The organism is Aestuarium zhoushanense (genome assembly GCF_056431045.1).
Map to the genome: position 1 here is coordinate 1 of NZ_JBWKMA010000004.1, position 113,246 is coordinate 113,246.

Here is a 113,246-nt window from a genome sequence, read left to right on the forward strand (position 1 = left end):
GGCTATAGCACGAGCAAAACACCCGGATCCATTCCGAACCCGGCCGTTAAGTGCCGTTGCGCTGATGGTACTGCGTCTTAAGACGTGGGAGAGTAAGTCACCGCCAGACCTAATAAGAACCAATACTTTCTCTCTTTCGATATCTTCCAGCAAAGCAAACAAAATACGCAATAGCTGGATAAACGCACCAGTGACAAAACACCGTCACAACCGGCGCGGGGTGGAGCAGCCCGGTAGCTCGTCAGGCTCATAACCTGAAGGTCGTAGGTTCAAATCCTACCCCCGCAACCAAATAATGCATAAAATTATTCGGCATTAATAACGCCTTCCTAGGCTAAGGCCCCATTGATTTCCATGGGGCCGCGTGATTCACGGTTTGATAATTGAGCGGTGAGATGTCTGATCTTTTCTGGTTGAACGATGCGCAGATGACGCCTTTATAGCCTTTGGCCCGAAGTCCCATGGCAAGCCGCTGGTTGATGATCGTCGTGTGCTGAAGGGATACGCGCGTATATCACCGACCGGAAACAGCGCAAGAAGCCAGTTGACTGCAACAAGCGACACGACAAAAGCCGCAATCGGATCAAGAGAATGTTCGGAAGACCCTAGGGTTGAAGGCGTGTTGCGATCCGTTAGGGCAGGTGCCCAAAGGTCTTCATGTCAGAAATCGTTCTCGCGGCCATCGTCATCGACTGTCATTGAAATTCAATGAGTCCAGACCCTAGGCGATTGGATCTCATTTAATATCGAAGCGACGAGACGATATCATTCTTCAGGGTCATTGCGGCTGGGAGGAGGGCGAGGCCTAGTGCGATGCTGACAAACCCTGCGATGAACTGAATTTCGGTCCAGCCAAGGCTTGCCGAGATGTAGATGTCGGTCCGTTCTGTAACGATGGTTGAGATCACCGCTGCGAAGCCAATTCCGCTGATCAGGCCGAGGAGCGATCCCGCGACCAGCATGACTGCGCCGAAACTCCAGACGACGGCGAAGACAAAGCGAGATGGGGCGCCAATTGCCCGAAGGAGAGCGATGGTCCGTTTGAACAGCCGCGACAGGATGAATAGACCTAAGAGTACGCTTGCCGCGACCAGTACTTGTGTGACCAAGGCCATAAAGGACATCGCTTGCCTAATATCGCCCATGATCTGGTAGAGGTTCGATAAGACCGTTCCCGGAAAGAACGCCATTGTTTGTGCGTCGCGGGTGAATTCGGAACGCAAGGAATAGCTGGCCCAAAGCTCTTTGGGGTGAACGACAATGGTGGGCGTGCCTGGGAAATAGGCAGGATCAAATGGGGGACCGATCTGGTCGCCAGCCTCAAGTCTGTGCCCGTTGGCGAGGCCGTGGACCTCCCAAATGGTTTCAATTGGGACGAGGATCGCGCGATCCCAAGGTGTTCCTGTCGGCTTCATTCGGCCCACGACTGTAAGGTGATGCCCTTCGTGGACATCCTCTTCGGCGGCTTCACCTTCGCCGTGAGCAGGGGAAAATTCATCGCCAATTTCCAGCGGAACAAGGGTGCCGACGATGGCTTCTTCGCTGGTTTGCCAAACTCGGCCTTCGAAATTCCCGTCGGACAAATGCACCAGAAACTCTGCCGTTGTGCCCACGACAGCAGATGTGTTGTAGCTATCACCAAAGGCGAGAGGGGCCGCGAAGTCGACCTTTTCATGCGTCGCAATATCGTTGAACGTTTCACCATCGAGGAGCGCCATATCGCTGGGTTGCAGGTAGACCGCAGCAAACATGGCGGTAAGTTCGCTCCCCGGTGCTGCGACAACAAGATCGAATTTATCAGCGGCCATAGCGGTCCCGTGACGAAGGCCTCGTTCTTGTGCGGACAGGGCGATGCCGATGCCGACCGACACCGCAATCAATAGAACGAACAAAACGACAGTGCCGCGAAACCGCCATAGGATCGCCGAGGTCAGGGGCCACGGTGCAAACCCGCGTATAGTGAACAGACCGATGAGTACGCCGGGGCAAAGGAGGAGAGCTGTCTTTAGAATGTCCTGAGCCAACGCGGGCAAAGAGAGCCAAAGGTCGATCATGCGTTCCTCCGATCATCGACCATTTTGCCGTCTGTGATGGTGAGAACGCGATCCAAACGGTCGATCAAATGTTGATCATGGCTCACGGCGATGAATGTCTTACCGCTTTGTCGCACGAGAGTGACCAAATCGTCGATCAGACGATCAGCTGTTTCGCGGTCCAGACTTGCCGTAGGCTCGTCTGCGAGAAGGATCGGTGAGTTGGTGGCAAGAGCGCGGGTAATCGCGACGCGCTGCCTTTCGCCGCCAGAAAAGCTCGATACTGTTCGGGCGGCACTGTCGATCCCGAGGGCATTCAGGTGCCCGTCTGCGCGGGATTCGATGGCTTTTCGTTCTGCACGGGGGCGGAAAAGCGAGGCGATATTCGCGTTCGCTAAGGCGCCAAGCTCTTCGAACAGGTGGAAGTCCTGAAAGATCATACCAATGTGGTCAGCGCGGAATTTCGTTCTCGCGGTATCGGTCAGGGCAATGATGTCGGTGTCACCCCATCGGATGGACCCCGTGACACCGTTCATGAGCCCTGCAAGCGCGTAGAGGAGCGTAGATTTTCCTGCGCCAGATGGCCCGCGAATGCCGAGCAGCTCGCCTTGGGAGATGGACAAAGGCGGCAAAGACAGGATGCGTTTCCCATTGCTGCCGAGAATTTCTAGGGCCGAAGTTGTGAGGGCGAATGAATTAGGCAAACGTGGCATCCATCAAACGAACGAGGCTAACAAACCCCAGTTCAGGATCGCGATACGCGCCCAATTCCAAAATACCCGTCGTTACGATTTTCACGTTATAGGGGACGGGATTGATGATCCGCTTCGCGTAGACCGCCACGATATCGTTTGGCCATTCGGCTTCGGTTTCGCAGAATGGGCAGACCGACATTGGTCGGCGCGTCTGCACAAAGAAATTCGTTTCCGCCTTTAGGGGCGGGGCCATGTAGCCATCAACGGAAATGCGCTGCCCTTGGGTCGCTTGCGCAAACTCTGAAATCGCTTGGCGGTCGTAGAGGTCGCGCAATTTGATGATGCCGTCCTGCGCAAAGGCGCGCGTCCCAACAAAGGGGGCAGCAAGGGTAGAGGCGATGAATGTCCGGCGGCTGATCATGGTGCGTTCTCTTTAGATGAAACGGGGCCCATGTCGAAACATGGCCCCCGTCCTGTGTGTCTGTGGCGAAATTAGTCAGCGTTGATCGCGTGGTTCATCACGTGGAAGATCAAGTTCTGTTCGATGGTGCCATCGACCAGATGCGCCCACGGGCCTTTTGCGTAAACAGCGACGTCTTCGCCAGAGTGGGTTTCCGACTCCATCGGGATCAGAGCCTGCTGCAGGTAGTCGAGGTCCATCGCTTCTTCTTGGGTCACGTCAGGACGCGAGCCGGTGAAGTCGTTTGAGCCTTCTTCTTGTTTCAGAACGGTGCCAGCGCCGTTGGTGTAGGTGATGACCGAATAAGGTTTGCCATCAGCAGCAAGCGCCAGTTCGTCAGAGTGGATTTCACCCTCTTTTGCGATCTGGAAGCAGAGACCTTGGATCGGGGTGCCGCGACCGCAGTAGCCGTTGAACGCAATCGCGTGCTCGTGGTCAGCGGTTACGATGATCAGCGTGTCTTCGTCGTTGGTCATCTCATCTGCGAGAGCAACGGCTTGGGTCCAGATCATGCCGTCTGCGGCAGTACGAGCAAAGTTGCCAGCGTGGTTTGCGTGGTCAACGCGGCCAGCTTCGATTTCGAGGTAGAAGCCGTCTTCATTCTGGCTCAGGAAGTCGATCGCTGTGCGGGTCATGTCGAGAAGCGACGGTTCGGTCGCAGGACGGTCAGCCTCGTAGGAGGTGTGGCTGTCGGTCCAGAGGCCGAGGATCGGCTGGGACATGTCGAGAGCGTTAAGTTCTTCGAGGTTCGACGCATACTGGATGCCAGCGTCGCGTGCTTGACCGATCAGGTCGACGCCATCCGGACGGTGACCTGTGCCGCCGTTCGGGGTCATGTCGCCTTTGGGGGTGAAGTAACGCGAACCACCGCCGAGCGCGATATCGATCATGCCAGAGGTCATGCCATTGATCATCTGGGATGCGATGTCGGTTTGTGCGGTGCAGCCTTCAGGAACTTCGTCTTCCCAGTTGCGGTTCGCTGTTTTCGAAAACACAGCCGCAGGTGTCGCGTGGGTCAGACGAGCAGTCGATACGATACCAACCGACATGCCGCGTTCTGTTGCAATCTCTGCAAAGGTTTTCAGTTCGTTGCCAGCGACAGTGCTACAATCGTTGTGGATTGCGTCGCCGCCAAGGTTGATCAGGTTAAAGCGCTGTTTCACACCTGTGTTCATCGCACCAGCGGTCGGAGCCGAGTCTGGGGTCTGAGCGTTGATGTTATAGGTCTTTACGATACCGTTATAGAAATCATTGGTCTCATAGGGCAGGACGTTTTCTTCGCCGAGCATACCAAGTTGCTGACCCACATAGAGGCGGGTCGCGTAGTTGGTGCCAACGCCGTTGCCGTCAGCGATCATCAGGATCACGTTCTTTGCACGGCCTTCGTTGCGTTCGCGGGCGATGATTTCTGCGATTGTCTCTTGGCCTTGGGTGAACCATTCGCTTGATGTCTGAAGTTCAGGAAGCTCTTGAGCCATTGCAGAAGTCGAAATGGCCAGCGCTAGGGCTGACAAAGAAATGATGGATTTCATGATGTCCTCAACGGAATAGATTTGGGGTCAGAGAGCGACCGCCCTCGCGCTATGAGGGACCGCATTTTTGTAACACGCGTGTATAGATCGAGTTGTTGGGGCGAAAAAATCTCAACGTTGAAAACAGTCGGCTGATTTGATCTATCGGACGGCTACCATTTTGGGGGTATCAGAGAGGGGGGAGGACACCCTCTCAGACGGAGTCGGGTCGTTTAAATCAACGACTCCAACCATTCGACAGTTTTCGGAAGGGCATCAGTATGACGGTGCACCTCAAGAATGAGGTGCGGGGATTCTTCAAGCGCTGCGATGGTTTTGAGAAGAGGCGACCAATTGATACGGCCTTCACCAGGGTGCCAGTGGCGATCGGCGTAACCGTCCACGTCTTGTAGGTGGACGTGACCCAGATGTCCTGCGGCAGCCGCGATAAAGTCGGTCACGGGCGGCGCGGTATAGCGGCCATGGGCGAGGTCAGCATGACCCGTATCGATGGAAACCTTGAGGTTTGGGTGGTTGATCTCGGCCACCAGTTCAACACGAGTGGCGGGGTCCGTGTCGTCGATATTCTCGAGCATCAAAACGCAGCCCGTACTTGCGGCCCGTTTCAACACAGGTGCAAGACAATCGGCTGCGGCAGAGAACATAGACGGTTTGATGTCTGGATAGTTGCGCTGGTTCAGGACGTGCCAATAGGTGAAAGGGCTGTGGATCACCATATGGGTAGCGCAGAGCGCTTCAGCGATTTCGAGACCTTTGAGGAACCGCTGCTGGATCACCTCGCGAATGGCGCGGTCGGGGTTTGCGAGGTCGAGGCCAAAGAAGGGGCCGTGAATACCACGATGGCCTTTGTGCGGGGCAAGGGCCGTTTGGTATTTTGCGATCAAATCGGAACAGTCTCCAGCGATCACATCAGGATAAACGAAATCCTGAATTTCAATAGGACGATCCGAGTCGCAGATCCATGATTGCAGATTTTCAAATGTCGGCAGTGTGACGGCTGCACCAAAGGTTGAAAGTGCCAAGGTTACGATCCTTATTTGATGCCAGCGCGCATAAAGCTCTGCACGAATTGGCGTTGGAACAAGATGAAGCCCAAAAGAAGCGGGGCGGAGGTCATAAGCGTTGCGGCATTGATCACCGACCAAGAGGTGCCGCTGTCAGTGGTGGCAAAAATCGAAAGTCCGACCGTCAGTGGGCGCGTTTCGACCGAATTGGTGATGATGAGCGGCCAGAGAAAGTTATTCCAATGGTGACTGACCGACACGAGGCCAAAGGCCAGCATCGCGGGTTTGCCCAGAGGAACATAAACCCGCCACAAGAGGCCAAGCAGCGAACAGCCTTCGACCCGGGCGGCTTCGTCCAATTCTTTGGGCACAGTCATGAAGGTTTGCCGCAGCAGGAAAATGGCAAAGCCAGAGGCGAAATACGGAAGGCCAATCGCTATGATCGTATCGACAAGGCCGAGCGCGCGCATGGTTTTGTAATTCTCGACGAGCAGGATGTCGGGCATGACCAAAAGCTGAACTAGGATCATGCCGAACAGAGTTGATTTTCCTGGAAAATTCAGTCGCGCAAAGGCGAATGCAGCGAGCGTGCAGAGGATGAGTTGAGCCGCAAAGATCATCCCGACGAGAAGGAAGGTATTGATGAAATAGCGCGCAAAGGGTGCTTGGGACCACGCGCTCTGAAAATTCTCAAATGTCAGCGGTGCCATGAGGTCAAAGCGCGCTTCATAGGCGGCAGGGTGAATGGCGGCCCAGATTGCATAGGCGAGAGGGACGAACCAAAGCAGCGCGAGGACAGTTCCCGAACTCCGCATTAAAACGCGATCAAAGAGGGTGTCACCGATCATTTGTAATGCACCCGTTTGTCGGCAACAAAGAACTGCCCGATCCCTGCGAGTGACAAGATCAGGATCAAAACGACGGTGAGCGCGGCGGCATAGGCCGTGTCCCAGAACCGAAATCCCGTCTCAAAGATGTAGTAGAGCAAGAGCATCGACGCGTTGTCCGGCCCGCCTTTGGTCATCACAAACACATGGTCAACGAGCCGAAACGCGTTGATTACGGCATTGACCGAAACAAACAGCGTCGTGGGCATTATCAGCGGCAGGGTGACGCGACGAAAGAAGGTCCATTTCGAGCAGCCTTCAATTGCGGCTGCTTCGCGGAGAGTTTCTGGCACCGTTTGGAGTGCTGCCAAAAAGAAGATCATAAAGAACCCAGCCTCTTTCCAGATTGTCACGACGGCGACGGAATAGAGTGCTGTATCGGGTTGTCCTGCATAGTTGGCGGATGCAAATCCGAAAAACTGGCGGATCTGGTCAATGAGGCCAAATCCGGGAGCATAGAAAAACAGCCAAATGTTTGCCACAGCGACAAGTGGTAAAACCGTCGGCGTGAAAAAGGACATGCGCATCAGGGCGACACCCTTGAACGGTCTATGCACGAGGAGTGCCATGACCAATGCAAGCGCAATGGACGTCGGGATCGTTAATACCGCGTAGAGCGTTGAGTTGATCATCGCTTTGATAAAGATCGGATCATCCAGCATCTTTTGGTAGTTGCCCAAGCCTGTAAAAACAGACGGACGCCGACCTTTCGCCGTGGTCCAGAAGCTGTTGATCAGCGTCTCGACGGCGGGCAGATGTGTGAATGTGATCAGGAATACGAAGGCTGGAAGCAAGAGCAGCCATGCGTAAATCCATTCGCGACGCAGCATAGAGATACCTGTATGGGAATGACGGGGCACCGTTGGGCGCCCCGTCGTGATTTGGATTATTTGTAAGCTGCCAAAATGGCGTCTGCTTCAGCCTGAGCGGCGTCCAGCGCGGCTTTAGGCTCGGTCTGACCTGTGATCGCAGATTCCAGCGCGGAGTTGAGAAGCTGGGTGACCTTCGGGCCTTCGAAGGTGGAGAGTTCTGCAACTGCGTAGTCGAGCTGGTCACGTGCAACCAGTGCCTGCGGGAAATCAGCGGTGTATTCGACCATGGTTTCGGTTTCCCAGACGTCTGGACGCGGTGCGACGTAGCCCGTTGCGATGGTCCATTTTGCAGCCTGTTCAGGGGCGGTGACCCATTTCACGAAGTCAGCAGAGGCCTGAAGTTCTTCGTCCGAGGACCCTTTGATGAGGTAGAAGTTACCACCACCTGTCGGTGCACCGTTTTGTACCAGACCCGGCAGGAAGCCGACGCCGAAATCAAACGGCGCGTTGGTGCGAACGTTGGTGAGGTTGCCTGTGGTGGTCCAGATCATGGCTGCTTGACCTTCAAAGAAGGCTTTCGGTGTGCCGCCCCAATCAAGGATGCCCTGTGCCATCACTTCGTTCTCTTGCGACAGTGCAACGAGAGCTTCGAGCGCGCCAACGGCTGCGTCAGAGTTGAAGCTGACGTTCGTGCCAGTGTCGTCGGCCAAAAGACCGCCATTACCAGCGACGATACCAGTCCAGAGCCATGACGGGAAACCCGACGACGGGATATGAACGCCCCACTGGGTAACGTTGCCAGCATCGTCTTTAATGGTCAGGGCTTTGCCCATCTCGACCATCTCAGCCCAGTTTGCAGGGCCTACTTCAGGGTTCAGACCTGCTGCTGCAAAAGCTTCTTTGTTCCAATACAGAACCGGAGTGGACCGCTGGAATGGGATGCCCCAGGTTTTGCCTTCGGTCTGGCTGTTTGCCATGAACGCAGGATAGAAGCCGCCAATCCAGGCGTCTTGTTCTTCTGCAGTGACGAAATCGTCCCATGCAACGATCATGTCTTCGTCGATGAAGGTGAACATGTCGGTCGAGAGCGAGATAATCAGTTGCGGAGCATTGCCACCACGTGCGGCGGTGATCGCCTTAGTTGTCGTGTCGGCATAAGAGCCCGTGTAGATCGCATCGATCGTCACGTCAGAGTGTTCAGCCATATACTGTTCAGTCAGGGCCTGAATCGTGTCCGCAGCGGCGCCACCTACGGCAACCGGAAAATAGAACTCAAGCTCAACAGCCGACGCTGCCGAAGCCAATGTCACAACCGCCGATGAGGCGAGGAAAATGTTACGCAGTTTCATAGTTTAAGTCCTTTTGGGTTTGGGACAGGGAAGAAAAGTCAAAATCGCGCAGGCGTTTGCCTGTGGTCGCGTCAAATGCGTTCAACGCTCCGGTCGACCATCCGATGGGGAACGTGTCGTTTGGTGTGGGTGAGTGGGCTGGCTGGCGTAGGACAAAAGGGCTGCCGTTGATTTGACCAGCGACCAAACAATCCGCGCCTAGGTATTCAACACCGACAAGGTGTGCCTCAGGACCCGTATCCCTCAGGTGCAGATCTTCGGGGCGGATGCCGACGGTTAGGTTTGCGGGGCCGTCAAAGAGAGCACTCGCGGGAAAAAGGTTCATCGGCGGTGTCCCGATAAACCCAGCCGTGAATGTGGTTTCAGGTCGTGCGTAGATGTCTTCGGGGGTGCCGACCTGTTCAATCAGTCCACCGTTCATGACTATGATCTGATCGGCCATCGTCATGGCCTCGACCTGATCGTGGGTCACGTAGACAACGGTTAAACCCAGTTGTTTTTGGATCGACCGTAATTCGATCCGCATTTCAGCGCGTAGTTTGGCATCGAGGTTCGACAGTGGTTCATCCATCAAACAAATCGGACGTTCGCTGATCACCGCACGGGCGAGGGCGACGCGCTGCTGTTGCCCGCCAGAGAGCTGCGATGGTTTGCGATCCAAAAGCTGCGCAAGACCCATCATTTCGGCCACGCGTTTCAGGCGCTCCGCCCGTTCAGATCTCGGGGTTTTGCGAACGGTGAGGCCAAACAGGATGTTCTCAGCCACGCTCAGATGCGGGAAGAGTGCATAGGACTGAAAAACCATCGACAGATTGCGCGCGCTTGGTGGCTTGCCACGCATGTCCTGACCTTCGATCAGGATCGTGCCCTCGGTCTGCTCATCCAGCCCAGCAATCAGGCGCAGCAATGTTGATTTACCGCAGCCAGACGGGCCAAGCAGGACAGTAAACTCGCCTGAGTTGATTGAAACCGAAACATCATCGAGTGCGCGAATATGGTCAAACGCACGGGACACTTGATCGATTTGGATAGCGGTCTTGGGTTTCTGCATACGTGTGCAGAAACCATCTCGACGCAACGCTTCGGTGACAGTCTGATTAAAATTTTATGATGTCGCTGTTTTACTCAGCTGATGTGTGGCCGTAACGGCAAGCGAAGCCAAAGCGAACTGCGCGACGGGCTCTGGGCGTTTTGGATCTGCTACATCTTTACCAGACCTCTGGGTGCTTCATTTGGCAACCTCCTTTCGCAACCGTCCGACTACGGAAGGTTCAGATTAGGCACCATTCCGACCTTGCGACGCCAAAGCAGAGATGGCCTCAGAAACGGTTTGTGGCGCTGTGGTCTGGATATAGTGACCGCTCTGCACTGGGATCACGCGGGCATGAGGAAAACGGGCTGCGAAGTCGGCGGCCTGTTGCGCCCATGCAGTGCGCCAGCCCGGATCCTCTCCAATGCTCGGTTTGGTCGACACGAGGATCGTAATGGGGATGGCGCTCAACGCAGATAGGTCGGCAAGCGCCGCTTCGGTTTCAGGGACGCCATCCAGCTCAATCCGCGCGGCCTCAGAGAGAGCCATTCGTAACAGCTTCGGAACTTCGCACCCAGAGAGGGCCAGCTCGGTGCAGCGAGCGGTGAAGCCCGGAAGTCGAGGATCGACGAGGACGATACCCTGAACCTGATTGGCATGGCGGCGAGCGAAGTCCAGCACATAAAGTCCGCCGATTGAATGGCCGACAAGGATATAGGGCCCTTCGACACGGTTGGCGTTTAACTCCGCTTGAAGATGGGTACTGACCTCCGCGCCATTGCGGCGTCCATCAGCATCCTCGGGCCAGAACTGACCGACGGCGAGTTCGGCCCCTAGACCATATCCCGCACGCGTCCATGCAAATCGACCAAGACCCGAGGGCACTGCGACACTGTTCCAGACAGAAGCATCGTCGCCGAGCCCCGCCTCGAAAATCACGGTGGGGCCATCGGCGCGGGTGACCTCTGGGGCGGAAGTGGCACAGGCAGCCAGAAGAGGTAGAAGGGCGAGGCATCTAAAGAGGGTCATGAGAACTCCATCGGTTTGGTCGTATCTGTTTTGACCTCAATTTGCGGGCCAGACGACCGATCCAAAGGGGGCGGACGCACTTGCCGACAAACTCAAAGGGCGGCATGGTGCGCCGCGAAAGGCAGGGCGGATGACTGGAATCCTCATTGGAATGGCACTGATGGCAGCAGGGGCTATCTGGCTTCGCAGTCGGGGGGCGGATCAACGGTTGGCCTCAGCCTTGGACCTTTTGGTCGTCTTCGCCCTTGGTTTGGCCTTGGTCCTTGGCCTAGAGGACAGCCAATGGGAGGACTGGCAGGTCGTCGTTTTGCCTTTTCTACCACCTCTTCTGGCTCAGCACTTGCGTCGCCTGTCTGGCACCTCTCGGTGGCCGCGTGCCGAGCTTGCTCTAACCGCCAGCGGGGCGCTATGTTTGCCCTTCCTCCTTTTACCGTCTGCGGCGCGGACCAGCATGATGGCTGGAGAGATGCCAGAAGTCGCCCCGATTTTGATCCTAATTTCCCTCGCGGGCATAGCGCTCTACTGGCTTTTTCTCTGCCTTGTAACGGCGCTGGCAGGGCTTGGGATATTGCGCGAACTGCGGCGGCAAAAGGCTGCACTGGCTCAGGTACTTGCCCAGCCCTCACCACGCTTTGACGCTGTAGCGGCGCTGGGGCTTGGGGTGGCGGCGCTTTTCGGGCTGCAGCTTTTGGACCTTTTGACGCTTGGACGTGTGCTGGTTGGGCCACTCGCGGACCTCTTTGTCCTAGCTTTGGTCCTTAGTACCGCCGCCCATGGCTTGACCCTTCGTTTATCCCTGCCAGATTGGGCTACCGAAGTCGTTGCCGAGGCCCCAAGCTATGCGCGCTCGGGCCTCGATCCAGAAGCCATGGCCCTCCTTCTTACACGCATCGACGCTGCCATGCGCCGCGACGGCCTCTGGCGCGAGCCAGACCTTTCGTTGGCTGACTTGGCGACTGCGGCTCATGCGAAGCCCTTCTACGTCAGTCAGGCCCTAAACCAAGGCAAGGGAGAGAACTTCTACGATTACGTAAATCGTTGGCGAGTGGCTGAAGCGAAAGAGCTTCTCCAGACGACTGGGGGGACAGTTCTGTCGATCGCATATGCTACGGGCTTTAACGCTAAATCGACCTTCAACGCGGCCTTCCTAAAGCTTGTCGGGATGACCCCAAGTGCATGGCGGGCGTCCGGGCCAAAGGGTTCGGACGAAGACTAACGATAAAGGTGAAAGTGTCGGGGTCAGATCTACAAACGGAGGCCCCGATGATCAGACGTCACTTCCTTGCTCTTTTTTCACTTTGGGGGTTGGCCGCTTGCCTGCGCCCGCAGGACCCGGTCGTTCGTCCCTATCCCCACCGCGCTTTGGTGGTGGAGGGGCCCGCGGGCCCACTGGCCGGAGAACTGGTCTTGCCTGCGGGTGAGGGGCCGTTTCCGGCCGTCCTTCTGGTTGCAGGTTCGGGTGCGCAGAGCCGTGACGAAGAGGTGGCGGGCCATCGCCCGTTCCTCGTCATTTCGGACTTCTTGGCCAAAGCGGGTTATGCGAGCTTCCGCTATGACAAACGCGGCGTAGGGCAAAGCGGTGGTGATTGCGCTACAGCCACTATCAGTGATTTCGCGGAAGACGCAGGGGCGGCATTTGACGTGTTGGCGGCGATGCCTGAGATTGATAATGGCCGCATTGCGATGCTCGGCCACTCTGAGGGTGGGTTGACCGCGCCCTTAGCAGCACGGGGGCGAAACGTCGCGGCACTGGTCCTTTTGGCTGGGCCTGGTGTGCCAATAGACGCGCTCTTGCGGCTGCAAACAAGGACCATCGCGACGCTTCATGGGGCGAGCCCGTCCGAAATCGAGAGCCTCGATAAGGCCCTCGATGGTGCCTTTACGGCGCTGCGAGCGGCCCCCGACCTTGATGCCGCTCGTCTGGACTTGGCACAAGCTCTTGCACCTCTGCCTCCCGCTGAGCGGGCTAACCTTGAGGGGCTTATTGCTACGCCGTGGTGCTTTGATGCCCTTCGCCACGAACCGCTGACCCTAATTCGCGCCTTTTCTGGCCCTGTGCTTGCGCTATACGGTGGAACCGACACCCAAGTGGACGCGACGATTAACGCAGCCGCCTTACGCAGCCTCGGCCCACGCCTTGGACTGCACGTCGAGATCATGCCGGGACTGAACCACCTCTTCCAGCCCGATCCATCAGGGGACCCAAGAAGATATGGGCGGATCGCTATCACGATGGCGCCTGAGGCCGAAAGACGGGTGGTGGACTTCCTGAAAATGGCACTGCGCCCACGCGCCATTTGAGCGCAGCTACATACTTTTGTCCGCTATGGCGCATTCAATGTGCACCGCGAGATCAATTGGCATTGAAGCAATTTCGTGGGGTCGAAGAACTTTGACCCGTTCCTTCACATGCAGTGCCTCACGATTTCGATGTCGACGAACTAACCGACGATTTTGCCCCCAAGCGGACGTTTAGGCTGACCAGTACCAGTGCCGAGGCTCGTCCGCATCCCTGTAGATAGACCCAGCTTAGCCCCTCGGTTTCGTGACACCTTCAAGGTTCTTCTGCATACCTAGAGTTTCTTCCTCGAGCGCGAGTTTCACAAATTGTGAGACCAGAACCCTCTCATATTTTATGCATTTGATTTTTGGTGAGGATTGTCTTTAAATTGAGCATATTAATTGTGGTAGCTTACAAAGCGTGCGCTCCCCCGCAACCAAAACTAATTCATTTACAATATCAGTACCCTGTAATCCCGCCAGCGGGGCTGTCGGCGTTTGCCCCATCGAAAGCTGCAGTAACGTGGCGAGGCCGCCTTTGCTCGTCAGTTTCGTTATAAATATCTATTCCAGAGTCACTCTTTCGGCCTAAAATATATACCTGTTCTGACGGGATCGTTTTACATTGAACGTCCAAGTCGTTCACCGCTCCTTTACCTTCTAGATCAGGACCTCCCATGACCGCTCACTTGTTTCAGTTGCCCGAGGCTCTCACGGTCCCCGTAAAGGGTGAGACGGCGCAGTATCCTGTGGGACGTATCTTCTGTGTCGGGCGCAATTATGCTGCTCATGCCGAAGAGATGGGGTGTGAGGTTGATCGCGAGGCTCCGTTCTATTTCACAAAGTCGTCCTCTGCTGCGATCCTGTCGGGTACGACAGCGGCTTATCCGCTGGGTACTGAAAATTACCATTACGAAATGGAATTGGCCTTGGTCATCGGGTCGGACGTTGCTCGAGCAACGCTTGATGAAGCGGTTGCTGCGATATATGGGTATTGCTGTGCGCTCGACATGACGCGCCGCGATTTGCAGCTGAAAGAACGGGTGAAACAGCGGCCTTGGGACTTGGGCAAGGACGTTGAACAGTCTGCGGTGTTTTCCACCATCACCAAGGCAACTGATTTTACGCCAGCCGATCAGCGCATCCATTTGTCGGTTAACGGTGACCTTAAACAGGACTCGGCGCTCTCCCTGCTTGTTCACAAGGTGTCTGACATCGTTGCTGATCTGTCTAAATATTATCACCTTCGTGCTGGCGATGTGATCCTAACGGGCACGCCAGAAGGTGTCGGACCCGTTGTCCCAGGTGATGTGATTAGCGGTGGCATCGACGGGCTTGAACCGATTTCATTGACGATCGGTGCGTCGATTTGACCGCCAAGGTTTCCTTTCCGTAACGTTAGGAAACTATTGAACCTCAAATACTTGGGCGACCTAATGCGCGGGACGTTTAAGGGAGGACTTTATGGATATTTCGGGGCAGGTGGCCATCGTAACAGGTGGCGGCAGCGGTCTAGGTGCGGCAACGGCGCGGTATTTGGCTTCCAAGGGCGCAAAGATCGGCATTCTGGACTTTGACGGTGCTGCAGGGGCAGCGGTCGCGTCCGAGGTGGGAGGTCTAGCAGTTCAGGTCGACGTGGGCGATGCCGCGCAGGTGGAAGCCGCCATTGATACCATCGTATCTCAGCTCGGCGCACCGCGTGTCGTTGTGAACTGCGCAGGCATTGCGAATGCTGCTCGCATGGTGGGGCGTGAAGGTAAACTGGCCGTCGACCTGTTCGAGCGTGTGATCCGCGTCAACCTGATTGGCACATTCAACGTGATGTCTTATGCGACGCGGGCGATGATGGACTTGCCGTTGCTGGAAAATGGTGAGCGTGGTGTGATCATCAACACCTCATCCGCAGCTTATCAGGACGGTCAAGTGGGGCAGGCGGCCTATTCGGCGTCAAAGGGTGGCGTGGCGTCGATGTGTCTACCGCTGGCGCGTGAACTGGCGCAATCGGCCGTGCGTGTCATGGCGATTGCACCGGGTCTGTTCGGCACGCCAATGATGATGAGCCTACCGACAGAGGTTACCGACGCGATCATTAAAAACGTGCCCCACCCAGCGCGTTTGGGTCAGCCGGACGAGTTTGGCCTCTTGGTGAGCCAGATCATCGAGAACCCATATCTGAACGGTGAAGTTATTCGCCTAGATGGGGCGACGCGTCTGCCGCCACGATAAGGGCACACAGAAGTAGCAAAAAGGGGCGCGGTTGCGCCCCTTTTCGTGTTTGTAGGTATGGCGATTTTAGAACTGGCCGATCGACCAGAAGAACGTCTCGCCCGAGCTATCATCAACGCCGTCGTTGTCGGTCGACATCCATGTGGTGCCGTCTTGCATGATTGCCATGCCTTCGATCTTGTCGACAACGTAGCCGCCGTTCGATGCCAGATCAGGGATTAGGTCGTAGACGACTTCTTTGGTGACAACGGGTAGGTCGCCGCCCAGTGGCGCAGGCACCATTTCGGACAAAGCAACGCGGGTCACTTGTTTCACGGCTGCGTTTTCGCCGATCTGGTTGTCGCGTTCGATCAGGTAGACGTAGTCTCCGTGAGCCTGAATTTCCGACAGGCCGATCCAGCCTGTTTCAACCGCGTCCAGCGGATAGCGAACAGCGCCCCATTCTTCGGTGGTGGTGTTATACGACACCAGTTTCACAAAGCCTTTGTCGTCGTCAGCCCACTCCCGCTGAACGGCCATCCAAAGGGTGTCGCCAACCAGCGTGATGCCTTCAAAACCAAAGCGTTTTTCAATAACCAGAAGCTCTGCTGGAAGAGCGATTTCTTCTTTGATCTGGCCGTTGGCCTTAACGTGGTAGATCGCGTGGGGAACCAAACGGTCGGTGCGGCCTTCGGATGCGATCCAGAAACCGCCTTCGCCGTCCAGCGTGATACCTTCCATGTCCATCTTCTGTGCCGGATAGCCTGCGCGGGTCACGTCGGTTGCTGCGATGATACGAGCAGGTGTTTGGCTCGGGTCGATGGTGAAGATGCGCGGCTGGTAGCCATAGAAGCTGTCATTGACGGCGTAGATCAGACCGTCTTCGTCAGCGACCATGCCAGAGATTGCACCCCAACCGATCAGTTCGTCAGTGCCTTCAGAGGTCAGCTGCGGGTAAGCTGCTGGTGCGTTCTGAAGTTCGTAGATCATGACGTGCGCGCGTGCTGCGCCGTCTTCGCCAAGGTCTACTTCGTTTGCGGTGGCAAGCAGGCCGCGCTCTGGGATTGCAATCGCGCCCTCAGGCGAAATGCCCGACGGCAGGACCTGTTTAAAGACAGGGTTGGTCGCGTCGGTTACGTCGTAGACGGTGATGGTCGATGCACGTTCCGACAGGATAAAGGCGTAGGTGGTGTCGCCAAAGGTCGCGACTTCCATGCCTTCAGGCTCAACACCTTTAGCGTCGGACCGTTTGTCAGGGTAGTGGCCTGCTTGGATGATCGGGGTTTCAAAGGCGTTGCCAGATTCCCAAACCAAAGTGCCGTCTTTGTGGAACACTGTGACCGAACGCGAACCGCCGTCCATGTCGCCTTCGTTTGCGATCATGACGTGGTTATCGTCGATCCACTGAAGGCCATCGGGCTCGCGTAGGCGACCAGGCTGGCTTTCGTTAAAGATCAGCTCGCCGCGTTCGTCGGTTGCGTCGATATTGACCAGATCTACAGAACCAGCCGAGAATTCGTTCTGAACCGAACCGTCAGCGTTCAGGATAACGATCGAGTTGTTTTCCTGCATTGTGACGGCAATTTCGCCAAGGCTGTTGACATCAACGAACTCGGGCTCTGGATCTTCGGGGGCGATGTCGCTGAGGCCAGAGACGTCGATTTTTACGAGGCTATCGCAAGCTAGAGCGTCGTCAGAAAGACCAACGGTGACCATGTAGCCGGCAGGCATCTGGCCAACGCGACCGTCGCCGAGGTCTTCGTCACGTTCGTTTTCGATAGCGACCGTTACCATATCGCCAGCGTGGGTGTGCGCGGTCGAGTCAGGCTGACCACCGAGGTCACATTCACCAGTGACTGAACCGTCAGCGAGGTTTACAGAAACCAGCTTGCCCGACGGATTGGTGTAAGACTCAGAAGTGTTCACCGCAACGTAGGCGGTGTTGCCGACGACGGTTACAGAGGTAGGTTCGCCGCCCATGTCCACGTTGCCTTTGGCCTGTGGATTTGTCGCGTCAGTGATGTCGATCAGACCAACAACGCCCAGCGGGCTGTCGGTATAGATTAATGTCATGCCATCGTCGGACGCGGCGATGATTTCGGCAGAGGATTCTGCAGAGGCATCAGCGTTGTTATGCGGCGTCGCAAACGATGCGATGCGGTTAAAGTTCATCTCTGCCGATGCTTGGCCAGCGGCCAAAGCGAGGATCGACGTAATGCAGACGGATTTAAAGGTCATGCGAAACTCTCTGTCGGAAATTGAAAGACAGAATTCGCATGAAGGGCCTGTGTAACCCCTGATTAAAGCAACGGTAACACTCCTGTAAAATCACAACCCACGTGCTGTTTTGCGGTCTGCGGCCACGCCTTGAGGTGTCGTAAAACTGAATCTTTGCTGTCGCTAAAGGTTCATAGGCATGAGAATTTCCTGTCACAAACCATGCGTATCCCCCGTCGAAGCAACACAGGGGATGGTATACAACTCAACGTAAACAGCGTGACCAAGCGCTTCGGTGACAGAGCGGCAGTCGACAACATTTCTTTCTCTGTCGAAGGCGCGCAGTTCGTAGGCATTATTGGCCGCTCTGGTGCGGGTAAATCGACGTATCTGCGTATGATGAACCGCCTGACCGATGCGACCGATGGTCAGATCGTCGTTGATGGCGTTGATGTGCTGGCACTGCAGGGCAAAGATAAACGCGACTGGCAGAGCCAATGCGCGATGGTCTTCCAGCAGTTCAACCTTGTCCCGCGTATGGATGTTGTGTCGAACGTGCTGCATGGCCTTTTGGGTCGCCGTTCCACGCTGACGAGTGTTCTGAACCTTTGGTCGAGCCAAGACATCACCCGCGCCCTCGAAATTCTTGACCGCTTGGGTATCGCTGAACAGGCCGCAAAGCGGGCCGAGGCGCTATCTGGTGGTCAACAACAGCGTGTCGCGATTGCCCGTGCGCTGATGCAAGACCCCAAGATCATCCTTGCCGACGAACCGATTGCCTCGCTCGACCCGATGAACGCGCAGATCGTGATGGACACGCTCAAGCGCATCAACGTCGAAGACGGTCGCATGGTGATGGCGAACCTCCATACCCTCGATACAGCGCGTCGTTATTGCGACCGCGTGATCGGGATGCGGGACGGACGCATCGTGTTTGATGGCGCCCCTAGTCAACTGACCCAAGACGTTGCTCGCGACATCTATGGGGCAGACGAAAGCTTTTCCGAGAGCGCAACCTCGACAGAGATCGGGTCGCTGGCTCCCGCAACAGAATACGCAGCCGTACTATTGAGCGACTGAGTAGCCACAGGCAAAGGCCGTGTGATGGCCGCGCCAATTCGAATGATATGTTCCCTTTGGAGACGACCATGAAAAAGATCCTTTCTGTTGCACTCGCAACTACCGTTCTGGCTGGCGCTGCTGCCGCTCAGGAAATCACTGAATTCAACATCGGTATCCTCGGCGGTGAAAACGCTCAGGACCGTATGAACTCCTATGCTTGCCTTCAGAACTACGCATCTGAAGCACTCGGCGTTGACGTCAAACTCTTCGCTCCTGCTGACTACGACGGCGTTATCCAGGGTCTTCTGGGCGGCACCATCGACATGGCTTGGCTCGGCGCTTCGGGTTACGCAAAAGTTTACCTGACCGACCCTGAAGCTGTTTCGCCAGTTCTGGTTAAAGCGAACCTCGACGGTTCTTACACCTACCATTCGATCGGTTTCGCACGCGCTGACAGCGGCATAACCTCGCTCGAAGACGTTCAGGGCAAAGTATTCGGCTTCGGTGATCCGAACTCCACCTCTGGCTTCCTGATCCCGTCGGTAGAAATTCCGCAGGCAACTGGCCACTCGATGGAATCCGGCGACTACTTCGGCGAAGTTCGCTTCACCGGCGGTCACGAGCAAACCATCGTTGCTGTTAACAACGGCGACATCGACGCTGGCGTGACCTGGGCTGACGGTCAGGGCAACTGGGAAGACGGCTACAATTCGGGCGCTCTGCGCAAGGCAGTTGACGCTGGCCTCGTTGACATGAACGACCTCGTTCAGATCTGGATGTCTAAACCGATCCCGGAAGGCCCTGTTGTTCTCCGCAACGCACTGCCAGAAGACGTAAAAGCAACCATGACCGCGCTGGTCGAAGGTCTGCAAGCTGCTGACCCAGATTGCGCATACGGCGTTGCTGCTGGTGATACCTCTGGTTTCGTACCGATCACTCACGACTACTACGAAACCATCATCGAAGTACGTCGTCAGCAGATCGCTAACGGTTCCTAATCAAACCAATGACCCGAAGGCAGAATCAGTCTGCCTTCGGGTTTTTCATATCCGGGACATACTAATGACGGCACACACCGTATCTGGCACGGCAGAGTATCTCGCTCTGGTCCGCCGCCGCCGCCTTTATGGGGCCATTCTGGTCGCGCTCTTCTTTGTGCTTTTTGCGAGCGGGTTCACCGTTGCCGAAGATCGAAATGCAGGCGGATTTCTAGACGGTTTGCACCGCATTTTTGATTTCCCAAAAGAGATTTTCGCTGAGGCCTTCACGAACTGGCAGAACCTGCCGCGTTTGTTCGTGGCCGCTATTCCGTCCCTAATCGAGACCCTGAATATCGCAGCGATTGCGACCTTGTTCGGCGGTCTCTTGGGGATGGCTCTGGCCTTTCTGTCGACGCGTGGTCTGGCCCTTTGGCCGCGCCTGACATCCGTTTTCCGCCGCATCATGGATACCATGCGCGCTGTGCCTGAGATCGTGATCGCACTTGTGCTCATCTTTCTCTTGGGCGTTGGCCCTGTCCCCGCGATGATCGCGATTGCGTTCCACACGGCGGGCGCATTGGGCAAACTGTTTTCCGAAGCGGCAGAGAACGTGGACTTGAAACCCGTTGAAGGTTTGGCTTCGGTCGGGGGCAATTGGTTCCAGCGTATCTGGTTTGGCGTGATGCCACAGGTCGCCCCGAACTGGTCGTCCTACGCGCTTTTGCGGTTCGAGATTAATATTCGCGCCTCGGCGATCCTTGGCTTCGTTGGCGCTGGTGGTTTGGGCTACGACCTGAAAACCGCGCTCCAGTGGGGGCAGGGGAAGTACGATCAGGTTGTCGCCATTTTCGCGATCCTGTACCTGACCATCATGATCGTTGACCACTTGTCCGACCGTGCCCGTCAACGTCTGGTAAAGGGAGGGGCATTGGCATGACCACAGCATCTGAAAATTTCGAAACCGTCGGTTTGAAGCAGTCCATCGAGGGCACATTTCGGTTCCGCAAATGGCGCAGCATTGCAGTACCTTTCGCGATCCTTGGCTACCTGATCTACGTATTCTTCGCGTTTGACGTCGCGGGCCTCGCGTCTCGTGCGCGTCCTGAAAACGCAGCGGTCCTCCTTGGTGATTTCTGGTCCTATAAGACCCACGTCACGCGCGATAACCGTTCTGGTGAGGTCGTTGCCTCGGTCGAGGGCGAACGCAAAGGGGCATACCCCGCAGGCGAAGGCCCCGAGTGGGTAGCTATGGGTGAAACCACGGCTATTTCGCTCTATGGTGATGCCTTTGTTCAATATCTTCCTGAAAATACGGCCGTCATCAATGTTCCTGACTTTGGTGAAATCACGACCCAAGTGAACGGGCGCTCAGTAGTTCTTACGCTCCCTGATGGTAAAGACATTCCAGAGTGGATGAGCGTCTCTCGCAATCGCGTGTCCATCGACCAAGGCAACTGGCGGTTCTCTATGACCCCCGCACGGACCGAAGTGTTCCGCTATCAAGCGGGCTGGGAGCTGTTCTTTTTTACCCTCGATAGTCCGTTCTACGGCAAATCAGTTGGAGAATTGATCGCGCTCGCCATTTGGGAACCGCGTGTGACCGCAGAGCATTCCAACATCATCGCCATGATCGACGGCTTTTGGAACAATAAGATGTGGCGCCATGGCGATGTGTTCTGGGCGATGGGTGAAACGGTTCTGATGGCGTTCATCGGTACGATGGGGGCAGGGATGATCGCGTTCCCGCTGGCCTTTTTTGCGGCGTCGAACTTTGCGCCTGCGGTCTGGCTCCGCCTCACATGCCGCCGTCTGTTTGACTTCTTGCGCGGAGTTGATGGCCTGATCTGGACCGTCATTCTGTCCCGTGCATTCGGTCCTGGTCCGATGACGGGCTCCTTGGCGATCCTTCTGACGGATACGGGCACCTTCGGGAAGACCTTCTCTGAGGCGCTAGAAAACATCGACAACAAACAGGTCGAAGGCATCCAGTCCACGGGCGCGAATATGATCCAACGCATGCGCTTTGGTGTGATCCCGCAGGTCCTCCCGCTGATCCTGTCGCAGCTGCTCTATTACTTTGAATCGAACACCCGTTCGGCCACTGTGATTGGTGCGCTTGTCGGTGGTGGTATCGGTCTTTTGCTGACGCAGGCGATCATCACCCAAAAGGACTGGGAAGAGGTGTGCTACTACATGATCCTCGTCGTACTGACGGTGATGATCATGGACACGATCTCGGGCTGGATCCGTAAGAAATTCATTAAAGGGTAATCATGCCGAAACTCTCTGCGACCGAACCGTTTGTTCATCCCGACTGCGAGATCGGCAATTCCACCTTTGGGGCCTATGTTGAAATCGGCAAAGGCAGTCGCGTTCTGAATTCGACGTTCGAGGATTATTCCTACTGTGACCGTTACGCTGACGTGGCGAACACGACGGTTGGTAAATTCGCGAATATCGCGGCCTTCACGCGGATTGGGCCGACGGATCACCCGTATCGGAATGCGGCGCAGCACCATTTCCTCTATCGGTCGTCCTATTATTTCGACGGCGTAGAGGATGATCCGGCGTTCTTTGAACACCGCGCATCACGGCGGAGCACGTTGGGCGCGGATTGCTGGATTGGGCATGGGGCGATCATCAAGCCAGAGATCACCATTGGCATCGGTGCCGTCGTCGCATCAGGCGCGGTCGTGACCAAGGACGTGTCGCCGTTCATGATAGTGGCGGGTGTTCCTGCGCAGCCAGTGAAAATGCGGTTTGATCAATCCGTTGCAGATCGGCTCTTGGACCTCGCGTGGTGGGATTGGCCTCATGATCGGCTCAAGGACGCATTGAACGACTTCCGCCGTTTGCGGGCCGAAGAGTTCTTAGAACGTCACGAGGGCTAATGCCCTTCGTTAGCAACCGTTAGCGCGACGCGATCCCCGACAAACCAGCTTAACCCATATTCAATCGGTGCACCGTCGCGGTCGACGTTGATCGCTTCGGTCCGCAAAAGTGGTGAACCTTCGCTGACCTTTAACATGCCGGCGCGCGGCCCTTTGGCGACGGTCGCGGTAATGCGGGTCGAATGGCGGGTGTAGTCGGTCACACCAAGCCGTTCGAGCGTTTTAGAAATCGACCGCTCGGTCTCCATGATCTGCGGGAGGTCCGCAAACCTTTGGGCGGGCAGGGCAGAGATAAAGTGGCAGATGGGCAGGGCATCGCCCGACGAAATCCCTTCGACCACATGGACCATATCAACGCCCAAAGCCTCGCGTTCTTCGGCCTTAGCGGGGCGCGTTTCGATGCGGATCACTTGCCGCGATGGTGCACGCCCCGTAGCCGCGATGTTTTGGTGAAACCGCACACGTGCGCCGAGCTGGTAGTCGGCAGGCGGGTTCGAAGCGACGAACACGCCAGACCCGCGCTGAGACACCGTTATCCCGTCTTCGTTCAGAGACGCGAGGGCATGGCGCACGGTGTGACGGTTGACGCCGAACCGCGCCGATAATTGCGCCTCAGTCGGGAGCTTTGCTCCTGCGGGATAAAGGCCTTCGCCAATTTCATCTTTGAGAGTTTGGGCAATCGACAGCCACACAGGATTTTTGCGTGTCATGAAACCTTCATTTGCGAAATGGCGACGAATCTAGCAATATTTGTCTAGTTGTATAGATAGGTAGACAAATCGTCAAGATGTCCACACTGACCACAGACACCCGCAAATCATACATGGGCCTACTGGCGCGTGCTCGCCCAGAGCGGCTCGAACAGTTGTTGCCCGATCTTCCTGCGCACGATTGGCTGCGCCGTCCCGAGATTGGCACAACGATGGTGCGCGGTCGGATCGGCGCGACAGGTGCGCCGTTTAACCTCGGTGAGATGACCGTGACGCGCTGTGCGCTCAAACTGTCGGATGGCACGGTTGGGCACGCCTATGTGCAAGGGCGCGATCAGGGCCACGCGACACGCGCGGCGATTGTTGATGCGCTGATGCAATCCGAAGGCGTGGAGCAAGTCGATGCGACCATCCTCGCGCCGCTTCGTGCGGAAGAGGCTGAGAAACGCACCTCTCGCGCAGAGAAAGCCGCAGCGACCAAGGTCGAGTTCTTCACAATGGTTCGGGGAGAAGACTGATGTTCGAAGCCGAAGTTTTATCTGGCGGTTTTGCCAACCCCGCCCAAGACAGCGCCCGCGCATTTCGTGCCTGCCTCGAAGCGATGGCGCGTCCGGGGCGTATCCAGCAGATCGCAGGCGCGGTCCCGCCCGCGCCTTTGTCGCCCGCTGCTGGCGCGATCCTGCTAACACTCGCCGATGCGACGACACCGATTTTCATCGCCAAGAGCCACGATACTGAAGCCGTCCGCAAATGGATCGCGTTTCACTGCTCGGCCCCAATCGTAGCGGCGGGTGATGCCGATTTCGCGATTGGCACGTGGGATACGCTGCAACCCGTATCGCAGTACGCAATCGGCACGGCAGAATATCCAGATCGGTCCGCAACATTGATCGTTGAATGCGAGGATATTTCGGCATCGACGGCCACTCTGTCTGGCCCTGGGATTGAAACGACACAGGCGGCCTATCTGCCCAACATCGACGCCTTTGTCGCAAACAGTGCGCAATTCCCGTTGGGTTTTGACTGTTACTTCACTGCGGGCAGCCAACTATCGGCCCTTCCGCGTAGCACGAAAGTGGAGGCACTCTGATGTATGTCGCAACCAAAGGCGGTGAACGCGCGATTGATGCGGCGCATCAGTGGCTTTCCGATGAACGGCGTGGGGATCGTTCGGTTCCCGATCTGAGCGTTGCTCAAATCCGCGAACAAATGGCGCTGGCCGTGAACCGTGTGATGGCCGAAGGCTCGCTATACGATCCTGACCTTGCTGCACTGGCGATCAAACAGGCGCGGGGCGATCTGATTGAAGCAGTGTTCCTCATCCGCGCCTACCGCACGACCCTGCCGCGCTTTGGGGCGTCTGTTCCGGTCGAGACGGATCGCATGGACATCATTCGTCGTATTTCCGCGACGTTTAAGGACGCGCCGGGTGGTCAAATCCTCGGGCCGACCTTCGACTACACGCACCGTCTGCTCGATTTCAAACTTATGGCGGATGGCGAGACACCAGAAGCGCTGCGCAAAGAGGCGGATGACGTGGTCGCGCCGCATATCCTGCAGCTCCTCGATCAAGATGGGCTGATGGAGCCGCTGACGGATGGCGACGAAACACCGCCTGACCTCACTCGCGAGCCTCTCGAAATGCCAGCAGATCGCCCGCTGCGTTTGCAGGCCTTGGCGCGTGGCGACGAAGGGTTTGTCCTGTCGATGGCCTATTCGACCCAGCGTGGTTACGGACGCACGCACGCCTTTGTCGGCGAATTGCGGATTGGCACGTGTGCTGTCGAGATGGAGATCCCTGAGCTGGGGTTTGCCGTTGAGATCGGTGAAATTGAGCTGACCGAATGTGAGACGGTGAACCAATTCACAGGGTCCAAATCCGAGCCGCCGCAATTCACGCGGGGCTACGGTTTGGTCATGGGCCAATCAGAGCGCAAGTCGATCTCGATGAGCCTCGTGGATCGTGCACTCCGCTGGGAAGAACTGGGCGAAGACAACGTCGGTGCGCCTGCCCAAGACGCGGAATTCGTCCTTTATCATTGCGACAACATTCAGGCGACGGGCTTCCTCGAGCATATCAAGCTGCCGCACTACGTGGACTTCCAATCCGAACTGGAACTCATCCGAAAACTCCGCCGCGAAGCTGCGGATGCTCAGGTCAAGGAGGCCGCAGAATGACCGATCAGGCCTACAACTTTGCCTATCTGGACGAGGCGACAAAGCGGATGATCCGCCGCGCGCTTCTCAAGGGCCTCGCGATCCCTGGCTATCAGGTGCCGTTTGCCAGCCGTGAAATGCCGATGCCTTATGGCTGGGGCACGGGCGGTGTTCAGGTCACTGCAGCGTGTCTGACGCCAGAGGATACTCTGAAGGTAATCGACCAAGGGGCTGACGATACGACGAACGCTGTGTCGATCCGCAAGTTCTTTGAACGGACCGCGCAGGTTCAAACCTCGGAAACCACGGCAGAGGCGACCGTCATTCAGACCCGTCACCGCATTCCAGAGGTCGCACTGACCGAGGGACAAATCCTCGTGTATCAGGTGCCGATCCCAGAGCCGCTCCGCTTCCTTGAACCCCGCGAAAGCGAAACACGTCGTATGCATGCGCTCGAAGAATACGGGTTGATGCATGTGAAGCTCTACGAGGATATCGCCCGCCACGGCGCGATTGCGACCTCCTACGCCTATCCCGTGAAGGTCGAGGGGCGCTATGTCATGGACCCGTCGCCGATCCCGAAATTCGATAACCCGAAACTGGGTGGAAATGCTGCGATCCAACTGTTCGGTGCTGGGCGTGAACAACGCATTTATGCGCTTCCACCTTATACCGATGTCGTGAGCCTTGATTTCGAGGATCACCCCTTTGACCCAAGCAAGGCGGATCACGCCTGTGATCTTTGCGGGTCGGAGGTGAGCTACCTCGACGAAGTGATCACCGATGACAAAGGCAGCCGCATGTTTGTGTGTTCCGACACCAGCTATTGCACCACCCGTCAGGATGAGGGTCACACAGGCCGCTTGTCGCCAGAAGGAGAAGCGGCATGACCATGCATGATGTATCTCTCGATCAACCGCTTTTCCGCGTTGATGGTCTGACCAAACGCTATGGTCAGCGGATCGGCTGTGCCGACGTCAGTTTCGACCTCTGGCCGGGTGAAGTGCTCGGCATTGTGGGGGAATCTGGGTCGGGTAAGTCGACGCTCTTGGGATGTTTGGCAGGGCATATGCAAGCGGACGAGGGAAAGATCCTCTACCGTGGACGCAATACACTGACTATGCCAGAACCTGAACGTCGCGTGCTGTCCCGTACCGAATGGGCCTTTGTTCACCAGAACCCGCGCGATGGGTTGCGGATGGGCGTTTCAGCTGGCGGCAATGTTGGCGAACGTCTGATGGCAATTGGTGCGCGGAACTACGGCGATATCCGCGAAACCGCGACTGATTGGCTGGGCCGTGTTGAGATCGCATGCGAACGCATTGACGACCGTCCGCGCCAATTCTCGGGCGGGATGCAGCAGCGTTTGCAGATCGCACGGAACCTTGTCACTTCGCCCCGACTGGTGTTCATGGATGAACCAACAGGTGGTCTGGATGTGTCCGTGCAGGCGCGTCTATTGGACCTTCTGCGGGGGCTCGTGCGTGACATGGGGCTTTCTGTGATTATCGTGACCCATGACCTTGCGGTTGCCCGCCTTTTGGCCGACCGTTTGATGGTGATGAAGGATGGCCACGTGATCGAACACGGGCTGACCGATCAGGTGCTCGATGATCCGCAGGCAGCATATACCCAACTTCTTGTTTCTTCCGTCTTGCAGGTGTGACCATGATCGAGATCGAAAACCTCTCAAAAAGCTTCACCCTGCATAATCAAGGGGGCGCAGTCATTCCTGTCATGGCTGGTGCTCACCTGCGGGTCGAACCTGGGGAATGTGTGGCGCTCACGGGTCAATCGGGCGCTGGTAAATCTACGCTTATGCGGATGATTTACGGGAACTACCTCGCAGCCTCTGGTTCGATCCGTATTGGAGGCGTTGATGTGGCCACCGCCACCCCGCGCGAGATCATTCGCCTGCGCCGTGAAACGCTAGGATATGTCAGCCAGTTCCTTCGCGTGGTACCTCGTGTGCCGACCCGCACGGTGGTTGCAGAGCCGTTGTTGGCCTTAGGTAAACCTGAAGGTGAGGCACATGCACGGGCTGAGGAATTGCTCACGATGCTCAATATCCCCGAACGGCTCTGGTCACTGTCGCCAACGACGTTTTCGGGCGGTGAACAGCAGCGCGTGAACATCGCACGTGGCTTTGCCCATGAATACCCCGCGATGCTCCTCGATGAACCGACGGCCAGCTTGGATGCGCGGAACCGCGACGTGGTTCTGTCGTTGATCGAGGGTGCAAAAGAGCGGGGCGCTGCGATCATCGGGATTTTCCACGATGAGGGTGCGCGGAACCAAGTTTGCGATCGTGTGGTGGACGTTACGGGCTTTACGCCAAAGGCGGCCGCATGATCATCGCTGTCGTAGGGCCATCTGGCGCGGGCAAAGATACGTTGATCTCGGGTGCTCTGTCTGCGCGGCCTGATATCCAATTCGTGCGTCGAGTGATTACCCGCCCGACTGAAGCGGGAAGCGAAGATTTCGAAGGCGTGACCTTTGATGAATTTGCCGCCCGCAAGGCTGATGGAGAGTTCGCCCTCGATTGGGAAGCGCATGGCCTATGCTACGGCATCCCAAAGGATCAGACGACGGCTCCCCTCGTGATGTTCAACGGATCGCGTCAGGCGCTGGGCCTCGCAACTTCTGTTTTCCCTGATCTACGGGTCATCGTCGTGACGGCCCCTGATCATATCCTCGCTGACCGCCTCTCTGCCCGTGGTCGTGAAACCCGAGTTGAAATCGAAAACCGTCTCAAACGCGCAACGTTCGAATTACCCGAGGGGATTGATGCAACGGTCGTCGTCAATGACGGCACCGAGGCCGAAGGCATCACGCGCTTCCTCGCGGCTCTTGCCGATTTCAAATGAAAATTTCCCGCGTGTCATATGGCTGTGACGCACCGATGGGATGTGACCTGTCTACGCCGACACCCGAATTCTAGGATCTTCCAAATGACCGAAACAATCCTTGCAAACGCAACTGTTGTTCTGCCCGAAACTGTGGTGGCGGGCACCGTTGTGATCCGTGATGGCGAAATCGCTGATATTAGCGAAGGGCGCTCGGTCCCGACGGGAGCGATCAACTGCGAGGGTGACCTCGTGATGCCAGGTTTGATCGAGCTGCACACCGACAACCTCGAACGCCACCTCGAGCCACGGCCCAAGGTCGACTGGCCCCATAAGGCCGCGATCATCGCTCACGATGCGGAGCTATGCTCGGTCGGGATCACCACCGTGTTCGACGCCTTGCGGGTTGGGTCGGTGACGAAGAAGTCGGGTGACTACAAAAAATACGCGCGCGAGGTTGCGACCGAACTTTTGGATATGCGGTCCCGCAATGCCTTGCGCATTTCGCACTATATTCACCTGCGTGCGGAAACCTGTTCTGAGACTTTGATCGAAGAGTTGGACAGTTTCACCGCCGAAGACCGCGTCGGGATCGTCAGCCTGATGGACCACACACCGGGCGCACGACAGTTTCGGAACCTTGATAAGCTGAAAGAATATTATCAGGGCAAGCATGGTATGTCGGATGATGACTTTGATGTTCATGTGTCGCACCAACTGGCGCTGAAAGAGAAATTCGGTACCGCCCACGAGGCAGCGTCCGTTGAGGGCGCACGTCGTTTGGGGGCCGTACTGGCGAGCCATGATGACACCCTTGCTGAGCACGTAGTGACGTCCAAGCAATACGGTGTGACCTTTGCAGAGTTTCCGACAACGATTGAGGCAGCGCAGGCCTGCAACGATCACGGAATCGCCGTGATGATGGGGGCGCCGAACTTGATCCGTGGTGGGTCGCACTCTGGAAACGTGGCAGCGCATGTGTTGGCCGAGGCAGACCTCTTGGACATCGTTTCATCGGACTACGTCCCCGGCGCGCTTTTATCCTCGGCTCTGTTGTTGGGCGATCTTTGGGGGGACGTGGCACGTGGTGTTCGCACTGTTACCGCCGCACCGGCCAAGGCCGTCGGTCTAACCGATCGTGGTCGCATCGAGGTTGGGAAACGCGCTGACGTGATCCGTGTAAAACGGGTTGATGGCACAGGCACCATCCACGGTGTTTGGGTGAAGGGTCAGCGCGTCGGCTGATCCATCCTGCGGCTCTCCTAATTTTCTAAGCCCCGAACATATTGCTGGCATCTACTTCGAAAAGCTGGAGTAATCGGTACCTAGTGCGAACAGTCTACAGGGGGAGCCGATGACACGGGTTTTAGCGTTTGGGGATAGTCTCACGTGGGGGCACCGCCCCGAAGATGCCGCACGACATGCGCCAGAGTTTCTGTGGCCTAACATCGTTGCAGGACGCCTTGGGGTCGAAGTGATCTCTGAGGCGCTGGGCGGTCGCACAACGGCATTTGATGATCACACGGGTCCCTGTGATCGCAACGGGTCTGTGGTGCTGCCGATCCTGTTGCAGAGTCATTCGCCGCTGGACCTTGTCGTGATTATGCTCGGCACGAATGACCTAAAGACCGACGTCTGTGGGTCCGCAACTGGGGCCACTGCGGGGATGAAACGGTTGGCGCAAATCATACGGCATTATCCCTATGGCGCGTCGGGTTCTGTACCGAAAATTCTATTCGTGGCACCTCCGCCCTGCGTGATTGGGCCAGATGGCAAAACGGGCAGCGGGCGAGATGTTGCGGAAACCCGACTGCTTGCCCCGATGTATAAAGCCGCCGCCGAGGAACTGGGCGTCGCGTTCTTTGACGCGGGCACGGTCGCGCAGGCGTCGCCGATTGATGGGGTGCATCTGGATGCAGCAAACACAGCGGCCATTGGTGACGCGCTCGTCGCGCCGATCAAAGCTATTCTGGGGCTGTAACGCAAAACCAGAGGCAGGCGGAGCAGTCCGTCTGTCGTCTAATCGTAATGTTGGAGGAAAAGTGGCAGCCCGTAGGGGAATCGAACCCCTCTTTCCAGGTTGAAAACCTGGCGTCCTAACCGATAGACGAACGGGCCACTCTGTGCGTGAGGGGCGTCTTAATCATGTCTGTGCGGCGGCGCAAGCGGGAAATTCAGTCTCTTGCGCGTCGACCGTAGAAAATTCCTGCAAGGATTAACGTAACCCCCAAGGTGCGCGCCCAAGCGACCCCAGCGGTTCCCATCGCGATATCGAGGATCACGCTGGATACCATTTGCCCTGCGATCACCAATACAGCCGTTTGCGCAGCGCCGATGCGTGCGATGAGCCAGCTGGATGACGCGATAAATACTACGCCAACCGCGCCGCCAGCGTAGGCGGTCAGTGGGATGTCAGAGAGGCCGTCTTGGGGGTGGGACCATCCAATGGAGAGGACGATCACGCAGAGGACCGCGAAGCCAACCGCATGATTCCAGAACGATGATTCTAACGGGCTTGTGGAGAGCGACAGGCGACCATTGATTTGGCGGCTCAGTCCGACCAGCAATCCTGCGGCAAAGGCGAGGAAGACGTAAAACCAAATTCCCATCAGACCCGCCCCAAATAGATGATGATCAAACTACCCGCGCAGATCATTGCGAAAGAGATCAACTCGCGCGGCGCCAAACGACGTTTTGGCAAGCCAAACAGCCCTAGCACATCCGCGCCAAGTCCAAACACCATCTGTCCCGCAAGGCCGAGGGCGATTGTGCCCGAGAGTGCAAGCGATGTGTTCACCGTGGTTGAGGTGAGGATCACCGTCAAAGCCCCCGAAATACCGCCGAGGTAAGCCCAGAACGGAGCGCGAGACCGCGTGCCTGCCTTTGGGCGGCGCCGAAAGAGCACTATGAGAGCGATGATGGCTGCGACGGTTCCGACCCCATGCGCCACCCATGACGAAAAGATCGCGCCGCCTCCTAATGCGACGCGGCCATTGAACAGCGTCATAATCGTCAGAAGACCGCCGGTGAGAAAGGCGATCAGAATGAGGTGCGTTTTTGATGTGGTGTGTTGCGTCATGCGCTGTGTTTGACAGTCGCCGCTGAGTTGCGCAACGCTAGATAGCACGGTGCTGCTAGGCGGGCGCGTGAGAATGGAAATTTTAGCTATAAATTTGCTCAGCTTGTGCTAAACCTCCGCGTGTATACTAATTGTGGGGTATGGTATGTCCTTTGCGCGCGCTGTCGTTCTGTCGTCTCTCATCTTGTCATCCGGTGCCGCTGTTGCCGAAACCGAGAGCGGGTGGGGCCTGACAGGCGTCGGTCGGTTGTTCAACAACGACTACTTTGGCGACAATGAGGATCGCTGGCGCACAGGCAGCTACGTATTGTCTTTTGCATTTTCGAAGGACAACGAACGCGACTATGCCGATCAGCCCTTTGGGTTGATGGAGCTTCGTTTGCGCTCCGAAGTTATCGCGCCGCGAAACCTGAATGGTGCAAAGTCCGCCGACCGCGCCTATGCGGGCATTTTGTCGGTCGGGGCGTATACCCACTACGAGATTAGCGATCTGGAAATCAGCGTGGGCACGGACATTGTCGTCGTCGGTCCGCAAACGGGCATGATGGAGTTTCAGCGGAATTTCCACGACCGCGTTGGGGCCCCTGAAATCGCGGCCTCAGTCGAAGCAAACCAAATTGCGAATGGCGTCTATCCGACCCTTACGACCGAGATCGCTCGCGAAATCGACTTTGGCCATTCATACCTGCGCCCGTTCGTTGAAGGGCAGTACGGGGCCGAGGATTTGATCCGCGTTGGTGCTGACTTCCAATTCGGGGATGTGGCGGTTGATGTGGCGCATGGCCGTGATCCGGTCACGGGGCAGCGGTTCAAACTGGCGGATTCTCATAACCGCGGGCTCGCATTCCTGTTGGGGGCCGATTACGCGATTGTCGGAGATAGCATCTACTTCCCCGCCAGCTTTGGCGTTGAGGCAGAAGACACCCGCTATCGCCTTCGTGCGGGCCTCAATTGGCAAATCGCGCCTAAGATTTCATTCTATTACGGCGCAACTTACCTGTCCGAAGAGTACGTCGGTCAAGAAGAAGGCCAAGTCGTCGGTTCGCTGAAGCTAAATTTCAACTTCTAAGTAAAAAGTTAACGCGTTCTCACGTTTAGGGTTGATTCGCGAGAATCCACCTGCTTATTTTGATGTCAGATCCGCGCGGGACAAAAGACGCGGGCAGACTGAGGCAGAGAACGGGCATGAAAACGGGCTTTCTAGGCACGTTTGTCATTTCCTGGGCGCAATGTGAGATTGACGGGCTCTGGTCCGCGCCGCGCGATGCGTTTCGCGTGGGGGCGACTTGGACCTGGACTGGGGACGCAGTACGGGTGGATGGCCCGAATTCTGTGCTTCCTTTGGGAATTGCGACCGGAGAGGCAGACATTCGAAAAAGAGCGGCGCATTCGGTGCGACGCATGTTGCAGGCGGTCGAGACCAAAGATCCCATCGGGATCGAGGTAGAGGTCGATCACCCACTCTTTGAGAAGAGTTTTAGCATCACGGATGGGCGGGACACTTGGACTGTCACCTTGATCGAGACGGGCCGTGGTCGCCCGCCGCTGCTGATGTTCATCGGGGATATTCCGCCGCGCCATCGCGAGATGTGGATCGTGTCGCATAACATTGACCTTGAGCGCCCTGATCAGATCAGTGCCGCGCCGGGTGGTGTTATTTGTTTTACCCCTGGGACGACCATTCAAACGGAACACGGTCCTCGGTTCGTTGAATCCTTGCGCGAAGGCGATCGGGTTCAGACCAAGGACAATGGCTGTCAGGAAATCCTCTGGATCGGCACACGCCGTGTGACAGGCGCGCGTTTGTTTGCGATGCCGCACTATGCGCCGATCCGGATGCGGGCAGGGGCCTTGGACAAGGATGTCCCAGACGAAGGCCTGCTTGTGTCGCCCGATCACCGCATGATCCTCAAGGGAGCGCGCGCGCGCGCCTTGTTCAATGCGGATGAGGTACTGGTGACAGCACGCGATCTGGTGAACGATCATTCGATCTATGTGGATAGTTCGGTTCGTGAGGTGACTTATATCCACATGCTTCTTCCGCAGCATGAAGTGGTCTTTGCGAATAAGGTCGAAACCGAGAGCTTCCACCCAGCAAGCGCGGCTTTGTCCCACTTGAACGAGGCTGATCGGTCGCGCCTCTTCCAGCGGATGCCAGAGCTGGGCGGCGACCCGCAGACTTACGGTATGTTTGCGCGTCGTGTCCTGTCTGGTAGCGAAGTGGAAATCCTGAGGCACGACAGTCGGCTAATGTGACAAAAGAGCGTTGACTCTGTCGCTCTCGCCTCTATAAGCCGCCCATTCATTGGTGTTGGTGGGCCCCGCAAGGGGATTCCTGTCATGGCTTCGGCCAAGAGGACAACGCCCTTCATAGTCGCCCTTCGGGGCGTCGACCATAACGAAGGAGATCAGCCGTGACCAAACGCACGTCTGCCAAGTACAAAATCGACCGCCGCATGGGCGAAAACATCTGGGGTCGTCCTAAGTCGCCAGTAAACAAGCGTGAATACGGCCCAGGCCAGCACGGTCAGCGCCGCAAAGCGAAAATCTCGGACTTCGGTCTGCAGCTGCGCGCTAAGCAGAAGCTGAAAGGCTACTACGGCGACCTGACCGAGAAACAATTCCGCCGCATCTACGGCGAAGCTGAACGCGTAAAAGGCGATACCGGTGAAAACCTGATCGGTCTGCTCGAGCGCCGTCTGGATGCTGTTGTTTACCGCGCAAAGTTCGTTGCAACCGTGTTCGCTGCTCGTCAGTTCGTAAACCACGGCCACGTTCTGGTTAACGGTAAATCGGTAAACATCCCGTCCTACCGCGTTAAAGAAGGCGACGTTATCGAAGTTCGTCAGAAGTCGAAACAGATGACCGTCCTTCTCGAAGCGGTTCAGCTGACCGAGCGTGATGTTCCTGACTACATCGACGCTGACCACAACAAAATGACCGCGACCTTCGTTCGCACTCCGGGCCTGTCGGACGTTCCGTACCCGGTTGTGATGGAACCGAACCTCGTCGTCGAATTCTACGCTAAGAACTAATCTGGTTCTTAGCCGATATTCGGAAAAGGCTGCCTTCGGGCAGCCTTTTTTCGTTTATATCACCGAAACTGATGTTCGATTTCGATCAGTTTTTGTTTTCGCCAAAGGCCACCCGCGTAGCCTGTGAGTGTTCCATCCGCGCCGATGACGCGGTGACATGGAATGACGAGCGCGATTTGGTTCGCACCATTGGCTGAGGCCACGGGGCGCATTGCGGTCGGTCGCCCGATCTCTGCGGCGAGTTGTCCGTAGCTGCGCGTTTCGCCTGCGGGGATTTGGCGGAGTGCCTCCCAGACTTCACGCTGGAACGGCGTTCCGTAATTCTGCGCGAGGGGCACGTCGAACGTCGATCGTTTGCCCGCAAAGAAATCACCCAATTCTGCGGCAACTTGATCTGTCGCCTCAAACCGACCAAAGCCAACCGATCCTTTTGCGGTTTCAAAGATGCGCTTTAGCTGCGCGGCGAGCCCTTTGCGTTCGGGGAATTCGAGCATCCGCAGGGATTTGGCATCACTGACGGCGATCATAGCGCCCAATGGTGTGTCGATGAAATCCGCCCGCAACATCGCATCCGTTCGCATCTCGGACGGGGCAACGCCCAGCAGTTTCGCGAATGACGCACGAAAGGCCGATGGGCTGTCGAAACCCGCGTCTAATTGTGCCTCGATGACTTTGCCGCCTTCGGCCAATGTCTTTGCACCCATTCTCATCCGCCTTTGTCGTGCCATTTGAATAAACGTCATACCAAATTGCCGCCGAAACAACCGCCGCACGGTCGAAGTATCAAACCCCATCGTTTCCACATCGCCCTCGGTCCAGCGTCGATCGGGCTCGGCGTCGAGCACAGTCAACAGTCGGGCGATCACTGGGTCAGCCTCCGCGCTCGTGCCAATGGGATGACATCGTTTGCAAGGACGGAACCCGTCGGCGATGCACTCTGCCGTTGTCGCAAAGAACCGACAGTTCTCGCGCAACGGTTTGCGCGCGGGGCAGGTCAGTCGACAGAAGATGCCTGTCGACGTAACCCCAACATATGCGCGCCCATCATAGGATGCGTCCCGCGCCACAAGCGCGTCATAGAGTGTATCTGTGTCTGGCAAACTGAATAACATGTCCCCGTTATAGCCGATCAATCTGCCACATGCCGCCTGAAATCGGGCAGCTATTTCACCCGTGTCGATCTGTGCTCTGGAAACGGGTCAAAACCATCGTTAAGGAAGGTCCGACAACCCGAGGGCAGAACATGACCAAGACGCCAAAACCGCAACCCGGCATCATGGATATCGCACTGTATGTCAGTGGCGAAAGCAAGGTCGCTGGTAAATCCGACGTGCTCAAGCTGTCGTCGAATGAAAACCCTTATGGGTTTTCCGACAAAGCACGCGAGGCATTTACCCGCAGCGTTCAGGACTTGCATCGGTACCCCTCGACCGACCACGCGAGCCTTCGGGCCGCGATTGGTGAGGTATATGGCCTCTCGCCCGATCAATTGATCTGCGGTGCGGGCTCGGACGAGGTGCTCCAGTTCATCGCGACCTGTTACGCGGGTGTTGGCGATGAGATCATCACCACCGAACATGGGTTTTCGATGTATCCGATCCTCGCCAAGATGGTCGGCTCGATCCCTGTTGAGGTCAAAGAAAACAACCGCCGTGTGGATGTGGACGCTATTTTGGCGGCGGTTAGCGATCGCACGCGGATCGTCTTTGTGGCGAACCCTGCGAACCCGACAGGCACGATGCTGACCGAGGCAGAGCTTGCACGGTTGATCGAAGGTCTGCCGTCCGATGTGCTGTTCGTTCACGATGGCGCTTACACCGAATTCGTCGATGGGTTCGATGGCGGCGCTGCGTTGGTCGATCAGTATCCGAACGTGATCATGACCCGCACGTTCTCTAAGATTTACGGTCTTGGTGGCTTGCGGATCGGCTGGGCTTATGCGGCAAAGGACATCATAGATGTGCTGAACCGCGTGCGTCAGCCGTTCAACCTGTCCGAGACGCAGTTGACGACTGCAGAGGCCGCCGTGCGCGACGTTGCCTTTGTTGAACGTTGCCGGACCGAAAATGCCAAATGGCGCGAATGGCTGTCCAATGCCCTGATCCAGATGGGTGTGCAGGTCGATGAGAGCTTTGCGAACTTCATTCTGGCACGTTTTGCCTCCGAAGAAGAGGCCGCCGCTTGCGATGCCGCGCTCAAGGATGATGGGATCATCGTACGTCGTGTGGGTGGCTATGGCCTGCCGAACTGCCTGCGGATCACCGTCGGTGACGAGGCCGCATGCCGCCGCGTGGTGCATGTCATCGGCACATTCAAAGGGGTCCGCTGATGGCCACCTATAACCGTGTTGCGCTGATCGGGCTGGGCCTCATTGCGGGGTCGATGTCGTTGGCCATTCGTCGTGGGAAACTCGCGAATGAAATCGTGGGCTATGCACGCTCTGCCGAAACTCGTGATGTCGCACGCGAGATTAATCTGGTCGACCGCGTTGTCGATACTGCCGAAGAAGCTGTCAAAGACGCTGATCTGGTTGTGTTGGCGGTGCCGATTGGTGCGATGGGTCCTGTGATGGCGGCGATTGCTCCGCACTTGAAACAGGGTGTGATGGTAACGGATGTGGGATCGGTGAAGAAATCCGTGTTCGACGCCGTTGTGCCGCATTTGCCCGAACATGCGCATTTCATCGGCTGTCACCCAATGGCGGGGACCGAACATTCTGGCCCTCGGTCAGGTTTTGCAACGCTGTTCGATAACCGTTGGTGCCTCGTCGTGCCCCCCGAGACTGTCGATCAGGGTGAACTGGATCGGTTGTGCGATTTCTGGAAGGGGATCGGCGCGAACATCGAAATCATGGACCCTGATCACCACGATCTGGTCTGCGCTGTGGTGTCTCACACCCCCCACTTGATCGCCTACACGATGGTTGGCGTTGCCGATGATCTGCGTCGCGTCACCGATCAAGAGGTGATCAAGTTCTCTGCCGCGGGCTTTCGTGACTTCACTCGTATTGCGGCCTCTGACCCGACGATGTGGCGCGATGTATTCCTGACGAACAAAGACGCGACCTTGGAAATTTTGGGTCGTTTCACCGAAGAACTGTTCGTCCTTCAGCGTGCGATCCGTCAGGGTGATGGTGATCTGCTGTTTGATTATTTCACCCGCACTCGCGCGATCCGTCGCAGCATCATTGAGGCGGGTCAGGACACAGACGCCCCCGACTTTGGCCGCAAACCAACCAAAGCCGATTGAGTTAGCGTAGCTTTGGCGCGGGGCCAAGCGGGAACGCGGCAAGGCGCATTTGCCCATCCGCAAAGATCAGGGGAAGTGTGATGCTGCCATCGTCGCTCGCAAGACCCGATGCCATCGCCTGATACCCCATCAAGTTGGCAGGTTTGATCGCTCCGTTCGCAGCGAGCATCCGAAGAACGGTTTCCCAGCCTTTTAGGGTCACGTCCAACTGACCGCTTGGCGTTCCGTCAGGTAGAATGTCGATGAGCCCGTCGATGGTCAGATCAATGTCACCCCATATGAGTTTGAGCGGCGCAAAGTCCATGCCTGCGATCATCGGGTCAGAGGTCGCGAACAGGGCAGGGGCGGGGTCGAATTTGACGGCCCCGTTGACGCTGAATAGGCTGACCATCTCGGGCAGTTGGTGCGTCGGGTCGATGGACTTCGTTACCTCAGCCATCAGAGTGACGTCCGTCATCGATAGGTCGAGATCGTAGACACCTTTGTCTGACGGAATGAGGTGGACCTCTATGGTGGCTGCCTTGGTATCGGGTTCCTCAATGACAACATTCGATCCACTGAGGTCAAATCGTCCAAGGTCGCCATTTCGTGTGATCTGAACTGATCCCCCAACTGACAGATTGTCAGCGGAAACCTTGATAGTCCATGTAGGGCCCATGATTTGAACGGGCCCGAGCATTTCGATGCGGGTGCGGTTCGGGGCGTATGTGGGCATGCTCACCTCTGCGGACGCGGCGACGAGCGTGGTCAAATCATCGATTTGGCTCTCGTAGTCATCCACGCGGGTGGAGAACCGCAGCGGTGACAACTGTAGCGCCACGTCCTGAGCCTTTGACGAGGTGTCTGCCTGAATGGCCGACTGCACCAGCGACTGCAAACCAAACGATCCAGCGGCCCAATAGAGCCCGTAAACCATGACGCCTGTAATCGCCCAACCTTTGATCCGCATGACGCCCCCTTTTACCCGAACTGGTTTCGTGTTTAACCATGGGATCATGACAGGAAAAGAACATTCCCCGCTTTGGGTCTTTGGCTACGGATCGCTCTTGTGGAACCCCGGTTTCGAACCGGAGGAGGCCATTCAGGCGCGGCTTGAGGGTTACCATCGGTCGTTTTGTATGCTGTCCATTCATCATCGCGGCACCGTGGACGACCCGGGACTCGTTCTGGCATTGGACCGTCAGGATGGCGCTGGCTGCACGGGTGTTGCGTTTCGGGTTGCCGATGCGGACCGCGAGGCCGTGATCACCGCGCTGCGCGAACGTGAATTGGTGTCGTCGGCCTATCTCGAGGCGGTGCTGCCGATCACGCTCCATGACGGGCGGATGGTTGAGGCGGTGACCTACATTATCGACCCAGATCACGAACAATACTGTCACCTGCCGCTCGAAACGCAGGCGCAAATGATCGGGCGTGCGGTCGGTGGGCGCGGACCAAATACCGAGTATCTTTTCAACACGGCGGCGCATCTGACCCAGATGGGCATTTGCGATGATGAAATGGCGTGGCTTGTGGGGCGCGTTAAGGCGATTATCGCGGACTGATCCCATATATTTCATTTGGGAATTCAGTCTCAGGGCCTTATGGTTCCCTCAACAAACTAACGCGAGGAACCCAACCCGTGGCGGACATCAGGGAACCCGAGGCCGAGCCGTATTTTTCGCAACCAACGCGACAGATCACCATGATGTTGATCGCATTGGGGCTGATCGGCGCTGGCGTCTATGTGGCACTGTCCACGTTGCTGTCGATCTTTTGGTCAAACCCGTATTTGAACGGGCTGATCGGCGCTGTCTTTGTCTTGGGCGTTTTGTCGTGCTTTGGGCAGGTCGTTCAGCTCGTATCGTCCGTTGGGTGGATCAAACGCTTTGCTCGGGATCAGCAGGTTCAGGGCGCGCCTGCACTTCTTGCACCTTTGGCGACATTGCTGCGGTCACGTGGTGCGCGGATGCAGCTGTCCAGTTCGTCTGCACGGTCGATCTTGGACTCCGTTGCCAGCCGCATCGACGAAGACCGCGAGATCACGAAGTATCTGGGCAATACGCTGATTTTCCTCGGCCTTCTGGGGACCTTCTATGGTCTAGCCACGACGGTTCCTGCGCTGGTTGAAACTATTCGGTCGTTGAATGCCGATGACGGTGCTGCGGGCGATATCTTCGCCAAACTGCAAACGGGCCTTGAGGCGCAGCTGGGCGGCATGGGCACAGCGTTTTCGTCCTCGCTCCTCGGTTTGGCGGGCTCGCTGATCGTTGGTCTTTTGGAGCTTTTTGCAGGGCATGGCCAAAACCGTTTTTACCGCGACCTCGAAGAATGGATGTCCTCAATCACCCGTCTCGGATTTTCGAGCGGGGATGAAGGTCCCGCGATGGAGGGGAACCCCTACGGTGGCGTGCTCGACCAGATGGCAGATCAGATCGACACCCTGCGCGCGCTTTTTGAACAGGCAGAAGCAGGCCGTGGCCAAACCGATGCTTATCTGGTGCGCCTGACCGAAGCCGTTGTGGGGCTGTCCCAGAAAATTGACGCGACCGATGTGCGCCCTGCATTGCAAGAGGCGGCTGAGGCTCAGATGCGGCTCGCGCAGAAGCTACAGGACAGTGGCGTTGACGGAATTGATGCCGAAAGCCGAATGCGGTTGCGGTCGATTGATGTTCAGCTTCTGAAAATCCTCGAAGAACTGTCGTCGGGCCGTCAAGAAACAGTAGGCGAACTGCGCGGCGATCTCGCGAACATCACCCGCATGCTCCGCGCGACAAAACGCCCAACGGGCACAGGGCATAGCTAATGGCGATCAGTCGTCGCAGCACAAACCGGTTCAATGCCTCGATCTGGCCGGGGTTTGTGGATGCGATGACGGGGCTTTTATTGGTCCTGATGTTTGTGATCACCATTTTTATGGTGATCCAGTTTGTGCTGCGGGAAAAGATCACGGGACAGGAAACGCGGCTCGAGGAGCTTTCGTCAGAGATTGCATCTTTGACCGATGCGCTGGGCCTTGAACAATCGCGGTCGTCGCAGCTGGCCAGTCAGGTCGGGCAGTTGACCACGGACCTGTCGCAGGCCCAAGACGAACGTCAGGCCCAAGCAGCCTTGATCGCGTCCCTGACGGCAGAACGGGACCGGGTTACGGCTGCATTGGTTGATGCGCAAAGTCGGATCACAGGGTTTGAGGCGCAGATCGCGGGGTTGCTGGCGGACCGCACCGATTTGCGGGATCAGGTCGCGGGGCTGGAAACCGAACAGGCGCGTTTGATGTCCGAAGCTGAGGCGTTGAACCTCGCCCTCGCGACGGCGCGTTCGGAAATTGACGATGCTGCCGAGAGTGCGCGACTTGCGGCGGCCCGACGTGAAGCGCTCGAAGCACTGATCGCGGACCTTGAGGCGAAGAGAGATCAGGACGCGGCGATGATTGCCGAGTTGGAAACTGGCGGCGCGGCGCGTCAAGCACAAGTGTCAGAGCTAGAAGCTGCGCGGTTGGCTGATGCCGCCGCTTTGGAGGCATTGCGCGCACGCCTCGCAGATGCAGACGCCGAAATTACAACGATGACATTGGCTCTCGAACAGCAGCGCAAAGAGGCTGAGGACACTCTCACGCTCTTGGCCGCAGCAGAGGCCGCGCGGGATGATTTGGCGGCTCAACAGACTGAGCAATTGACCGAAGCAGAGCGTCAGGCGGCGCTTCTGGCCGTTGCCCAGCAACGTTTGACCGAGGAAGAGGCGCTCTCAGCCGAGAGCCAGCGTCAGGTCGCGGCTCTGAATGCCAATGTTGCCGAATTGCGGAGCCAAGTTGCCCACCTGCAAGGCCTGCTGGATTTGGCAGAGCAGGCGGATACCGAGGCGCAGGTCCAGATTACGAACCTTTCTGGGCGACTCAATCAGGCGCTTGCCCGTGCGGCTGCGGAAAATGCGCGTCGTTTGGAGTTGGAAGAGGCCGAACGGGCACGCTTAGAGGCAGAGACAAAAGAACTGGCCAACTATCGGTCGGAATTCTTTGGTCAGATGCGTCAAGTGCTGGCCGACCAGGATGGTGTGCGTATTGAGGGCGACCGTTTCGTCTTTGCCTCTGAGGTTCTGTTCCCTCCGGGCAGCGCGACGCTTTCGCCCTCGGGGCAGGCCGAGGTTGCGAAGGTCGCGAGGCTTTTGCGGCAAGTATCTGATAATATTCCCGATAACATCGATTGGATCATCCGCGTCGATGGGCACACCGATAATATACCTCTGTCGGGCTTGGGTGAATTCCGTGACAACTGGGAACTGTCCCAAGCGCGGGCCTTGTCCGTGGTGCGGTTCATGTCGGAAAGCCAAGGCATCGATCCGACCCATTTGTCGGCCAACGGTTTTGGTGAATATCAGCCTATGAACACCGAAGACAGCGATGCAGCACGAGCGCAGAACCGTCGGATCGAATTGAAGCTCACCGAACGGTGACGTTGATCACTTGGCGGTCTAACTCGGTTCCGTCACGCTGCAAGGTGACCATTCCTGCGTAGTCGCCAGTGTCCCAACCTGACGCGGGCGCGCGTTTCCCGCTGGCACGAAAGACCATCGCCTGATCGCGGGTCAGTGCTTCAACGTGCTCGAAGATTGGGCCAGAGGGGCCAATGATTTCAAAGGTCATTTCGTCACCGGATTGAACGCCGAACGAGAACCCCCAGAGGACGATATTGCCATATTTATCAAGCTCTACCACGCCTGCGGTGCCTGCCTTAATATCTGCATAGTCGGGGACGTTCGGGGCAAACCCCGTGCTGATCAATCCGCCAGCAGGCGTTGGCGGTTCGTCAATCCAGAGTGTGGTGTCTGACGGTCCGCAGGTGGCCTCATCATTCGGATCGAAGGGGTCTACGACCTCTCCATTGTGGCGCACAGATAGGTGGACGTGCGGAAATTGGGTTTGGCCCGATAGTCCGACTTGGCCGAGAACCTGACCCATAGCCACCTGATCACCTGATCTCACAGTGACGGACCCTTGGGCCATGTGGCAGTATTGGGTTTCCCACCCGTTGCCGTGGTCGATCACGACACCGTTGCCGCATTCCTTAGAGGATACATCGGGCGCACCGGCTTGCCCTTGCAATATATCAATCATGTCATTGCGAACGCCGCGCACCGTTCCAGGGGCTGCCGCAATCACGTCGACGCCTTCGGCTTGCATGGCGAGCGAGGGTAGGGCGAAGTCTGTGCCCTTGTGGCCGTCATAAGTCAGCGAACCACAGGCAAAGTCGGTCACGCCCGCAGACGTGTCATGGTCGACGAATTGTTGGATGTAACAGGTATCCGAGAGATCGCAGTCAATCGGTAGCCCGAAAAGTGGCTCTCTCGCCGCGGCTGGTGCGGCGAGAGTGATTAGTATGAGTGCCCCCGCACGCATCAATCTGCGGTCAAGAGCGGTGGTTTGTTTCCTGTCAGGCGACCTTGCTGTGGTGGCTCGACTTCCAGTTCGAGTTTGTCGTCTTTGACCAAGACACGAACCACACCGCCTTTGGTGAGTTTGCCGAACAGCAATTCCTCGGCCAGCGGTTTTTTGATGTGTTCTTGAATGACACGGCCCAGCGGACGTGCACCCATTTTCGCATCGTAGCCTTTGACGCCGAGCCACGCGGCGGCGGCCGGCGTGAGTTCGATGTGGACGTTGCGGTCCATGAGCTGCGCTTCGAGTTGCAGAACAAACTTTTCGACGACCTGCAGGATGACCTCTTTCGGCAGCGGCTGGAACGGAATCACCGCGTCCAGACGGTTGCGGAATTCAGGCGTGAAGGTGCGTTCGATAGCGGCGGTATCTTCGCCTTCGCGACGATCACGACCAAAGCCGATTGCTTCTTTCGCTTGCTCTGCAGCACCCGCGTTCGAGGTCATGATCAGGATCACGTTGCGGAAATCTGTCGTCCGACCGTTGTGGTCGGTCAGTTTCCCGTGGTCCATCACCTGCAGCAGGATGTTGTAAACGTCTGGGTGCGCTTTTTCGATTTCATCGAGAAGCAGCACGCAGTGCGGGTTCTGGTCGATGCTATCGGTCAGCATACCGCCCTGATCAAACCCAACATAACCCGGAGGGGCACCAATCAGACGCGATACGGCATGCTTCTCCATATACTCGGACATGTCGAAACGGATGAGTTCGACGCCGAGCGTATCGGCAAGCTGTTTCGCAACCTCAGTTTTACCAACACCAGTCGGGCCCGCGAAGAGGTAGTTCCCGATGGGCTTTTCAGGTTCACGAAGACCCGCACGCGCCAGTTTGATCGCCGAGGACAGCGCTTCGATTGCGAGGTTCTGACCGAACACAACGCGCTTGAGCGATTTTTCCAGATCCTTGAGCGTCTCTGCATCGTCTTTGCTGACGTTCTTCGGTGGGATGCGTGCGATTTTTGCGACGACCGCTTCGATCTCTTTCACGCCGATGGTTTTACGGCGCTTGGATTCAGCGACCAGATGCTGAGCAGCACCAGCCTCGTCGATCACGTCGATAGCTTTATCGGGCAGTTTGCGGTCGTTGATATAACGGGCCGACAGTTCCACGGCGGATTTGATCGCATCGTGGGTGTAGCGGATTTGGTGGTGATCTTCGAAGTAGGGCTTCAGGCCCTGAAGGATTTTCACTGAGTCCTCGACCGAAGGCTCGTTCACGTCGATTTTTTGGAAACGACGGGCAAGTGCGCGGTCTTTTTCGAAATGTTGGCGGAACTCTTTGTAGGTGGTCGACCCCATGCAGCGCAGCTTGCCGCCCTGCAATGCAGGTTTCAGCAAGTTGGACGCATCCATCGCACCGCCAGAGGTCGCACCCGCACCGATCACAGTGTGGATTTCGTCGATGAACAGAACGGCATCGTCGTGGTCCTCGAGTTCGGACACAACGGCCTTGAGACGCTCTTCGAAATCACCGCGGTAACGGGTTCCCGCGAGAAGGGCGCCCATGTCGAGGCTGTAGATCGTCGTTTCAGACAGAACCTCGGGCACTTCGCCGTTTACGATCTTGCGGGCGAGGCCTTCGGCGATAGCGGTTTTACCAACACCCGGATCACCCACGAGAAGCGGGTTGTTTTTACGGCGGCGGCACAGCACCTGAATGCAGCGTTCAACCTCGTGATCGCGACCGATCAACGGATCAACGTCCCCCTTCGCGGATTTCGCGTTCAGGTCCACGCAGTATTTGGCAAGAGCGGAGTCTTTCGCTTCGGCTGTCTCGGTCGCTGTCTCCGTTGTGCGATCTTCGTCATCGTCAGCGCCCATGATCGGACGCGCCTCGCCAAAGGCGGGGTCTTTGGCAACACCGTGCGCGATAAAATTGACCGCGTCATAGCGGGTCATTTCCTGATCTTGGAGGAAATAGGCCGCATTGGATTCGCGTTCTGCAAAGATCGCGACGAGGACGTTCGCACCTGTGACTTCGGTGCGACCCGACGACTGGACGTGGATCGCGGCGCGTTGGATCACACGCTGGAAGGCAGCGGTGGGCACGGCTTCGGACCCGTCGACTTCGGTGATCAGGGTCGACAGATCGTCGTCGATATATTCTTCGAGGTTTTTGCGCAGCTCATCGAGATCGACAGAGCACGCTTTCATGACGCGTGCGGCGTCGGGTTCATCGATCAGGGCCAGCAAAAGATGTTCGAGTGTAGCGAGTTCGTGGCGACGCGCATTGGCCAAAGCCAGCGCCGCATGGATGGACTGCTCAAGTGTGGTCGAAAAAGATGGCACGATGAGTGCTCCTTTCTTTCGGTGTCTCGCGGAACACGTTCCGTTCGACTGTGGCCTCATACCTTTAAAGTTTGGTTTTCTTGCCCAACCTTCAAGGACTTTCTTTCATATTCGCTTCACATTTCGCGTCATCGCCCTGTAACGGCGCGTCAGCGCGGAATGTTTTTGCACCAAACTATCAGAAATCGTCCTTTCGGCGGCGAATTTCGGTGAATACGTCGAGGTCCGTTGCACCTTCCATGCCGAGTGCGGCTTTGAGGTCTGAATGGTCTGCGCGCAAATACGGGTTGGTCGCTTTTTCCAAGCTGAGGAGCGATGGAACGGTTGCTTCGTTTTTCGCGCGGGCCTCGGTTGTGGACTGAATGCGGGCCTGAACGGCTGGGGTGTTCGGATCAATGGTCGCCACGAATTTCGCATTCGCTGCGGTGTATTCATGCCCCGAACAGACGAGTGTATCGTCGGGCAGGGCGCGGAGGCGCTGCATGCTGTCCCACATTTGTGCAGGTGTTCCCTCGAACAGGCGACCGCAGCCGAATGCCATCAGGCTATCAGCGCTGAAAAGATAGCCGCTCTGCGGGAAGTAAAACGCCACGTGTCCTATGGTGTGGCCATAGACGTCGATCACCTCACAAGGCTCGCCGCAAATGGTGATCGTCTGACCGTCTACCACAGATTGGTCGAGCTTGGGTAGTCGTGCCTCATCAGCGGCAGCGCCGATAATTTTCGGACTATACCGTGCGACAAGATCAGGAACGCCGTCCACGTGGTCCCAATGGTGGTGGGTCAGCAGAATGGTGCTGAGCGTCAGGCCATGTGCAACGAGGTAGGACACAATCGGTCCAGCCTCGGGTGCGTCGATCAGAGCGACCTCATTCGTCTCAGTGTTTCGGACCAGATAGGCATAGTTATCTGTCAAACAGGGCAAGGTAATGAGTTCAAGGGGCATGGCATTGTCACGATCTTCGGTTAAGCTTTGATAAAGAGACTAGCCCAAAGGCCACCGACCGCAATGCATCTCGACGTAATTGATCTGCGCAATTTCTATTATCGCAGCGCCTTGGGGCGGGCCGCACAAAAGGTCATCCGTGGTGAATTGACTGCGATGTGGCCCGAGGCGAAAGGTCAAACCGTTGCGGGCTTTGGCTTTGCTGCGCCGTTGTTGCGTCCTTACCTAGAAGATGCGCGTCGGGTTGTGGCGCTGATGCCGGGGCCGCAGGGCGTTATGCCTTGGCCTGCGGGGCAGCCGAATGTCAGTGTCCTATGTGAGGAAATGATGTGGCCGTTTGAAAACGGCGTCGTTGATAAGCTTGTTTTGATGCATGGACTGGAGACGTCAGAGAATCCGACGGCAGTTTTAGAGGAATGCTGGCGTGTTCTCGGTCCGGGTGGGCGTGCTGTTTTCGTTGTGCCCAACCGTGCGGGGCTCTGGTCGCGATCGGATCAAACGCCGTTCGGTTATGGGCGTCCCTATTCGCTGAGCCAGCTTGAGGCCCAGCTCAGACAGCACAACTTCGTTGTCGAACGCACGTCGTCGGTTCTGTATCAACCGCCCTCGAAAAAGCGGATATGGCGCAAGCTGGCGAATGTCCTCGAAGATCTGGGACATAAATTGCCGTTCATCGCTTCTGGTGGTGTGTTGATTGTCGAAGTTTCCAAACAAGTCTCTGCCCCCCGTCGACCGGGTCTGGGGGAGGCGGTGAAACGCCCGCTTAAAATCCTCGAAGGGGTGGGGCGGCCTGTGCCCGAAGCGGGGCTATCAAATAGCCGTCCGACCTGACGATCACGAAAAAGAGATTCGATTCTCGGCTCAAATCGGACTTCGGTATACCGTCGCGTACAGATTTTTGACGAGAAAGGTTGCGCGAATGGTCGCACCTGTCACCTTGCGACGCTGTTCTTTCAGAGTATTGGCGCAAACAATCGATTTTGAGTGCGTCTAGGCGGTTGCGACAGTCATACCTGTCTGCTACATCCCCCGTGATTTTGGCGCCCCCGCTTCGACGAGGGCGGTTCAAGCTGCCTAAACTTCAGACCATCCCGGTATGATGTGAGGGCCAAAACTATCGGAAGGGTGGACGTGTCCGAACCAGCTTCGATCTCAACCGGCATCGCTTCGCGCTATGCATCTGCTGCTTTTGACCTTGCCAAAGAAGGTAAAGGTCTTGCGGCTCTTGAATCCGACATTGACGCACTGACGGCTGCACTCGAAGGTAGCTCTGATCTGCGCGCTCTGATTTCTTCGCCGGTTTACTCCCGCGAAGAACAAGCGACTGCTATCGCAGCGCTCGCGAAAAAGATGGGCCTGTCGGAAATCGTAACCAACACTCTCGGCCTGCTGGCGCAAAAGCGTCGTCTGTTCGTTCTGCCGTTCGTTCTGAACGCGCTGCGCGACCTGATGGCCGAAGAGAAAGGCGAAGTAACCGCCGAGGTTATCAGCGCAAAAGCGCTGACTAAAACTCAGTCCGATAAACTGGCAAAGACACTCTCTGCCAATATCGGTAAAACTGTGAAAATTAATGCGGCCGTGGACGAGTCCCTCGTTGGCGGTCTTGTTGTTAAGGTGGGCTCGAAGATGATCGACACGTCGATCCGCTCCAAGCTCAGCGCTCTCCAGAACACCATGAAAGAGGTCGGATAATGGCGATCCAAGCTGCAGAAATTTCTGCGATCCTGAAGGACCAGATCAAAAACTTTGGCCAAGATGCCGAAGTGGCCGAAATCGGCCGTGTGCTCTCGGTCGGTGACGGTATCGCTCGCGTATACGGTCTGGACAATGTTCAGGCTGGTGAGATGGTTGAATTCCCGGGCGGTATCCGCGGGATGGCTCTGAACCTTGAAGCAGACAACGTTGGTGTTGTTATCTTCGGTTCCGACCGCGACATTAAAGAAGGTGACACTGTTAAGCGCACCAACTCGATCGTGGACGTTCCGGCTGGTGATGAACTGCTGGGTCGCGTTGTGGACGGTCTGGGTAACCCGATCGACGGCAAAGGTCCGATCAACGCTTCCAAGCGTTTGGTTGCTGACGTTAAAGCGCCGGGCATCATTCCCCGTAAATCGGTTCACGAACCGATGGCAACCGGCCTGAAATCGGTTGACGCGATGATCCCGATTGGCCGTGGCCAGCGTGAGCTTATCATTGGCGACCGTCAGACTGGTAAAACCGCTGTGGCTCTGGACGCTATTCTGAACCAGAAGTCCTACAACGAAGCTGCTGGCGACGACGAGTCCAAGAAACTGTACTGCATCTACGTTGCAGTTGGTCAGAAGCGTTCGACTGTTGCTCAGCTCGTTCGTAAGCTCGAAGAAAACGGCGCGATGGAATACTCCATCGTTGTTGCTGCAACCGCGTCCGATCCGGCACCGATGCAGTTCCTTGCTCCCTACGCGGCAACCGCAATGGCAGAGCACTTCCGTGACAACGGCCGCCACGCACTGATCATCTACGATGACCTTTCGAAGCAGGCTGTTTCGTATCGTCAGATGTCGCTTCTGCTCCGCCGTCCGCCGGGCCGTGAAGCTTACCCGGGCGACGTTTTCTATCTCCACTCGCGTCTGCTGGAACGTTCGGCAAAGCTGAACGAAGACAATGGTTCGGGCTCGCTCACCGCGCTGCCGATCATTGAAACCCAGGGCGGCGACGTTTCGGCGTTTATTCCGACCAACGTGATCTCGATCACCGACGGTCAGATCTTCCTCGAAACCGAACTGTTCTACCAGGGTATCCGCCCAGCTGTGAACACCGGTCTTTCGGTTTCGCGCGTTGGTTCGTCCGCTCAGACCAAAGCAATGTCGTCTGTTGCTGGTCCGGTTAAACTGTCGCTCGCTCAGTACCGCGAGATGGCAGCATTCGCTCAGTTCGGTTCCGACCTTGATGCTGCAACCCAGCGTCTTCTGAACCGTGGTGCGCGTCTGACCGAGCTGATGAAACAGCCGCAGTACTCGCCGCTGACCAACGCGGAAATCGTTTGCATCATCTTCGCAGGCACCAACGGTTACCTCGACAAAGTCGACGTAAAAGAAGTTGGCCGCTACGAAGCTGCGCTCCTCGCATTCCTGCGCACCAAGCGTAAGGACATCTTGGACTGGATCGCGAACGACGACCCGAAGATCAAAGGCGCTGATGCTGACAAGCTGAAGGCTGCGCTGGACGAATTCGCCGCAGACTTCGCCTGATCACCGGATAAGGAGACAAGGCAGTGCCAAGTCTTAAGGACCTAAAAAACAGGATCGCGTCGGTCAAATCGACCCGCAAGATCACAAAGGCGATGCAGATGGTCGCGGCGGCAAAGCTCCGCCGTGCCCAGGACGCTGCTGAATCGGCTCGCCCGTACACTGAGCGTTTTAACGCTGTAGTGTCCGCGCTTGCTGCTTCGGCTGGTGGTTCGGATACTGCGCCGCTGCTGCTTCGTGGTACGGGCAGCGATCAAGTCCACATGCTTGTGGTCATGACTGCTGAACGTGGCCTCTGCGGCGGTTTCAACTCTTCGATCGTGAAGAAAGCCCGTCAGGCTGTTCGTGACCTTCAAGCCCAAGGCAAGACGGTCAAAATCCTGACAGTGGGCAAGAAGGGCCGTGAACAGCTTCGCCGTGATATGGGCGAGCTGATTGTGGATCACGTAGATCTCTCCGCTGTAAAGCGTATGGACTATGCGACTGCACAATCCATCGGCAAAGACCTTCTGAAGCGGTTCGAAGCCGGTGAATTCGACGTTGCGACGATCTTCTTTGCGCAATTCCAGTCCGTGATCGCTCAGGTCCCGACTGCGCAACAGGTGATCCCAGCAAAGTTTGAAGCAACCGACGGTGCTGTGGCTGACTACGACTACGAACCTAGCGAAGAAGCAATCCTCGAAGACCTGCTGCCTGCCAGCGTGTCGACGGCGGTCTTTGCGGCTCTGCTAGAAAACGCTGCATCCGAACAGGGTGCGCGGATGAGCGCGATGGACAACGCAACTCGCAACGCGGGCGATATGATCGACCGCTTGACCATCGAATTCAACCGTTCGCGTCAGGCCGTCATCACCAACGAACTGATCGAAATTATCTCGGGCGCGGAAGCGCTCTAAGAACCGGAGTAACGAAACATGGCAAACGCAAAAGGCAAAATCACGCAGGTGATTGGCGCCGTTGTGGACGTGCAGTTCGAAGATGCCCTGCCGGCGATCCTCAACGCACTCAACACCGAAAACAATGGCAAGAAGCTGGTTCTTGAAGTGGCCCAGCACCTTGGCGAAAACACCGTACGTACCATCGCTATGGACGCGACCGAAGGTCTCGTTCGTGGTCAGGCAGTGGTCGACACCGGCGCACCGATCTCGGTTCCGGTTGGTACCGCGACCCTCGGTCGTATTCTGAACGTTGTTGGCGAACCCGTTGACGAAAAGGGCCCAGTGAACGCGACGGAAACCCGTCCGATCCACGCTGAAGCACCGGAATTCAGCGACCAGTCGACCGAAACCGAAATCCTCGTAACCGGCATCAAGGTTATCGACCTTCTCGCACCGTACTCCAAAGGTGGTAAGATTGGTCTGTTCGGTGGTGCGGGCGTTGGTAAAACCGTTCTTATCATGGAACTCATCAACAACATCGCAAAAGTGCACTCGGGCTATTCCGTGTTCGCTGGTGTTGGTGAACGTACCCGTGAAGGTAACGACCTTTACCACGAGATGATCGAATCCAACGTTATTAAGCCGGACAACCTCGAAGAGTCGCAAGTGGCTCTCGTGTACGGTCAGATGAACGAACCTCCGGGAGCACGTGCACGCGTTGCACTGACCGGTCTGACCCTTGCGGAACAGTTCCGTGACGCTTCGGGTACCGACGTTCTGTTCTTCGTGGACAACATCTTCCGCTTCACTCAGGCAGGTTCCGAGGTGTCGGCACTTCTGGGTCGTATCCCGTCCGCTGTGGGCTACCAGCCAACACTGGCAACCGACATGGGCGCGATGCAGGAACGCATTACCTCGACCAAGAACGGCTCGATTACATCGATCCAGGCTGTGTACGTACCTGCGGACGACCTTACCGACCCCGCACCGGCAACGACCTTTGCTCACTTGGACGCAACCACCGTTCTTAACCGCGCAATCTCGGAACTTGGTATCTACCCGGCAGTTGACCCGCTCGACTCGTCGTCGCGTATCCTTGACCCGCAGATCGTTGGTGAAGAGCACTACCAGGTTGCTCGCGACGTCCAGAACATCCTCCAGCGCTACAAGTCGCTGCAGGACATCATCGCCATCCTCGGCATGGACGAACTGTCGGAAGAAGACAAACTGACCGTTTCGCGCGCACGTAAGATCCAGCGTTTCCTCTCGCAGCCGTTCGACGTTGCGAAAGTGTTCACTGGTTCGGACGGTGTTCAGGTTCCGCTGGAAGACACCATCTCGTCGTTCAAAGCAGTTGTGGCCGGTGAATACGATCACCTGCCGGAAGCTGCCTTCTACATGGTAGGCGGTATCGGCGAAGTTCTGGCAAAGGCCGAAAAACTGGCAGCTGAAGCTGCCTAAGGAGAGGCATAATGGCTGACACGCTCCAATTTGATCTCGTATCCCCTGAACGGAAGCTCGCTTCTGTTCAGGCCACCGAGGTCCAGATCCCGGCTGCTGAAGGCGCAATGACGGCGATGGCAGGTCACGCACCGACCATCACCACCCTGCGTCCAGGTATCCTGCGGGTCGTTCATGCGGGCGGCAGCGACGAATATGTCGTTTCCGGCGGCTTTGCCGAAATCGGTGCAGAGAGTGTTTCGGTTCTTGCTGAACGCGCCCTGCCCACCGCAGAAGTGACCCAAGAGATCTTCGCTGAGATGGTTGCGGAATACCGCGCTGCTCACGAGAAGGCTCTTGCGAACTTCAAGAACGAACCGGGTCCGGTCGATGATGCGGCTCACCTTCTGGCTGACATGGTCGCAGTTGGTACCCACATGGGTCTGTCGTATCAGGAATAATCCTGACCTATACGAATTAAGCTTCGAAATAGGCCCCCTTGGGGGCCTATTTTCATATGAAAACCTCGTTTTTGACGAATTTCTCTGGTCTACGTATTTTTGGACTTATAGCGTAACGGGTAATGAAGAAGCTTCAAAATCATCTTATTGGTGTGGATCAAGGCGAGGTTGTCTTGTTCTCGGACTTTGAAACCGACGGTCCAATGTGGTCGGGTGATGGTCACCGTAGTTTGCGGCGGGCTGTTACCTTTTCGTCGCCGTATCGTTCGTTGCCGATGGTTCAGTGCTGGTTGTCGATGGTCGATATTTCGAACACCACCAATTGCCGCACCGATGTGCAGGCTGAGGACATCACCGAAACAGGTTTCGCTATTGTGTTTCAGACATGGGGCGATACGAAAATCGCTCGCGTCCGTGTGGCGTGGCAGTCGATTGGTGAGGTGCCACATGACGATGACTGGGACGTTGTCTAACTCATTTATCAGTGATCAAAGAAAAACCCCCGACGTTTCCGTTCGGGGGTTTCGTGTTTCTCGAGGTTCGATCCAGATTAGTTGGCGTTGTAGAGGCCTTCGTAGATCGGGATTAGGGTCTGGTCTTCGAACAGCGACGACACGGAGGTGCCGTTCCACGTGTTCAGGATCGCTTGAGCGAACATCGGCGCAGTAGGAACAACACGAATATTTGAGGCGTTCAGGATCGCGTCGGACGGCTGGATGGTATCGGTGATCACCAGCGATTTCATGACCGAGTTGGTAACGCGCTCAACTGCTGGGCCAGACATCACACCGTGCGAGATGTATGCGTGCACTTCGGAAGCGCCTGCTTCCATCAGGTGTTCAGCGGCCTTGCAGAGCGTGCCTGCAGTGTCGCAAAGGTCGTCCACGATGATACATTTTTTGCCTTCGACGTTACCGATGACGGTCATCTCTGCAACTTCACCAGCTTTCTCGCGGCGTTTGTCGACGATCGAGAGCGGAGCGTTAATGCGTTTAGCAAGCTCACGTGCGCGAGCGACACCACCAACGTCAGGTGAAACGACCATGATGTCGTCCATGTCGCCTTTGAAGTGGTGTTTGATGTCCAGCGCAAAGATTGGTGCAGCGTAGAGGTTGTCTACCGGCATATCAAAGAAACCTTGGATCTGCGTTGCGTGCAGGTCCATGGTCAGAACGCGGTCAACGCCCGCTTCGGCGATGAGGTTCGCAACCAGTTTCGCGCTGATCGGCGTGCGTGCCTTGGTGCGGCGGTCCTGACGAGCGTAACCGAAGTAGGGGATCACTGCGGTGATACGACCAGCCGACGAACGCTTCAGCGCGTCGGTGATGATCAGCAGTTCCATCAGGTTGTCGTTGGCAGGGTTCGACGTCGGCTGAATGACGAACATATCTTCGCCACGGACGTTTTCGAAAACTTCGACAAAGATTTCGCCGTCATTGAAACGCTCTACACGAGCATCAACAAGGTTAACATTCATGCCACGGTGCATCGACATGCGACGGGCAATGGATTGAGCGAGCGGTTTGTTGGCGTTCCCCGAAATCAGTTTCGGTTCAGTGATCGACGGCATGTGGCAGAGTCCCAGGCTGTTGTCCGTGTGTGACGGAATCGTGACGCAGGGACCGCGTAGCACACGGAACCGTTAAGGCAAAGTTTTACCATGCCTTAATACGCTTTTGCCGCAGGATTTCTTAGTTGAGGGCGTTGAGGAACGCCTCAATATCCTGCTCTGTCGTCGACCAGCTGGCAACCAATCGCGCAGTGAGGGTTTCGGCGGCGGGGCCTTCAAGGTTCTGGTTGAACGGCCAGAAATAGTAGTTGGCTCCGGCGGCAAATGCCTTTTGATGCGCGCCGCGCGGGAAACCCGCAAACACCATGTTCGCATCGGTCGGATGCAAGAGCGTCGCGCCGTTGATCTTTTGGATGCCAGCGGACAGTAATTGTCCCATTGCGTTCGCATGGGTCGCGAGGTCGCGCCACAGATCGTCGGTTAGATAGGCATCCATCTGGGCGGACAGATAGCGGTGCTTGGAAAACAGGTGACCGCCGCGCTTGCGGCGCAGTTCAAATTCCCATGCAAGTTTTGGATCAAAGATCACGACCGCTTCGACACCCATGAGGCCGTTCTTGGTGCCGCCGAACGATAGGATATCAATGCCCGCTTTCCACGTCATTTCTGCGGGGGTGGCGCCGCTTGCGACGATGGCGTTGGCGAAACGTGCGCCGTCCATGTGGCAGGGTAGGCCATAGTCACGCGCGATTGCGGTCAGTGCAGCGACTTCGGCAGCAGAGTAGACCGCGCCCTTTTCAGTAACGTTGGTGATAGACACCACGCCCCGTTGGAGGTTGTGAACCCCACCACGGCCTGTGAATTCGATCGCGTTGCGAAGAGCCTCAGGCGACATCTTAGCGTCTTTGCCTTCAACTAGGCACAGTTTGCCGCCGCCGATGTAGAACTCTGGCGCGCCGCATTCGTCTTCTTCGATGTGGGAACTGCGATGGCAGAACACACTTTGCCAAGGTTCGGTGATCAACGCGAGGCCCAGTGCATTGGCGGCAGATCCCGTTGCGACAAGGTATACGGCGGCCTCGGGAGCCTCAAACAGATCACGGATTTTTTGACGAACCGTCTCCATGATCGGGTCGCTGCCATATGACGACACATAGCCTTTGTTGGCTACCGTCAGGGCCTCCATCACTTTGGGATGAACGGGGCTTGTATTGTCAGAGGCAAAAAACATTAGATCGGTTCCTCGATGATGTGGTCTTCCCAGTCTTCGTCGGCGATATCGAATTCAGAGAGCGTGCGGTACTGCATCGAAACGCCTGCTAAATGCACGGTTTCCGAATTACCCGAAATCAGCGGATGCCAGTCGTAGAGTGGACGCTTTTCATGAACCAGACGGTAAGCGCAGGTTTGCGGGAGCCAGTATAGGTTATCCAAAATGGTCTTAGGCGTCAGCACGATACATTCGGGCACGAACTGATGGCGGATGTCGTATTGGCTGCACAAGCAAGTCGCGTCGTCCAAAAGGCGGCAGGCCACGTTCGTCAGTGCCACTTCACCCGTATCTTCGTCCTCAAGCTTGTTCAGGCAGCATTTCCCGCAGCCATCGCAGAGCGCTTCCCATTCCTGACGGTTCATCTTCTCCATCGGAACGGTTTTCCAGTAGTTCGGGCGCAAACCGCTGCGGTCGATGTCAGACATCTTTAAGGATCTTTCGGGCTGTATCGCAGTCATTCGCCATCTGAACGATGAGCGCATCGAGGCTGTCGAATTTCAGTTCGGGGCGCAGATAGTCCACGAGCGCGACCGATAGCGGCGTACCGTAGAGGTCGCCTTTGAAATCAAAAAGGAAGGTTTCGATGTTCGGCACATTGTCTTCGCCAAACATGGGGCGGACACCGATAGACGCTGCGCCGTCGTAACTGCCTGCGTGCGGTCCTTCGAGGACGTCGACCTTTACCGCGTAAACACCCAGTTTCGGCTGGTGAAGGTTCGTGATGGACATATTCGCCGTCGGGTAGCCAAGGTCACGACCACGTTGATCGCCACGGATCACGGGGCCTTCGATGCGGTGCCAATGGCCCAGCATACGTGCAGCGTCACGAGGACGGCCATCAGAGAGGGCGTTGCGGATATTCGTGGAGGAGACTTCTTCTTCAAACGTCAAAAGCGGGGTGACGGTCACGCCGAACCCAAGCTCTTCACCAAGTGATTTCAGCGTTTCCACATCGCCAGCCCGTTTCGCGCCGAAACAGAAATCAGCCCCAACGACGACATGCACGAGGCCGAGGCGCTGAACGATGATCGTCTCTGCAAATTCACGAGGGGTGAATTGGGCGAGGGCGGCATTAAACGGCACGTCGTAGAGTTTTTGGACACCCAGTTTGCGCAGGCGATGAGCCTTGGCTTCGGCGTTCATCAAACGGAACGGCGGTGCATCGGGGGCAAAAAACTGACGGGGATGCGGTTCAAAGGTCATCACGCCGAGAGGCGCGCCCAGATCAAACGCCGCCTTACGGGTCAAATCAATGACCGCCTGATGGCCCAAATGGACGCCGTCGAAATTCCCGATGGCCGCAGCCGCGCCACGATCATTGGGGTCTAGGAATAAGGTGTCTCGAATAATGCGCATAGGCGATGCGTAGCCGCCCAAGCCGACGCATGCAAGATCAGTCGAACTTCCGCGACGGTGCGAGAACGGTTGCTTCGCCGATCAGTACCTTTTTGCCGTTGACGAGGCAGCGCGTTTCCATGGTCACGCGACGCTTGGAATGGTCGATGTTTGTGACTTCAACCTCCGCCAAAACCATATCGCCAGGGCGCACAGGGGCGAGGAATTTCAGCGACTGCCCCAGATAGACCGTGCCGTGACCCGGTAGCTGTTCGCCAATCACCGCAGAGATGAGCCCAGCGGTGAGCATCCCATGTGCGATACGACCTTCAAAGATTGTGTCTTGGGCATAGTCGTCATCAAGGTGCACAGGGTTACGGTCGGTTGAGACTTCAGCGAACATTTCGATGTCGCGGTCTGTCACGACCTTACGCAAAGACCGGATCATACCGATTTCGATATCTTCGATACAGATCGTACCGCGGGGGAAGTTATCCAGCATATTCGGCTCCATTGCGTAACAAATGGTCCCTTTGGGGTTATCACTTGAAACTTTATTACTTTGCAGCCGCAGAAAAAACAACCCCCTATTGTGCTAGCGCAAAAAGCCTATGGCGTATGTTGGAGATTGTTTTTCCTTTTGCAGGTAGGCGTTTAGCAATTCTGCGTCAGGTTGGACTTTGGTCGCAGTCTCTTCTGCGGCAAGGCCACCTGTGATGAAGAGGGAATCATACCCTTCGCCCTCTGCGCCCAAAATATCGGTCTTAATACCGTCACCAATGCACAGGATGCGGGCCTCGTCAGCGTTCACGTCCAGTTGCGCCAAACGACGGCGGGCAAGGTCATAGATCGGCGGGTGAGGTTTACCGAAATAGAGGCTCTCACCGCCCATTTCAGTGTAGAGTTTCGCCAAAGCCCCCGCGCAATATTCACGGGTTTCGCCGCGGTCGATCACGATGTCAGGGTTCGCGCAGAGCATCTTCATCCCTTTTTCACGAGCAAAGAGGAACTCTGGGCGCATCACGTCAGGCTCTGCATGAGGGTCGAAGGGGCCGCAGTTTACGATGCCCTCGGCCTCTTCGAGGGGGACGCGGGTGATCTCTAGCGGGTTTTCGACGACCTTGATCGGTTCGAAAAAGCTGTCGTCATGTGCTTCGCCGATGAAATAGACCTTTTGGCCCACGGCACCTGTAAACAAGGCCACGCGTGCGGCGTCGCCCGAGGTCGCGATGGCGTCAAAGCTGTCTTCGGGGATGCCAAAGCGGTTCATCTGCTTTGCGACCAGATCCCAAGCCCGCGGCGCGTTGGTCACGAAAATCACCTTGCCGTCTGTTTTGCGGTAGTCCTGCATCGCTTTGACTGCTGCGGGGAACGATGTGAGGCCGTTGTGCATGCAGCCCCAGAGGTCCACAAACAGGGCGTCATATTGGTCAGCGATTTCAGCGAAGTTTTCGATAATTTGGGTCATGGGCTGCTCTTCTATTCGGTTAGGCTCTGAGTATAGCCCGCCCGTGTAAAAGAAAAGCGTCTAGCCAATGGCGGCAGGATACTTCAGGTCCAGCGATTTCGCTTTGGCGGGGCCAGCGACCATTGTGTATTCGACGGGGTAGGGCGAGGTGAGCCCGTCAGGTGCGGGCGAAAACCCGCAGCGCGAATAGAACGACGGGTCGCCAAGAACGACCAAGGTTTGTCCAGACAAACGCGCCCATTCCGCGATCATTCCGACCATGCGGCGGCCATATCCGTTGCGTTGAAGGTCGGGGTGGATAGCGACGGGCGCGAGGCAGAGCCAACCTTTGGGCGCGATCATCTGCGATAGAGCGAGGTAACCTACGATCCCTTGTTCGGAGGGCAGCACCATTTCCCCTGCGATCGCGCGGGACTTGCGCAGCTTTTCAACCAGACGCGCCTCGTCAGGTTGGCCGAAAGCATCGGTCAGAAGGGCCGTAACGGCGGCCTCTTCACCACGTTGCATTTCACGCAGGAAACTAGGTGTTATCATTGCGGGTCGTCCAAAACGCTAAAGCAAACGCGATTTCCGTAACTACTGCGAGCAAAATACCTGTCCCAACGTTGGCGCTTATTAGTTCTATGATCCCAAGTCCCGCCATCAAAAGCAACTTTACGATGAAGCCTTTCATGACGTTATGGCGAAGCGGGGTCGGCGGTAAGTTTCTTAGAACATAGGTCAGGATCGAGAAGCCAACCATCAATACGCCAGCGCGCCGCGCCATGACGAGTGCTGAGTCATCGGACGGCAGTCCAAAAAGAGTGCAAAACAACGAGGGCGCAAAGATCAATCCAACGGCGAGTACGGCAAATAAGAGGCAGCCAGCAATCATTAAATTCTTAAATGTCATAAGTGACTCCAAACTCATTAAAGTAAAAAGGGCGCCGAAGCGCCCATTGACTGGATCAGACCTTTAGGCTCGGAATGATCTGTTTTTTGCGGGACATAACGCCCGGAAGAACGACGGTATCGCCTTCGACGGTGCAATCGAACGATGCTTCAGCAATCTTTTTGACCAGATCGTTGGGAACGAGCAGGGTCGCTTCTTCGTTCAGGATGTCGATGACGAAGAGGAGTACCTGATCCGCGCCGTCTTCTTTGGCGACGTCAACCATGGATGCCATCAGGCTTGCCTTGCGGTCGAGGATAATCTTCGGTGCGGTGGTTTCCAGAACAGAGACGCGCAGTTCGGTGCCGTCGACATTGTATTCCTTAGAGTCCATGCGCAGCAGTTCAGCGTCAGAGAAGGACGACACGTCCGATTTGGCTTCGAAGAGTTCAGACGCGTAAGCGCTGATGTTGATGTTCAGCTCAGCCGCCAGTTTCTCGGCCAGTGCTTTGTCCACGTCAGTTGTGGTCGGGCTGCGGAATTCCAGCGTGTCGGACAGGATGCACGACAACATCGCGCCTTTGATATTGTCCGGCATTTTGTCTGCGTCGTCGCCCATCAGGTCATACATGATGGTCGCGGTGCAGGCGAGCGGACGGATGGTGATGTCGATCGGACCTTTGGTTTCCAGACCGCCAACCAGTTTGTGGTGGTCGATGATTGCAGTGATATCTGCGTCATTGATCGCATCAGGCAGTTCGGCTGGGTTGTTGGTGTCAACGATGACGACCTTTTGGCCTGCTTCGACGGTCGAGATGATCTCGGGTTTCGCAAAGCCCCATTTTTCGATCACAAAGGCGGCTTCGGTGTTGGGTTCGCCCAGCAGAACGGGCTTTGCGTCGATGCCTTTGACTTCGTTCAGATACCAAGCCCAAACGATGGGCGATCCAGTGGAGTCGGTGTCAGGAGATTTGTGGCCGAAAACAAGCGTGGTCATAGAGGTCTGCCTCATGTGCGATATCAATTCGCGGGCCTTATATGATCGGGCAGCGCCGTTGTCACCACTTCGCGCCGTGCTGCGACCAAAGGCCATGCCGCAATTGCACAGTCGAGTTGCGCAAGGTAGGTCTGAGCCATGGTTAAGATTTCCGAAACTGATCTCTATGCGCCCGTGAAGGCGCTGCTGGAACGGCAGGGCTACGTCGTGAAGGCCGAGGTCGGTGCGGTCGATGTGGTGGGGCGTCGTGGGGACGAACCACCTGTCATCGTAGAGCTAAAGACGGGCTTTTCGCTCACGCTTTTGCAGCAGGCTGTCGCGCGACCGGCCATTACGGACAATGTCTATGTTTGTGTGCCACGGCAAAGCGGGCGGGCGAGTTGGAAGGCGTTGCAGGCCAATGTGAAACTCTGTCGGCGGCTTGGGATTGGCGTCATTACGGTTCGCCTTTCGGACGGGTTTACGGAAACGCTTGCAGACCCTGGACCCTATGCCCCGCGCAAGTCACCGAACAAGGCGAAGGCTTTGCTGCGCGAATTTGATCGACTGAGGGGGGATCCAAATGTCGGTGGTGCCACACGGCAGGGGATCGTGACGGGCTACAGGCAGGATGCGATTGCCTGTGCGGAATTCCTTTCCGTCGAAGGACCGACCAAAGGGGCGATGGTTGCCAAAGCAACAGGTGTCAAAACCGCGACCCGTCTGATGGCCGACAACCACTATGGCTGGTTCGAACGGGTGGCCGTCGGCATTTACGGATTAACCGAGGTCGGTCGGGAGGCTATTCGTCCAGCCGAGTGATCGTCCAGCCATTCTGAGCCATCAAGTTCAACACGCCATTGTCGCCTGAAAGGTGCGCTGCACCGAACACCGCGACAACGCGGCCTGCTGCGGCTGCGGTTTCAATGTTGTCGATCCAATTCATGTTCCGACCGTCAAGGAGGCCTTCGGCGAAATCGTCGAACACCTCGTTCGCGTGGGGGAGATCGACATTCCGGACAAGGGTGAGCGCGGCGCGCGATAGTTCCCACACGCGGGCAACGTCACCTGCGAAATAGGCATCGAACGTGGATGCAAAGAGCGCGCTTTCGATATCTGGCGGCAAGAGCGACATCTCGAGCATGTCGATCTGGGCGTCGATTGGATCGTCGTAAAGGATACGCAGCGAGTCGCGCCAGTCCTCTAGCGCGCGTGTTTCAACGCCTAGCGAAGCAGCGTCCTCCATCACCATAGCGTCCAATCCCGTCAGCCCCGCCTGAATGTCGGGCATGGCACAGGGCGGAGTTCCGAGCGCGGCGACCAGATACCACGGCTGAAAACGTGCGGTCATCGGTGAGGGTAGCCCACGGGCGCGGCCCGCCTCAGCGAGGAGTTCCCATGACGCGTCGTCGATCATCCCGATCAGCGTTTGCCCTTCGGGCAGGAGGATCAACGATGGATCAGCGAGCAGCTCGCGCTGCATTTCTTGCAACTGTTCGGTCGTCTGTTCGACCAGCAAAACATCGGCGCCGTCTAGTGCCTCGTGGGCTTTCTCCCTGAGCGGCAAGAGGCGCGGGTCGTAGATGTGCAAGCTGCCAAAGAAGGTGATCTGATCGCCGTCTCGATCAGCCCGCCATATCAGGCCTTTACCGTTCAAGGTGGCGTCCGACGTGCGCTCTACCTCAGCCAAAACGTCTGCGGGTAAATAGGCCTCAATAGATGCGCCCGAACAGAGTGCCAAAGATGCGGTGGGAAAAACTGAGGAAACGAAAAGAACGGTGAGGGTCGCGCGCATCATGGCTCCTGTTTGTCGTAATTTAACCTATGCCGTTCAGGCAGCGGAGGCGATACAAAAAATCCTCTACACCACTGTTGACACCCCTACGACAGGTTCCTAACTATGCGTCGTTAGCACTCGACGTGAGTGAGTGCTAACACAGGATTTAACGATAGCTGAGGAGCTACAAAAATGGCTTTTAAACCGCTGCATGACCGCGTTCTGGTCCGCCGTGTCGAGAGCGACGAAAAAACCAAGGGTGGTCTGATCATCCCTGATAGCGCCAAAGAAAAACCGGCTGAAGGCGAAGTAGTTGCTTGCGGCGAAGGTGCACGTAAGGACTCCGGCGAACTGATCGCAATGGCTGTTAAAGCTGGCGACCGCGTTCTGTTCGGTAAATGGTCTGGCACTGAAGTCACCGTAGACGGCGAAGAGCTGCTCATCATGAAAGAAGGCGACATTCTCGGCATCATCGCCTGAGATCGTACCTTTCCCTGAAACTATTTTAGACGAGGACTACAGCAATGGCTGCTAAAGACGTCAAATTCGGCACCGACGCCCGTAACCGTATGCTCAAGGGTGTGAACATCCTGGCTGACGCGGTAAAAGTTACCCTTGGCCCGAAAGGCCGCAACGTTGTGCTCGAAAAATCTTTCGGCGCACCGCGCATCACCAAAGACGGTGTTTCTGTCGCTAAAGAGATCGAACTGGAAGATAAGTTCGAGAACATGGGCGCGCAGATGGTTAAAGAAGTCGCTTCGCGCACCAACGACGAAGCTGGCGACGGTACCACCACCGCAACCGTACTTGCACAGGCAATCGTAAAAGAAGGCCTCAAGCAGGTTGCTGCTGGCCTGAACCCGATGGACCTGAAGCGCGGCATCGACATGGCAACTGCCACTGTTGTTGAGCAGATCAAGTCTATGGCTCGCGAAGTTGCAGACTCTGACGAAGTTGCTCAGGTCGGCACCATCTCGGCTAACGGTGAAGCTTCGATCGGTCGTCAGATCGCAGACGCGATGCAGAAAGTTGGCAACGACGGCGTAATCACCGTTGAAGAAAACAAAGGTATGGAAACCGAAGTAGAAGTCGTCGAAGGCATGCAGTTCGACCGTGGCTACCTCTCCCCGTACTTCGTAACCAACCCGGACAAAATGGTCGCTGAACTGGAAGACGCTGTCATCCTGCTTCACGAGAAAAAACTGTCGTCGCTCCAGCCGATGGTTCCGCTGCTCGAGTCGGTTATCCAATCCCAGAAACCGCTCATCATCATCGCTGAAGATGTTGAAGGCGAAGCACTGGCAACTCTCGTAGTTAACAAACTGCGCGGTGGTCTGAAAATCGCAGCTGTCAAAGCACCGGGCTTCGGCGACCGTCGCAAGGCAATGCTGCAGGATATCGCTATCCTGACCGGTGGCCAGGTGATCTCCGAAGACCTCGGCATGAAACTCGAGAACGTCACCATGGACATGCTCGGTTCGGCTAAGAAAGTTTCGATCTCCAAAGACAACACGGTTATCGTTGACGGCGCTGGCAACAAAGCAGAGATCGAAGCACGCGTTGCACAGATCCGCACCCAGATCGAAGAAACCTCTTCGGACTACGACCGTGAGAAACTGCAAGAGCGCGTTGCCAAACTGGCTGGCGGTGTTGCTGTTATCCGCGTCGGCGGCATGACTGAAGTAGAAGTGAAAGAGCGTAAAGACCGCGTTGATGACGCACTGAACGCTACTCGCGCTGCTGTTCAGGAAGGCATCGTTGTTGGCGGTGGTGTTGCCCTGGTTCAGGCTGCAAAAGTTCTGGCTGGTCTTGAAGGTCAGAACGCTGATCAAAACGCTGGTATCGCAATCGTTCGCCGCGCTCTCGAAGCTCCGCTTCGTCAGATCGCAGAGAACGCTGGCGTTGACGGTGCAGTTGTTGCTGGCAAAGTTCGTGAATCCGACGACAAAAACTTTGGCTTCAACGCGCAGACCGAAGAATATGGCGACATGTTCAAATTCGGCGTGATCGACCCGGCAAAAGTTACCCGTACCGCTCTCGAAGACGCGGCATCGGTAGCTGGTCTCCTGATCACCACCGAAGCAATGGTTGCTGACAAGCCTGCCAAAGACGGCGGCGCACCTGCAATGCCCGACATGGGCGGCATGGGCGGCATGATGTAATCATCGCCGAAGGCATGATAAGGAAACGGGGTCGCAATCGCGGCCCCGTTTTCGTTTGGAGGCATGGATGATCTACCTCACAGCACTTGGTGCGTTGCTCGCACTGGCTGCCAATTCGGTTTTGATCCGTTTGGCCGTGGTGGATTACGGGGCCGATCCTGCGGCCTTTGCCGTCGTGCGCGTGGCGACAGGGGCGGTCGTTCTGATGATGATAGCCCTTTTGCAAAAGAGAGGGGCGTGGCCGACAAAAGCGCGGTCGTTTGCAGGGGCTGTGTGCCTCGCCGGCTATATCGTCGGCTTTTCACTCGCCTATCGCACTTTGGACGCTGGATTTGGCGCGTTGCTGCTGTTCGGCTGGGTGCAGATCACGATATTCGCTACGGTGGTTTCACGCGGCAACCGCCCATCTGTGTTTCAATGGATCGGCGCGATAGTGGCTTTCTTCGGGTTAGTCTGGCTGTTGAAACCTTCATCAGACCTTGGAACCTTGTCCGTCATTGATCTGATGCTGATGTCTTTCGCTGGGATGAGCTGGGGGTTCTACACTCTGCTCGGCCGTGGGGCGGGGGATCCTGTTCGCGTGAATGCCATGAGCTTTGCCCTGTGCCTGCTATTCGTGCTGCCGTTGATGATGGTCGGCAATGGGGCGCTCAGTGGGCCTGCGTTGATGCTCGCCATGGTGTCGGGCGGGATCACCTCGGGCCTCGGATATGCGCTCTGGTATCGGATTGTGGCGGTCATTGATCCCGCGCTGGCAGGGGTAGGGCAGTTGATGGTGCCCGTCTTGGCAAGCCTCGGCGGATTGGTCTGGATCAACGAGCCTATCACGGTTCAGTGGCTTATTGGCGCTGCACTAGTGCTCGGCGGGATTGGGTTATCGATTGCGCCGCAGATCATAGCAAAACGGCGCCTCTAAACAGAAGCGCCGTTTCAGGATGTCTAACAGGCTTAGCCTTTGATGTAGGCGGTCAAGGTCGCTTTGACACCGTTATCGTAGAGGCTGTTCAGGGCCTTTCCAAAGGAGGTCACGAATACCTCGTTCTGGGCGAGATCACCAAACACCGCAGTGTTTTCTAGAAATGCCGCGGGACGACCCTTGGCCTCATCCGCGAGGGATTTGAGAACCACATGGTTGTCGTCATTCGGCGCGATCTCATTGCCAGCTTCATCCAAGCGGGCGCAATAACGGCACCAGAGCGCGACTTCCAATGCGAGGCCAGACACATCCGCACCAGCCGCCAGCGCGTCACGCAGGGTCGGGAGGATGAACTTCGGCTGACGGTTGGACCCATCAAGGCACAGGCGCGGTATGGTGTCGCCAACTTCTGGGTTCGAGAAGCGCTCGATGATCTTTTCGCGATAGGCCTGATAATCAACGCCCTCAATCGGGGTCAGCGTCGGGATGATTTCACGCTGTTCCAATGCGTCGAGCCATTCTGAGATCAACGGATCAGCCATCGCATCATGAACAAAGTGATGCCCGATCAGAGCCGACGGATAGGCAATCGCCGCGTGGCCACCGTTCAGGATGCGGAGCTTCATCAACTCGTATTTTGCAACGTCCTCAACGAATTCCGCGCCAACCTTTTCCAGCGCTGGGCGACCTTGGGGGAAGTTATCCTCTAGGACCCATTGACGGAAAGGTTCACAGGCAACAGGCACCGCATCAGTGATGCCGAATCTATCGGCAACCATCGCGCGTTCGCGGTCAGAGGTCGCAGGTGTGATGCAGTCGACCATAGAGTTCGGGAAGGCAACGTTTGCGCTGATCCAATCCGCAAAGTCAGGGTCAGACAGACGAGCGAGGCCAATGACCGTGCGTTTTGCGACGTGACCGTTTTCTGGCAGGTTGTCGCAGGACATAAACGTGAACGGCGCAAGGCCCGCATCGCGCCGAATGCGGAGCGCTTTGATCACCATCCCAAACACGGTTTTCGGCGCGTCGGGGTTCGCAGCATCTGCGACAATGTCGGGGTGTTTTGTGTCAAAACCATCGGTCAGGGCGTCGACGTAATAGCCGCCCTCGGTGATGGTGGTCGATACGATTTTGATCGCGGGATCGGCCATTTTCGCGATGGTGACCTCTGGATCGACCTCAACGAAGTCGATCATAGATCCTACGACCTGAGCGGTCAGGCCCGATGGGTCCAGTTCGACAACGGTTGTCAGCCAGTCTTGTTTCGCAAGACGGTCGCGCATGGTTGCGTCGCCTGCGCGGACGCCAGCGCCACACAGCGCCCAGTCATGGCTTTCACCCAGTGCAAACAGGCGGTCGAGATATACCGCCATGTGTGCGCGGTGGAAGTTGCCGATTCCCACGTGGAGGATGCCCGCCGTCAACGCGGATCGGTCGTAAGAAGGGGTGCCGATGGTATCAGGGAGCTGAGCCAGAGCGGAGGTGTTGAGTTCGATTGCCATGGTCATGCCATCCAGTTTCCGCCGTCCACACCGAAACATTGTGCGACGACATAGTCGGCCTCGTTTGAGGCAAGAAAGAGTGCCATTCCGGTCAGGTCTTCAGCCTTGCCCAAGCGTCCAAAGGGGACGGCGGCACCGACTTCGCGTTTTTTCTGACCGAGGGGTTTGTTTTCATATTTGGCAAAGAAGGCATCGACGCCGTCCCAATGTTCGCCATCCACCACACCGGGCGCGATTGCGTTCACATTGATGCCATGCTGGATCAGGTTCAGGCCCGCAGATTGGGTAAAGCTGATGACAGCGGCCTTCGTCGCGCAGTAGACGCCGACGAGGGCCTCCCCACGACGGCCAGCTTGGGACGCCATATTGATGATCTTGCCGCCTTTGCCGTTGGCGATCATGACCTTTGCGACGGCTTGGGTCATGAACATGGTGCCAAAGACGTTGATCGAGAACAGCTTTTGATAGTCCGCCTCGGTGATCTCAATGATCGGTGCGGCCGAGAATAGCGCGGCGTTATTCACAAGGATGTCGATCCCGCCGAGTTCCGTTTCGACCGTGTTCACGGCGTTATCAATGCTAGCTTTATCCGCCACATCACAGGCAACGGCGATTGCGCCATTGCCGATGGTTTGTGCGGCCTTCAATGCGGCCGAGGCGTTGATGTCGACAATCGCAACACGCGCGCCTTCGGCAGCATAGGCCTTTGCAAATTCAAAACCGATCCCGCGGGCCGCACCCGTGATCAGAACCGATTTACCCGAAAACCGTGTCATGCAATCCGCAGCCCTTTTTCGTCAAAGCGGTGGATCTTGTCGGCTTCGGGGGTGAGGTAGACAGTATCACCGTGGCGAACGGGGAATTCGCCGCCAACGCGCACGGTCATGGATTCCGCGAGGCCGGTGTCATGAACGTGCAGGAACGTGTCGGAGCCGAGGTGTTCAGAGACGCTGACTGTACCTTTCCATAGACCTTCGGTCGCGGATGCGGTCAGGTGCTCAGGGCGGATGCCGATGGTGTGCGCACCGTGCTGTGCAGCGGTTTCACCTTCGATAAAGTTCATCTTGGGCGAGCCGATGAAACCAGCGACGAATTTGTTGCGCGGGGTGTGGTACAGTTCGAGAGGCGAGCCAACCTGTTCGATCACACCAGCCTGCAGAACCACGATTTTGTCTGCCATGGTCATCGCTTCGACCTGATCGTGGGTCACGTAGACCATGGTCGTTTTCAGGCGCTCGTGGAGTTCTGAGATCTCAAGGCGCATCCCAACGCGAAGCGCTGCGTCCAAGTTCGACAGCGGTTCGTCAAAGAGGAACGCGCTTGGTTCGCGCACAATCGCGCGGCCAATCGCAACACGCTGGCGCTGACCGCCTGAGAGCTGACCCGGACGGCGATCAATGTAGCTATCGAGGTTCAGAACCTTTGCAGCGTTATCCACGCGGCGGTCGATTTCGGCCTGATCCATCTTTGCCATCTTGAGCGGGAAGGCGATGTTCTTGCGCACGGACATATGCGGGTAGAGCGCGTAGGACTGGAACACCATCGCTAGACCGCGTTTTGCGGGCGGCAGGTCGGTGGCGTCTTTGCTGTCGATGCGGATTTGGCCGCCCGACACGTCCTCGAGCCCAGCGATCAGGCGCAGAAGGGTGGATTTGCCGCAACCCGATGGGCCAACGAATACAACGAACTCTCCGTCTTCGATGGTCAGGTCCAGCGGCGGGATAACTTCGACATCGCCGAAACGTTTGGTGACTTTATCTAGCGTAATGCGTCCCATTATTCTTTTCCTTATTTCACGGCGCCGAAGGTCAGACCGCGGACAAGTTGTTTTTGGCTGAACCAGCCCATGATCAGGATCGGAGCGATCGCCATGGTCGAAGCAGCAGAGAGTTTTGCGTAAAAGAGGCCTTCGGGGCTGGAGTAGCTCGCGATGAATGCGGTCAACGGTGCGGCTTTGGCGGCCGTCAGGTTGAGCGTCCAGAACGCTTCGTTCCAAGCCAGAATGACGTTCAATAGGATCGTCGAGGCGATGCCAGGGACGGCCATTGGCGTGAGGATGTAGAGGATTTCCTCGCGCAGTGTAGCGCCATCCATGCGGGCTGCCTCAAGGATCTCACCCGGGATTTCCTTGAAGTAGGTGTAGAGCATCCAGACGATGATCGGCAGGTTGATCAGCATCAAGACAACGACCAGACCCCAACGGTTGTCCAATAGGCCTAATTTGATGAACAGCAGGTAGATCGGGTAGAGCACACCAACCGCTGGCAACATCTTGGTCGAAAGCATCCACATCAGGATGTCTTTGGTTCGTTTGGAGGGAACGAATGCCATCGACCATGCTGCAGGAACAGCGACGACGATGCCCAAGAGGGTCGAGCCAACCGCGATGATCACAGAGTTTGTCAGGAACCGCAGGTAGTCAGAGCGTTCCTGAACGATCGCGTAGTTCTCCAGCGTCCAGTCAAAGAACAGGAAAATGGGTGGATCAGAAATAGCCTGACCTTCGGTTTTAAAGCTGGTCAGAATGGTCCACAGGATCGGGAAAAAGATCAGAAGACCGATAGCCCAAGCGAGGGTCGTATTGAGCGCCTTTTGGCGTGTGGTGACGGTGCGTGCCATGACTGCTCCTCCCTCAGTTATCCAAGTTTTTGCCGACGATGCGCATCAGGAAGATGGCGATGATGTTTGCGAGGATGATCGCGTAGACGCCGCCCGCAGAGCCCAGACCGATGTTTTGGCTTTCCAAAACGCGCTGGAAGATGAGGTAGCTGAGTGTCTTGGTGCCGAATGCGCCGCCAGTGGTGACGAAAATCTCTGCGAAAACAGCCAGAAGGAAAATCGTCTGGATCAGGATCACGACGGTAATTGCACGGCTTAGGTGCGGCAGGATGATGTACCAGAACCGTTTCAGGGCAGGTGCGCCATCCATTTCAGACGCTTCGAGTTGTTCGCCGTCCAGCGATTGGATCGCGGTCAGCAGAATAAGGGTCGCAAACGGCAACCATTGCCAGCTTACGATGATGATGATCGAAGGTAGGGAGGCCTGCGACATCCATTCGATGGGCTGCGCACCAAAGGCACGCCACAGGTGGGCGAACAGGCCGTTGGTCGGGTCCATGAACATGTTCTTCCAGACCAGCGCGGACACGGTCGGCATGACAAAGAAGGGTGCGATCACGAGGATACGAACGATGCCTTGGCCCCACATTGGGCGGTCCAGCAAGAGCGCCAGCAGAACACCGAACACGACTGTGATAAACAGCACGCCACCAACGATGATTAGGGTGGTGAGGATGCTCGGCCAGAAAGAACTACTTGTGACAAAGCGCGTGTAGTTTTCAAATCCAGCCCATCCAAGGTCACCGCCACGCAGGGGCAGGTAGTTCTTGAACGAGAAATAGAGCGTCATCGTGAGCGGGACGAGCATCCAACCCAGCAATAGAATGACCGCGGGGGCCATCATAATGCGAGCTGCAGCGCGTGAATGTTGGGTCGCCATGAATGCACTTCCTCTGTTGGTAGCTGTGCCGCTACCTTAAAGTTCTTTGCGTAATTCGTAGATTGAAATGAGCGGTGGGCAGCGCGAGGGCCACCCACCGTCATTGGAGGAAAGCTTAGCGGTAGCCAGCTGCTTCCATTGCGTCGTTGGTCAGGGCTTGTGCCTTGGCCAGAGCTTCTTCAACGGTCTGTTGACCAGCGTAAGCTGCCGAGAATTCTTGGCTTACGTCAGTTGCGATACCTGCGAATTCTGGGATCGCTGCGAACTGAACACCAACGTAGGGTGCTTCGTTTACAGTTGCGTTCAGCGGGTCAGCCGACAGGATCGAGTCCAGGGTCATCTGTGCGAAAGGAACGTCTTTATAGTTCGGGTTTTCGTACAGCGATACGCGTGCGCCCGGAGGAACGTTTGCCCAGCCTTCGTTTGCAGCCACGAGCTCGATGTAGGAGGTCGAAGTTGCCCACTCGATGAACTGTTTCGCAGCGTCGGTTTTCTGCGAACCTGCAGGGATCGCGAGAGCCCATGCCCAGAGCCAGTTCGAACGTTTGCCCAGACCGTTATCCGGTGCCAGTGCGAAGCCAACCGAGTCAGCTACGGTCGAGTCGTTCGGGTTGGTGACGAAGGATGCCGCAACAGTTGCGTCGATCCACATGCCGCACTTGCCTTGCTGGAACAGCGAGAGGTTTTCGTTGAAGCCGTTGGTGGCGTAGCCAGCCGGACCGGATTCATCCATCATGCCTTTGAAGAAGTTGAGGGTGTTTGCCCATGCTTCGCCGTCAAAGGTTGCGTTCCAGTCCATGTCAAACCACTGAGCGCCGAACGAGTTGCCCATCGCAGTGATGAACGCGCCGCCTTCACCCCAGCCTGCTTTACCGCGCAGACAGATACCGTTGATGTCAGCATCACGATCGGTCATTGCAGCAGCTGCTTCGCGGATGAACGACCAAGTCGGAGCGGTCGGCATTTCGAGGCCAGCTTTTTCCATCAGGTCGGTGCGATACATGATCATCGACGATTCACCGTAGAACGGTGCAGCGTAGAGGGTGCCGTCGTAGCTCAGACCGCCAGCCATAGCTGGCAGGATGTCAGCGGCGTTGTACTCTTCGGACAGATCGTCGAGCGGGACCAGCCAGCCGTTCGCACCCCAGATCGGGGTTTCGTACATACCGATGGTCATGATGTCGAATGCGCCGCCATTGGTCGAGATGTCGGTGGTTACGCGCTGGCGAAGAACGTTCTCTTCGAGGGTGACCCACTCAACGGTGTGACCGGTTTTCGCGGTGAAGTCGTCGGTCAGACCCTGCATGCGGATCATGTCGCCGTTGTTCACGGTTGCGATGGTCAGCGTTTCAGCATGCGCTAGGGCAGCAGCCGAACACAGAGCGGTTGCGCCCAAAAGGGCACGCACAGTGTATTTCATGATTTCCTCCCAATGCCCAGGTTTGGGCAAATGCTACGTTAGTGGGCAAATGTTCACAAAAGGCTTCAAAATTGTCAATCCCAATTACCCGCCGCAATGCAGTAAACGGTTAAATGACCATAAAAATAAGGGCTTGCAGTGGAATTTCTGTCTGCAATCGCGTATAATTTCTGACGGCGCTAACAGTATTGTTGCAGCGCAGCGAAACGGTTGAGAGGCTACAGGTAAGGTGTCGCGGGAGTAACTAGTTGCCGAGAATCGACTCTGCGGTCGCTTCGTTCGTGATCAATCCGTTGATGAGATGCCCTTTGAGCGCGGCTTTGATGGCGCGGACTTTGGATGGACCAACAGCGATGGCCGTGATCCGACGGTCCGCCGCCACGGCGAGCGGAGCGGAGGCAACGCGACGGTTAAATGCGCAGTCGATCACTTGGCCCGTGTCGTCGTAAATCCACGAGGTGATTTCGCCCGCAGCACCAGCCGATTGCAGTTCTTCGATTTCATGGCGTGGAATGAAGCCATCAACAAACAGCGGTGCGGTCATGTCCATTTGACCGATCCCGACTAGGGTAAGGTCGGCACGTTCACACAGGCTTAGCGTGTTGCGGACGGCTTCCTGACCGTGGAGCGTTTGGAGTTCGTCGGGCGAGTTGGCCAGAACAGGAAGTGGGTAGGGGTATTGGATCGCGCCAATGCGCTCTGCCAGATGAATGGTCGCGTTATACGGCGTTGCGGACCCGTCGCTCATCATGTTGCCGAGGCGCGACACGACACGGTGTTGCGGGCAATTCATGCGTGGAAGCTGTTCAACTGTCGTTTTCAACGCGCGTCCCGTGCCCAGAGCGATGATTTGTTCATCCTCGGTTTTGAGCGTGCGTTCCAATTCAGCCGCAGCCGCAATTGCAGCGCCCGTCGTGAGGTTCGGGGCCTCGGGGTCGGAGGGGACAATTTCGCAAAAGCCCAGACCAAATTCATCCGTCACCGCCTTGGAGAGGTCCATGCAGCGTGCAATCGGGTGATCGAGGCGAACCTTTACCAGTTTTTCACTGACAGCCATCGCGACGAGCCGTTGAGCGGACTGTCTAGACACCCCGAGCTTGCGTGCGATTTCGTCCTGAGTGTTGCCCGCAACGTAATAAAGCCACCCAGCGCGGGCGGCGTCATCCAAACGTGTGGTTTCAGGTGTGAATCGACCGACTGTCACGGGGCCTCCTTGATCGTCTTTAAGACCTGCGTGAAATCTGCCCAGTTGTCAAAGGCTTGAACGCCGTCGGGCATTTCGACCCCTAAACCACGCAGATGGCTGGCCCCTGTGTAAGCCAGATGAGGCATGCCTGCGGCCTGTGCTGCGGTGAGGCCAGGAATGCTGTCTTCGATCACCAAAGTTCGGGAGGGATCAGCGCCCATCTCTTTGGCGGCAAATAGAAAAAGGTCGGGCGCGGGTTTGCCGTTTTTGACTTGGGATGCGGTGAAAACATGCGGCCCAAAGAACCGCGCGAGGCCCGTCAACTCGAGCGACCGCGCGACGCGTGGCGGGCTCGATGAGGTTGCAACGCAGATCGGTCGGTCGAGCGTTTCAAGCAGGGGTTCGATTCCCTGTGTGGCCTCTAGCTGAGTTTCAAAACGGTGCAGAAGGCTAGTCCGATACCGTTGTTCAAAGTCGTCAGGCAGGGGCGTGTCGAACTGTTCGCGGAGGCTTTTCGCGACGGTTGGAAAACTGCGACCGAGGCAATATTTCCGAACATAGTGCCGATCAATCACGATCCCGATCAGCGCAAGTTCTGAGATCAGCGTATCGGCGCTGATGATCTCGCTGTCGATCAAAACGCCATCACAGTCAAAAATAATAAGGTCGATCATAGGGCCTCCAAGCGCTGCACCGTTAGCACGGGCGAATTGCCGTTGCACCTGTTATGCGCGTCGTTACTGTGAACCCTGTTGGTTGAGGTGAACAATGACGGATTATACGGTTTTCGACGGTCACAACGATTTTCTGTTTCGCTATGCCCGCGCGCCAAAGGCGCAGCGTGCCGCGATGTGGATTGAGGGAGAGGGCTCGCATCACCTCGACCTCCCTCGGATGCAAGCTGCGGGATTCGTTGGTGGATTTTTTGCGGTTTGGGTGCCGTCACCTGACGATGCTGGCGGTCTCGATTTCGAAGCGATGATGGAGGTTTTGCCCTACGACCTACCCATGCCGTCCATTTTGGATCAAGCCGATGCCTTGCCAACTGCAATGGCTCAAGCGGCTGGACTGTTCGAAATGGAGCGTTTGTCGGGCGGTGATCTGACCGTTTGCCGAAGTGGCGCAGAGGTCCGTCGGGCGGTTGAAAAGGGTAAAGTCGCGGCCATCCTGCACATGGAAGGGGCCGAAGCGATTGGGCCAGATTTGTCCCAGCTAGAGGTTTGGTATCGCATGGGGCTGCGGTCCATCGGACCAGTCTGGAGCCGTCCAACAATCTATGGCGAAGGGGTTCCTTTCGCGTTTCCGTCTACCCCAGACAGAGGCGCTGGCCTCACGGATTTGGGCAAAGACCTGATCCGCGAATGTGATCGCCTAGGCATTCTGATCGACCTATCACACCTGAATGAAAAAGGGTTTGATGACGTCGCTGCGATTTCGTCGCGTCCGTTGATCGCGACCCACTCGAACGCCCACGCGGTTACTCCGTCGTCGCGCAACCTCACGGATCGTCAGTTGGCAATGATTGCCGAAAGCGGCGGTATCGTAGGGCTGAACTTCGGCTGTGCCTTCCTGCGCGAGGACGGACGACGGGATGCGAACACTGGGTTCGACCGTATCATGGCGCACCTTGATCACTTGATCGAGGCGCTGGGCGAAGACCATGTCGCCTTGGGTTCCGATTTCGATGGCGCGGTCATCCCGTCCGTGATTGGGGACGTTTTAGGGCTTCCTGATTTGATCGATGCGATGATCGACCACGGGTACGATCCCGCGCTGGTTTCAAAGATCAGCAGCGGGAACTGGATGTCATTCTTGGATCGGAACCTGTGATCAGTCGACTGGCTGCCAGCCAGTGATCAACTGACGCAGGCCAAAGGCGGCGCCTGCGACGATGCTTGCCAGTGTGAGCGGTGCGGACCACGCGAGAACGGACATGGCGGAGAGGCCTTGGCCGATGCTGCAGCCCATTGCGACGACTGCGCCGACACCCATCAGGGCTGCGCCGAAAATTTGGCGGCGAAGTTCGCGTGGGTCTTCACAGGCTTCCCAGCGGAAGTGGCCTTTGATCAGCGATCCGATAAAGGCACCACACCAGACACCCGCAACCGACCCGATGGCAAAAGACAGGCTCTGTCCGCTGGCTGTCATGCCCCAGAGGATGGTTTCTCCAATCGGCGTGGCGAAGGTGTGCGACACAACAGGGGTGCCATCAAAGCCGTTCGAAGCGATCCATTGTGTGCCAGCCCAGCCAGAGACGGCAGCCAGACCGACCACGACGCCCCAGAACAAGGTGGACGTCGAGGCCCGAACACGGGCTGGCGCGATGGTGGCGACCAGAATGATAAGGCCGATCAGAATGCCGATTGTGCTGGGCGTCATGCCCGTCATTTGCGCGATGCTATGGGCGATGCCTGGAACGTCGCCCGAAATGCGGTCCTGCGGGAAAAGGTAGACCCGCGCATAGGCTAGGGGGCCTGACACCGTTCCATAAGCCGCAATCCCCATGACGACCACGATGACAAAGTTTCGTAGATCGCCGCCGCCCAGTCGGGCTAGCGCGCCGTAGCCGCAGTTTCCAGCGAGGGCCATTCCGTAGCCGAACACCAACCCACCAACCACAGCGCCGATGGGGGCAAAGGCAAAGCCAAGGTAGATCGTGGATGGCGCATCAAGCAGACCTGCGCCAATCAAGGCAAAGCTTCCGATCACGGCCGTGCCGATCGCAACGCCCCACATGCGCAAACGCATATCATTTTCGCCGTAGAGGTAATCTTCGATCGCGCCGAGGGTGCAGAACCGACCCAATCGTGCCGCCAGCCCCAACAAAAGCCCGCTCAACAAGCCAAGGATGGCCGCGGCGTTGCCGTCGCCCAATAGATCAAGCATCAGATTTTCCTCCCTTTTACCTAAACGCCGATGGGTCGGCGGATAGGGTTACGACTTGCCGCAAAACATGTCGTAGACGAGGTCAATCATCTGGCGAGGACGGTCATCGGTCAAGCGGTAGTAGATCGTTTTTCCCTCACGGCGCGGCGTGACCAAACCTTCGAGCCGTAGACGGGCGAGCTGTTGGGATACAGCCGCCTGACGGGCAGAGATCAAATCTTCGAGCTCTGTCACGGATTTTTCACCAGCAGAGAGGTGACACAGGATCAGCAGACGCCCCTCGTGGCTGATCGCCTTGAGGAAGTTCGCCGCCTCTTGGGCGTTGTCCATAAGCTTGTCGAGGTCAGCCTCGCAAATCTTATCGTCTACAATTGGAAGGCCCATCGTGCCGATCCTTATTGTCCTGCCGTACTGTTCAGCGCTTACGCGAAACGGCTATTTTATTCAACGATGATGCGCACACGAATTCCAGTTGTGGCATCCTCGTCAAGTTTGCGCGGGCGGCAGGCCGAGGATCTGGCCCAAAAGCCCCCAGAAGAAATCTTCGCCCGGATAGCCCTCGATCCTGCCAATCTCAACGCCGTCTTCAAGCACGACAAAAGTGGGGGTGAACACCATCGGTCTGTCTAAAGTCACATCGCTCGGCAGCGGGTCATTGATATCGACCTGCCAAAGCGGAGCCATCTCGCCTTCGGTGGTTTTGGGATAGATGGGGCCGATTTGGGCTTCCCACCGTGCGCACCACATGCAGCCATCCTCGACCCCCATAAGAAGTCGGGTTTCAGCAGCGGCAGGCACCGCCGTCAGGACCCAAAGGGCCAAAGCTTTCCATAATGTGCGCATCTGTATGCAAACCGATTGACGGATGGAAATATCATCATCTAGCATAATATGAATATATGAATGTCGCAAGGGAGGGCGGCCGCCGATGGAAATGACCTATGTGGGCGCGGCTTTTGCCGGCCTTTTGTCGTTCTTTACACCCTGCATTTTGCCGATGGTTCCGTTCTACCTGTCCTACATGGCAGGTCTTTCGATGAATGAACTGCAAGGTGACGATGACATCGCGCCCGGCGCGCAACGCCGCCTCGTTTTGTCATCCATTGCGTTTGCGCTGGGCGTCACGACTATCTTCGTGCTGCTCGGACTTGGCGCGACGGCTGTCGGGCAGGCGGTTGCACAATGGAAGCCGATCTTGGCCTATGTCGCCTCTGCGATCTTGATCGTCTTTGGCCTGCATTTCTTGGGCATCATGCGGATACCGTTCCTCTATCGTGAGGCGCGGATGGAAAGCTCAGCTGAGCCTTCGACCGTAGTTGGGGCCTATCTCATGGGACTCGCCTTTGGCTTTGGGTGGACGCCCTGCGTTGGTCCGGCTCTTGCGTCGATCCTGATGATCGCGGGCGGCATGGGCAGCCTGTGGGAAGGGGGGATGCTCCTCTTGGTTTACGGTTTGTCGATGACGGCGCCATTCGTCGTGGCGGCACTTTTTGCAAAGCCTTTCTTGGGCTGGGCGCGGCGCAACCGCCGTTATTTGGGCTACGTCGAAAAAGCGATGGGCGTGATGCTGATCCTGTTTGGCGTTTTGATCGCTACGGGCAGTGTGAACACGATTGCGGATTGGATGATCCGCCACGTGCCTTGGTTCTCAACGATTTTGTGAGTCGCAGTGGGGGAGGAAATCCATGCGTAAATTACTAGGTATTCTTGCGGCTGTTCTGTTCGCTCAAGCCGCGCATTCCGCGGAACTGGGCGACGATGGTCTGCACAAAGTAGATTGGCAGCGTGACACGTTCAAAGACCTTCTCGAAGACCTTGAAGAGGCCAATGCTGAAGGTAAGCGCTTGATGGTCATCATCGAGCAGCGTGGCTGCATTTACTGCACCAAGATGTACGAGGAAGTCTTTCCCGTGCCCGAAATCGACCAATACATCCGTGACCACTACTTCGTTGTTCAGCTGAATATGTTCGGTGACGTCGAGGTCACGGACTTTGACGGCACGACCTTGGCCGAGAAGGACATGATTCAACGCTGGGGGATTCTGTTCACTCCGACGCTGATTTTTTATCCGACAGAGGTAGAGGACGGTGCATTCGGTCAGGCTGCGGCTGCAGCGGTGATGCCTGGAGCCTTTGGAAAGTGGACCACCTACAACTTGCTCAATTGGGTGGTTGAAGAGGGTTACCTCGGAGACGAAAGTTTCCAGAAATATCATGCACGTAGGATCGAAGAGGGCGGCCTTTTCGACTGATAATTCGCACCCCAAATCGAGGGGTGCGACAGCCCGCCGCAACGCAGCAATATTCAAAAATTTGAATTTGTGATTGTCAGGAGGCGGGTTTGTCTACTACGGTATTCAAAGAACCGCATATGATGATTTAGGGAGGGCTCATGAAGAGCATCATTCAAATGGCGGTCGGTCTGGCAGTTGTTGCCTCTGTTGCTTCGGCAGAAGAGGTCGCACCCGACGCAGTCGTTTTTGACGATTACGGCGCGGTCGAACAATCCCTGACCGGCGTAGCTGGCAACGTCGAAAACGGCATTGTCATCATGACCAACCGCGGCAAAGGGAACTGCATTGCATGCCATCAGGTTGATGCACTTGCGGACTACCCGTTCCACGGCGAAGTCGGTCCGGCGCTGAACGGCGTTGGTGGTTATCGTACCGAAGCAGAGCTGCGTGGTATCGTGGCGAACGCAAAACACACCTTCCCCGACACGGTTATGCCCTCGTTCTACAAGACCAGCGGCTACATCCGTCCGGGTGATGCATTCACCGGCAAAGCAGGTGCCGAGCCTCTCGCTCCGCTTCTGACCGCCCAAGAAATCGAAGATGTCGTCGCCTATCTGCTCACATTGACAGACTAAGCGACCGAACCCGAGAGGAGAGAAAATGAAGCTGACGCGCAGAGACTCGATCCTGCTTGCGATGGGTGCTTCGGCTGCCGCAATGGTGCCGTTCACCGCAAATGCAGCCGTCGAGGACCTTATCAATGCTTTCACTGGCGGCGCTGCTGTAGGTGATGCTGGCATTACCCTAATCGCGCCGGAAATCGCAGAGAACGGTAACACTGTTCCTGTAGAAGTTGACGCACCGGGCGCAGTAGCAATCATGCTGCTGGCAACCGGCAACCCAACCCCGTCGGTTGCGACTTTCAACTTTGGCCCGCTGGCTGGTTCCCAGTCCGCATCCACCCGTATCCGTCTGTCGAAAACTCAGAACGTTACAGCAATCGCTAAGATGGCTGACGGTTCGTTCGCTCAGGCGTCTTCGGAAGTCAAAGTCACCATCGGCGGCTGCGGCGGCTAAGGTTTAGGAGAGTCAAAATGGCAGACAACGTAACACCCCGCGTCCGCGTTCCCCGTGATGCAGCAGCTGGCGAATCCATCGTCATCAAGACGCTGATTTCGCACCCGATGGAATCCGGTCAGCGCAAAGACGGTGACGGCAACCTCATCCCGCGGTCAATCATTAACCGCTTCACTTGCGAATTTAACGGTCAGAGCGTGATTGATGTCACTCTCGAGCCAGCGATTTCGACAAACCCCTATTTCGAGTTCCAGTCTCTGGTGCCGGAATCAGGAACGTTCACCTTCACCTGGTACGATGACGATGGTTCGGTTTACACCGACACCAAAGACATCGCTGTCAGCTAAGGGTGAACCGTCAAAGGGAGGATCTTTAATATGAAGATGACGGTTCTTAAATCCGCTATCGCTGGCCTCGCACTCGTTGCGAGCGGTGCAATGGCAGAGGGTGGTTTCGAGATTAACGGAGAGATCTCGATCACCACTCACGCCGCTACACCTGACTATCTTGATGGTGCTCTGCCAGAGTTGATCTCTGGTTGGGAATTCCGTTCGGCTGACACCCAAGCAATGCAGCTCGATGACTTTGACAACCCAGGCATGCTGGCTGTTGAGGCCGCAATGGGCGCTTGGGACACGGTTGAGGGCACTGCAGAAAAATCCTGTGCATCCTGCCACGGCAGCGCAGAGGAAAGCATGGTCGGTATCCGTGCAGTTTATCCGAAATGGAACGAAACTGCTGGCGAAGTCCGCACCCTTGCGATGCAGATCAACAACTGCCGTACCGAGCAAATGGGCGCAGATGCGTGGAAATACGACGGCTCTGATATGTCGGGTATGGAAGCACTGATCTCTGTCCAGTCGCGCGGTATGCCTGTGAACGTTGCAATCGACGGTCCCGTTGCTGCTACTTGGGAGCAGGGCCGAGAGATGTACTACACTCGCTACGGTCAACTGGAACTGTCGTGCGCAAACTGCCACGAACAGAACTACGACAACAACATTCGTGCTGACCACCTGTCGCAAGGTCAAATCAACGGCTTCCCGGCATACCGCCTGAAAACCGCTGGTCTGGTTCAGACACACAACCGTTTCAAAGGTTGTGTTCGCGACACCCGCGCCGAGACTTTCTCGCCGGGTTCGGCTGAATTCGTTGCTCTGGAACTCTATGTCGCTTCGCGCGGCAATGGCCTGAGCGTCGAAGCACCGTCGGTTCGTCCGTAAAAAATCAAGGCCCGCGCCAGCGATGGTGCGGGCTTTTGTCTATCCTGAAACATTCAAAAACAAGAATACGAAAAAGGATCGCTTGGTATGATCTCACGCCGTGATTTTCTTCAGGCCAGTATGGCCGCTAGCGCCATCTTGGGTGCGTCCGGTTTTGGCAATTGGGGACGTTTGGCCGCGCAGCAGGTCTTGACCCAAGACGACCTGCTTTCGTTCGAAACCTTCGGCAACGTGTCGCTGATTCACATCACCGACATTCACGCCCAGCTCAAGCCGATCTATTTCCGCGAGCCTGAGATCAACCTCGGCGTTGGCGACAGCCGTGGCGCTGTTCCACACGTGACGGGCGCAGACTTCCGCCGTCTTTATGGGATCGACGATGGATCGTCGTCGCATTACGCGCTGACCTACAATGACTTTGCCGCTCTGGGTAAAACCTACGGCAAGATGGGTGGCCTCGACCGCATTGCGACGGTCGTAAAGTCGATCCGCGCCGATCGTCCTGATGCGATCCTTCTGGACGGCGGTGACACATGGCACGGGTCTTACACCTGCTACCACACTCAGGGTCAGGACATGGTGAACACCATGAACCTCCTTAAACCTGACGCAATGACGTTCCATTGGGAATTCACGCTGGGTTCTGACCGCGTCCGTGAACTGATCGCTGATCTGCCCTATGCCTCCCTCGGCCAGAACATTTTTGACAGCGAATGGGACGAACCTGCAGAAGATTTCGCACCCTATAAGTTCTTTGAACGTGGTGGCGTAAAGATCGCCGTCATCGGTCAAGCCTTCCCCTATATGCCAATCGCCAACCCGGGCTGGATGTTCCCTGAATACTCCTTCGGTATTCGTGACGAACGTATGCAAGAAATGGTCGACGAAGTGCGCGGCATGGGTGCCGAATGCGTTGTCGTCCTTTCGCACAACGGTTTCGACGTGGACAAAAAGATGGCGAGCCGCGTTCAGGGCATTGACGTGATCCTGTCAGGTCACACGCACGATGCGCTGCCTGAGCCTGCTCTTGTCGGTGAAACGATCATCGTGGCCTCAGGCTCGAACGGCAAATTCGTCAGCCGCGTTGACCTCGATATCCGCGATGGCCGCATGATGGGCTTCCGTCACAAGCTAATCCCGATCTTCTCGGACGTGATCGAAGCGGACGCAGAGATGACCGCAGCGATTGACGCCGAACGTGCCCCGTATGAGGCAGACCTGAACGAGGTCATCGGCACTGTCGCTGACGACACTACATTGTTCCGCCGTGGTAACTTTAACGGTTCATGGGACGACCTGATCTGTGATGCGCTTCTGTCCGAACGTGACGCAGAGATCGCAATGTCGCCTGGTGTGCGTTGGGGTCCGTCCATGATGCCGGGTCAGCAGATCACGCGCGAGGATCTCTGGAACGTCACCTCTATGACTTACCCGAACGCGTATCGCACGGAAATGACGGGTGAATTCATTCACACCATCATGGAAGACGTCGCCGACAACATCTTTAACCCCGACCCATACTACCAGCAGGGCGGGGACATGGTTCGCATGGGTGGCCTCGGCTACCGCATCGACATCAATAAGCCGATTGGCGAGCGTATCTCTGACATCACGCTCCTCAAGACAGGCGAAACACTCGATCCGTCCAAGTCCTACGTGGTCGCAGGTTGGGCGAGTGTGAACGAAGGCACAGAAGGTCCTGAAATTTGGGACGTTGTTGAAAGCCATATCCGCAAACTCGGCACCGTGTCCGTTGCACCGAATACTTCGGTGCAGGTCGTTGGTGCGTAAGACAGGGGACCATAGGATGGATACCAAATACAAAGGCACCAAGCCGTCCCGTCGTTCGTTCCTGACCGGAGCACTTGCCGCTGGCGGTGCTGTCGTTGGGACGACCTACGCGCGGGCGCAAGGCGCACCTGATCCTGCAATCACTGAAACCCAGCCATGGCGCCAGTTCCTCGGTGATGGTGTGGACGCAGCACCTTACGGTATGCCGTCGGAATATGAGGCTGACGTTATTCGTCGCCGCGTTCCGTGGCTGACCGCTGACGCTGTATCGTCGATCAACTTTACGCCGCTGCATGAACTCGACGGGATCATCACCCCGAACGGCCTGTGCTTTGAACGTCACCACGGTGGCGTCGCGCATGTTGATCCCGCTGAATATCGCCTGATGATCAACGGCCTCGTGGAAAAGGAACTCGTGTTCACGATGGAAGACCTCATGCGCTTCCCGCGTGAGAACCACGTCTACTTCCTCGAGTGTGCGGCGAACTCTGGCATGGAATGGGCGGGTGCACAGCTGAACGGCTGTCAGTTCACCCACGGCATGATCCACAACGTCATGTATACAGGCGTTCCGCTTCGTCTGCTTCTCGAAGAAGCTGGCGTCAAAACCAACGGCAAATGGCTAATGGTTGAAGGCGCGGACGCTGCGGGTATGAACCGTTCGATCCCGATCGAGAAAGCACTGGATGACTGTCTCGTTGCGTTCAAAATGAACGGCGAAGCACTACGGCCAGAGCAGGGCTATCCTGTCCGCCTCGTTGTTCCCGGTTGGGAAGGCAACATGTGGATCAAATGGCTCCGTCGTATCGAAGTTGGTGACCAGCCATGGCACGCCCGCGAAGAAACGTCGAAATACACTGACCTTCTCGAAGGCAGCATCGCGCGTCGCTTTACATGGGAAATGGACGCGAAATCGGTCATCACGAACCCGAGCCCGCAGGCACCGATCACCCACGGCAAAGGTTGGACTGTTCTGACAGGTGTCGCTTGGTCTGGCCGTGGCACGATCCCACGTGTGGATGTGACCATCGATGGCGGTAAGAACTGGCATCAGGCGCGTATGTCTGGCCCGTCGCTCGATAAATCGATGCACCGCTTCTACTTCGAGTTTGAATGGGATGGCTCGCCGCTGCTTCTGCAGTCTCGTGCGCACGATAGCACTGGCTATGTCCAGCCAACCAAAGAAGAGTTGCGTCACTTCCGCGGCGAAAACTCGATCTACCACAACAACGGCATCCAGACTTGGTATGTCAACGAAAACGGCGAGGCAGAAAATGTCGAAATTTCTTAAGATTTTCGCCCCAGCAGCGACGGGCGCGGCGGGTATGCTCGCGCTGGCTTACACGGCCGCTGATCAGTTCATCGTAGATATTCCTGCGCCTATTCGCGAGGCTATCGCGATCAATGCCGCAGTCGCTGAAGAAGCCCGTGCAGAAGCCGAAGCCCGCGCTGCAGAGCTTGCGATGGCTGGCCTCGCACCGTCTGCTGATGGTGGCTACGGTTTGGGTCGCGGTGCGCTCTCGGAAGAGGTTGCGGCATGGGATACGGACGTTCGTCCTGACGGCCATGGCCTGCCTGTCGGCTCTGGTGATGTGTTCACTGGCGAAGAAGTGTTCGTCGAACGCTGCGCTATGTGCCACGGCGATTTTGGTGAGGCTGTTGGCCGTTGGCCTGTGCTCGCTGGTGGTCACGGCACGCTCGAGCATGAAGATCCGGTTAAAACCATCGGGTCCTACTGGCCGTATCTGTCGACCGTCTATGACTACGTGAAGCGCGCGATGCCTTTCGGTGACGCGACCTCGCTGTCAGATGACGAAGTTTACGCGATCACCGCATACCTTCTGTATGTGAACGATCTGGTTGATGACGACTTTGAACTCAGCAATGAGAACTTCCAAGACGTGCGTCTGCCGAACGAGGCAAACTTCATCGACGACGACCGTATGACCACAGAAATTCCTGCATTTGTTCGTCCAGAAATCTGCATGGAAAACTGTAAAGATGCGGTTGAGATCACAATGCACGCGTCCGTTCTGGACGTGACGCCAGAGGAAACCGCTGCAAAAGCGGCCGCAGCCGCAGAAGCCGCAGCAGCGGCAGAAGCTGCTCCAGCCGCTGCCGTTGAAGAAGCTGCTACTGCTGAAGTGACTGAAGCAGCCGCAGACGCTGCCCCATCGGCTGAACTGATTGCGGCAGGTGAGGGCGTATTCCGTCAATGCCGTAGTTGTCACCAAGTCGGCGAAGGCGCTCGCAACGCAACGGGTCCTGCGCTGAATGGTGTTGTCGGCGCGCACATCGGTTCGGTTGATGGCTTCCGCTACTCCAACACGTTCAAAGATGCGAACGAAGCGGGTGACGTTTGGTCCGTCGACCGTCTGGCAGAGTTCCTCGCTGATCCGCGTGGGTCGATGGCAGGTACCAAAATGGCATTTGCTGGCCTTCGCACTCAGGAAGATATCGACGCGATCATTGCGTATCTGTCGACCTTCTCGCGCTAATACTTTCCCCGTCCGGCGCACCTGTCGGGCAGGGTTTTCCATTTCTCCGATATGATCCATGTCAAAGTCGGATCGCAGAGGTGGGATTAACCAGAGATCAACAGGAAGGGGCCCTTCGCCATGACCCGCACCTTTGTCGCTGCGCTGCTAACTTTGACGATGACTGCTGCCTCTGCCCAAGAGGCCGCAACCACATATGCCTTTGACGGTAGTTTTGACGACGCCACCTTTGGCGTCGAATCCGCTATTGTGGGCCGTGGTCTTGTGGTGGATTGGGTCAGTCACACAGGCGAAATGCTCAACCGCACTGGTGCCGATTTAGGTGCCGATCAGGTTATCTTTGATCAAGCTGATATTTTCCAATTTTGTTCGGCCACCATCTCTCGGCAGATGATGGAAGCGGACCCTCTGAATATTGCCCATTGTCCTTATGCTGTGTTCGTTTTTGAACGCGAAGGCGAAGTTGTTGTGGGTTACCGAAACCAACCTGAAGGCGTGATGCAGGCTGTGCAAAGCTTGCTCGATGAAATCGCCCGCGAAGCTGTCGGAGAATAACCATGGACTATCAGAATTTCTTTGCCTCGGAGCTGAACAAGCTCCGCGAGGAAGGCAACTATCGCGTTTTTGCGGACCTTGAGCGTGAACGTGGAAACTTCCCGAAGGCGGCGAACTTTGTTGAGGACGCGGTTCGCAAAGTATCGATCTGGTGTTCGAACGACTATCTCGGCATGGGTCAGCACCCGAAAGTTCTGGAAGCGATGCATGATGCGCTGGATAAGGTGGGCGCTGGTGCTGGCGGCACGCGCAACATCTCTGGCACGACTCACCACCATGTTTTGCTCGAACGCGAGCTGGCCGATTTGCATGGTAAAGAAGCGGCTCTTTTGTTCACCTCGGGCTATGTGTCGAACTGGGCTGCTCTGGGCACCTTGGCGTCCCGTATTCCGAATTGCCTTGTGATTTCCGATAGCCTCAACCACGCATCGATGATCGAAGGCATCCGCCATTCCAAAGCAGAGCGGAAGCTGTGGAAACACAACGATCTAGCTCACCTCGAAGAACTTCTCGCCGAACAGCCGCTCGATCGTCCGAAGCTGGTCGCGTTTGAATCGGTTTATTCGATGGACGGCGACATTGCTCCGATCAAAGAGATTTGCGATCTGGCCGAGAAATACAATGCGATGACCTATCTGGATGAGGTTCACGCGGTTGGCATGTACGGTCCGCGCGGCGGTGGTGTGGCGGAGCGCGAAGGTCTGATGGACCGCGTCACCGTAATCGAAGGGACCTTGGGCAAAGCATTCGGCGTTATGGGTGGCTATATCACTGCGTCGAAAGAGCTGGTTGATTTCGTGCGGTCCTTTGCGTCGGGCTTTATCTTTACCACGGCTCTGCCGCCTGCGGTCGCGGCTGGTGCTTGCGCTGCTATCAAACACCTCAAGCAATCGTCTGCAGAGCGTGAATCGCAGCAGGCAAAGGTCGCGCAGGTGCGTGAACGGCTTGACGCGGCGGGTATCCCGCACATCGAAAATCCGAGCCACATCATTCCAGTGATGGTCGGCGATCCTGTGAAGTGTAAGTGGATTTCTGACGTTCTGATGGATCGCTACGGCATCTACATTCAGCCGATCAACTATCCGACAGTTCCCAAAGGCACTGAACGTCTGCGCATCACACCGTCCCCCGTTCACAGCCAAGAGGACATTGATAAGCTTATCGGCGCTCTCGAAGAGCTTTGGGCACAATGTGAATTGGCGCGAATGCCGATGGCGGCGCAATAATCCAGATACGAAAAGGGCGGCTCAGAGCCGCCCTTTCTTTTATGCTGCGACGAATTTGTAAGTGTCGCCCGATTTTTCGGCCCGTCCCACGCCGGGGAAGGGGAAGTGGAAGCCGATCATTGCCATTTGTTCGTTGGCCAAACGGTCGAGGAGCCGTTCGCGCGTTGCGATGCCCATGTCCTGATCTTGGTCGGAACCGCTTGCCCAAGATGGGACTTCGAAGCCAACGTGGTGGTTGCCGATCGCGTCACCGATGATCATCAGGCTGTCGGACCCACCGCGGATTTCGAACGATGTGTGACCCGGCGTGTGACCATTGGTGGCGAAAGCGGAAATGCCAGACACAACCTCATCGCCATCCTCAAAAGTCTCGAGGTAGTCTTCGATGGTTTGAAGGTTGCGGATCGCACCTGCGGCAAAGGCCATACGTGCCTCGCCAATGGCATTCGGTGTATTCGGGTCGAGCCAGAAATCACGTTCGGCCCGACTGATCATGTGTTTTGCATTATAGAACACTGGTTCGTCAAAGTCATCCAGAACGCCCCAGAGGTGGTCAGGGTGCGCGTGGGTAAAGATGACGTGGGTGACTTCTTCGGGCGTGACGCCGAGCGTGTCCAGTGAGTCGAGTAAACGTCCTGCCGTCGGCATGAAATTCGCGCCCGCACCGGTATCAAATAGCACAGTGTTCGTGCCATCGCGGAGCAGGGTGACATTACAATCGGGTGTAAATTGGTCAGGCGTCAGGCCGTAGCGTGCGAGGATTTCGCCAGCTTCGCCAACCCGATCCCCGAGGATCATCGAACCCGGCAAAACGAGGTTGCCGTCGGATAGCGTGTCGATCTTTAGGTTGCCCATCTCGACCGAAGCAAAGCTGCGGAATGGCAGGGTGCCCGCCAAAGCGGCTCCGCCCAACATTACAGCGCGTCTGGTAAGCTTCATTGTAACTCCTCCCAAGTCACATTCATATGTTTGTATATGTAGCGCTTTTGTTCGCTTTCGCCTAGTCATTGCGTGATGGCGCAAATGAAATGCAAAGAGTCGCATTTTCCCACTGGACGGGGGTCGAAAAATTTCCTATCGGAAACATACGTGTTCGGGAGAACTGGATCACCAGTGCCGAAGGAGCAACCGCCCCAGGAAACTCTCAGGCAAAAGGACCTTACACGTATCAACACTCTGGAGAGTGACGCGACAGCGTCCGCCGAAGGGATAACGATCTCAGGCGCAATGGACAGAGGGGGCATCATGAAACGGGCCATTGGTCCGGATGCTGGAGGCAGTATGTCCGATTTGAAACGCACGGGGCTTTACGATCTGCACGTGGAACTTGGGGCCAAGATGGTTCCTTTCGCTGGCTATGAGATGCCAGTTCAATACCCCTTGGGCGTTATGAAAGAGCACCTCTGGACCCGCGAGAATGCAGGTCTGTTTGATGTGAGCCACATGGGGCAGGTGATCTTGCGCGGCGAGGGTGTCGCTGCTGCATTCGAGGCGCTGGTGCCAATGGATGTGCAGGGCCTCAACGAGGGTCGCCAGCGCTATGGCCTGTTCACCAATGACGAAGGCGGTATTCGCGACGACCTGATGTTTGCGAACCGTGGCGATCACCTGTTTGTCGTCGTAAACGCGGCCTGCAAAGATGCCGATATTGCTTACATGCGGGCAAACCTCGCGGGTATCGAGGTTGAGGAAATCACCAACCGTGCGCTGGTTGCTCTGCAGGGGCCGAAAGCGGAAGCCGCGTTTCAGAAAATTGCCGACGTCGCTGCGATGAAATTCATGGATGTCGCGACTGTTTCGAGCGCCTTTGGCGATCTATGGGTGTCGCGGTCGGGCTACACGGGCGAAGACGGTTTCGAAATCTCGGTCGCCAATGATCAAGCTGAAGCTTTTGTTCGCGCTCTGCTGGCAGACGATGATGTTGTGGCGATTGGCCTAGGTGCACGTGATAGCCTGCGACTTGAGGCGGGGCTGTGCCTCTACGGGTCCGATATCGACACGACAACGACGCCCGTTGAGGCTGACCTCAAGTGGGCGATCCAGAAGGCGCGTCGCGTCGGTGATCGCGCTGGTGGGTTCCCTGGTGCCGACCGTATCCTCGCTGAGTTTGAAAACGGTGCTGCCCGTGCGCGCGTTGGGCTTTTGCCTGATGGGCGTGCACCAATGCGGGCCCATACGATGCTTTTTGCCGATGAAGTCGGAGGCGAGCCGATTGGTGAGGTGACTTCTGGCGCATTCGGGCCCAGCATTAATGCACCGATGTCTATGGGCTATGTCCCTGCCGACCTCTCGGCAGAAGGCACAGTGATTTGGGGTGAAGTGCGTGGAAAGCGCCTGCCCGCTAAAGTGACGGCACTTCCGTTCCGTCCATCAACATATAAGCGTTAAGGTCCGACAGGAGATTTTGGACATGAAATACACAGAAGAACACGAATGGCTGCGCGTCGAAGGTGATCTGGTCGTTGTTGGTATTACCGAACACGCCACCGAGCAGCTTGGCGATATTGTGTTTGTGGAACTGCCCGAAGAAGGCACCGAAGTCGCCAAAGACGACGAAGTGGTTGTGATTGAATCGGTTAAAGCAGCCTCCGACATCCTTGCTCCGCTGGATGGTGAGATCGTCGAAGTGAACGACGTTCTGGCTGACAACCCATCCTTGGTGAACGACGATCCGTTGAATGACGGTTGGTTCTTCAAGATGAAAGTCGAAGATTTGTCCGTGCTTGATGAATACATGGACGAAGCCGCCTACAAGGCGCACATCGGATAATTTCTCTGACATGTCATGTGGTTAGACCCTCGTGACATTCAGTGCTGGACGACAGAAATGGGGGCGGTCGTCGCCCCCAGTCAGACCTTTTTTGCCCGAGGATAGGCCCATGCCGTTTGAACCCACCGACTACCGCCCTTACGATTTTGCGAACCGCCGTCATATCGGGCCAAGCCCCGCCGAGATGGAAGAAATGCTGCGTGTTGTGGGTGTTGAGAGCCTCGATCAATTGATCGAACAGACGGTCCCTGCATCCATCCGTCAGTCCGAACCTCTCGATTTTGGGAAGCCCAAGTCGGAAGGTGAACTGCTGTATTTCCTCGGTAACGTGGCCAAGAAAAACAAACAGATGACCTCGCTGATCGGGCAGGGGTTCTACGGCACCGTGACGCCGCCCGCCATTCAGCGCAACATCTTGGAAAACCCTGCGTGGTATACGGCTTACACGCCCTATCAGCCAGAAATTTCGCAAGGTCGCCTTGAGGCGCTGTTGAACTACCAGACCATGGTCTGTGATCTGACGGGCCTCGAAATTGCGAACGCGTCGCTCTTGGATGAGGCAACTGCCGCAGCCGAGGCCATGACCATGGCGCAGCGCGTGGCAAAGTCCAAAGCAACCGCGTTCTTTGTCGATGAAAACTGCCATCCGCAGAACATCGCGGTCATCAAAACCCGCGCAGAACCGCTGGGGATCGAAGTGATCGTGGGTTGTCCCGACGACCTCGACGCCTCCAAGGTCTTTGGCGCTGTGTTCCAATATCCAGGCACCTATGGTCACGTGCGCGACTTTACGGCCCAGATCGCGGACCTGCATGACTTTAACGCTATTGGTATCGTGATCGCCGACCCGCTCGCGCTGACCATGCTCAAAGAGCCGGGTGCGATGGGGGCGGACATTGCCGTCGGCACCACGCAGCGGTTTGGCGTGCCGCTGGGATACGGTGGCCCACATGCTGCCTATTTCGCCTGTAAAGATGCTTATAAACGTTCCATGCCTGGACGCATTGTGGGTGTGTCGGTCGATAGTCGCGGTGGCCGTGCCCTGCGTTTGTCGCTTCAAACCCGTGAACAGCACATCCGTCGCGAAAAGGCGACGTCGAACGTTTGCACAGCGCAGGCTTTGTTGGCTGTGATGGCGTCGATGTATGCGGTGTTCCACGGCCCCGTTGGCCTTAAAGCGATTGCGCAGCGTATCCACCGCAAGACCGTTCGACTGGTGAAAGGCCTCGAAGCCGCAGGGTTCAAGGTCGAACCCGATGCCTATTTCGATACTGTCACCGTCGAGGTTGGCCCGCTTCAGGGCACCGTAATGAAGTCGGCAGTCGAGGAAGGCATTAATCTACGCAAAGTCGGTGAAACTAAGGTCGGTATCAGCCTCGATGAGCGCACCCGTCGTTCCACGATTGAGGCGGTATGGCGTGCCTTTGGCATCGATGCAAAGGACGAAGACCTCACCCATCATTATGAAATCCCTGAGGATCTGATCCGCACGTCGGATTACCTCACCCACCCTATTTTCCACATGAACCGCGCAGAGACGGAAATGATGCGCTACATGCGTCGTCTCTCGGATCGTGACCTTGCGCTCGATCGGGCAATGATCCCGCTGGGATCGTGCACTATGAAGCTAAACGCGGCGGCGGAAATGATGCCGATCACGTGGCCTGAATTTGCGTTCTTGCACCCCTTTGCCCCAGTTGATCAGGCTGCTGGGTATCAAGAGATGATCGCTGATCTGAGTGAAAAGCTCTGCGTCGTGACAGGCTATGACGCGATGTCGATGCAGCCGAACTCTGGCGCGCAGGGCGAATATGCGGGCCTTTTGACCATCATGGCCTACCACAAGGCCAACGGCGACACGCAGCGTAACATCTGTCTGATCCCTGTCTCTGCACACGGCACGAACCCTGCTTCGGCGCAGATGTGTGGCATGGATGTGGTCGTGGTGAAGTCCGCAGAAAACGGCGATATCGACGTTGAGGATTTCCGCGCGAAGGCTGAGAAAGCGGGCGACCGTCTGGCGGCTTGTATGATCACCTATCCGTCGACCCATGGCGTGTTCGAAGAAACCGTGCGCGAAGTTTGCGAAATCACGCACCAGTTCGGTGGCCAAGTTTACATCGACGGCGCGAACCTCAACGCAATGGTTGGTTTGGTTAAGCCGGGTGAAATAGGCGGTGACGTTTCGCACCTCAACCTGCACAAGACCTTTGCGATCCCACACGGCGGCGGTGGCCCCGGCATGGGTCCGATTGGGGTCAAAGCGCACCTTGCACCTTACCTTCCCGGACACCCTGAAACGGGTGGCGAAACGGGACCGGTGTCCTCGGCACCTTGGGGGTCTGCGTCGATCCTGCTGATTTCGTGGGCTTATGTGTTGATGATGGGCGGGCAGGGCCTAACCCAAGCGACCAAGGTCGCGATCCTCAACGCGAACTACATCGCGAAACGGCTGGAAGCTGGTTACGGCGTCCTTTTCAAAGGCCGCAATGGTCGCGTAGCACACGAATGTATCCTCGACACGCGTCCGTTTGCCGATGATCACGGCGTGACCGTCGATGACATCGCAAAGCGTCTCATCGACAACGGGTTCCACGCACCCACGATGAGTTGGCCTGTCGCGGGAACATTGATGGTCGAGCCGACCGAGTCCGAGACAAAAGCAGAGTTGGACCGCTTTATCGATGCGATGCTGTCCATCCGCGCTGAGATCGACAAAGTTGCCGCGGGAACTTGGCCCGCTGACAACAACCCTCTGTGCAATGCGCCGCATACTGTTGAGGACCTGATCGGTGATTGGGAACGTCCCTACACCCGTGAAGAGGCCTGTTACCCAGCGGGATCGTTCCGTGTGGACAAATACTGGGCACCTGTGAATCGCGTGGACAACGTCTGGGGGGATCGCAACCTGATGTGCATTTGTCCGCCGCTTTCGAATTACCAAGAAGCCGCTGAGTAAGGTTTCGTCAAAGCAAGAAAAGGCCCGCGACGTGTTCGCGGGCCTTTTTTGTTAAGGGCTTATTAACCAGTTTCCACTGAAAATAATCCGATGGTTTGGTGTCGCCTCAAAGACATCATATCCTTACGTATAGACCATATATACTTTAGATTGTGGTTCGTATTTAGTATGGGCGCAGCATGCAGTGCATCTCTGCTGCTGCGCTTTTTCACATATAACACAGACGGAGTTCCGATGCTTGGGGACAAAGGCACGGCTGACAAGCCGAGCCGAGGGATAAGAAATAGTTTACGGTTCCCACAATTGATGCGGAGCGAGATATTCGACGGTTTTTCGGAACTGGAGAAAATCCGACTCATCGATGCAGCTCGCATGCAATACTTCCCAGAGGCGACAGACTTCATTCATCAGGATCAAGTGCCCCTAGGGCTCTATTTGGTTGCACAAGGGCAGGTAGAGATTTGCTACCTTTCGTCTGCCGGCACCCGCACGCCATTGTTGATCGCCAATGTGGGCATGACATTGGGCGGTATCGAATGCCTTGCCGATAGAACTGCTGCGGCGAGTGGACGGGCGACGGCAGGGAGCTGCGTTCTTTTGATCGAAAAGGCTCAGCTCGCAGACCTGACGACCGATCCCCGATTTGTTCGCAACCTTTCGGCGCATATGTACGAGGCCATGCTACGGTTCAATATGTTCCGAAGTGCCGAAAAGGATATGAACGTCCCGCAGCGGATTGCGCATTATCTTCTTCAGTTGCGCTGTTCGGATAACAGCGTTCGGCATAGCCAAACCTTTATTGCCGATACGGTCGGGTGCTCGCGTCAGACCGTGAACAAGAACTTAGGTCGTATGCGCCGCGACGGTGTGATCACCATTGAAAAGGGTGTTATCCAGATCAAGTCAGAGGATGTTTTGTTCCAGTGGATCGACACCGTAGAGGATTGATCACAAATTAAACTTGTCCCATGGGTGCAAAGGCCCTATGTCGCGGTTTCTGGTTTGAGTTCCTTTGCCTCACGGGGGAAACCGATGATCGACACGCCGTACTACCTTATCGATAAGGCTCGTCTTCTTCCTAATATGGAAAAAATTGCTTGGCTCCGCGAAAACTCGGGGGCAAAGGCGCTTTTGGCGCTCAAGTGTTTTGCGACGTGGTCAGTGTTTGATTTTATGTCCGAATACATGGACGGCACGACGTCGTCGTCTATGTTTGAGGTGAAGCTCGGTCGCGAAAAATTCCCCGGCGAAACCCACGCCTATTCTGTCGCTTGGAAAGACGACGAGATGGACGAGGTTTTGGCGAACTCCGACAAGATCATTTTCAACACCGTCGGTCAGCTGACCCGCCATGAGGAAGTATCACGCGGCCATAAACGCGGCCTGCGCGTGAACCCCGGTGTGTCGACCTCTGGTTTTGACCTTGCTGATCCAGCGCGCCCCTTTAGCCGTCTGGGTGAACATGACCCGAAAAACATCGAACCCGTTGCCGATCTGATCACTGGCTTCATGTTCCACAACAACTGTGAGAACGCGGACTTTGATCGGTTTGACGCGATGCTCAACAGCATTGAACAGCGGTTTGGTTACCTGATCCGCAAGATGGAATGGATCAGCCTTGGCGGCGGTATCCATTTCACTGGCGAGGATTACCCAATCGAAAAACTCGCTGAACGCTTGAAACGCTTTAGCGAACAGAACGAAGTGCAGGTCTATCTGGAACCAGGCGAGGCGGCGATCACCAAATCGACCACGCTCGAGGTGACGGTTCTCGACACACTCCACAACGGCAAAAACCTTGCTATCGTGGATAGCTCGATCGAGGCGCATATGCTCGACCTGCTGATCTACCGCGAAAGCGCAAAGATGAACGAGAGCGGCGATCAAGAATGGATGGTCTGCGGAAAATCCTGCCTTGCGGGCGATATTTTCGGCGAGTTCAAATTCCCTGCGCCACTCAAGGCAGGTGATCGCCTGTCCATCCAGGATGCGGCAGGCTACACTATGGTTAAGAAGAACTGGTTCAATGGCGTAAAGATGCCCGCGATTGCCATTCGCGAACTCGACGGTACCGAACGATTGGTCCGCGATTTCACATACGAAGATTTCTCGGCAGCATTGTCGTGAATGTGTCGCCTCAGGGCGATAAACCTAACCTTAAACTTACCACCAAAGGGGGTCCTGTGCATTGAAACAGAACGTTCTCATCATCGGCGCTGGCGGCGTCGCTCAGGTCGTAGCGCATAAATGCGCGCAAAATAACGATGTGCTTGGCGAGATTCATATCGCGAGCCGGACGCTTTCCAAATGTGAAGCGATCCTTGAGTCGGTCCGCGAAAAGGGCGCGATGAAACAAGAGGGCGTTTTGGCGGCCCATCAGGTTGATGCGATGGATACGGCGGCGGTTGCAGCCCTGATCCGCGAGACGGGTGTTGAGATCGTCATCAACGTAGGCTCTGCCTTTGTGAATATGTACGTTCTGGATGCCTGTATCGAAACAGGCGTTGCCTATATCGACACGGCGATCCACGAAGATCCCGCAAAGATCTGCGAAACTCCGCCGTGGTATGCGAACTACGAATGGAAGAAACGCGACCTCTGCGCTGAGAAGGGCGTGACCGCCATTTTGGGCGCTGGTTTCGACCCGGGTGTGGTGAACGCATTCGCGCGCTTTGCGATTGACGAATACATGGACGAGGTAAAGTCCATCGACATCGTCGACATCAACGCGGGCTCGCATGGCAAATATTTTGCGACGAACTTTGACCCTGAAATCAACTTCCGTGAATTCACAGGCGTCGTTTACTATTGGGAAGACCAGGAGTGGAAAGAGACAACCATGTTTGCCTCTGGCCACGATTGGGACCTCCCCGTGGTGGGCACATGCCGCGCGTATCAGTCGGGCCACGATGAAGTTCACAGCCTCGCTGCGAATTATCCACAGGCTGACGTCCGTTTCTGGATGGGCTTTGGTGACCACTACATCAACGTCTTTACCGTTCTGAAAAACCTCGGCCTTCTGTCCGAGCAGCCAGTCACAACTGCCGAAGGTCTGGAAGTGGTGCCGTTGAAAGTGGTGAAAGCTGTCCTGCCTGATCCATCCTCGCTGGCGCCGAACTACACAGGCAAGACCTGTATCGGTGACCTCGTGAAGGGCACGAAAGACGGTCAAGACGTTGAGGTCTTCGTCTACAACGTGGCCGATCACAAAGAAGCCTACAAAGAAGTCGGCAGCCAAGGGATTTCCTACACCGCAGGTGTTCCACCCGTCGCAGCGGCGATGCTGGTTGCCACTGGCGAATGGGACGCAAAGACCATGCGCAATGTCGAAGAGCTCGACCCCAAGCCGTTCTTTACCATTCTGGACCAGATCGGCCTGCCGACCCGCGTTCAGGTTGGTGGCCTAGGCGGTACTGACAAAGCTTGGAACGAATGATCCAATAGGCTGGTAACATCGTTAAATATTTGGATAAGGTGGGCGTTGACCCACCTTATTCTTTTTGGGGACAGGATGATCGCAGCAGGAATTGATCTCGGCGGGACCAAGATCGAAGCACAGATTTTTGACCGCGGATGGAAATTGGTTGCGACCGAACGGGTCAGCACACCGAAAACCTATGAGGGTTTGATTTCTGCGCTCAAAAAACTGGTGGCATCCTGCGGTGACGTCCCCGTTGGTATTTCGGCGGCTGGATTGATCCACCCCGAAACGGGCGTGGCTCTCACGTCGAACCTTCCTGCGACGGGCCGAACGCTTGTCTCTGACGTAGTCAAAGTGACAAAGCGCCCATTGGTTTGGATCAACGATGCGCGGGCGTTGCTCTTGTCCGAGGCTGTCTTTGGCGTCGGAGAAGGCGTGAAGCGTGTGGCGGGCGTCATCATTGGAACGGGGATCGGCAGTGGGCTGTCGGTCGATGGACGGCTTCAAGCGGGGACATCGGGAACATCTGGTGAAATCGGTCACATCGCGCTGCCAGCACATTTGGTGCAGCGGTATAACTTGCCGCTCGTGGCCTGCGGCTGCGGCCGTGTCGGCTGTATGGAAACGCTTATTGCAGGGCCGGGGCTGGTGCGGATCGCAAAAGCGGTGAAAAGTCCCGAGACGACCCCAAAAGATATCGCCGCCGAACGGGGTAAGGCTTGGCACATTTGGTGCGAACTGACGGCCGAGATGCTCTTTACGCTTAACACCATTGGCGATCCAGAGTTGATCATTTTGGCTGGCGGGTTGAGCAAGGTTCCCCACCTTGTCGAAGATCTGAAAGTGGCGCTGACGAACGCGCAGTTCAAAGGCTTTCCTATTCCCGATATTCGAATTGCCAAAGGTGGCGACGCATCTGGTGCCCTTGGTGCTGCCTATGTGGCATGGCGGCAAAGCGCGGATGACTGAGTGGGTTTTCTCAGAATCTGTGTTTGATGGGGCCTCTTTGGGGCCTGCGTCGCTCTGTATTGGAGGTGGTCAGATCGTTGAGGTCACCCCGCTCGCGCGGCGTGGAGCTGAGATCAGTGGCACCCTAGCTCCGGGGTATTTGGACCTACAGGTCAACGGTGGTGGCGGCGTTTTGCTGAACGCCGAACCCAGCCGCATTTCCGAAATCTGCGCGGCCCATCGGCGGTTTGGGACTGTTGGCATTATGCCGACGGTGATCACTGACGCGCCTGACGTTTTGGCCGCTGTCACCGACGCGATCATTGCGGCCAAAGGCGATGTCCTTGGCCTTCATATCGAAGGCCCGCATATTGCCATGTCTAAACGCGGCACCCATTCAGCTGCGCATGTGCGGCCCATGGATGACAACACCATTGCAGCGGTTAAGCGATTGCGCGACGCAGGTGTTACCGTCTTGCTGACACTTGCCCCTGAAGTCGTCGATGCGGCGGTGATCGCAGACCTCGTGGCGATGGGAGCGATCGTCTCGCTCGGCCATTCCGATGCCACCTCAGAGGAAGCCGAGGCTGGCTTTGCGGCTGGGGCGCAGGCAGTGACCCATTTGTTCAACGCTATGTCGCCGATGACGCACCGTGCCGCAGGTCTAGCTGGCGTAGCGATTGAACGCGCGCCGTTTGTCGGCCTTATCGCGGACGGCATCCACGTCGAAGATCGCGTGTTAAAGATTGCCGTTCGCGCAACGCAGGGGCAGATATTCCTTGTCTCGGACGCGATGCCCACGGTCGGTGGACCTGATCAATTCGACCTCTATGGGTCTACCATTCGGGTGGAGGACGGTCGCCTTGTGAATGCCGAAGGTGCCTTGGCAGGGGCGCACACGACAATGGCAGAGGGCGTTGCGCGTTTGATTGGGTTGGGAGTGCCGCCTAAGGATGTTTTGCACACGGCGATCACAAATCCCGCTGCGCTCATCGGACGGTCAGACCTCGCGTCACTGGTTGGCCGCTCTGTCGAGGATGTGATTGTCCTGAACCAAGATTGGGGCGTCAACGGTCCGTTGGCGTCTTTCGTAGGTCACTGACCGTGCAACCAAATTCGGCCCGAAACGCGCGGGTCATGGCGCTGGCATTCTGATATCCGCAACGGTCCGCAATTTCAGCGATCGAAATGCTGGAATGCGTTGCCAGTCGTCGGGCCTCTCTCAGTCTGATCGCTTGATACAGTCGCCGTGGGCCAAAGCCATAGGCCGTTTTGCAAGCGGCGGTAAAGGCTTTCTCAGTCAAGCCAATCCGCTCTGCAAGGTCAGGAATAGAAAGCGGCGTTTCGATATTCCGACGCATGAGTGCCGCCGCCGCACGGATTTTCTGCGGCTTCGTCGTGCTCGGTCGGGTGCCGATCATCGTCGCCTTTTCGCCATACATAAAAAGCGAACTGACCTCTAAGCCAAGCATAGGCCCATGGTGGTCCTCGATCAGGGACAGGACCAGATCAAAGGTGGTCGTCACCCCGCCGCAGGATAAGATGTTCCCGTCTTTCACGATGCGATCCTCGCTGGCCGTGACATCGGGGAACCGTTCGGCAAAGGCGTCAATCTCGTCCCAGTGGATCGTCGCGCGGCGTCCGTCCAAAAGCCCAGCCGAGGCGAGCAGCCAGCTTCCCATGTCCATGCCGACCAGTGTTTTGAAACGCGTGCTGGCCGATCTGAGAGCTTGATTGCAGGCCAAAGTGGCGTGGCTCTGAAAGTCATAGCTGGGCATGATAAACAGATAATCCCCGCCAGAATGGTGCCTGAGTGTGTGTTCGGTGTGCACGGGAAGTCCGCTGGACGACGTGATTGTGCCGCCCTGTAGGCTAAGAAACTGCCATTGATAGAGCTGTTTGCGGGCGAGGGTATTGGCGGCGCGAAGTGGTTCTACCGCGTTGGCGAGGCAGTGATTGGAAAACGCATCGAACAGCAAAATGCCGACCGTGCGGGCGGTGTCAGATGATTTCCAAATCTGCATGATATTTTCCTAAATCTGCATGATATGCTTTGGCAACTTCTCGCATCCTTGATCCAACGCGACAAGGGGAGAACGCCATGCACTTTGGGCTGAGCGAAGAACAAGACATGATCGTGAACACCGTGCGGGCGTTTGTAGAGAACGAAATCTACCCGCATGAGGCCATGGTTGAACGCACTGGGCAGGTGCCGCTGGAACTGGGGTTAGAGATCAAACAAAAGGTCATCGACCTCGGGTTTTATGCCTGCAATTTTCCCGAAGAGGTCGGCGGCGCTGGGCTGTCGCACCTCGATTTTACGCTTGTCGAACGTGAACTCGGTCGCGGGTCTATGGCACTGACCCACTTCTTTGGGCGCCCGCAGAATATCTTGATGGCCTGCGAGGGGGAGCAGAAAGAGAAATACCTTTTGCCCGCCGTTCGCGGTGAGAAAATGGATGCCCTCGCCATGACGGAACCAGATGCTGGGTCTGATGTGCGGGGGATGAAATGTCAGGCCCAACGCGATGGCGGCGATTGGGTGATCAACGGGTCAAAGCACTTCATTTCTGGTGCCGAACACGCGGATTTTTTCATCGTGTTCGTTGCGACGGGCGTCGATGACACGCCGAAGGGTCCAAAAAAGCGGATCACTTGTTTCCTCGTTGATCGCGGGACACCCGGTTTTGAAGTGCGCGAGGGTTACGCCTCGGTGTCGCATCGTGGGTATAAAAACTACATCCTCTACTTCGACAATTGCCGCCTTCCTGATGCGCAGGTTTTGGGCGAGGTTGACGGTGGGTTTGCTGTTATGAACGAATGGCTCTATGCGACCCGTTTGACCGTCGCCGCGTTCTGCGTGGGGCGTGCACGGCGGTGTTTCGATCACGCGCTCAGCTACGCGGCAGAGCGGAAACAGTTCGGTCAGCAGATCGCGAAATTTCAAGGGATCAGTTTTCAGATCGCCGACATGATTACAGAAATCGACGCCGCGGATTGGTTGACGCTATCTGGCGCGTGGCGTCTGGATCAAGGGATGGAGGCGAACCGAGAGATCGCCAGCGCAAAGCTCTACGCCTCGGAAATGCTGGCGCGTGTGACCGATGCGACATTGCAAATTCACGGCGGCATGGGGCTCATGGATGACTTCCCGATCGAACGGTTCTGGCGCGATGCGCGGGTTGAGCGGATCTGGGATGGCACCAGTGAAATTCAGCGCCACATCATCAGCCGTGACCTGTTCCGTCCTTTGGGAGCCTAACATGGTGGCACTTGATCGCCTGATGAAGCCTCGCTCCATCGCGGTTGTTGGAGGGGGCAGTTGGTGCGCGAATATCATCCGCGAATGCCAGCGGATTGGTTTTGACGGACATATCTGGCCTGTGCATCCGACCCGAGCGGAGGTCGCGGGGGTCACAGCCTATGCCTCGATCGAGGCTTTGCCCGAAGCGCCCGATGCGGCCTTTATCGGTGTGAACCGTGAGGCAACCATTGGCGTCGTTTCTGACCTTGCGGCGCGTGGGGCAGGAGGTGCCGTCTGTTTCGCATCAGGGTTTAGAGAGGCGTCGTCCGAGCTCGCCGATGGCGATGGTCTCCAAGAGCAACTTGTCGCTGCGGCTGGTGACATGCCGATCCTTGGGCCAAACTGCTATGGGTTTGTGAACGCGTTGGATCGGGCGGCACTCTGGCCCGATGTGCATGGGATGGTACCGTGCGACAAAGGCGTTGCCATCGTTGGACAGTCCTCAAACGTTGCCATTAATCTGACTATGCAGCGGCGTGGGTTGCCCGTGGCTTATGTGGTCACGGTCGGCAATCAGGCGCAGATGGGCATGGCCGATATTGGTGCCGCACTGCTCTCTGATCCGCGCGTGACGGCCTTGGGGCTTCATATCGAGGGAGTGAATGATCTTCGCGCTTACGAGGCCTTGGCGGATACGGCGAAGCGATTAGGCAAACCCGTTGTTGTGATGAAGGTCGGCGCCTCAGATCAAGCGCAGCAAGCGACCGTGTCCCATACCGCCTCCCTCGCGGGGAGCGATGCAGGCGCAAAGGCCCTTATGCGGCGGTTGGGGTTCGCGCAGGTCGATAGCCCGTCCGCACTATTGGAAACGCTCAAGGTCCTGCATGTGACGGGCGGGCTGTCCTCGAATAAGATCGCGTCGATGTCATGCTCTGGCGGGGAAGCGTCACTCATGGCGGACATAGGGATGTCCTGTGGCATTGATTATCCGCCGCTGAATGTCGCTCAGTCAGATGCCCTGCGCGAGGCGCTCGGTCCCAAGGTCGCCTTGGCCAATCCGTTGGATTATCACACCTATATCTGGGGCGATCAGGCCGCTTTGACACGATGCTTTACCGCGATGATGGAGGGCGATTTGGCCATGGGCTGCGTGGTTCTGGATTTCCCGCGCGAGGATCGTTTTGCCGCGCCAGAGTGGAAATTGGTCCTGAACGCGGTAGCCGACACCGCCGCCGCTACGGGAAAACCGATGGCTTTGCTGGCGAGCATGGCTGAGGGGATGCCAGAAGCGATTGCGGCCGAGGCAATGGAACGGTCCGTTGTGCCGCTGTGCGGTATGGCCGATGGGCTCGCCGCGATTGCCGCTGCGTCGCAGGTTCATGCGACCTCACAGGTGCCGCTGCTTTTGCCAAACCTGCGGGAGGATGCGGAAACGCTGACCGAGGCAGAAGCAAAGTCTGCGCTCAGTCATCATGGCCTTCGTGTGCCAAAATCCGCCGTGGTCAATAGCGCCAAAGACGCAGGTGACGCCGCCAACGATCTGGGGTTTCCCGTCGTACTCAAGGGGATCGGGTTTGCGCATAAAACCGAAGCGGGCGCCGTTCGCGTGGGGCTTACGAATGCGGAAGCGGTCAAAGCTGCCGCTGACGCGATGCCATGTTCCGACTTCTTAGTCGAAGAGATGATCACCGAAACAGTTGCAGAGCTTCTGGTCGGCGTCTTGTGTGACCCTGCACACGGGTTCGTTCTGACCATTGGGGCAGGGGGAGTCCTGACGGAAATTCTGTCAGATACAGTGTCGCTCCTCCTGCCGGTTTCTTCTGCAGAAGTCGAAGATGCGCTCTGCCGTTTGCGTTGTTTCCCCCTGTTACAGGGCTATCGTGGCAAGGCGGGCGCCAATGTAGATGCGATTGTCGCGGCGGTTCTCTCTGTGCAAGAGTTTGTGCAGGCGAACCAAGACGCGTTGAAAGAAGTCGAAATCAATCCGCTACTTTGCGGACAAAATGAGGCCATCGCGGTCGATGCGCTGATCCGAATGGGAGGAAATCAATGACCCAATCCCCGCTGCATGTTACCCGTCATGGTGCCGTTCTTGAGGTCGTATTGGACCGCCCAAAGGCGAATGCGATTGATCTGGAATCCAGCCGTCAGATGGGTGAGGTTTTCACGGAATTCCGTGATGATGACGACTTGCGTGTGGCGATCATCACGGGAGCAGGTGATAAATTCTTTTGCCCTGGTTGGGATCTCAAGGCTGCCGCTGGTGGCGATGCCGTCGACGGGGATTATGGCAAAGGCGGGTTTGGTGGACTGCAAGAGTTGCGTGACCTCAATAAGCCTGTGATCGCTGCGGTGAACGGGATTGCATGTGGTGGTGGGTTAGAGTTGGCCCTGAGTGCCGATATCATCCTCGCCGCCGATCACGCGACCTTTGCACTTCCAGAAATTCGGTCGGGGACCGTGGCTGATGCGGCGTCGATCAAATTGCCGAAACGCATCCCTTATCACATCGCGATGGAGATGCTGTTGACGGGCCGTTGGTTCGATGCCGAAGAGGCCGCGGGTTGGGGATTGGTCAATCGTATTTTGCCCGCCGCGACCCTCATGGAGGAGGCGCATAAACTCGCCGCGCAATTGGCTGATGGCCCGCCTCTCGTCTTTGCCGCGATCAAAGAGATCGTGCGCGAGGCCGAGGACATGAAGTTCCAAGATGCCATGAACCGCATCACCAAAAGCCAGTTTGCGACTGTCGAACGGCTCTATCGGTCTGAGGATCAGTTGGAAGGGGCGCGTGCCTTTGCCGAAAAACGTGACCCTGTTTGGAAGGGACGCTGATCGTGGACTATCGCCAGTATCTTTCGTCGGAAATCCTGGCCTTCATCGACGAGACACTGGCCTTTTATCCCGATGACCTCGACCCAACCGATTGGGCTGCGCAAAGGCGGGTTTATGATACCATGGCCGCGCATTTTCATGCAGGTCGGCCCGAAGGTCTGCAGGTGTCAGATCAGTTGATCGCGGGCGTTCCTGTGCGGCTCTACGGACCTAAAACCAAGACCACGGTTCTATACGCACACGGCGGCGGCTTTGTTCTGGGTGGGTTAGAGAGCCACGATGACGTTTGCGCTGAGATAGCGGATCGGACGGGATGTCGAGTGGTGTCAGTGGATTACCGTCTTGCGCCCGAACACCCCCACCCAGCGGCCTACGACGATACGGTCGCGGTTGCCGAGGCACTCTGCGTTGAGGGGCCTGTTATCCTCTGTGGCGATAGCGCAGGTGGAACGCTTTGCGCCGCCATTGCTGGAACACGGGCCGATTTGGGGTTGGTGGGGCAGGTCCTGATCTATCCGATGATTGGGTATCCAGCGACAGGCGGAAGTTTCAATGTCCACGCAGATGCGCCTCTCCTCTCGACTGCTGATCTGGCATTTTACGCGGACGTAAGAGGGGGATCGCCTGATGATCCGCGGCTGATCCCGGCGCTTGGCGACCTCTGCGCGTTACCACCCACTTGGCTATTTCCAGCGGAATGTGATCCACTTTGTGACGATGCCGTTCGATATGCGGATGCCATCCAAGGCGAGGTCCATTTGCACCAGCAGGACGGTTTGGTGCATGGCTGGCTCCGTGCACGTGATCGGAGCGATATGACCCGACGCGCCTTTGCTCAGATCATCAACGCAATTGCCCATTTGGCAGGTTAGTGCGGGCGGTTGCCATGTGATTTGCGGATTGGGTGACCAAAGGCATGTTTGAAGGCCTTGCCCAACGCAGAGGCCGATGAATATCCGCAACGAATGGCAATCGAATCGAGGTCGAAATCAGTGCTGGCGGCGAGGTCCCTCGCATGGCTGAGGCGCATCAGTTGGTAGTAGCGACCAGGAGACATGGCGAGTTCGGCTTGGAATAGACGGTCGAGGGTTCGGCGCGTGAGGCCAGACCGCTGCGCAAGCTCTTCGAGGGTCAGGGGTATCTCAATTGTTTCAACCATCAGGTTAACGATTTGCCGAAGCTGCGCTGTGCCTTTGCCTTCTAACCTATTCGCCCCGCGCCCCGTCGTTTGCTGACGTTCTGCATCGTGAAGGAACATCGTTGAGGCGATAAACGCGTTTGCAGGACCAAACTGGTCCGAGATCAGCGCCAACATCAGCTCCATCGCGGTCGAGGCCCCGCCGCAGGTCGAGATGCGGCTACCTTTGACAAATCGATCATAACTGATGCGGGTTCGTGGGAATTCCTCGGTAAAATCGGAAATAACGGCCCAGTGGATCGTCGCCGTTTGATCGTCGAGCAAACCTGCTGCCGCTAAAATCCAACTGCCTGTATCTGCTGCAAGGATTGCGTCGGCCTGACGTGTCAGTCTGCGCAGTGGGGCGAGTTGTTCTGGCTTCGAATAGTCACGAAATCCGTAGCCGCTGACGACAATTAGAAGGTCAGATCGCCCCACCTCTGCAATAGAACAATCAGGTGAAATCTTGAGCCCGCTCGAACTCTGCGCTGGGCCGTCGTGTGGTGTCACAATGCGCCACGATAGATCAGCCTGCCCCTGATCCCGCACTGCGCGGAGCGGTTCGAGGAGGCACGACAGCACCATATTCGAGAACCCATCGTAGAGCAGGACAGTGACTGTTTTCATCGCATTCTGACCGTATTGGACGATTTATTGTCACAATAAGAACAATAAAACCGACATCTCCGCCATACCATTTTTACAAATAGGTGGTTGGAATCGAACATCTGCTTTGCGCCAACTGACCCCTACCGATGTTTGTCAGGAGTTCTCGATGCCGTTGGCAATGAATAAAGAGGTCTTTATCACCTGTGCTGTTACAGGGTCTGGCGCGACGCAAGACCGGTCGCCGCATGTTCCGCGCAGTCCAGAGCAGATCGCGAATAGCGCGATTGATGCAGCAAAAGCGGGCGCCGCGATTGTTCATTGTCACGTGCGTGATCCTGAAACGGGTAAACCCTCTCGCGACCCCGCGCTCTATCGTGAATTGACCGAACGTGTCCGCGATGCTGAGGTTGATGTGGTGCTGAACCTGACCGCAGGGATGGGGGGCGATATCGTTTTCGGATCGACCGAAGCACCGTTCCCAGTGAATGCCGCCGCAACCGATATGGTCGGCGCGACCGAACGGATGGTTCATATCGAAGAATGCCTTCCAGAGATTTGCACGCTGGACTGCGGCACGATGAACTTTGCAGAAGCTGATTACGTCATGACCAACACGCCGGGGATGCTGCGGGCGATGGGCGGCATGATGACCAAACTCGGCGTGAAGCCTGAAATCGAAGCCTTTGATACGGGGCACCTTTGGTTCGCTAAGCAATTGGTGGAAGAAGGCACGCTCGACGGTCAGGCCCTCGTTCAGCTGTGCATGGGTGTGCCGTGGGGCGCGCCGAACGACATGAACACCTTCCTTGCGATGGTGAACGCTGTACCTGCTGACTGGAACTGGTCTGCGTTCAGCCTTGGCCGCGATCAGATGCCTTATGTGGCTGCTGCGGTTCTGGCAGGTGGCAACGTGCGGGTTGGGCTCGAAGATAACCTCTGGCTTGGCAAAGGGCAGTTGGCGACCAACGCGCAACTCGTTGAGCGGTCGGTGACGATTATCGAAAACTTGGGTGCTCGTGTGATCGGGCCTGAGGAAGTCCGCGCAAAACTTGGCCTCGTGAAACGTGCACCCAAGGTGATGGCATGATCGCGAAACGTAAAAAAGCCGCCGTCATTGGTGGTGGTGTCATCGGCGGCGGTTGGGCTGCTCGGTTTTTGCTGAATGGATGGGACGTCAATGTCTTTGACCCCGATCCCGAGGCCGAACGCAAAATCGGCGAGGTGATTGCGAATGCTCGTCGTGCGCTGCCGGCGCTCTATGATCGGGCGTTGCCCGCCGAGGGAACGCTGACCTTTTGCGACGATATGGGCGATGCTGTGTCGAATGTGGACTGGGTCCAAGAGAGCGTTCCTGAGCGGCTGGACCTAAAGCACAAGGTTCTTGGTTCCCTTTCGCAAATGGCACCCGAAGGTGCGATCATTGGGTCGTCGACGTCTGGGTTCAAACCGTCCGAACTGAACGAAAAAGGCGCACGCGCTGTTGTCGCGCACCCGTTCAATCCTGTTTACCTTTTGCCGTTGGTCGAACTGGTTGGCGCGCCTGAACGCACTGCAGCCGCCGCTGAAACGCTCAAAAGCATCGGGATGTTCCCGCTGATCGTGCGCAAGGAAATCGATGCGCATATCGCGGATCGTTTGCTCGAAGCAGTTTGGCGCGAGAGCCTTTGGCTGGTCCAAGACGGTGTCGCGACCACCGAGGAAATCGACGAAGCCATCCGCATGGCCTTTGGCATCCGCTGGGCCCAAATGGGCCTGTTTGAAACCTACCGCATTGCGGGCGGCGAAGCTGGCATGAAGCACTTTATGGCGCAGTTCGGACCGTGCCTGTCGTGGCCGTGGACGAAACTCATGGATGTGCCCGACTTTACGGACGAGCTTGTCGATCTGATTGCGGGGCAATCGGATGCGCAATCCGGCCATATGTCGATCCGTGAATTAGAACGTCTGCGCGATGACAACATCGTCGGCATGGTGCGGGCGCTGAAACGGACGGGTTCGGGCGCGGGTGGAGTGGTGAAAACCCATGAATCCTCTCTGGATTTAACCGAAGAAAAGGATGGGCTCCCCGTCACCGTGCGTCGCCAAGTTCCGACCAGCTGGACGGATTACAACGGCCACATGAACGAAACACATTACCTAGAGGCAGCGTCTCTTGCGACTGATAGGTTGATGGAATTGGTCGGTGCTGATGCTCAATACGTCGCTTCTGGTCTAAGTTACTTTACCGTTGAAAGTCACATTCGGTACTTAGACGAGGTGCACGCAGGTGATCAGTTGACGATCACAACGCAGGTTTTAAGCGGTGAAGGCAAGAAGATGCATCTGTTCCATCGCCTATGGCGGTCGGATGGAACACTCTCCGCGACTGTGGAAACCCTTCTTCTTCACACCGATTTAAACGCCCGCCGAACCTGCGAACCAAAACCCGAGGTTGCAAAAAAGCTTGCCGATTTAGCGCAAAGCCATGCAGCATACCAAACGGAGGGTGTTGGGCGATATGTCGGTCAGCCGCGCGCAGCGGGGTAAGTGCCGATTTCAGATTAGGGTCCCGAAAAATCGGGGCCCATTAATACCCCGAAAACGGGGACGAAAAATGGTCTAACCAACAACAGGGAACTAGAAATGACTGACCAGAAAAAGACTTCGACTTATCAGCGTTTCAGCAGCAATGGACTGTCACGCCGTCAATTGTTGGGCCGAGCCAGTGCGCTCGGCTTTGGTGCTTTGATCGGGGGCGTAATGCCGTTCCGTGCGGCACTGGCAAGCGAACCAGTAAAAGGCGGCATCCTGAAAATGGGTCTTGGCGGTGGTGAAAGCACCGACTCCCTCGATCCAGCGCTGTCGCTCGCACAGGTTTCGTTCCACGCGATGCGCACTTTTGGTGAAACGCTTCTCGACGTAAACGGCGATGGTTCGCTCGATATGCGTCTGGCGACCGATGTGTTCTCCAGCCCCGATGCGAAAACATGGACCTTCAAAATCCGTCAGGGCGTAAAGTTCCACGACGGTTCTGAGATGACCGCGAACGACGTCATGGAAACCATGCTGCGTCACTCGGATGAGAACGCGCAGTCGGGTGCTCTGGGCATCATGAAGGGCATTGCGAACATGAGTGTCGATGGTGACAACTTCATCGTCGAACTGACCGATGCAAACGCTGACCTTCCGTTCCTGATGTCGGACTATCACCTCGTGATCCAGCCGAACGGTGGCCGTGACAATCCAGGTGCAGGTATCGGCACTGGTCCGTACCGCGTGGTCGAGGTTGAGCCGGGCGTGCGCTACACCTTTGAAAAATTCGCGGATTACTGGGATAGCAGCCGCGGTCACTTTGACGGTGTTGAATTCGCTGTGATCAACGACGCAACCGCCCGTAACGCGGCCCTGCAGTCTGGTCAGGTTCACATCGTGAACGGCGTGGCACCGAAAGTTGCGGCCTTGTTGAATCGCGCGCCGGGTATCTCGGTTAAGAACGTGTCGGGCCGTGGTCACTACGTGTTCATCATGCACTGTGACACCGCACCGTTCGACAACCCAGATCTGCGGATGGCGCTGAAATATGCGATCAACCGTGGTGAAATGGTTGAGAAAATCCTTCAGGGCTACGGCTCGATCGGTAACGATATTCCGATCAACGCAGCATACCCGCTGTTCGACGACACCCGTCCGCAGCGCGAATACAACCCTGAACTGGCGCGTGAATACTACGAAAAATCGGGTCACGATGGCAGCCCGATCGTCCTGCGCGTTGCTGAAGGTGCCTTCCCGGGTGCAGTTGACGCAGCGCAACTGTTCCAAGAAAGCGCACGTGCCTGTGGTATCCCGCTGGAAATCAGCCGCGAGCCGAACGATGGCTACTGGTCTGAAGTTTGGAACGTTCAGCCGTTCTGCGCCTCCTACTGGGGTGGCCGTCCTGTTCAGGACCAGATGTATTCGACCGCTTACCTGTCGACCGCAGACTGGAACGACACCCGCTTTAAGAGCGAAGCATTTGACGCGAAACTCTTTGAAGCCAAAGGCGAACTGGACGAAGGTCGTCGCAAGCAGCTCTACCGCGAAATGGCAGACATCCTTGCGGACGAAGGCGGCCTGATCTGCCCGATGTTCAACGACTTTGTCGAAGGCGTCAGCGATCAAGTTCAGGGCTGGGAAGAAAACGGCGTCTGGGAAGTCATGAACGGTTTGGCTCCTGCCAAGTGCTGGCTGGCCTGAGGCCAGCGGTATGAACGCACTTGTTTTAAAACTCTTGGTCCAGCGAATTTCGCTGGGCCTCGTTCTCATCTTTTTCGTGTCGATTATGATCTTTCTCGGCACACAAATTTTGCCGGGCGATGTCGCCCAAGCGATCCTTGGTCAATCTGCAACGCCTGAATCCCTCGCCAACCTGCGCGAAGAGTTGGGCCTGAACATTCCTGCCTATCAACGGTATATGTCGTGGCTGGGCGGTGTTTTGCAGGGTGATCTGGGAACGTCACTTACCAATGGTCGTGATATCGGTCAGTCGATTGCAGATCGCATGGGAAATACGCTTTTCCTTGCGGCATGGGCTGCGATTATTTCGGTGCCTTTGGCGATCACTTTGGGTCTTATTTCTGTTCTTTATCGGGGCCGTTGGCCTGACAAATTGATCTCTGCGGTGACACTCTCGGCGATTTCGGTGCCAGAGTTCATGATGAGCTACATCCTAATGTATTACGTCGCTGTGCAACTCGGCTGGGCGCCGTCTGTTGCGATGCTGAACGATCGGATGAGCATGCTCGATAAATTGCATGCGATTTCACTGCCGATTGCCGTCCTTGTAATGGTGGTTCTGGCGCACATGATGCGGATGACGCGGGCAGCGCTGTTGAACGTGATGCAGTCGGCCTACATCGAAACGGCAGAGCTCAAAGGCATCCGCCGCTCGTCGGTAATCTGGCGCCATGCTTTCCCGAACTCCATCGCGCCGATTGTGAACGTCGTGATGCTCAATATGGCATACCTTGTCGTGGGTGTGGTCGTGGTCGAGGTGGTCTTTGTCTACCCCGGTATGGGCCAGTATCTGGTCGATCACGTGGCCAAACGTGACGTGCCCGTTGTGCAGGCCTGCGGTCTGATCTTTGCGGCGGTCTACATCTTCCTGAACATGTTTGCTGACATCGTTTCGATCCTCGCGAACCCAAGATTGAGGCACCCGAAATGAGACGTGTTCCCATTCCGGCCCTGATCGGGCTGTTCATCACTGGTCTTTTCATCCTCTCCGCCATCGCGGCCCCCATCATCGCGCCTTATGGGTTAAGCGAGATCGTAGGCGATGTTTGGGAACCTGCGTCATCCGAGTTTTGGCTTGGCACTGACAATATCGGACGTGATCTGTTGTCGCGCCTCATTTGGGGCGGCCGCACCACGATCCTTGTGGCGATTGCTGCGACCGTCGTGAGCTTTGTCACGGGGTCCGTCCTAGGTCTATTTGCTGCCGTTGTGGGTGGTTGGATTGATCAACTTCTATCGCGCTTTGTCGATTTGATTATGGCGATCCCGACGCTGATTTTTGCGCTGGTGGTCCTGTCGGTTATGCCCGTGACCATCCCCGTGCTGATCCTCGTAATGGGGCTTTTGGATTCGACGCGGGTGTTCCGTTTGTCCCGCGCTGTTGCCAGCGACATTGCAGTCATGGACTTTGTCGAAGCAGCGCAGTTGCGCGGTGAAGGCCGCGCATGGATCATCTTCCGTGAAATCCTGCCTAATGCGCTGTCACCGTTGGTAGCCGAAGCGGGGATGCGCTTTATCTTTATGGTGCTCTTTGTGTCGACGCTGTCGTTCCTTGGCCTTGGCGTGCAGCCACCAAATGCAGACTGGGGCGGTATCGTGAAAGAGAACAAAGACGGGATTGTTTACGGTATCCCAGCCGCGCTGTTGCCCGCGATTGCAATCGCTGCGCTGTCGATCAGCGTCAACCTCGTGGCGGATTGGGTGCTCGACCGCACATCATCGTTGAAAGGGGGCCGCAATGGATAAGCCACTTCTCCAGATCGACAACCTAACGATCGAAGCCACCGCCTATCCACCCGGTGAAGCGCCGCGTCGTATCACGATTGTCGATGGTGTGTCCCTCACGCTCGAAAAAGGCAAAGTGCTGGGCCTGATCGGTGAATCGGGGGCAGGTAAATCGACCATTGGCCTCTCTGCGATGGCCTATGGTCGCGGCGGGATCGAGCTTTCGGGTGGGGAGATCCATTTGAACGGTCGTGAAATCCGCAAGGCCCGTGGCCGTGTGTTGCGGTCGCTGCGTGGTGCAGAAGTGACCTATGTCGCGCAATCTGCTGCGGCGGCTTTCAATCCTGCTAAACGGTTGATGGAGCAGGTGACAGAGGCCGCGATCACGCATGGCCGTGCAACGAAGGCAGAGGCCGAAAAACGCGCTGTCGATCTATTCCGCAAACTGGGTCTGCCCGAACCCGAAAGCTTTGGGAACCGTTATCCGCACCAAGTTTCGGGCGGCCAGTTGCAGCGGGCGATGACGGCAATGGCGCTCTGTCCGCAGCCCGATTTGGTGATTTTTGACGAACCGACGACGGCGCTCGACGTGACGACACAGCTTGGTGTTTTGGCGGCGATCAAGGCGGCCATTCGGGATCAGGGGGTGGCCGCGCTTTATATCACTCACGACCTCGCCGTTGTTGCGCAGATCGCGGACGACATAATGGTTCTGCGTCACGGTAAGACGGTCGAATATGGCACAGCTGAACAGATCATCACCGCACCCAAAGAAGACTACACTCAGGCGCTGGTGTCTGTGGTTGCCAAGGATCATGAGGAAAAGAATACGGACCTTCCGCCGATCCTCGAAGTTAAAGGCCTGCGCGCCAATTATCGCGGAATGACGCGCGATGTGTTGTCGAACATCAACGTAGCGATCCAACCGGGGACGACCCTTGCTGTGGTGGGGGAGTCTGGCTCGGGCAAATCGACCTTGGCACGGGTGATCACGGGGCTCTTGCCATTGAGCGTGGGGCAAATGGTGTTTGATGGTCGGCAATTGACGCCCGACCAAAAATCCCGCTCGCGGGACGACTTGCGTGAATTGCAGATGATCTACCAGATGGCTGATGTCGCGATGAACCCGCGTCAGACCGTTGGCACGATCATCGGTCGTCCGTTGCAGTTCTATTTCGGTATGAAGGGTAAAGAGTTACGCAATCGTGTGGTTGAACTGCTCGATGAAATTGAACTGGGTGAGAAGTTCATCGATCGGTATCCAGCGGAACTATCGGGCGGTCAAAAGCAGCGAGTGTGTATCGCTCGGGCGCTTGCCGCAAAGCCCAAGCTGATCATATGTGACGAGGTGACGAGCGCCCTCGACCCCTTGGTCGCTGAAGGCATCCTGAAGCTGCTCGCAGATCTGCAAGAGCGTGAACAGGTGTCTTACATGTTCATCACTCATGACATTGCGACTGTTCGGGCGATTGCGGACACGATTGCAGTGATGCACCTCGGTAAACTTGTCCGCTATGGCAAAAAATCCGAAGTCCTCGCCCCGCCGTTCGATGACTACACCGATATGTTGCTGAAATCTGTGCCTGAACTGCGCATGGGCTGGATGGAAGAGGTTATGGGGACGGCTGCGGAATAACCTATGCGGCCTCTTCGCGGAGCCATTGGGTGAACAGTAGCGCATCTTTCGACGGGTCAACGCCCGTTGAGATGTAATAGGCCGTGCCTAAGTCGTGCGCGCCGTTCGGCCATTCAGTCAGGGTGCCCTCGAGGACGGCGCGTTCGGTGATCGACCGCCAGCCTAGCATCAGCCCGCGTCCGTCGATTACGGCCTGCATCGCTTGGACATAGTTGTTGAAACTCTGACCGCCGCTGCGTGGACGAGTGATCCCTTTGGCGGCAAGGTAATCCTCCCATCCCGCCCAGTGTTGGTTGTGCGGATTGCGCACATGGATGAGGGGTGCGGTGTCTAGGTTAAGCCCGTCAGTCATCAACCGCGCGACCAGTTCAGGTGAACCAACAGGGCACACGATTTCGTCGAACAGCTTTCCATTGATGCCCTCACGCCAGCCACCCGCGCCGTAACGCAGCGCGATGTCCACGCCGGGCGAAAGGACGGGGAGGTCGGAGGCGGGTGCCTGAACGTTAACCGTGATTTCGGGATGGCGATCATAGAAGCCCGATAAGCGGGGCATTAACCAATATGTGGCCACGCCGAGCGTGCAGGCCACGGTTATCTGACGGTCTGCATCTGCCTGCATCGCCCGAATGTCTTCTAGCGTAGCAGAGATGCGCCCAAGTCCTTCGCGAACAGCACGGGCGAGGAGTTCACCTTCTTCCGTCATGCGTGAGGGCCTAACGGATCGGTCGATTAACCTAACCCCAATGTAATCTTCGAGCGCCTTGATCGCCTGGCTCACGGCGGGCTGTGTAACGTTCAACCGTGCTGCCGCATCGCGCATAGAACCATGGCGCGATAGGGCCTCGAAGGTGACAAGAAGGCGGAGAGGGGGGAAGTGGTTCATCGCGGTCTTAGTATAACTATACGGTTAAGTAATGATTATACTAACCGAGCTATCGCGCAAGCTATTCCCGTGAGACGTTTATCCTCAGCGAACATCCTTTTGGGGCCATACAATGAACGAACTGAGCTCAACCATGACCGCGCCACATGTGACCGAAATCGGTGACAAAGGTCTGCACATCACCCTGTCCGACGGCGGGTCGCATTACTTTAACTACTACTGGCTGCGCGATAACTGCCCATCATCGTTTAGCTCGGTCACTCGTGAGCGGAGCTTTGACATTTTCCACCTCGACACAGCGCCGCGCCCGAATTCGGCGGCTGTTGACGGTGATGCATTGGTGATCGACTGGGCAGGTGAGGATCATGTGACCCGCATGCCTCTCGACTGGTTGGAAACGTATAAAGTCGCCAAGCCGCGTCACGATCCCGCCGATTTGCCGCGGGTTGCGTGGTATAGCGATCATTATCCGACCGTCCCGCGCTTTTCCCAGCCAGAATTGGTTGCTGACAAGACGAAGCGGGCCGCGTGGATCGAGGCGATGCTGGTCCACGGCTTTACCATCGTGACTGATATGCCTGACAGCAACGAGGGGCTCACTCAAACAGCAGAACTGATGGGCTATGTGCGGCCTACGTTCTTTGGCGACTATTTTGACGTGAAAACGCATATCAACCCGACGAATACGGCCTTTACCTCGGCGGCGCTCGAACTGCATACGGACACCCCCGCCGAAGAGTTCGCGCCGGGTATCCAGTTCCTTCATTGTCGGGTGAACACCGTGGACGGGGGGCAGAGCCTCTATTCGGATGGTGTGGCCGTGGCGAATGATTTCCGCAAACGCGATCCCGAAGGGTTCAAGCTCCTGTCCGAAGTGTCGATCCCGTTCTTCTGTGAACACGACACCTATGACTCGCGGTCGCGTCAGACGGTGATCGAATTGGATCAACATGGCGAGGTCTCTGGCCTCACGATCAGCCAGCACATGGCGGATATTTTCGATCTCGATCAGGCGCTTCTCGACGACTACTACCCTGCGTTTTGCCGCTTTGGGAAAATGCTGCAAGAAGACAAATATATGATGCGGTTCCTGATGAAGGGCGGCGAATGTATGGTCTTTGACAACCACCGTATTGTGCACGGTCGGGCGGCCTATTCCGCGACGAGCGGGGATCGCTACTTGCGCGGATGCTATGTGGATCGCGGTG

At 56.6% G+C, this 113,246-nt stretch carries 112 protein-coding genes, 2 tRNA genes, 1 rRNA gene, 1 pseudogene and 1 riboswitch (1 of these 117 running past the window's edge); of the genes and pseudogenes, 71 read left to right on the top strand and 45 right to left on the bottom strand.

What is annotated here, in order from left to right:
- The 3 genes and pseudogenes from rrf to AC07ED_RS02285 all read left to right on the top strand — a co-directional run.
- Positions 1–109 (top strand): 5S ribosomal RNA (gene rrf, locus AC07ED_RS02275); the annotation flags it as partial.
- A 105-nt stretch (positions 110–214) separates the two neighbouring features.
- A tRNA-Met gene (locus tag AC07ED_RS02280) sits at positions 215–291 on the top strand.
- 104 nt (positions 292–395) lie between these two features.
- Positions 396–526 (top strand): annotated as a pseudogene (locus tag AC07ED_RS02285) (IS5/IS1182 family transposase); the annotation flags it as partial.
- 214 nt (positions 527–740) lie between these two features.
- Here the strand turns inward: AC07ED_RS02285 and AC07ED_RS02290 are convergent.
- From AC07ED_RS02290 to AC07ED_RS02335, 10 genes are all read right to left on the bottom strand, one after another.
- Entirely contained in the window at positions 741–2,054 is a 1,314-nt protein-coding gene (locus AC07ED_RS02290) for an FtsX-like permease family protein (RefSeq protein WP_105234393.1), read from the bottom strand.
- Complete coding sequence (locus tag AC07ED_RS02295; protein ID WP_105234394.1) at positions 2,051–2,746, bottom strand: ABC transporter ATP-binding protein; 696 nt, start codon at positions 2,744–2,746, stop codon at positions 2,051–2,053. The genes AC07ED_RS02290 and AC07ED_RS02295 overlap by 4 nt, the downstream gene beginning before the upstream one ends.
- Entirely contained in the window at positions 2,730–3,149 is a 420-nt protein-coding gene (locus tag AC07ED_RS02300; protein WP_105234395.1) for a hypothetical protein, read from the bottom strand. Before AC07ED_RS02300 ends, AC07ED_RS02295 begins: the two co-directional genes overlap by 17 nt.
- A gap of 71 nt (positions 3,150–3,220) precedes the next feature.
- Positions 3,221–4,720, bottom strand: coding sequence for an alkaline phosphatase (locus tag AC07ED_RS02305; RefSeq protein ID WP_105234396.1), 1,500 nt, complete (start codon positions 4,718–4,720; stop codon positions 3,221–3,223).
- Between the two features lie 212 nt (positions 4,721–4,932).
- Positions 4,933–5,742: a sugar phosphate isomerase/epimerase family protein gene (locus AC07ED_RS02310; RefSeq protein WP_158664480.1), complete on the bottom strand. Its 810-nt coding sequence runs from the start codon at positions 5,740–5,742 to the stop codon at positions 4,933–4,935.
- Positions 5,743–5,753: 11 nt separating this feature from the next.
- The gene (locus AC07ED_RS02315) at positions 5,754–6,572 is read right to left on the bottom strand and encodes a carbohydrate ABC transporter permease (RefSeq protein WP_105234398.1); all 819 of its coding nucleotides are present in this window, start codon (positions 6,570–6,572) and stop codon (positions 5,754–5,756) included.
- Positions 6,569–7,441, bottom strand: a complete 873-nt coding sequence (locus AC07ED_RS02320) for a carbohydrate ABC transporter permease (RefSeq protein ID WP_105234399.1) — start codon at positions 7,439–7,441, stop codon at positions 6,569–6,571. Before AC07ED_RS02320 ends, AC07ED_RS02315 begins: the two co-directional genes overlap by 4 nt.
- Before the next feature lie 56 nt (positions 7,442–7,497).
- Positions 7,498–8,772, bottom strand: coding sequence for an ABC transporter substrate-binding protein (locus tag AC07ED_RS02325; RefSeq protein WP_105234400.1), 1,275 nt, complete (start codon positions 8,770–8,772; stop codon positions 7,498–7,500).
- Positions 8,759–9,823, bottom strand: a complete 1,065-nt coding sequence (locus AC07ED_RS02330) for an ABC transporter ATP-binding protein (protein ID WP_105234401.1) — start codon at positions 9,821–9,823, stop codon at positions 8,759–8,761. The genes AC07ED_RS02325 and AC07ED_RS02330 overlap by 14 nt, the downstream gene beginning before the upstream one ends.
- Positions 9,824–10,048: 225 nt before the next feature.
- Complete coding sequence (locus AC07ED_RS02335) at positions 10,049–10,831, bottom strand: alpha/beta fold hydrolase (RefSeq protein ID WP_105234402.1); 783 nt, start codon at positions 10,829–10,831, stop codon at positions 10,049–10,051.
- A 130-nt stretch (positions 10,832–10,961) separates the two neighbouring features.
- On the opposite strand from AC07ED_RS02335, the gene AC07ED_RS02340 reads away from it, so the two are divergent.
- The 4 genes from AC07ED_RS02340 to AC07ED_RS02355 all read left to right on the top strand — a co-directional run bounded on the left by AC07ED_RS02340 (position 10,962) and on the right by AC07ED_RS02355 (position 15,337).
- Complete coding sequence (locus AC07ED_RS02340) at positions 10,962–12,047, top strand: helix-turn-helix transcriptional regulator (RefSeq protein ID WP_105234403.1); 1,086 nt, start codon at positions 10,962–10,964, stop codon at positions 12,045–12,047.
- Between the two features lie 47 nt (positions 12,048–12,094).
- Positions 12,095–13,132 (top strand): alpha/beta hydrolase family protein, encoded by a 1,038-nt coding sequence (locus AC07ED_RS02345; protein ID WP_105234404.1) that lies wholly within the window; start codon positions 12,095–12,097, stop codon positions 13,130–13,132.
- A gap of 656 nt (positions 13,133–13,788) precedes the next feature.
- On the top strand, positions 13,789–14,484 hold the full coding sequence (locus AC07ED_RS02350) for a fumarylacetoacetate hydrolase family protein (RefSeq protein WP_105234405.1): 696 nt from the start codon (positions 13,789–13,791) through the stop codon (positions 14,482–14,484).
- A gap of 91 nt (positions 14,485–14,575) precedes the next feature.
- Positions 14,576–15,337 carry an SDR family NAD(P)-dependent oxidoreductase gene (locus AC07ED_RS02355; protein WP_105234406.1) on the top strand — a complete coding sequence of 254 codons (762 nt, stop codon included), beginning with the start codon at positions 14,576–14,578 and terminating at the stop codon, positions 15,335–15,337.
- 66 nt (positions 15,338–15,403) lie between these two features.
- Here AC07ED_RS02355 and AC07ED_RS02360 read toward each other — a convergent pair whose 3' ends face one another.
- A complete protein-coding gene (locus AC07ED_RS02360; protein WP_105234407.1) occupies positions 15,404–17,554 on the bottom strand; it encodes an esterase-like activity of phytase family protein in 2,151 nt (716 codons plus the stop codon).
- A 201-nt stretch (positions 17,555–17,755) separates the two neighbouring features.
- Between AC07ED_RS02360 and phnC the strand changes: the two genes are divergently transcribed.
- The 5 genes from phnC to AC07ED_RS02385 all read left to right on the top strand — a co-directional run bounded on the left by phnC (position 17,756) and on the right by AC07ED_RS02385 (position 22,466).
- Positions 17,756–18,613: a phosphonate ABC transporter ATP-binding protein gene (gene phnC, locus AC07ED_RS02365; RefSeq protein ID WP_105234408.1), complete on the top strand. Its 858-nt coding sequence runs from the start codon at positions 17,756–17,758 to the stop codon at positions 18,611–18,613.
- A 68-nt stretch (positions 18,614–18,681) separates the two neighbouring features.
- Positions 18,682–19,593: a phosphonate ABC transporter substrate-binding protein gene (gene phnD, locus AC07ED_RS02370; RefSeq protein ID WP_105236281.1), complete on the top strand. Its 912-nt coding sequence runs from the start codon at positions 18,682–18,684 to the stop codon at positions 19,591–19,593.
- 64 nt (positions 19,594–19,657) lie between these two features.
- A complete protein-coding gene (gene phnE, locus AC07ED_RS02375) occupies positions 19,658–20,512 on the top strand; it encodes a phosphonate ABC transporter, permease protein PhnE (RefSeq protein ID WP_105234409.1) in 855 nt (284 codons plus the stop codon).
- Entirely contained in the window at positions 20,509–21,846 is a 1,338-nt protein-coding gene (gene phnE, locus AC07ED_RS02380) for a phosphonate ABC transporter, permease protein PhnE (RefSeq protein ID WP_105234410.1), read from the top strand. Before phnE (AC07ED_RS02375) ends, phnE (AC07ED_RS02380) begins: the two co-directional genes overlap by 4 nt.
- 2 nt (positions 21,847–21,848) lie before the next feature.
- On the top strand, positions 21,849–22,466 hold the full coding sequence (locus AC07ED_RS02385) for an LbetaH domain-containing protein (protein WP_105234411.1): 618 nt from the start codon (positions 21,849–21,851) through the stop codon (positions 22,464–22,466).
- Here the strand turns inward: AC07ED_RS02385 and phnF are convergent.
- Complete coding sequence (gene phnF, locus AC07ED_RS02390; protein WP_105234412.1) at positions 22,463–23,176, bottom strand: phosphonate metabolism transcriptional regulator PhnF; 714 nt, start codon at positions 23,174–23,176, stop codon at positions 22,463–22,465. The genes AC07ED_RS02385 and phnF overlap by 4 nt on opposite strands.
- Before the next feature lie 77 nt (positions 23,177–23,253).
- On the opposite strand from phnF, the gene phnG reads away from it, so the two are divergent.
- The 9 genes from phnG to AC07ED_RS02435 all read left to right on the top strand — a co-directional run bounded on the left by phnG (position 23,254) and on the right by AC07ED_RS02435 (position 30,160).
- A complete protein-coding gene (gene phnG, locus AC07ED_RS02395; protein WP_105234413.1) occupies positions 23,254–23,694 on the top strand; it encodes a phosphonate C-P lyase system protein PhnG in 441 nt (146 codons plus the stop codon).
- Positions 23,694–24,266, top strand: coding sequence for a phosphonate C-P lyase system protein PhnH (gene phnH, locus AC07ED_RS02400; protein WP_105234414.1), 573 nt, complete (start codon positions 23,694–23,696; stop codon positions 24,264–24,266). The genes phnG and phnH overlap by 1 nt, the downstream gene beginning before the upstream one ends.
- Entirely contained in the window at positions 24,266–25,354 is a 1,089-nt protein-coding gene (locus tag AC07ED_RS02405; RefSeq protein ID WP_105234415.1) for a carbon-phosphorus lyase complex subunit, read from the top strand. The genes phnH and AC07ED_RS02405 overlap by 1 nt, the downstream gene beginning before the upstream one ends.
- A complete protein-coding gene (locus AC07ED_RS02410; protein WP_105234416.1) occupies positions 25,351–26,223 on the top strand; it encodes an alpha-D-ribose 1-methylphosphonate 5-phosphate C-P-lyase PhnJ in 873 nt (290 codons plus the stop codon). The genes AC07ED_RS02405 and AC07ED_RS02410 overlap by 4 nt, the downstream gene beginning before the upstream one ends.
- Positions 26,224–26,225: 2 nt before the next feature.
- A complete protein-coding gene (gene phnK, locus AC07ED_RS02415) occupies positions 26,226–26,999 on the top strand; it encodes a phosphonate C-P lyase system protein PhnK (protein WP_105236282.1) in 774 nt (257 codons plus the stop codon).
- Positions 27,000–27,001: 2 nt separating this feature from the next.
- Positions 27,002–27,685 carry a phosphonate C-P lyase system protein PhnL gene (gene phnL / locus AC07ED_RS02420; RefSeq protein WP_105234417.1) on the top strand — a complete coding sequence of 228 codons (684 nt, stop codon included), beginning with the start codon at positions 27,002–27,004 and terminating at the stop codon, positions 27,683–27,685.
- Positions 27,682–28,200, top strand: a complete 519-nt coding sequence (gene phnN, locus AC07ED_RS02425) for a phosphonate metabolism protein/1,5-bisphosphokinase (PRPP-forming) PhnN (protein WP_105234418.1) — start codon at positions 27,682–27,684, stop codon at positions 28,198–28,200. Before phnL ends, phnN begins: the two co-directional genes overlap by 4 nt.
- Before the next feature lie 84 nt (positions 28,201–28,284).
- Entirely contained in the window at positions 28,285–29,424 is a 1,140-nt protein-coding gene (locus tag AC07ED_RS02430) for an alpha-D-ribose 1-methylphosphonate 5-triphosphate diphosphatase (protein ID WP_105234419.1), read from the top strand.
- Between the two features lie 109 nt (positions 29,425–29,533).
- Complete coding sequence (locus tag AC07ED_RS02435; RefSeq protein WP_105234420.1) at positions 29,534–30,160, top strand: SGNH/GDSL hydrolase family protein; 627 nt, start codon at positions 29,534–29,536, stop codon at positions 30,158–30,160.
- Between the two features lie 62 nt (positions 30,161–30,222).
- Here the strand turns inward: AC07ED_RS02435 and AC07ED_RS02440 are convergent.
- The 3 genes from AC07ED_RS02440 to AC07ED_RS02450 form a co-directional block, all read right to left on the bottom strand.
- Positions 30,223–30,297, bottom strand: a tRNA-Glu gene (locus AC07ED_RS02440).
- A 56-nt stretch (positions 30,298–30,353) separates the two neighbouring features.
- A complete protein-coding gene (locus AC07ED_RS02445) occupies positions 30,354–30,788 on the bottom strand; it encodes a DMT family transporter (RefSeq protein ID WP_105234421.1) in 435 nt (144 codons plus the stop codon).
- Positions 30,788–31,258: a DMT family transporter gene (locus tag AC07ED_RS02450; protein WP_105234422.1), complete on the bottom strand. Its 471-nt coding sequence runs from the start codon at positions 31,256–31,258 to the stop codon at positions 30,788–30,790. Before AC07ED_RS02450 ends, AC07ED_RS02445 begins: the two co-directional genes overlap by 1 nt.
- 145 nt (positions 31,259–31,403) lie before the next feature.
- Here AC07ED_RS02450 and AC07ED_RS02455 point away from each other — a divergent pair, with 145 nt between their 5' ends.
- From AC07ED_RS02455 to rpsD, 3 genes are all read left to right on the top strand, one after another.
- Positions 31,404–32,327, top strand: a complete 924-nt coding sequence (locus AC07ED_RS02455) for a lipid A-modifier LpxR family protein (protein WP_105234423.1) — start codon at positions 31,404–31,406, stop codon at positions 32,325–32,327.
- Between the two features lie 332 nt (positions 32,328–32,659).
- A complete protein-coding gene (locus AC07ED_RS02460; protein ID WP_478241776.1) occupies positions 32,660–33,514 on the top strand; it encodes a Hint domain-containing protein in 855 nt (284 codons plus the stop codon).
- A gap of 158 nt (positions 33,515–33,672) precedes the next feature.
- On the top strand, positions 33,673–34,293 hold the full coding sequence (gene rpsD / locus AC07ED_RS02465) for a 30S ribosomal protein S4 (protein ID WP_067551526.1): 621 nt from the start codon (positions 33,673–33,675) through the stop codon (positions 34,291–34,293).
- A 59-nt stretch (positions 34,294–34,352) separates the two neighbouring features.
- Here rpsD and AC07ED_RS02470 read toward each other — a convergent pair whose 3' ends face one another.
- Positions 34,353–35,405, bottom strand: a complete 1,053-nt coding sequence (locus AC07ED_RS02470) for a bifunctional transcriptional activator/DNA repair enzyme AdaA (protein WP_105234425.1) — start codon at positions 35,403–35,405, stop codon at positions 34,353–34,355.
- A 131-nt stretch (positions 35,406–35,536) separates the two neighbouring features.
- On the opposite strand from AC07ED_RS02470, the gene hisC reads away from it, so the two are divergent.
- Both hisC and AC07ED_RS02480 read left to right on the top strand, forming a co-directional pair.
- Entirely contained in the window at positions 35,537–36,622 is a 1,086-nt protein-coding gene (gene hisC, locus AC07ED_RS02475) for a histidinol-phosphate transaminase (protein ID WP_105234426.1), read from the top strand.
- Positions 36,622–37,542: a prephenate/arogenate dehydrogenase family protein gene (locus AC07ED_RS02480; protein WP_211096423.1), complete on the top strand. Its 921-nt coding sequence runs from the start codon at positions 36,622–36,624 to the stop codon at positions 37,540–37,542. The genes hisC and AC07ED_RS02480 overlap by 1 nt, the downstream gene beginning before the upstream one ends.
- 1 nt (position 37,543) lies before the next feature.
- On the opposite strand, the gene AC07ED_RS02485 is transcribed toward AC07ED_RS02480, so the two are convergent.
- Positions 37,544–38,491 carry a DUF2125 domain-containing protein gene (locus AC07ED_RS02485; protein ID WP_158664481.1) on the bottom strand — a complete coding sequence of 316 codons (948 nt, stop codon included), beginning with the start codon at positions 38,489–38,491 and terminating at the stop codon, positions 37,544–37,546.
- Between the two features lie 46 nt (positions 38,492–38,537).
- On the opposite strand from AC07ED_RS02485, the gene AC07ED_RS02490 reads away from it, so the two are divergent.
- From AC07ED_RS02490 to AC07ED_RS02500, 3 genes are all read left to right on the top strand, one after another.
- Entirely contained in the window at positions 38,538–39,086 is a 549-nt protein-coding gene (locus AC07ED_RS02490; protein WP_105234428.1) for a gamma-glutamylcyclotransferase, read from the top strand.
- A 143-nt stretch (positions 39,087–39,229) separates the two neighbouring features.
- Positions 39,230–40,327: a biopolymer transporter ExbB gene (locus AC07ED_RS02495; protein ID WP_105236284.1), complete on the top strand. Its 1,098-nt coding sequence runs from the start codon at positions 39,230–39,232 to the stop codon at positions 40,325–40,327.
- The gene (locus tag AC07ED_RS02500; protein ID WP_105234429.1) at positions 40,327–41,970 is read left to right on the top strand and encodes a peptidoglycan -binding protein; all 1,644 of its coding nucleotides are present in this window, start codon (positions 40,327–40,329) and stop codon (positions 41,968–41,970) included. Before AC07ED_RS02495 ends, AC07ED_RS02500 begins: the two co-directional genes overlap by 1 nt.
- On the opposite strand, the gene AC07ED_RS02505 is transcribed toward AC07ED_RS02500, so the two are convergent.
- From AC07ED_RS02505 to gloB, 3 genes are all read right to left on the bottom strand, one after another.
- Complete coding sequence (locus AC07ED_RS02505; protein WP_105234430.1) at positions 41,957–42,913, bottom strand: M23 family metallopeptidase; 957 nt, start codon at positions 42,911–42,913, stop codon at positions 41,957–41,959. The two genes, AC07ED_RS02500 and AC07ED_RS02505, sit on opposite strands and share 14 nt — an antisense overlap.
- On the bottom strand, positions 42,913–45,240 hold the full coding sequence (clpA, locus tag AC07ED_RS02510; protein WP_105234431.1) for an ATP-dependent Clp protease ATP-binding subunit ClpA: 2,328 nt from the start codon (positions 45,238–45,240) through the stop codon (positions 42,913–42,915). The genes AC07ED_RS02505 and clpA overlap by 1 nt, the downstream gene beginning before the upstream one ends.
- A 178-nt stretch (positions 45,241–45,418) precedes the next feature.
- A complete protein-coding gene (gene gloB / locus AC07ED_RS02515; RefSeq protein ID WP_105234432.1) occupies positions 45,419–46,186 on the bottom strand; it encodes a hydroxyacylglutathione hydrolase in 768 nt (255 codons plus the stop codon).
- Between the two features lie 63 nt (positions 46,187–46,249).
- On the opposite strand from gloB, the gene AC07ED_RS02520 reads away from it, so the two are divergent.
- The 7 genes from AC07ED_RS02520 to AC07ED_RS02550 all read left to right on the top strand — a co-directional run bounded on the left by AC07ED_RS02520 (position 46,250) and on the right by AC07ED_RS02550 (position 52,665).
- Positions 46,250–47,017, top strand: coding sequence for a class I SAM-dependent methyltransferase (locus tag AC07ED_RS02520; protein WP_105234433.1), 768 nt, complete (start codon positions 46,250–46,252; stop codon positions 47,015–47,017).
- A 300-nt stretch (positions 47,018–47,317) separates the two neighbouring features.
- Entirely contained in the window at positions 47,318–47,878 is a 561-nt protein-coding gene (locus AC07ED_RS02525) for a F0F1 ATP synthase subunit delta (RefSeq protein WP_105234434.1), read from the top strand.
- Positions 47,878–49,416 (top strand): F0F1 ATP synthase subunit alpha, encoded by a 1,539-nt coding sequence (atpA, locus tag AC07ED_RS02530; RefSeq protein WP_067551495.1) that lies wholly within the window; start codon positions 47,878–47,880, stop codon positions 49,414–49,416. Before AC07ED_RS02525 ends, atpA begins: the two co-directional genes overlap by 1 nt.
- A 23-nt stretch (positions 49,417–49,439) precedes the next feature.
- Complete coding sequence (locus AC07ED_RS02535; protein ID WP_105234435.1) at positions 49,440–50,309, top strand: F0F1 ATP synthase subunit gamma; 870 nt, start codon at positions 49,440–49,442, stop codon at positions 50,307–50,309.
- An 18-nt stretch (positions 50,310–50,327) separates the two neighbouring features.
- Complete coding sequence (gene atpD, locus AC07ED_RS02540) at positions 50,328–51,752, top strand: F0F1 ATP synthase subunit beta (protein WP_105234436.1); 1,425 nt, start codon at positions 50,328–50,330, stop codon at positions 51,750–51,752.
- 11 nt (positions 51,753–51,763) lie between these two features.
- Complete coding sequence (locus AC07ED_RS02545; protein WP_067551489.1) at positions 51,764–52,192, top strand: F0F1 ATP synthase subunit epsilon; 429 nt, start codon at positions 51,764–51,766, stop codon at positions 52,190–52,192.
- 122 nt (positions 52,193–52,314) lie between these two features.
- Positions 52,315–52,665 carry an H-type lectin domain-containing protein gene (locus AC07ED_RS02550; protein ID WP_067551485.1) on the top strand — a complete coding sequence of 117 codons (351 nt, stop codon included), beginning with the start codon at positions 52,315–52,317 and terminating at the stop codon, positions 52,663–52,665.
- 77 nt (positions 52,666–52,742) lie between these two features.
- Here AC07ED_RS02550 and AC07ED_RS02555 read toward each other — a convergent pair whose 3' ends face one another.
- The 9 genes from AC07ED_RS02555 to AC07ED_RS02595 all read right to left on the bottom strand — a co-directional run bounded on the left by AC07ED_RS02555 (position 52,743) and on the right by AC07ED_RS02595 (position 59,646).
- Positions 52,743–53,762 (bottom strand): ribose-phosphate pyrophosphokinase, encoded by a 1,020-nt coding sequence (locus AC07ED_RS02555; RefSeq protein WP_105234437.1) that lies wholly within the window; start codon positions 53,760–53,762, stop codon positions 52,743–52,745.
- Between the two features lie 121 nt (positions 53,763–53,883).
- A complete protein-coding gene (locus AC07ED_RS02560) occupies positions 53,884–54,933 on the bottom strand; it encodes a threonine aldolase family protein (protein WP_105234438.1) in 1,050 nt (349 codons plus the stop codon).
- Positions 54,933–55,400, bottom strand: coding sequence for a YcgN family cysteine cluster protein (locus AC07ED_RS02565; protein ID WP_105234439.1), 468 nt, complete (start codon positions 55,398–55,400; stop codon positions 54,933–54,935). The genes AC07ED_RS02560 and AC07ED_RS02565 overlap by 1 nt, the downstream gene beginning before the upstream one ends.
- On the bottom strand, positions 55,393–56,331 hold the full coding sequence (locus AC07ED_RS02570) for a bifunctional riboflavin kinase/FAD synthetase (protein WP_105234440.1): 939 nt from the start codon (positions 56,329–56,331) through the stop codon (positions 55,393–55,395). The genes AC07ED_RS02565 and AC07ED_RS02570 overlap by 8 nt, the downstream gene beginning before the upstream one ends.
- Before the next feature lie 37 nt (positions 56,332–56,368).
- Positions 56,369–56,812 (bottom strand): MaoC family dehydratase, encoded by a 444-nt coding sequence (locus tag AC07ED_RS02575; protein ID WP_067551686.1) that lies wholly within the window; start codon positions 56,810–56,812, stop codon positions 56,369–56,371.
- 93 nt (positions 56,813–56,905) lie between these two features.
- Complete coding sequence (locus AC07ED_RS02580; RefSeq protein WP_105234441.1) at positions 56,906–57,778, bottom strand: TIGR01459 family HAD-type hydrolase; 873 nt, start codon at positions 57,776–57,778, stop codon at positions 56,906–56,908.
- A gap of 60 nt (positions 57,779–57,838) precedes the next feature.
- Positions 57,839–58,312, bottom strand: a complete 474-nt coding sequence (locus AC07ED_RS02585; RefSeq protein ID WP_105234442.1) for a GNAT family N-acetyltransferase — start codon at positions 58,310–58,312, stop codon at positions 57,839–57,841.
- Positions 58,299–58,670 (bottom strand): hypothetical protein, encoded by a 372-nt coding sequence (locus AC07ED_RS02590; RefSeq protein ID WP_105234443.1) that lies wholly within the window; start codon positions 58,668–58,670, stop codon positions 58,299–58,301. Before AC07ED_RS02590 ends, AC07ED_RS02585 begins: the two co-directional genes overlap by 14 nt.
- Positions 58,671–58,725: 55 nt before the next feature.
- The gene (locus tag AC07ED_RS02595) at positions 58,726–59,646 is read right to left on the bottom strand and encodes a manganese-dependent inorganic pyrophosphatase (protein ID WP_105234444.1); all 921 of its coding nucleotides are present in this window, start codon (positions 59,644–59,646) and stop codon (positions 58,726–58,728) included.
- A 138-nt stretch (positions 59,647–59,784) separates the two neighbouring features.
- On the opposite strand from AC07ED_RS02595, the gene AC07ED_RS02600 reads away from it, so the two are divergent.
- Positions 59,785–60,447 carry a DUF2161 family putative PD-(D/E)XK-type phosphodiesterase gene (locus tag AC07ED_RS02600; protein ID WP_211096424.1) on the top strand — a complete coding sequence of 221 codons (663 nt, stop codon included), beginning with the start codon at positions 59,785–59,787 and terminating at the stop codon, positions 60,445–60,447.
- On the opposite strand, the gene AC07ED_RS02605 is transcribed toward AC07ED_RS02600, so the two are convergent.
- Positions 60,428–61,420, bottom strand: a complete 993-nt coding sequence (locus AC07ED_RS02605) for a TraB/GumN family protein (RefSeq protein WP_158664482.1) — start codon at positions 61,418–61,420, stop codon at positions 60,428–60,430. The genes AC07ED_RS02600 and AC07ED_RS02605 overlap by 20 nt on opposite strands.
- A 174-nt stretch (positions 61,421–61,594) precedes the next feature.
- Between AC07ED_RS02605 and AC07ED_RS02610 the strand changes: the two genes are divergently transcribed.
- From AC07ED_RS02610 to AC07ED_RS02620, 3 genes are all read left to right on the top strand, one after another.
- Positions 61,595–61,882, top strand: coding sequence for a co-chaperone GroES (locus AC07ED_RS02610; protein WP_067551458.1), 288 nt, complete (start codon positions 61,595–61,597; stop codon positions 61,880–61,882).
- Between the two features lie 44 nt (positions 61,883–61,926).
- A complete protein-coding gene (groL, locus tag AC07ED_RS02615; RefSeq protein ID WP_105234446.1) occupies positions 61,927–63,564 on the top strand; it encodes a chaperonin GroEL in 1,638 nt (545 codons plus the stop codon).
- Between the two features lie 67 nt (positions 63,565–63,631).
- On the top strand, positions 63,632–64,480 hold the full coding sequence (locus tag AC07ED_RS02620; RefSeq protein ID WP_158664483.1) for a DMT family transporter: 849 nt from the start codon (positions 63,632–63,634) through the stop codon (positions 64,478–64,480).
- A gap of 32 nt (positions 64,481–64,512) precedes the next feature.
- Here the strand turns inward: AC07ED_RS02620 and AC07ED_RS02625 are convergent, their stop codons facing one another.
- From AC07ED_RS02625 to AC07ED_RS02660, 8 genes are all read right to left on the bottom strand, one after another.
- Positions 64,513–65,982 carry a mannitol dehydrogenase family protein gene (locus tag AC07ED_RS02625; RefSeq protein ID WP_105236286.1) on the bottom strand — a complete coding sequence of 490 codons (1,470 nt, stop codon included), beginning with the start codon at positions 65,980–65,982 and terminating at the stop codon, positions 64,513–64,515.
- A 2-nt stretch (positions 65,983–65,984) separates the two neighbouring features.
- Positions 65,985–66,758, bottom strand: coding sequence for an L-iditol 2-dehydrogenase (locus AC07ED_RS02630; RefSeq protein WP_105234448.1), 774 nt, complete (start codon positions 66,756–66,758; stop codon positions 65,985–65,987).
- A complete protein-coding gene (locus AC07ED_RS02635; RefSeq protein WP_067551446.1) occupies positions 66,755–67,759 on the bottom strand; it encodes an ABC transporter ATP-binding protein in 1,005 nt (334 codons plus the stop codon). The genes AC07ED_RS02630 and AC07ED_RS02635 overlap by 4 nt, the downstream gene beginning before the upstream one ends.
- Before the next feature lie 11 nt (positions 67,760–67,770).
- On the bottom strand, positions 67,771–68,601 hold the full coding sequence (locus AC07ED_RS02640; protein ID WP_067551443.1) for a carbohydrate ABC transporter permease: 831 nt from the start codon (positions 68,599–68,601) through the stop codon (positions 67,771–67,773).
- A gap of 13 nt (positions 68,602–68,614) precedes the next feature.
- Positions 68,615–69,481 carry a carbohydrate ABC transporter permease gene (locus AC07ED_RS02645; protein ID WP_105234449.1) on the bottom strand — a complete coding sequence of 289 codons (867 nt, stop codon included), beginning with the start codon at positions 69,479–69,481 and terminating at the stop codon, positions 68,615–68,617.
- Positions 69,482–69,596: 115 nt separating this feature from the next.
- Positions 69,597–70,901, bottom strand: coding sequence for an ABC transporter substrate-binding protein (locus AC07ED_RS02650; protein ID WP_105234450.1), 1,305 nt, complete (start codon positions 70,899–70,901; stop codon positions 69,597–69,599).
- A gap of 244 nt (positions 70,902–71,145) precedes the next feature.
- Positions 71,146–72,105: a sugar-binding transcriptional regulator gene (locus AC07ED_RS02655; RefSeq protein ID WP_105234451.1), complete on the bottom strand. Its 960-nt coding sequence runs from the start codon at positions 72,103–72,105 to the stop codon at positions 71,146–71,148.
- On the bottom strand, positions 72,102–72,761 hold the full coding sequence (locus AC07ED_RS02660; RefSeq protein ID WP_105234452.1) for an HAD family hydrolase: 660 nt from the start codon (positions 72,759–72,761) through the stop codon (positions 72,102–72,104). Before AC07ED_RS02660 ends, AC07ED_RS02655 begins: the two co-directional genes overlap by 4 nt.
- A gap of 94 nt (positions 72,762–72,855) precedes the next feature.
- On the opposite strand from AC07ED_RS02660, the gene AC07ED_RS02665 reads away from it, so the two are divergent.
- Positions 72,856–73,917: a dipeptidase gene (locus AC07ED_RS02665; RefSeq protein ID WP_105234453.1), complete on the top strand. Its 1,062-nt coding sequence runs from the start codon at positions 72,856–72,858 to the stop codon at positions 73,915–73,917.
- Here AC07ED_RS02665 and AC07ED_RS02670 read toward each other — a convergent pair whose 3' ends face one another.
- The 3 genes from AC07ED_RS02670 to AC07ED_RS02680 all read right to left on the bottom strand — a co-directional run bounded on the left by AC07ED_RS02670 (position 73,918) and on the right by AC07ED_RS02680 (position 75,816).
- Positions 73,918–74,973 (bottom strand): YeeE/YedE family protein, encoded by a 1,056-nt coding sequence (locus AC07ED_RS02670; RefSeq protein ID WP_105234454.1) that lies wholly within the window; start codon positions 74,971–74,973, stop codon positions 73,918–73,920.
- 48 nt (positions 74,974–75,021) lie between these two features.
- Positions 75,022–75,357, bottom strand: a complete 336-nt coding sequence (locus tag AC07ED_RS02675; protein ID WP_105234455.1) for an ArsR/SmtB family transcription factor — start codon at positions 75,355–75,357, stop codon at positions 75,022–75,024.
- A 102-nt stretch (positions 75,358–75,459) separates the two neighbouring features.
- Positions 75,460–75,816 carry a thioredoxin domain-containing protein gene (locus AC07ED_RS02680; protein ID WP_105234456.1) on the bottom strand — a complete coding sequence of 119 codons (357 nt, stop codon included), beginning with the start codon at positions 75,814–75,816 and terminating at the stop codon, positions 75,460–75,462.
- Between the two features lie 85 nt (positions 75,817–75,901).
- Here AC07ED_RS02680 and AC07ED_RS02685 point away from each other — a divergent pair, with 85 nt between their 5' ends.
- From AC07ED_RS02685 to hemA, 11 genes are all read left to right on the top strand, one after another.
- Entirely contained in the window at positions 75,902–76,636 is a 735-nt protein-coding gene (locus AC07ED_RS02685) for a cytochrome c biogenesis CcdA family protein (protein WP_105234457.1), read from the top strand.
- A gap of 22 nt (positions 76,637–76,658) precedes the next feature.
- Positions 76,659–77,225: a thioredoxin family protein gene (locus tag AC07ED_RS02690; RefSeq protein WP_105234458.1), complete on the top strand. Its 567-nt coding sequence runs from the start codon at positions 76,659–76,661 to the stop codon at positions 77,223–77,225.
- A gap of 140 nt (positions 77,226–77,365) precedes the next feature.
- Positions 77,366–77,842 (top strand): sulfur oxidation c-type cytochrome SoxX, encoded by a 477-nt coding sequence (soxX, locus tag AC07ED_RS02695; protein WP_105234459.1) that lies wholly within the window; start codon positions 77,366–77,368, stop codon positions 77,840–77,842.
- A 25-nt stretch (positions 77,843–77,867) separates the two neighbouring features.
- Positions 77,868–78,284 carry a thiosulfate oxidation carrier protein SoxY gene (gene soxY / locus AC07ED_RS02700; protein ID WP_067551408.1) on the top strand — a complete coding sequence of 139 codons (417 nt, stop codon included), beginning with the start codon at positions 77,868–77,870 and terminating at the stop codon, positions 78,282–78,284.
- A gap of 17 nt (positions 78,285–78,301) precedes the next feature.
- Positions 78,302–78,631: a thiosulfate oxidation carrier complex protein SoxZ gene (gene soxZ, locus AC07ED_RS02705; RefSeq protein ID WP_105234460.1), complete on the top strand. Its 330-nt coding sequence runs from the start codon at positions 78,302–78,304 to the stop codon at positions 78,629–78,631.
- A gap of 30 nt (positions 78,632–78,661) precedes the next feature.
- On the top strand, positions 78,662–79,507 hold the full coding sequence (soxA, locus tag AC07ED_RS02710; protein ID WP_105234461.1) for a sulfur oxidation c-type cytochrome SoxA: 846 nt from the start codon (positions 78,662–78,664) through the stop codon (positions 79,505–79,507).
- Positions 79,508–79,594: 87 nt separating this feature from the next.
- Positions 79,595–81,298: a thiosulfohydrolase SoxB gene (gene soxB, locus AC07ED_RS02715; protein ID WP_105234462.1), complete on the top strand. Its 1,704-nt coding sequence runs from the start codon at positions 79,595–79,597 to the stop codon at positions 81,296–81,298.
- 16 nt (positions 81,299–81,314) lie between these two features.
- Positions 81,315–82,589: a sulfite dehydrogenase gene (soxC, locus tag AC07ED_RS02720; RefSeq protein ID WP_105234463.1), complete on the top strand. Its 1,275-nt coding sequence runs from the start codon at positions 81,315–81,317 to the stop codon at positions 82,587–82,589.
- Positions 82,573–83,796, top strand: a complete 1,224-nt coding sequence (locus AC07ED_RS02725) for a c-type cytochrome (RefSeq protein ID WP_105234464.1) — start codon at positions 82,573–82,575, stop codon at positions 83,794–83,796. The genes soxC and AC07ED_RS02725 overlap by 17 nt, the downstream gene beginning before the upstream one ends.
- 120 nt (positions 83,797–83,916) lie before the next feature.
- Complete coding sequence (locus AC07ED_RS02730) at positions 83,917–84,351, top strand: DUF302 domain-containing protein (protein ID WP_105234465.1); 435 nt, start codon at positions 83,917–83,919, stop codon at positions 84,349–84,351.
- Between the two features lie 2 nt (positions 84,352–84,353).
- A complete protein-coding gene (gene hemA, locus AC07ED_RS02735; RefSeq protein WP_105234466.1) occupies positions 84,354–85,577 on the top strand; it encodes a 5-aminolevulinate synthase in 1,224 nt (407 codons plus the stop codon).
- Positions 85,578–85,616: 39 nt separating this feature from the next.
- On the opposite strand, the gene AC07ED_RS02740 is transcribed toward hemA, so the two are convergent.
- The gene (locus AC07ED_RS02740; RefSeq protein ID WP_105234467.1) at positions 85,617–86,516 is read right to left on the bottom strand and encodes an MBL fold metallo-hydrolase; all 900 of its coding nucleotides are present in this window, start codon (positions 86,514–86,516) and stop codon (positions 85,617–85,619) included.
- 145 nt (positions 86,517–86,661) lie between these two features.
- Positions 86,662–86,747, top strand: a riboswitch (glycine riboswitch).
- A 111-nt stretch (positions 86,748–86,858) separates the two neighbouring features.
- Here AC07ED_RS02740 and gcvT point away from each other — a divergent pair.
- The 8 genes from gcvT to AC07ED_RS02780 all read left to right on the top strand — a co-directional run bounded on the left by gcvT (position 86,859) and on the right by AC07ED_RS02780 (position 96,777).
- Complete coding sequence (gene gcvT / locus AC07ED_RS02745) at positions 86,859–87,965, top strand: glycine cleavage system aminomethyltransferase GcvT (protein ID WP_105236287.1); 1,107 nt, start codon at positions 86,859–86,861, stop codon at positions 87,963–87,965.
- A gap of 22 nt (positions 87,966–87,987) precedes the next feature.
- On the top strand, positions 87,988–88,347 hold the full coding sequence (gene gcvH, locus AC07ED_RS02750) for a glycine cleavage system protein GcvH (RefSeq protein ID WP_067551388.1): 360 nt from the start codon (positions 87,988–87,990) through the stop codon (positions 88,345–88,347).
- 109 nt (positions 88,348–88,456) lie between these two features.
- On the top strand, positions 88,457–91,306 hold the full coding sequence (gene gcvP, locus AC07ED_RS02755; protein WP_105234468.1) for an aminomethyl-transferring glycine dehydrogenase: 2,850 nt from the start codon (positions 88,457–88,459) through the stop codon (positions 91,304–91,306).
- Positions 91,307–91,612: 306 nt separating this feature from the next.
- Positions 91,613–92,254, top strand: a complete 642-nt coding sequence (locus tag AC07ED_RS02760) for a Crp/Fnr family transcriptional regulator (RefSeq protein WP_478241788.1) — start codon at positions 91,613–91,615, stop codon at positions 92,252–92,254.
- Between the two features lie 87 nt (positions 92,255–92,341).
- Positions 92,342–93,433 (top strand): carboxynorspermidine decarboxylase, encoded by a 1,092-nt coding sequence (locus AC07ED_RS02765; protein ID WP_105236288.1) that lies wholly within the window; start codon positions 92,342–92,344, stop codon positions 93,431–93,433.
- 61 nt (positions 93,434–93,494) lie between these two features.
- On the top strand, positions 93,495–94,742 hold the full coding sequence (locus AC07ED_RS02770) for a saccharopine dehydrogenase family protein (RefSeq protein ID WP_105234470.1): 1,248 nt from the start codon (positions 93,495–93,497) through the stop codon (positions 94,740–94,742).
- Positions 94,743–94,817: 75 nt separating this feature from the next.
- A complete protein-coding gene (locus AC07ED_RS02775) occupies positions 94,818–95,696 on the top strand; it encodes an ROK family protein (RefSeq protein WP_105234471.1) in 879 nt (292 codons plus the stop codon).
- On the top strand, positions 95,632–96,777 hold the full coding sequence (locus tag AC07ED_RS02780; protein ID WP_478241790.1) for an N-acetylglucosamine-6-phosphate deacetylase: 1,146 nt from the start codon (positions 95,632–95,634) through the stop codon (positions 96,775–96,777). The genes AC07ED_RS02775 and AC07ED_RS02780 overlap by 65 nt, the downstream gene beginning before the upstream one ends.
- On the opposite strand, the gene AC07ED_RS02785 is transcribed toward AC07ED_RS02780, so the two are convergent.
- The gene (locus AC07ED_RS02785) at positions 96,743–97,699 is read right to left on the bottom strand and encodes a GlxA family transcriptional regulator (RefSeq protein WP_105234472.1); all 957 of its coding nucleotides are present in this window, start codon (positions 97,697–97,699) and stop codon (positions 96,743–96,745) included. The two genes, AC07ED_RS02780 and AC07ED_RS02785, sit on opposite strands and share 35 nt — an antisense overlap.
- Positions 97,700–97,776: 77 nt before the next feature.
- On the opposite strand from AC07ED_RS02785, the gene AC07ED_RS02790 reads away from it, so the two are divergent.
- The 4 genes from AC07ED_RS02790 to AC07ED_RS02805 are packed head-to-tail and all read left to right on the top strand — an operon-like array spanning position 97,777 to position 102,626.
- Complete coding sequence (locus AC07ED_RS02790; RefSeq protein ID WP_105234473.1) at positions 97,777–98,937, top strand: acyl-CoA dehydrogenase family protein; 1,161 nt, start codon at positions 97,777–97,779, stop codon at positions 98,935–98,937.
- Position 98,938: 1 nt separating this feature from the next.
- Entirely contained in the window at positions 98,939–100,972 is a 2,034-nt protein-coding gene (locus AC07ED_RS02795) for an acetate--CoA ligase family protein (RefSeq protein WP_105234474.1), read from the top strand.
- Entirely contained in the window at positions 100,969–101,754 is a 786-nt protein-coding gene (locus tag AC07ED_RS02800; protein WP_105234475.1) for a carnitinyl-CoA dehydratase, read from the top strand. Before AC07ED_RS02795 ends, AC07ED_RS02800 begins: the two co-directional genes overlap by 4 nt.
- A 2-nt stretch (positions 101,755–101,756) precedes the next feature.
- A complete protein-coding gene (locus tag AC07ED_RS02805) occupies positions 101,757–102,626 on the top strand; it encodes an alpha/beta hydrolase (RefSeq protein ID WP_211096425.1) in 870 nt (289 codons plus the stop codon).
- Here AC07ED_RS02805 and AC07ED_RS02810 read toward each other — a convergent pair.
- Positions 102,623–103,558, bottom strand: coding sequence for a GlxA family transcriptional regulator (locus tag AC07ED_RS02810; protein ID WP_105234476.1), 936 nt, complete (start codon positions 103,556–103,558; stop codon positions 102,623–102,625). The two genes, AC07ED_RS02805 and AC07ED_RS02810, sit on opposite strands and share 4 nt — an antisense overlap.
- A gap of 148 nt (positions 103,559–103,706) precedes the next feature.
- Here AC07ED_RS02810 and bcoG point away from each other — a divergent pair, with 148 nt between their 5' ends.
- The 6 genes from bcoG to AC07ED_RS02840 all read left to right on the top strand — a co-directional run bounded on the left by bcoG (position 103,707) and on the right by AC07ED_RS02840 (position 111,152).
- Entirely contained in the window at positions 103,707–104,627 is a 921-nt protein-coding gene (gene bcoG / locus AC07ED_RS02815) for a 3-dehydrocarnitine:acetyl-CoA trimethylamine transferase BcoG (protein ID WP_105234477.1), read from the top strand.
- Positions 104,624–106,066 (top strand): carnitine 3-dehydrogenase, encoded by a 1,443-nt coding sequence (locus tag AC07ED_RS02820; RefSeq protein ID WP_105234478.1) that lies wholly within the window; start codon positions 104,624–104,626, stop codon positions 106,064–106,066. The genes bcoG and AC07ED_RS02820 overlap by 4 nt, the downstream gene beginning before the upstream one ends.
- 96 nt (positions 106,067–106,162) lie before the next feature.
- On the top strand, positions 106,163–107,752 hold the full coding sequence (locus tag AC07ED_RS02825; protein ID WP_105234479.1) for an ABC transporter substrate-binding protein: 1,590 nt from the start codon (positions 106,163–106,165) through the stop codon (positions 107,750–107,752).
- A gap of 10 nt (positions 107,753–107,762) precedes the next feature.
- Positions 107,763–108,722, top strand: a complete 960-nt coding sequence (locus AC07ED_RS02830; RefSeq protein ID WP_105234480.1) for an ABC transporter permease — start codon at positions 107,763–107,765, stop codon at positions 108,720–108,722.
- Positions 108,719–109,537 (top strand): ABC transporter permease, encoded by an 819-nt coding sequence (locus tag AC07ED_RS02835; protein WP_105234481.1) that lies wholly within the window; start codon positions 108,719–108,721, stop codon positions 109,535–109,537. The genes AC07ED_RS02830 and AC07ED_RS02835 overlap by 4 nt, the downstream gene beginning before the upstream one ends.
- Positions 109,530–111,152, top strand: coding sequence for an ABC transporter ATP-binding protein (locus AC07ED_RS02840; protein WP_105234482.1), 1,623 nt, complete (start codon positions 109,530–109,532; stop codon positions 111,150–111,152). The genes AC07ED_RS02835 and AC07ED_RS02840 overlap by 8 nt, the downstream gene beginning before the upstream one ends.
- Before the next feature lies 1 nt (position 111,153).
- On the opposite strand, the gene AC07ED_RS02845 is transcribed toward AC07ED_RS02840, so the two are convergent.
- Complete coding sequence (locus tag AC07ED_RS02845) at positions 111,154–112,038, bottom strand: LysR substrate-binding domain-containing protein (RefSeq protein ID WP_105234483.1); 885 nt, start codon at positions 112,036–112,038, stop codon at positions 111,154–111,156.
- Between the two features lie 112 nt (positions 112,039–112,150).
- On the opposite strand from AC07ED_RS02845, the gene AC07ED_RS02850 reads away from it, so the two are divergent.
- Positions 112,151–113,246: the 5' portion of a TauD/TfdA family dioxygenase gene (locus tag AC07ED_RS02850; protein WP_105234484.1), read on the top strand. The gene runs 53 nt beyond the window's last position; the window shows 1,096 of its 1,149 coding nt (coding positions 1–1,096); the start codon lies at positions 112,151–112,153; its stop codon lies beyond the right edge, outside the window.

Coding starts and splice junctions, on each gene's coding strand:
- AC07ED_RS02290 (WP_105234393.1), bottom strand. CDS start 2,054: ATGATCGACCTTTGGCTCTCTTTGCCCGCGTTGGCTCAGGACATTCTA.
- AC07ED_RS02295 (WP_105234394.1), bottom strand. CDS start 2,746: ATGCCACGTTTGCCTAATTCATTCGCCCTCACAACTTCGGCCCTAGAA.
- AC07ED_RS02300 (WP_105234395.1), bottom strand. CDS start 3,149: ATGATCAGCCGCCGGACATTCATCGCCTCTACCCTTGCTGCCCCCTTT.
- AC07ED_RS02305 (WP_105234396.1), bottom strand. CDS start 4,720: ATGAAATCCATCATTTCTTTGTCAGCCCTAGCGCTGGCCATTTCGACT.
- AC07ED_RS02315 (WP_105234398.1), bottom strand. CDS start 6,572: ATGATCGGTGACACCCTCTTTGATCGCGTTTTAATGCGGAGTTCGGGA.
- AC07ED_RS02320 (WP_105234399.1), bottom strand. CDS start 7,441: ATGCTGCGTCGCGAATGGATTTACGCATGGCTGCTCTTGCTTCCAGCC.
- AC07ED_RS02325 (WP_105234400.1), bottom strand. CDS start 8,772: ATGAAACTGCGTAACATTTTCCTCGCCTCATCGGCGGTTGTGACATTG.
- AC07ED_RS02330 (WP_105234401.1), bottom strand. CDS start 9,823: ATGCAGAAACCCAAGACCGCTATCCAAATCGATCAAGTGTCCCGTGCG.
- AC07ED_RS02335 (WP_105234402.1), bottom strand. CDS start 10,831: ATGACCCTCTTTAGATGCCTCGCCCTTCTACCTCTTCTGGCTGCCTGT.
- AC07ED_RS02340 (WP_105234403.1), top strand. CDS start 10,962: ATGACTGGAATCCTCATTGGAATGGCACTGATGGCAGCAGGGGCTATC.
- AC07ED_RS02345 (WP_105234404.1), top strand. CDS start 12,095: ATGATCAGACGTCACTTCCTTGCTCTTTTTTCACTTTGGGGGTTGGCC.
- AC07ED_RS02350 (WP_105234405.1), top strand. CDS start 13,789: ATGACCGCTCACTTGTTTCAGTTGCCCGAGGCTCTCACGGTCCCCGTA.
- AC07ED_RS02355 (WP_105234406.1), top strand. CDS start 14,576: ATGGATATTTCGGGGCAGGTGGCCATCGTAACAGGTGGCGGCAGCGGT.
- AC07ED_RS02360 (WP_105234407.1), bottom strand. CDS start 17,554: ATGACCTTTAAATCCGTCTGCATTACGTCGATCCTCGCTTTGGCCGCT.
- phnC (WP_105234408.1), top strand. CDS start 17,756: ATGCGTATCCCCCGTCGAAGCAACACAGGGGATGGTATACAACTCAAC.
- phnD (WP_105236281.1), top strand. CDS start 18,682: ATGAAAAAGATCCTTTCTGTTGCACTCGCAACTACCGTTCTGGCTGGC.
- phnE (WP_105234409.1), top strand. CDS start 19,658: ATGACGGCACACACCGTATCTGGCACGGCAGAGTATCTCGCTCTGGTC.
- phnE (WP_105234410.1), top strand. CDS start 20,509: ATGACCACAGCATCTGAAAATTTCGAAACCGTCGGTTTGAAGCAGTCC.
- AC07ED_RS02385 (WP_105234411.1), top strand. CDS start 21,849: ATGCCGAAACTCTCTGCGACCGAACCGTTTGTTCATCCCGACTGCGAG.
- phnF (WP_105234412.1), bottom strand. CDS start 23,176: ATGACACGCAAAAATCCTGTGTGGCTGTCGATTGCCCAAACTCTCAAA.
- phnG (WP_105234413.1), top strand. CDS start 23,254: ATGTCCACACTGACCACAGACACCCGCAAATCATACATGGGCCTACTG.
- phnH (WP_105234414.1), top strand. CDS start 23,694: ATGTTCGAAGCCGAAGTTTTATCTGGCGGTTTTGCCAACCCCGCCCAA.
- AC07ED_RS02405 (WP_105234415.1), top strand. CDS start 24,266: ATGTATGTCGCAACCAAAGGCGGTGAACGCGCGATTGATGCGGCGCAT.
- AC07ED_RS02410 (WP_105234416.1), top strand. CDS start 25,351: ATGACCGATCAGGCCTACAACTTTGCCTATCTGGACGAGGCGACAAAG.
- phnK (WP_105236282.1), top strand. CDS start 26,226: ATGCATGATGTATCTCTCGATCAACCGCTTTTCCGCGTTGATGGTCTG.
- phnL (WP_105234417.1), top strand. CDS start 27,002: ATGATCGAGATCGAAAACCTCTCAAAAAGCTTCACCCTGCATAATCAA.
- phnN (WP_105234418.1), top strand. CDS start 27,682: ATGATCATCGCTGTCGTAGGGCCATCTGGCGCGGGCAAAGATACGTTG.
- AC07ED_RS02430 (WP_105234419.1), top strand. CDS start 28,285: ATGACCGAAACAATCCTTGCAAACGCAACTGTTGTTCTGCCCGAAACT.
- AC07ED_RS02435 (WP_105234420.1), top strand. CDS start 29,534: ATGACACGGGTTTTAGCGTTTGGGGATAGTCTCACGTGGGGGCACCGC.
- AC07ED_RS02445 (WP_105234421.1), bottom strand. CDS start 30,788: ATGGGAATTTGGTTTTACGTCTTCCTCGCCTTTGCCGCAGGATTGCTG.
- AC07ED_RS02450 (WP_105234422.1), bottom strand. CDS start 31,258: ATGACGCAACACACCACATCAAAAACGCACCTCATTCTGATCGCCTTT.
- AC07ED_RS02455 (WP_105234423.1), top strand. CDS start 31,404: ATGTCCTTTGCGCGCGCTGTCGTTCTGTCGTCTCTCATCTTGTCATCC.
- AC07ED_RS02460 (WP_478241776.1), top strand. CDS start 32,660: ATGTTGCAGGCGGTCGAGACCAAAGATCCCATCGGGATCGAGGTAGAG.
- AC07ED_RS02470 (WP_105234425.1), bottom strand. CDS start 35,405: ATGTTATTCAGTTTGCCAGACACAGATACACTCTATGACGCGCTTGTG.
- hisC (WP_105234426.1), top strand. CDS start 35,537: ATGACCAAGACGCCAAAACCGCAACCCGGCATCATGGATATCGCACTG.
- AC07ED_RS02480 (WP_211096423.1), top strand. CDS start 36,622: ATGGCCACCTATAACCGTGTTGCGCTGATCGGGCTGGGCCTCATTGCG.
- AC07ED_RS02485 (WP_158664481.1), bottom strand. CDS start 38,491: ATGCGGATCAAAGGTTGGGCGATTACAGGCGTCATGGTTTACGGGCTC.
- AC07ED_RS02490 (WP_105234428.1), top strand. CDS start 38,538: ATGACAGGAAAAGAACATTCCCCGCTTTGGGTCTTTGGCTACGGATCG.
- AC07ED_RS02495 (WP_105236284.1), top strand. CDS start 39,230: ATGTTGATCGCATTGGGGCTGATCGGCGCTGGCGTCTATGTGGCACTG.
- AC07ED_RS02500 (WP_105234429.1), top strand. CDS start 40,327: ATGGCGATCAGTCGTCGCAGCACAAACCGGTTCAATGCCTCGATCTGG.
- AC07ED_RS02505 (WP_105234430.1), bottom strand. CDS start 42,913: ATGCGTGCGGGGGCACTCATACTAATCACTCTCGCCGCACCAGCCGCG.
- gloB (WP_105234432.1), bottom strand. CDS start 46,186: ATGCCCCTTGAACTCATTACCTTGCCCTGTTTGACAGATAACTATGCC.
- AC07ED_RS02520 (WP_105234433.1), top strand. CDS start 46,250: ATGCATCTCGACGTAATTGATCTGCGCAATTTCTATTATCGCAGCGCC.
- atpA (WP_067551495.1), top strand. CDS start 47,878: ATGGCGATCCAAGCTGCAGAAATTTCTGCGATCCTGAAGGACCAGATC.
- atpD (WP_105234436.1), top strand. CDS start 50,328: ATGGCAAACGCAAAAGGCAAAATCACGCAGGTGATTGGCGCCGTTGTG.
- AC07ED_RS02545 (WP_067551489.1), top strand. CDS start 51,764: ATGGCTGACACGCTCCAATTTGATCTCGTATCCCCTGAACGGAAGCTC.
- AC07ED_RS02550 (WP_067551485.1), top strand. CDS start 52,315: ATGAAGAAGCTTCAAAATCATCTTATTGGTGTGGATCAAGGCGAGGTT.
- AC07ED_RS02555 (WP_105234437.1), bottom strand. CDS start 53,762: ATGCCGTCGATCACTGAACCGAAACTGATTTCGGGGAACGCCAACAAA.
- AC07ED_RS02560 (WP_105234438.1), bottom strand. CDS start 54,933: ATGTTTTTTGCCTCTGACAATACAAGCCCCGTTCATCCCAAAGTGATG.
- AC07ED_RS02565 (WP_105234439.1), bottom strand. CDS start 55,400: ATGTCTGACATCGACCGCAGCGGTTTGCGCCCGAACTACTGGAAAACC.
- AC07ED_RS02570 (WP_105234440.1), bottom strand. CDS start 56,331: ATGCGCATTATTCGAGACACCTTATTCCTAGACCCCAATGATCGTGGC.
- AC07ED_RS02575 (WP_067551686.1), bottom strand. CDS start 56,812: ATGCTGGATAACTTCCCCCGCGGTACGATCTGTATCGAAGATATCGAA.
- AC07ED_RS02580 (WP_105234441.1), bottom strand. CDS start 57,778: ATGACCCAAATTATCGAAAACTTCGCTGAAATCGCTGACCAATATGAC.
- AC07ED_RS02585 (WP_105234442.1), bottom strand. CDS start 58,312: ATGATAACACCTAGTTTCCTGCGTGAAATGCAACGTGGTGAAGAGGCC.
- AC07ED_RS02590 (WP_105234443.1), bottom strand. CDS start 58,670: ATGACATTTAAGAATTTAATGATTGCTGGCTGCCTCTTATTTGCCGTA.
- AC07ED_RS02595 (WP_105234444.1), bottom strand. CDS start 59,646: ATGACCACGCTTGTTTTCGGCCACAAATCTCCTGACACCGACTCCACT.
- AC07ED_RS02600 (WP_211096424.1), top strand. CDS start 59,785: ATGGTTAAGATTTCCGAAACTGATCTCTATGCGCCCGTGAAGGCGCTG.
- AC07ED_RS02605 (WP_158664482.1), bottom strand. CDS start 61,420: ATGCGCGCGACCCTCACCGTTCTTTTCGTTTCCTCAGTTTTTCCCACC.
- AC07ED_RS02610 (WP_067551458.1), top strand. CDS start 61,595: ATGGCTTTTAAACCGCTGCATGACCGCGTTCTGGTCCGCCGTGTCGAG.
- groL (WP_105234446.1), top strand. CDS start 61,927: ATGGCTGCTAAAGACGTCAAATTCGGCACCGACGCCCGTAACCGTATG.
- AC07ED_RS02620 (WP_158664483.1), top strand. CDS start 63,632: ATGATCTACCTCACAGCACTTGGTGCGTTGCTCGCACTGGCTGCCAAT.
- AC07ED_RS02625 (WP_105236286.1), bottom strand. CDS start 65,982: ATGGCAATCGAACTCAACACCTCCGCTCTGGCTCAGCTCCCTGATACC.
- AC07ED_RS02630 (WP_105234448.1), bottom strand. CDS start 66,758: ATGACACGGTTTTCGGGTAAATCGGTTCTGATCACGGGTGCGGCCCGC.
- AC07ED_RS02635 (WP_067551446.1), bottom strand. CDS start 67,759: ATGGGACGCATTACGCTAGATAAAGTCACCAAACGTTTCGGCGATGTC.
- AC07ED_RS02640 (WP_067551443.1), bottom strand. CDS start 68,601: ATGGCACGCACCGTCACCACACGCCAAAAGGCGCTCAATACGACCCTC.
- AC07ED_RS02645 (WP_105234449.1), bottom strand. CDS start 69,481: ATGGCGACCCAACATTCACGCGCTGCAGCTCGCATTATGATGGCCCCC.
- AC07ED_RS02650 (WP_105234450.1), bottom strand. CDS start 70,901: ATGAAATACACTGTGCGTGCCCTTTTGGGCGCAACCGCTCTGTGTTCG.
- AC07ED_RS02660 (WP_105234452.1), bottom strand. CDS start 72,761: ATGATCGACCTTATTATTTTTGACTGTGATGGCGTTTTGATCGACAGC.
- AC07ED_RS02665 (WP_105234453.1), top strand. CDS start 72,856: ATGACGGATTATACGGTTTTCGACGGTCACAACGATTTTCTGTTTCGC.
- AC07ED_RS02670 (WP_105234454.1), bottom strand. CDS start 74,973: ATGCTTGATCTATTGGGCGACGGCAACGCCGCGGCCATCCTTGGCTTG.
- AC07ED_RS02675 (WP_105234455.1), bottom strand. CDS start 75,357: ATGGGCCTTCCAATTGTAGACGATAAGATTTGCGAGGCTGACCTCGAC.
- AC07ED_RS02680 (WP_105234456.1), bottom strand. CDS start 75,816: ATGCGCACATTATGGAAAGCTTTGGCCCTTTGGGTCCTGACGGCGGTG.
- AC07ED_RS02685 (WP_105234457.1), top strand. CDS start 75,902: ATGGAAATGACCTATGTGGGCGCGGCTTTTGCCGGCCTTTTGTCGTTC.
- AC07ED_RS02690 (WP_105234458.1), top strand. CDS start 76,659: ATGCGTAAATTACTAGGTATTCTTGCGGCTGTTCTGTTCGCTCAAGCC.
- soxX (WP_105234459.1), top strand. CDS start 77,366: ATGAAGAGCATCATTCAAATGGCGGTCGGTCTGGCAGTTGTTGCCTCT.
- soxY (WP_067551408.1), top strand. CDS start 77,868: ATGAAGCTGACGCGCAGAGACTCGATCCTGCTTGCGATGGGTGCTTCG.
- soxZ (WP_105234460.1), top strand. CDS start 78,302: ATGGCAGACAACGTAACACCCCGCGTCCGCGTTCCCCGTGATGCAGCA.
- soxA (WP_105234461.1), top strand. CDS start 78,662: ATGAAGATGACGGTTCTTAAATCCGCTATCGCTGGCCTCGCACTCGTT.
- soxB (WP_105234462.1), top strand. CDS start 79,595: ATGATCTCACGCCGTGATTTTCTTCAGGCCAGTATGGCCGCTAGCGCC.
- soxC (WP_105234463.1), top strand. CDS start 81,315: ATGGATACCAAATACAAAGGCACCAAGCCGTCCCGTCGTTCGTTCCTG.
- AC07ED_RS02725 (WP_105234464.1), top strand. CDS start 82,573: ATGTCGAAATTTCTTAAGATTTTCGCCCCAGCAGCGACGGGCGCGGCG.
- AC07ED_RS02730 (WP_105234465.1), top strand. CDS start 83,917: ATGACCCGCACCTTTGTCGCTGCGCTGCTAACTTTGACGATGACTGCT.
- hemA (WP_105234466.1), top strand. CDS start 84,354: ATGGACTATCAGAATTTCTTTGCCTCGGAGCTGAACAAGCTCCGCGAG.
- AC07ED_RS02740 (WP_105234467.1), bottom strand. CDS start 86,516: ATGAAGCTTACCAGACGCGCTGTAATGTTGGGCGGAGCCGCTTTGGCG.
- gcvT (WP_105236287.1), top strand. CDS start 86,859: ATGTCCGATTTGAAACGCACGGGGCTTTACGATCTGCACGTGGAACTT.
- gcvH (WP_067551388.1), top strand. CDS start 87,988: ATGAAATACACAGAAGAACACGAATGGCTGCGCGTCGAAGGTGATCTG.
- gcvP (WP_105234468.1), top strand. CDS start 88,457: ATGCCGTTTGAACCCACCGACTACCGCCCTTACGATTTTGCGAACCGC.
- AC07ED_RS02760 (WP_478241788.1), top strand. CDS start 91,613: ATGCGGAGCGAGATATTCGACGGTTTTTCGGAACTGGAGAAAATCCGA.
- AC07ED_RS02775 (WP_105234471.1), top strand. CDS start 94,818: ATGATCGCAGCAGGAATTGATCTCGGCGGGACCAAGATCGAAGCACAG.
- AC07ED_RS02785 (WP_105234472.1), bottom strand. CDS start 97,699: ATGCAGATTTGGAAATCATCTGACACCGCCCGCACGGTCGGCATTTTG.
- AC07ED_RS02790 (WP_105234473.1), top strand. CDS start 97,777: ATGCACTTTGGGCTGAGCGAAGAACAAGACATGATCGTGAACACCGTG.
- AC07ED_RS02795 (WP_105234474.1), top strand. CDS start 98,939: ATGGTGGCACTTGATCGCCTGATGAAGCCTCGCTCCATCGCGGTTGTT.
- AC07ED_RS02800 (WP_105234475.1), top strand. CDS start 100,969: ATGACCCAATCCCCGCTGCATGTTACCCGTCATGGTGCCGTTCTTGAG.
- AC07ED_RS02810 (WP_105234476.1), bottom strand. CDS start 103,558: ATGAAAACAGTCACTGTCCTGCTCTACGATGGGTTCTCGAATATGGTG.
- bcoG (WP_105234477.1), top strand. CDS start 103,707: ATGCCGTTGGCAATGAATAAAGAGGTCTTTATCACCTGTGCTGTTACA.
- AC07ED_RS02820 (WP_105234478.1), top strand. CDS start 104,624: ATGATCGCGAAACGTAAAAAAGCCGCCGTCATTGGTGGTGGTGTCATC.
- AC07ED_RS02825 (WP_105234479.1), top strand. CDS start 106,163: ATGACTGACCAGAAAAAGACTTCGACTTATCAGCGTTTCAGCAGCAAT.
- AC07ED_RS02830 (WP_105234480.1), top strand. CDS start 107,763: ATGAACGCACTTGTTTTAAAACTCTTGGTCCAGCGAATTTCGCTGGGC.
- AC07ED_RS02835 (WP_105234481.1), top strand. CDS start 108,719: ATGAGACGTGTTCCCATTCCGGCCCTGATCGGGCTGTTCATCACTGGT.
- AC07ED_RS02840 (WP_105234482.1), top strand. CDS start 109,530: ATGGATAAGCCACTTCTCCAGATCGACAACCTAACGATCGAAGCCACC.
- AC07ED_RS02845 (WP_105234483.1), bottom strand. CDS start 112,038: ATGAACCACTTCCCCCCTCTCCGCCTTCTTGTCACCTTCGAGGCCCTA.